Source organism: Serratia sp. SA088 (assembly GCF_049065515.1).
In the GTDB taxonomy this organism is placed as follows: domain Bacteria; phylum Pseudomonadota; class Gammaproteobacteria; order Enterobacterales; family Enterobacteriaceae; genus Serratia; species Serratia nematodiphila.
Genome location: NZ_JBAKGW010000001.1, coordinates 339,726 through 454,093, shown reverse-complemented (window position 1 = coordinate 454,093; position 114,368 = coordinate 339,726). Strand labels below are relative to the sequence as shown.

The 114,368-nt window shown below is 57.4% G+C and carries 109 protein-coding genes and 1 pseudogene (2 of these 110 cut by a window edge); 20 read left to right on the top strand and 90 right to left on the bottom strand.

Features of this window, described 5'->3' with window-relative positions:
* Positions 1-71, bottom strand: the 5' end (the start) of a protein-coding gene (lysM, locus tag ACOWVD_RS02195; RefSeq protein ID WP_015378169.1) for a peptidoglycan-binding protein LysM. The gene continues 376 nt to the left of window position 1, outside the view; 71 of the gene's 447 nt are visible here — the first part of the coding sequence; its start codon is at positions 69-71; the stop codon falls past the left edge of the window.
* A gap of 228 nt (positions 72-299) precedes the next feature.
* Here lysM and ACOWVD_RS02190 point away from each other — a divergent pair, with 228 nt between their 5' ends.
* Both ACOWVD_RS02190 and ACOWVD_RS02185 read left to right on the top strand, forming a co-directional pair.
* Positions 300-491 carry a YebW family protein gene (locus ACOWVD_RS02190; RefSeq protein WP_004934567.1) on the top strand — a complete coding sequence of 64 codons (192 nt, stop codon included), beginning with the start codon at positions 300-302 and terminating at the stop codon, positions 489-491.
* A gap of 123 nt (positions 492-614) precedes the next feature.
* On the top strand, positions 615-839 hold the full coding sequence (locus ACOWVD_RS02185; RefSeq protein WP_049240272.1) for a biofilm development regulator YmgB/AriR family protein: 225 nt from the start codon (positions 615-617) through the stop codon (positions 837-839).
* 136 nt (positions 840-975) lie between these two features.
* On the opposite strand, the gene ACOWVD_RS02180 is transcribed toward ACOWVD_RS02185, so the two are convergent.
* From ACOWVD_RS02180 to ACOWVD_RS02150, 7 genes are all read right to left on the bottom strand, one after another.
* A complete protein-coding gene (locus ACOWVD_RS02180) occupies positions 976-2,169 on the bottom strand; it encodes an acyltransferase family protein (protein ID WP_406887348.1) in 1,194 nt (397 codons plus the stop codon).
* A gap of 378 nt (positions 2,170-2,547) precedes the next feature.
* On the bottom strand, positions 2,548-3,630 hold the full coding sequence (locus ACOWVD_RS02175) for a porin (RefSeq protein WP_049240546.1): 1,083 nt from the start codon (positions 3,628-3,630) through the stop codon (positions 2,548-2,550).
* Between the two features lie 568 nt (positions 3,631-4,198).
* Entirely contained in the window at positions 4,199-5,182 is a 984-nt protein-coding gene (astE, locus tag ACOWVD_RS02170) for a succinylglutamate desuccinylase (protein ID WP_049240547.1), read from the bottom strand.
* A gap of 10 nt (positions 5,183-5,192) precedes the next feature.
* On the bottom strand, positions 5,193-6,533 hold the full coding sequence (gene astB, locus ACOWVD_RS02165) for an N-succinylarginine dihydrolase (RefSeq protein ID WP_048323896.1): 1,341 nt from the start codon (positions 6,531-6,533) through the stop codon (positions 5,193-5,195).
* 52 nt (positions 6,534-6,585) lie between these two features.
* Positions 6,586-8,058, bottom strand: a complete 1,473-nt coding sequence (astD, locus tag ACOWVD_RS02160; RefSeq protein ID WP_164094983.1) for a succinylglutamate-semialdehyde dehydrogenase — start codon at positions 8,056-8,058, stop codon at positions 6,586-6,588.
* A complete protein-coding gene (gene astA, locus ACOWVD_RS02155) occupies positions 8,058-9,092 on the bottom strand; it encodes an arginine N-succinyltransferase (protein WP_004934585.1) in 1,035 nt (344 codons plus the stop codon). The genes astD and astA overlap by 1 nt, the downstream gene beginning before the upstream one ends.
* Before the next feature lie 52 nt (positions 9,093-9,144).
* Positions 9,145-10,359 carry an aspartate aminotransferase family protein gene (locus ACOWVD_RS02150; protein WP_015378175.1) on the bottom strand — a complete coding sequence of 405 codons (1,215 nt, stop codon included), beginning with the start codon at positions 10,357-10,359 and terminating at the stop codon, positions 9,145-9,147.
* Between the two features lie 666 nt (positions 10,360-11,025).
* Here ACOWVD_RS02150 and ACOWVD_RS02145 point away from each other — a divergent pair.
* The gene (locus tag ACOWVD_RS02145) at positions 11,026-12,000 is read left to right on the top strand and encodes an alpha/beta hydrolase (protein ID WP_049240549.1); all 975 of its coding nucleotides are present in this window, start codon (positions 11,026-11,028) and stop codon (positions 11,998-12,000) included.
* Between the two features lie 2 nt (positions 12,001-12,002).
* On the opposite strand, the gene ACOWVD_RS02140 is transcribed toward ACOWVD_RS02145, so the two are convergent.
* From ACOWVD_RS02140 to ACOWVD_RS02115, 6 genes are all read right to left on the bottom strand, one after another.
* Entirely contained in the window at positions 12,003-12,971 is a 969-nt protein-coding gene (locus tag ACOWVD_RS02140; protein WP_049240550.1) for an ABC transporter ATP-binding protein, read from the bottom strand.
* Positions 12,961-13,947, bottom strand: a complete 987-nt coding sequence (locus tag ACOWVD_RS02135; protein ID WP_306377499.1) for an ABC transporter ATP-binding protein — start codon at positions 13,945-13,947, stop codon at positions 12,961-12,963. Before ACOWVD_RS02135 ends, ACOWVD_RS02140 begins: the two co-directional genes overlap by 11 nt.
* Positions 13,944-14,894, bottom strand: coding sequence for an oligopeptide ABC transporter permease (gene opp4C, locus ACOWVD_RS02130; RefSeq protein WP_004934600.1), 951 nt, complete (start codon positions 14,892-14,894; stop codon positions 13,944-13,946). Before opp4C ends, ACOWVD_RS02135 begins: the two co-directional genes overlap by 4 nt.
* A 4-nt stretch (positions 14,895-14,898) precedes the next feature.
* Positions 14,899-15,855 carry an ABC transporter permease gene (locus tag ACOWVD_RS02125; RefSeq protein WP_004934604.1) on the bottom strand — a complete coding sequence of 319 codons (957 nt, stop codon included), beginning with the start codon at positions 15,853-15,855 and terminating at the stop codon, positions 14,899-14,901.
* Between the two features lie 48 nt (positions 15,856-15,903).
* Positions 15,904-17,559, bottom strand: coding sequence for an ABC transporter substrate-binding protein (locus ACOWVD_RS02120; RefSeq protein ID WP_421105480.1), 1,656 nt, complete (start codon positions 17,557-17,559; stop codon positions 15,904-15,906).
* 187 nt (positions 17,560-17,746) lie between these two features.
* Positions 17,747-19,165 carry a PLP-dependent aminotransferase family protein gene (locus ACOWVD_RS02115; protein ID WP_421105406.1) on the bottom strand — a complete coding sequence of 473 codons (1,419 nt, stop codon included), beginning with the start codon at positions 19,163-19,165 and terminating at the stop codon, positions 17,747-17,749.
* Positions 19,166-19,309: 144 nt separating this feature from the next.
* On the opposite strand from ACOWVD_RS02115, the gene ACOWVD_RS02110 reads away from it, so the two are divergent.
* Genes ACOWVD_RS02110 through ACOWVD_RS02100 form a run of 3 tightly spaced genes read left to right on the top strand, consistent with a single transcriptional unit; the run spans position 19,310 to position 21,887 of the window.
* The gene (locus tag ACOWVD_RS02110) at positions 19,310-20,710 is read left to right on the top strand and encodes a cytochrome ubiquinol oxidase subunit I (RefSeq protein ID WP_004934615.1); all 1,401 of its coding nucleotides are present in this window, start codon (positions 19,310-19,312) and stop codon (positions 20,708-20,710) included.
* 2 nt (positions 20,711-20,712) lie between these two features.
* Positions 20,713-21,720, top strand: coding sequence for a cytochrome d ubiquinol oxidase subunit II (gene cydB / locus ACOWVD_RS02105; protein WP_004934617.1), 1,008 nt, complete (start codon positions 20,713-20,715; stop codon positions 21,718-21,720).
* A 14-nt stretch (positions 21,721-21,734) separates the two neighbouring features.
* Positions 21,735-21,887 carry a DUF2474 domain-containing protein gene (locus ACOWVD_RS02100; RefSeq protein ID WP_082996692.1) on the top strand — a complete coding sequence of 51 codons (153 nt, stop codon included), beginning with the start codon at positions 21,735-21,737 and terminating at the stop codon, positions 21,885-21,887.
* A 9-nt stretch (positions 21,888-21,896) separates the two neighbouring features.
* Here ACOWVD_RS02100 and ACOWVD_RS02095 read toward each other — a convergent pair whose 3' ends face one another.
* The 18 genes from ACOWVD_RS02095 to ACOWVD_RS02010 form a co-directional block, all read right to left on the bottom strand.
* The gene (locus ACOWVD_RS02095) at positions 21,897-22,163 is read right to left on the bottom strand and encodes a hypothetical protein (protein ID WP_033632804.1); all 267 of its coding nucleotides are present in this window, start codon (positions 22,161-22,163) and stop codon (positions 21,897-21,899) included.
* Complete coding sequence (locus ACOWVD_RS02090; protein WP_004934623.1) at positions 22,160-22,384, bottom strand: hypothetical protein; 225 nt, start codon at positions 22,382-22,384, stop codon at positions 22,160-22,162. The genes ACOWVD_RS02095 and ACOWVD_RS02090 overlap by 4 nt, the downstream gene beginning before the upstream one ends.
* Before the next feature lie 106 nt (positions 22,385-22,490).
* Positions 22,491-23,576, bottom strand: coding sequence for an acyl-CoA desaturase (locus tag ACOWVD_RS02085; protein ID WP_049240555.1), 1,086 nt, complete (start codon positions 23,574-23,576; stop codon positions 22,491-22,493).
* On the bottom strand, positions 23,573-24,655 hold the full coding sequence (locus ACOWVD_RS02080; RefSeq protein ID WP_049240557.1) for a fatty acid desaturase family protein: 1,083 nt from the start codon (positions 24,653-24,655) through the stop codon (positions 23,573-23,575). Before ACOWVD_RS02080 ends, ACOWVD_RS02085 begins: the two co-directional genes overlap by 4 nt.
* The gene (locus ACOWVD_RS02075) at positions 24,648-25,781 is read right to left on the bottom strand and encodes a sterol desaturase family protein (RefSeq protein WP_421105405.1); all 1,134 of its coding nucleotides are present in this window, start codon (positions 25,779-25,781) and stop codon (positions 24,648-24,650) included. Before ACOWVD_RS02075 ends, ACOWVD_RS02080 begins: the two co-directional genes overlap by 8 nt.
* Entirely contained in the window at positions 25,778-26,395 is a 618-nt protein-coding gene (locus ACOWVD_RS02070; protein WP_164094859.1) for a phosphatase PAP2 family protein, read from the bottom strand. Before ACOWVD_RS02070 ends, ACOWVD_RS02075 begins: the two co-directional genes overlap by 4 nt.
* The gene (locus ACOWVD_RS02065) at positions 26,392-27,678 is read right to left on the bottom strand and encodes a F390 synthetase-related protein (RefSeq protein ID WP_421105403.1); all 1,287 of its coding nucleotides are present in this window, start codon (positions 27,676-27,678) and stop codon (positions 26,392-26,394) included. Before ACOWVD_RS02065 ends, ACOWVD_RS02070 begins: the two co-directional genes overlap by 4 nt.
* Positions 27,675-28,481, bottom strand: a complete 807-nt coding sequence (locus tag ACOWVD_RS02060; protein WP_164094857.1) for an MBL fold metallo-hydrolase — start codon at positions 28,479-28,481, stop codon at positions 27,675-27,677. Before ACOWVD_RS02060 ends, ACOWVD_RS02065 begins: the two co-directional genes overlap by 4 nt.
* Positions 28,474-29,490 carry an NAD(P)-dependent oxidoreductase gene (locus ACOWVD_RS02055; protein WP_325994461.1) on the bottom strand — a complete coding sequence of 339 codons (1,017 nt, stop codon included), beginning with the start codon at positions 29,488-29,490 and terminating at the stop codon, positions 28,474-28,476. Before ACOWVD_RS02055 ends, ACOWVD_RS02060 begins: the two co-directional genes overlap by 8 nt.
* Entirely contained in the window at positions 29,487-30,494 is a 1,008-nt protein-coding gene (locus ACOWVD_RS02050) for a 3-oxoacyl-[acyl-carrier-protein] synthase III C-terminal domain-containing protein (protein ID WP_164094855.1), read from the bottom strand. Before ACOWVD_RS02050 ends, ACOWVD_RS02055 begins: the two co-directional genes overlap by 4 nt.
* Positions 30,495-30,767: 273 nt before the next feature.
* Entirely contained in the window at positions 30,768-31,445 is a 678-nt protein-coding gene (gene narI, locus ACOWVD_RS02045; protein ID WP_421105402.1) for a respiratory nitrate reductase subunit gamma, read from the bottom strand.
* A 2-nt stretch (positions 31,446-31,447) separates the two neighbouring features.
* Positions 31,448-32,170 carry a nitrate reductase molybdenum cofactor assembly chaperone gene (gene narJ / locus ACOWVD_RS02040; protein WP_332069914.1) on the bottom strand — a complete coding sequence of 241 codons (723 nt, stop codon included), beginning with the start codon at positions 32,168-32,170 and terminating at the stop codon, positions 31,448-31,450.
* Complete coding sequence (gene narH, locus ACOWVD_RS02035) at positions 32,167-33,711, bottom strand: nitrate reductase subunit beta (RefSeq protein WP_049240570.1); 1,545 nt, start codon at positions 33,709-33,711, stop codon at positions 32,167-32,169. The genes narJ and narH overlap by 4 nt, the downstream gene beginning before the upstream one ends.
* Positions 33,708-37,469 carry a nitrate reductase subunit alpha gene (locus ACOWVD_RS02030; RefSeq protein WP_421105401.1) on the bottom strand — a complete coding sequence of 1,254 codons (3,762 nt, stop codon included), beginning with the start codon at positions 37,467-37,469 and terminating at the stop codon, positions 33,708-33,710. The genes narH and ACOWVD_RS02030 overlap by 4 nt, the downstream gene beginning before the upstream one ends.
* Before the next feature lie 412 nt (positions 37,470-37,881).
* The gene (locus ACOWVD_RS02025) at positions 37,882-38,730 is read right to left on the bottom strand and encodes an ATP-grasp fold amidoligase family protein (RefSeq protein WP_164094852.1); all 849 of its coding nucleotides are present in this window, start codon (positions 38,728-38,730) and stop codon (positions 37,882-37,884) included.
* Between the two features lie 179 nt (positions 38,731-38,909).
* The gene (locus tag ACOWVD_RS02020) at positions 38,910-40,193 is read right to left on the bottom strand and encodes a flippase (protein WP_197763481.1); all 1,284 of its coding nucleotides are present in this window, start codon (positions 40,191-40,193) and stop codon (positions 38,910-38,912) included.
* An 836-nt stretch (positions 40,194-41,029) separates the two neighbouring features.
* A complete protein-coding gene (locus ACOWVD_RS02015; RefSeq protein WP_049240578.1) occupies positions 41,030-41,944 on the bottom strand; it encodes a transcriptional regulator in 915 nt (304 codons plus the stop codon).
* Positions 41,945-42,661: 717 nt separating this feature from the next.
* Positions 42,662-44,056, bottom strand: coding sequence for a NarK family nitrate/nitrite MFS transporter (locus ACOWVD_RS02010; RefSeq protein ID WP_049240579.1), 1,395 nt, complete (start codon positions 44,054-44,056; stop codon positions 42,662-42,664).
* 349 nt (positions 44,057-44,405) lie between these two features.
* Here ACOWVD_RS02010 and narX point away from each other — a divergent pair, with 349 nt between their 5' ends.
* Both narX and narL read left to right on the top strand, forming a co-directional pair.
* The gene (gene narX / locus ACOWVD_RS02005; protein WP_049240580.1) at positions 44,406-46,190 is read left to right on the top strand and encodes a nitrate/nitrite two-component system sensor histidine kinase NarX; all 1,785 of its coding nucleotides are present in this window, start codon (positions 44,406-44,408) and stop codon (positions 46,188-46,190) included.
* Positions 46,191-46,200: 10 nt separating this feature from the next.
* Positions 46,201-46,851: a two-component system response regulator NarL gene (gene narL / locus ACOWVD_RS02000; RefSeq protein ID WP_004934684.1), complete on the top strand. Its 651-nt coding sequence runs from the start codon at positions 46,201-46,203 to the stop codon at positions 46,849-46,851.
* Here the strand turns inward: narL and ACOWVD_RS01995 are convergent.
* Entirely contained in the window at positions 46,848-48,359 is a 1,512-nt protein-coding gene (locus ACOWVD_RS01995) for a YchO/YchP family invasin (protein WP_152903411.1), read from the bottom strand. The two genes, narL and ACOWVD_RS01995, sit on opposite strands and share 4 nt — an antisense overlap.
* Positions 48,360-48,788: 429 nt before the next feature.
* Here ACOWVD_RS01995 and ACOWVD_RS01990 point away from each other — a divergent pair, with 429 nt between their 5' ends.
* Complete coding sequence (locus ACOWVD_RS01990; protein WP_164094849.1) at positions 48,789-49,457, top strand: prepilin peptidase; 669 nt, start codon at positions 48,789-48,791, stop codon at positions 49,455-49,457.
* On the opposite strand, the gene ACOWVD_RS01985 is transcribed toward ACOWVD_RS01990, so the two are convergent.
* From ACOWVD_RS01985 to ACOWVD_RS01955, 7 genes are all read right to left on the bottom strand, one after another.
* On the bottom strand, positions 49,454-51,064 hold the full coding sequence (locus ACOWVD_RS01985; RefSeq protein WP_421105400.1) for a hypothetical protein: 1,611 nt from the start codon (positions 51,062-51,064) through the stop codon (positions 49,454-49,456). The genes ACOWVD_RS01990 and ACOWVD_RS01985 overlap by 4 nt on opposite strands.
* Positions 51,065-51,284: 220 nt before the next feature.
* Positions 51,285-52,859, bottom strand: a complete 1,575-nt coding sequence (locus ACOWVD_RS01980) for an ABC transporter substrate-binding protein (protein ID WP_004934699.1) — start codon at positions 52,857-52,859, stop codon at positions 51,285-51,287.
* A gap of 132 nt (positions 52,860-52,991) precedes the next feature.
* A complete protein-coding gene (locus ACOWVD_RS01975; protein ID WP_164094847.1) occupies positions 52,992-53,663 on the bottom strand; it encodes an ABC transporter ATP-binding protein in 672 nt (223 codons plus the stop codon).
* Positions 53,660-54,502: an ABC transporter ATP-binding protein gene (locus ACOWVD_RS01970; RefSeq protein ID WP_004934707.1), complete on the bottom strand. Its 843-nt coding sequence runs from the start codon at positions 54,500-54,502 to the stop codon at positions 53,660-53,662. Before ACOWVD_RS01970 ends, ACOWVD_RS01975 begins: the two co-directional genes overlap by 4 nt.
* Positions 54,492-55,361: an ABC transporter permease gene (locus ACOWVD_RS01965; RefSeq protein WP_033632776.1), complete on the bottom strand. Its 870-nt coding sequence runs from the start codon at positions 55,359-55,361 to the stop codon at positions 54,492-54,494. Before ACOWVD_RS01965 ends, ACOWVD_RS01970 begins: the two co-directional genes overlap by 11 nt.
* Positions 55,358-56,413 (bottom strand): ABC transporter permease, encoded by a 1,056-nt coding sequence (locus ACOWVD_RS01960; protein WP_004934713.1) that lies wholly within the window; start codon positions 56,411-56,413, stop codon positions 55,358-55,360. The genes ACOWVD_RS01965 and ACOWVD_RS01960 overlap by 4 nt, the downstream gene beginning before the upstream one ends.
* Positions 56,413-57,981 (bottom strand): ABC transporter substrate-binding protein, encoded by a 1,569-nt coding sequence (locus ACOWVD_RS01955; RefSeq protein ID WP_015378214.1) that lies wholly within the window; start codon positions 57,979-57,981, stop codon positions 56,413-56,415. The genes ACOWVD_RS01960 and ACOWVD_RS01955 overlap by 1 nt, the downstream gene beginning before the upstream one ends.
* A 279-nt stretch (positions 57,982-58,260) precedes the next feature.
* Here ACOWVD_RS01955 and ACOWVD_RS01950 point away from each other — a divergent pair, with 279 nt between their 5' ends.
* Positions 58,261-58,908, top strand: coding sequence for a hypothetical protein (locus ACOWVD_RS01950; protein WP_049240589.1), 648 nt, complete (start codon positions 58,261-58,263; stop codon positions 58,906-58,908).
* A complete protein-coding gene (locus tag ACOWVD_RS01945) occupies positions 58,898-59,089 on the top strand; it encodes a hypothetical protein (RefSeq protein WP_015378216.1) in 192 nt (63 codons plus the stop codon). Before ACOWVD_RS01950 ends, ACOWVD_RS01945 begins: the two co-directional genes overlap by 11 nt.
* A 45-nt stretch (positions 59,090-59,134) precedes the next feature.
* Here the strand turns inward: ACOWVD_RS01945 and cbl are convergent, their stop codons facing one another.
* The 3 genes and pseudogenes from cbl to chaB all read right to left on the bottom strand — a co-directional run bounded on the left by cbl (position 59,135) and on the right by chaB (position 61,564).
* Positions 59,135-60,088, bottom strand: a complete 954-nt coding sequence (gene cbl, locus ACOWVD_RS01940) for an HTH-type transcriptional regulator Cbl (RefSeq protein ID WP_004934716.1) — start codon at positions 60,086-60,088, stop codon at positions 59,135-59,137.
* Between the two features lie 302 nt (positions 60,089-60,390).
* On the bottom strand, positions 60,391-61,086 hold the full coding sequence (locus ACOWVD_RS01935; protein ID WP_021504033.1) for a gamma-glutamylcyclotransferase: 696 nt from the start codon (positions 61,084-61,086) through the stop codon (positions 60,391-60,393).
* Between the two features lie 252 nt (positions 61,087-61,338).
* Positions 61,339-61,564 (bottom strand): annotated as a pseudogene (chaB, locus tag ACOWVD_RS01930) (putative cation transport regulator ChaB).
* A 130-nt stretch (positions 61,565-61,694) separates the two neighbouring features.
* Here chaB and ACOWVD_RS01925 point away from each other — a divergent pair.
* Positions 61,695-62,513, top strand: a complete 819-nt coding sequence (locus ACOWVD_RS01925) for a siderophore-interacting protein (RefSeq protein WP_273890087.1) — start codon at positions 61,695-61,697, stop codon at positions 62,511-62,513.
* A gap of 294 nt (positions 62,514-62,807) precedes the next feature.
* A complete protein-coding gene (gene chaA / locus ACOWVD_RS01920; protein ID WP_004934723.1) occupies positions 62,808-63,911 on the top strand; it encodes a sodium-potassium/proton antiporter ChaA in 1,104 nt (367 codons plus the stop codon).
* Between the two features lie 36 nt (positions 63,912-63,947).
* Here chaA and lpxO read toward each other — a convergent pair whose 3' ends face one another.
* The 15 genes from lpxO to ACOWVD_RS01845 form a co-directional block, all read right to left on the bottom strand.
* Positions 63,948-64,850, bottom strand: a complete 903-nt coding sequence (lpxO, locus tag ACOWVD_RS01915) for a lipid A hydroxylase LpxO (protein ID WP_021504035.1) — start codon at positions 64,848-64,850, stop codon at positions 63,948-63,950.
* 327 nt (positions 64,851-65,177) lie between these two features.
* On the bottom strand, positions 65,178-65,396 hold the full coding sequence (locus ACOWVD_RS01910) for a DNA-binding transcriptional regulator (protein WP_033643461.1): 219 nt from the start codon (positions 65,394-65,396) through the stop codon (positions 65,178-65,180).
* Between the two features lie 79 nt (positions 65,397-65,475).
* A complete protein-coding gene (locus ACOWVD_RS01905) occupies positions 65,476-66,645 on the bottom strand; it encodes a phage late control D family protein (RefSeq protein WP_421105399.1) in 1,170 nt (389 codons plus the stop codon).
* Positions 66,642-67,127: a phage tail protein gene (locus ACOWVD_RS01900; protein WP_033652271.1), complete on the bottom strand. Its 486-nt coding sequence runs from the start codon at positions 67,125-67,127 to the stop codon at positions 66,642-66,644. The genes ACOWVD_RS01905 and ACOWVD_RS01900 overlap by 4 nt, the downstream gene beginning before the upstream one ends.
* Before the next feature lie 12 nt (positions 67,128-67,139).
* Entirely contained in the window at positions 67,140-69,587 is a 2,448-nt protein-coding gene (locus ACOWVD_RS01895) for a phage tail tape measure protein (protein WP_421105398.1), read from the bottom strand.
* Positions 69,580-69,699: a GpE family phage tail protein gene (locus ACOWVD_RS01890; protein ID WP_071796738.1), complete on the bottom strand. Its 120-nt coding sequence runs from the start codon at positions 69,697-69,699 to the stop codon at positions 69,580-69,582. The genes ACOWVD_RS01895 and ACOWVD_RS01890 overlap by 8 nt, the downstream gene beginning before the upstream one ends.
* Before the next feature lie 32 nt (positions 69,700-69,731).
* A complete protein-coding gene (locus ACOWVD_RS01885) occupies positions 69,732-70,034 on the bottom strand; it encodes a phage tail assembly protein (protein WP_421105397.1) in 303 nt (100 codons plus the stop codon).
* A 57-nt stretch (positions 70,035-70,091) separates the two neighbouring features.
* Positions 70,092-70,610 (bottom strand): phage major tail tube protein, encoded by a 519-nt coding sequence (locus ACOWVD_RS01880; RefSeq protein ID WP_128868480.1) that lies wholly within the window; start codon positions 70,608-70,610, stop codon positions 70,092-70,094.
* Positions 70,611-70,626: 16 nt separating this feature from the next.
* Complete coding sequence (locus ACOWVD_RS01875; protein ID WP_197759709.1) at positions 70,627-71,796, bottom strand: phage tail sheath protein; 1,170 nt, start codon at positions 71,794-71,796, stop codon at positions 70,627-70,629.
* 274 nt (positions 71,797-72,070) lie between these two features.
* On the bottom strand, positions 72,071-72,592 hold the full coding sequence (locus ACOWVD_RS01870; protein WP_421105396.1) for a tail fiber assembly protein: 522 nt from the start codon (positions 72,590-72,592) through the stop codon (positions 72,071-72,073).
* A gap of 1 nt (position 72,593) precedes the next feature.
* Entirely contained in the window at positions 72,594-74,687 is a 2,094-nt protein-coding gene (locus ACOWVD_RS01865) for a phage tail protein (RefSeq protein WP_421105395.1), read from the bottom strand.
* Positions 74,688-74,696: 9 nt separating this feature from the next.
* Positions 74,697-75,230 carry a phage tail protein I gene (locus ACOWVD_RS01860; RefSeq protein ID WP_048321698.1) on the bottom strand — a complete coding sequence of 178 codons (534 nt, stop codon included), beginning with the start codon at positions 75,228-75,230 and terminating at the stop codon, positions 74,697-74,699.
* Positions 75,223-76,131, bottom strand: coding sequence for a baseplate assembly protein (locus tag ACOWVD_RS01855; RefSeq protein WP_421105394.1), 909 nt, complete (start codon positions 76,129-76,131; stop codon positions 75,223-75,225). The genes ACOWVD_RS01860 and ACOWVD_RS01855 overlap by 8 nt, the downstream gene beginning before the upstream one ends.
* Before the next feature lie 4 nt (positions 76,132-76,135).
* Positions 76,136-76,486, bottom strand: a complete 351-nt coding sequence (locus tag ACOWVD_RS01850; protein WP_197843194.1) for a GPW/gp25 family protein — start codon at positions 76,484-76,486, stop codon at positions 76,136-76,138.
* A complete protein-coding gene (locus ACOWVD_RS01845) occupies positions 76,483-77,124 on the bottom strand; it encodes a phage baseplate assembly protein V (RefSeq protein WP_197843193.1) in 642 nt (213 codons plus the stop codon). The genes ACOWVD_RS01850 and ACOWVD_RS01845 overlap by 4 nt, the downstream gene beginning before the upstream one ends.
* 372 nt (positions 77,125-77,496) lie before the next feature.
* Between ACOWVD_RS01845 and ACOWVD_RS01840 the strand changes: the two genes are divergently transcribed.
* Both ACOWVD_RS01840 and ACOWVD_RS01835 read left to right on the top strand, forming a co-directional pair.
* Entirely contained in the window at positions 77,497-78,576 is a 1,080-nt protein-coding gene (locus tag ACOWVD_RS01840; RefSeq protein ID WP_197843192.1) for a hypothetical protein, read from the top strand.
* Positions 78,577-80,107: 1,531 nt separating this feature from the next.
* A complete protein-coding gene (locus ACOWVD_RS01835) occupies positions 80,108-80,830 on the top strand; it encodes a hypothetical protein (RefSeq protein ID WP_197843191.1) in 723 nt (240 codons plus the stop codon).
* Positions 80,831-80,936: 106 nt separating this feature from the next.
* On the opposite strand, the gene ACOWVD_RS01830 is transcribed toward ACOWVD_RS01835, so the two are convergent.
* The 11 genes from ACOWVD_RS01830 to ACOWVD_RS01780 form a co-directional block, all read right to left on the bottom strand.
* Complete coding sequence (locus ACOWVD_RS01830; RefSeq protein WP_197843190.1) at positions 80,937-81,386, bottom strand: phage virion morphogenesis protein; 450 nt, start codon at positions 81,384-81,386, stop codon at positions 80,937-80,939.
* On the bottom strand, positions 81,379-81,846 hold the full coding sequence (locus ACOWVD_RS01825) for a phage tail protein (protein WP_197843189.1): 468 nt from the start codon (positions 81,844-81,846) through the stop codon (positions 81,379-81,381). The genes ACOWVD_RS01830 and ACOWVD_RS01825 overlap by 8 nt, the downstream gene beginning before the upstream one ends.
* A complete protein-coding gene (gene lysC / locus ACOWVD_RS01820) occupies positions 81,809-82,054 on the bottom strand; it encodes an Rz1-like lysis system protein LysC (RefSeq protein WP_229597897.1) in 246 nt (81 codons plus the stop codon). Before lysC ends, ACOWVD_RS01825 begins: the two co-directional genes overlap by 38 nt.
* Positions 81,936-82,373: an Rz-like lysis system protein LysB gene (lysB, locus tag ACOWVD_RS01815; RefSeq protein WP_197843188.1), complete on the bottom strand. Its 438-nt coding sequence runs from the start codon at positions 82,371-82,373 to the stop codon at positions 81,936-81,938. Before lysB ends, lysC begins: the two co-directional genes overlap by 119 nt.
* Complete coding sequence (locus tag ACOWVD_RS01810; RefSeq protein WP_197843187.1) at positions 82,370-82,879, bottom strand: glycoside hydrolase family protein; 510 nt, start codon at positions 82,877-82,879, stop codon at positions 82,370-82,372. Before ACOWVD_RS01810 ends, lysB begins: the two co-directional genes overlap by 4 nt.
* Positions 82,863-83,072, bottom strand: a complete 210-nt coding sequence (locus ACOWVD_RS01805; protein WP_033652228.1) for an HP1 family phage holin — start codon at positions 83,070-83,072, stop codon at positions 82,863-82,865. The genes ACOWVD_RS01810 and ACOWVD_RS01805 overlap by 17 nt, the downstream gene beginning before the upstream one ends.
* Positions 83,073-83,074: 2 nt before the next feature.
* A complete protein-coding gene (locus tag ACOWVD_RS01800) occupies positions 83,075-83,278 on the bottom strand; it encodes a tail protein X (RefSeq protein ID WP_197843186.1) in 204 nt (67 codons plus the stop codon).
* Entirely contained in the window at positions 83,278-83,784 is a 507-nt protein-coding gene (locus tag ACOWVD_RS01795; RefSeq protein ID WP_103085395.1) for a head completion/stabilization protein, read from the bottom strand. The genes ACOWVD_RS01800 and ACOWVD_RS01795 overlap by 1 nt, the downstream gene beginning before the upstream one ends.
* Before the next feature lie 94 nt (positions 83,785-83,878).
* A complete protein-coding gene (gene gpM, locus ACOWVD_RS01790) occupies positions 83,879-84,622 on the bottom strand; it encodes a phage terminase small subunit (protein ID WP_197843185.1) in 744 nt (247 codons plus the stop codon).
* 2 nt (positions 84,623-84,624) lie between these two features.
* The gene (locus ACOWVD_RS01785) at positions 84,625-85,824 is read right to left on the bottom strand and encodes a phage major capsid protein, P2 family (RefSeq protein WP_197843184.1); all 1,200 of its coding nucleotides are present in this window, start codon (positions 85,822-85,824) and stop codon (positions 84,625-84,627) included.
* Positions 85,825-85,894: 70 nt separating this feature from the next.
* Entirely contained in the window at positions 85,895-86,740 is an 846-nt protein-coding gene (locus tag ACOWVD_RS01780) for a GPO family capsid scaffolding protein (RefSeq protein ID WP_197843183.1), read from the bottom strand.
* A gap of 160 nt (positions 86,741-86,900) precedes the next feature.
* Between ACOWVD_RS01780 and ACOWVD_RS01775 the strand changes: the two genes are divergently transcribed.
* Positions 86,901-88,673, top strand: a complete 1,773-nt coding sequence (locus tag ACOWVD_RS01775; protein WP_197843182.1) for a terminase large subunit domain-containing protein — start codon at positions 86,901-86,903, stop codon at positions 88,671-88,673.
* Positions 88,670-89,701: a phage portal protein gene (locus ACOWVD_RS01770; RefSeq protein WP_421105393.1), complete on the top strand. Its 1,032-nt coding sequence runs from the start codon at positions 88,670-88,672 to the stop codon at positions 89,699-89,701. Before ACOWVD_RS01775 ends, ACOWVD_RS01770 begins: the two co-directional genes overlap by 4 nt.
* A 383-nt stretch (positions 89,702-90,084) precedes the next feature.
* On the opposite strand, the gene ACOWVD_RS01765 is transcribed toward ACOWVD_RS01770, so the two are convergent.
* The 11 genes from ACOWVD_RS01765 to ACOWVD_RS01715 form a co-directional block, all read right to left on the bottom strand.
* On the bottom strand, positions 90,085-91,191 hold the full coding sequence (locus tag ACOWVD_RS01765; RefSeq protein WP_421105392.1) for a hypothetical protein: 1,107 nt from the start codon (positions 91,189-91,191) through the stop codon (positions 90,085-90,087).
* On the bottom strand, positions 91,191-92,381 hold the full coding sequence (locus ACOWVD_RS01760; RefSeq protein ID WP_421105391.1) for a hypothetical protein: 1,191 nt from the start codon (positions 92,379-92,381) through the stop codon (positions 91,191-91,193). Before ACOWVD_RS01760 ends, ACOWVD_RS01765 begins: the two co-directional genes overlap by 1 nt.
* 151 nt (positions 92,382-92,532) lie before the next feature.
* Entirely contained in the window at positions 92,533-94,746 is a 2,214-nt protein-coding gene (locus ACOWVD_RS01755; RefSeq protein WP_421105390.1) for a replication endonuclease, read from the bottom strand.
* A 119-nt stretch (positions 94,747-94,865) separates the two neighbouring features.
* Positions 94,866-95,414, bottom strand: coding sequence for a hypothetical protein (locus ACOWVD_RS01750; RefSeq protein WP_049295838.1), 549 nt, complete (start codon positions 95,412-95,414; stop codon positions 94,866-94,868).
* The gene (locus ACOWVD_RS01745) at positions 95,404-95,697 is read right to left on the bottom strand and encodes a DUF5405 family protein (protein WP_181937702.1); all 294 of its coding nucleotides are present in this window, start codon (positions 95,695-95,697) and stop codon (positions 95,404-95,406) included. The genes ACOWVD_RS01750 and ACOWVD_RS01745 overlap by 11 nt, the downstream gene beginning before the upstream one ends.
* Positions 95,672-95,911 carry a TraR/DksA C4-type zinc finger protein gene (locus ACOWVD_RS01740; RefSeq protein WP_421105389.1) on the bottom strand — a complete coding sequence of 80 codons (240 nt, stop codon included), beginning with the start codon at positions 95,909-95,911 and terminating at the stop codon, positions 95,672-95,674. The genes ACOWVD_RS01745 and ACOWVD_RS01740 overlap by 26 nt, the downstream gene beginning before the upstream one ends.
* 2 nt (positions 95,912-95,913) lie before the next feature.
* Positions 95,914-96,213, bottom strand: a complete 300-nt coding sequence (locus ACOWVD_RS01735; RefSeq protein ID WP_051922592.1) for a DUF5405 family protein — start codon at positions 96,211-96,213, stop codon at positions 95,914-95,916.
* The gene (locus ACOWVD_RS01730; RefSeq protein WP_033652239.1) at positions 96,206-96,463 is read right to left on the bottom strand and encodes a DUF2732 family protein; all 258 of its coding nucleotides are present in this window, start codon (positions 96,461-96,463) and stop codon (positions 96,206-96,208) included. Before ACOWVD_RS01730 ends, ACOWVD_RS01735 begins: the two co-directional genes overlap by 8 nt.
* Before the next feature lie 63 nt (positions 96,464-96,526).
* Positions 96,527-97,027: a replication protein B gene (locus ACOWVD_RS01725; protein ID WP_400825960.1), complete on the bottom strand. Its 501-nt coding sequence runs from the start codon at positions 97,025-97,027 to the stop codon at positions 96,527-96,529.
* Positions 97,024-97,194 carry a hypothetical protein gene (locus ACOWVD_RS01720; RefSeq protein ID WP_261439401.1) on the bottom strand — a complete coding sequence of 57 codons (171 nt, stop codon included), beginning with the start codon at positions 97,192-97,194 and terminating at the stop codon, positions 97,024-97,026. The genes ACOWVD_RS01725 and ACOWVD_RS01720 overlap by 4 nt, the downstream gene beginning before the upstream one ends.
* A 24-nt stretch (positions 97,195-97,218) precedes the next feature.
* Positions 97,219-97,494: a Cox family DNA-binding protein gene (locus ACOWVD_RS01715; protein WP_048321722.1), complete on the bottom strand. Its 276-nt coding sequence runs from the start codon at positions 97,492-97,494 to the stop codon at positions 97,219-97,221.
* 125 nt (positions 97,495-97,619) lie between these two features.
* Here ACOWVD_RS01715 and ACOWVD_RS01710 point away from each other — a divergent pair, with 125 nt between their 5' ends.
* Entirely contained in the window at positions 97,620-97,919 is a 300-nt protein-coding gene (locus ACOWVD_RS01710) for a helix-turn-helix domain-containing protein (protein WP_072071899.1), read from the top strand.
* A gap of 87 nt (positions 97,920-98,006) precedes the next feature.
* Positions 98,007-98,990, top strand: a complete 984-nt coding sequence (locus ACOWVD_RS01705; protein ID WP_048321723.1) for a phage integrase — start codon at positions 98,007-98,009, stop codon at positions 98,988-98,990.
* A gap of 144 nt (positions 98,991-99,134) precedes the next feature.
* Here the strand turns inward: ACOWVD_RS01705 and phoH are convergent, their stop codons facing one another.
* The 5 genes from phoH to putP form a co-directional block, all read right to left on the bottom strand.
* On the bottom strand, positions 99,135-99,923 hold the full coding sequence (phoH, locus tag ACOWVD_RS01700) for a phosphate starvation-inducible protein PhoH (protein ID WP_015378226.1): 789 nt from the start codon (positions 99,921-99,923) through the stop codon (positions 99,135-99,137).
* 719 nt (positions 99,924-100,642) lie between these two features.
* Complete coding sequence (efeB, locus tag ACOWVD_RS01695) at positions 100,643-101,941, bottom strand: iron uptake transporter deferrochelatase/peroxidase subunit (protein ID WP_076740734.1); 1,299 nt, start codon at positions 101,939-101,941, stop codon at positions 100,643-100,645.
* A gap of 11 nt (positions 101,942-101,952) precedes the next feature.
* A complete protein-coding gene (gene efeO, locus ACOWVD_RS01690; protein WP_049240595.1) occupies positions 101,953-103,089 on the bottom strand; it encodes an iron uptake system protein EfeO in 1,137 nt (378 codons plus the stop codon).
* A 20-nt stretch (positions 103,090-103,109) separates the two neighbouring features.
* Positions 103,110-103,955 carry an iron uptake transporter permease EfeU gene (efeU, locus tag ACOWVD_RS01685; protein ID WP_004934730.1) on the bottom strand — a complete coding sequence of 282 codons (846 nt, stop codon included), beginning with the start codon at positions 103,953-103,955 and terminating at the stop codon, positions 103,110-103,112.
* Between the two features lie 243 nt (positions 103,956-104,198).
* Entirely contained in the window at positions 104,199-105,683 is a 1,485-nt protein-coding gene (putP, locus tag ACOWVD_RS01680) for a sodium/proline symporter PutP (protein ID WP_015378228.1), read from the bottom strand.
* A gap of 569 nt (positions 105,684-106,252) precedes the next feature.
* Here putP and putA point away from each other — a divergent pair.
* A complete protein-coding gene (gene putA / locus ACOWVD_RS01675; protein ID WP_033632771.1) occupies positions 106,253-110,224 on the top strand; it encodes a trifunctional transcriptional regulator/proline dehydrogenase/L-glutamate gamma-semialdehyde dehydrogenase in 3,972 nt (1,323 codons plus the stop codon).
* 324 nt (positions 110,225-110,548) lie between these two features.
* Here putA and tcyN read toward each other — a convergent pair whose 3' ends face one another.
* From tcyN to fliZ, 5 genes are all read right to left on the bottom strand, one after another.
* On the bottom strand, positions 110,549-111,301 hold the full coding sequence (gene tcyN, locus ACOWVD_RS01670) for an L-cystine ABC transporter ATP-binding protein TcyN (protein ID WP_015378232.1): 753 nt from the start codon (positions 111,299-111,301) through the stop codon (positions 110,549-110,551).
* Positions 111,302-111,304: 3 nt separating this feature from the next.
* The gene (gene tcyL, locus ACOWVD_RS01665; protein ID WP_015378233.1) at positions 111,305-111,967 is read right to left on the bottom strand and encodes a cystine ABC transporter permease; all 663 of its coding nucleotides are present in this window, start codon (positions 111,965-111,967) and stop codon (positions 111,305-111,307) included.
* Positions 111,967-112,767: a cystine ABC transporter substrate-binding protein gene (gene tcyJ / locus ACOWVD_RS01660; protein WP_015378234.1), complete on the bottom strand. Its 801-nt coding sequence runs from the start codon at positions 112,765-112,767 to the stop codon at positions 111,967-111,969. The genes tcyL and tcyJ overlap by 1 nt, the downstream gene beginning before the upstream one ends.
* Positions 112,768-112,882: 115 nt before the next feature.
* Positions 112,883-113,875 carry a D-cysteine desulfhydrase gene (locus ACOWVD_RS01655; protein WP_015378235.1) on the bottom strand — a complete coding sequence of 331 codons (993 nt, stop codon included), beginning with the start codon at positions 113,873-113,875 and terminating at the stop codon, positions 112,883-112,885.
* A 124-nt stretch (positions 113,876-113,999) separates the two neighbouring features.
* Positions 114,000-114,368: the 3' portion of a flagella biosynthesis regulatory protein FliZ gene (gene fliZ, locus ACOWVD_RS01650; RefSeq protein WP_004934751.1), read on the bottom strand. Its footprint extends 141 nt past the window's final position; only the last 369 of its 510 coding nucleotides appear in the window; its start codon lies beyond the right edge, outside the window; it ends in the stop codon at positions 114,000-114,002.

The following is a 114,368-nucleotide window of genomic DNA, read 5'->3' as shown; positions in this document are numbered from 1 at the left end:
GCGGAGGCATTGCCGGTGACTGTATCCCACAGTTTTTCGCCCGCTTCTTTGACGAAGTTAAACAAGCCCATATTCACTCCTTTTGATGGTTGCAGTAATGCGTTTAAGTAAGGCTTGTTAAGCTTAGCATCGACAAAAGGATATGCCATCCGCTCAGGGCGTCAGAAACGGGTAGAGTATTCCGAAAGTGTCGTCAGCGGCGTTTCCATGGCGATTAATCGTGCAATGATGCTGAAAAATCGCGCTTTTCTACCTACACTGTTGCAGACAAGGCAACTCGACGAAGGAGGCGTGCGACGATGTACGCATTGGTGATGTTTGTCTGTTATCTGGATGGCGGCTGCAGTGAAATGGTGGTCGATATATTGCGCGACGAGCCGCAATGCCTGGTCGCGATGAAGGAACAGAACTTGCGACATGCCGGTTGTTATCCCATGGAAGAGTTTATCGACGGCTTCTGGTTGCCAGCCAGCGAATATTCGGATTTTTAATCCCCTTCCCGCACGATACTGAGGAATTTCTGATTTCATCAGAAACTTCGTCTTCCTCCGAGGCATAAGGCCGCTGTTTTGCTAAATTGCGGCTCCCGAAGAAGAGAGAGACAGAGAAAGGTCATGCCAGTATCAGCTCATTCCAACGAGCAATATGAAACTCTGCTGCGCGACGTCAGCCTGGCGTTAGGCGACGCAGTGTTGCAGTTAATCAAAAACCATAAAAGAGTATCCGGCGGCAATATTCTTTCACAGCTGGTGACCGAAATAGAGCGTGAGCAGGATCAACAACGTTTCGCCGCACTGCGTTCCGCCATTGAGCTGGTTGGGTTGGCGCCCAAAGGCTAACCCACTCGCGTTGTGTAGAGATTGAGCATTTCTTACTGTAAAACCGCGCATGTAAGCAGTAATAAAAAACGCCAATCAGATTACACTGATTGGCGTTTTTCATCGCATTTTGGCCCTTATCGATATGTCCCGTATCTCAGCGGACCTTCGACAGATTTTTTTTTAAACTGTTCCCGTTAACCAATGCTCTGCCAAAATTAATAAACGGTTTTTCTATCATTTTGTACGTAATCAATGAAAGAATGACTAACGCACTCATAACTAACGGCATAAAAATAAGATAGCCGTTCATACTACCTAATTGGCTGCTGTCGATAGAGAAAACCAAGATTGTATACATTAAAATGCCATGCAGCAGATAGAGACTAAAACTAATCTCACCTAACTTGACTGCTCCAACCCCGGACAAAGAACCGAAAGCAGAGTTCCCCATTACAACAGGAACAAAAAATAAAAACATACTCATCACACCCAACAACCCGAGCGGATCCTTAACAAAAAACACCGCAAAAGATATAGCAAAAACACTTATCATTGATATCGCTGAATTATTTATGACGGAACGCAGCACTTCACCATAACGTTGCTCTATCGCAAAGGCTAAACCACCGAGAACAAAGAAAATAATATATTTGCAATCAATCCCTTTAACATGTAATCCACTGAAATAAATAGCTATTGCCAGCACTACAAGCAACGCAGTGGTGGTTTTCTTACTGAAAAAAACGGCAAGCAATGGTAACGAAAGATAGAAAAGCCATTCATACTTTAAGGTCCAGGTCACGCCGGCAGTGATTCTTTTTGCATCAGGATCGCCATTAACCGAGTCACCGATATAAAGCAACCAACTGACAATTTCTTTTGCAAGCTGGGGCAACGTTACATTCAACTGATACCCATGCACGATGAACGTATAAAGTATCGTCACGGCAACAGCCACAAGGTACAGTGGGAAAATTCTAAATATCCGAGATATATAGATTTTAGCCCAAGAGATTTTAATTGACGCCTGTTTATCTTTGTAAATTTTCCCAATAAAAAGATAACCAGTAATCATGAAGAATAAACAAACAGCAACCTTGCCGAAGTTATTTATAAAATTAATTTTTGGTGGCAACCACTGCCCAGTTTGCAGCCAGCCATAAAATATAAAATAATGATGTGCGGCCACCATTAACGCCAGATAGCCGCGCAGGCCATCAATGCAGCCAGACCGACGCCCTTCGGGGAGTCTGATGTTTAACGGGGTGAATTTGCTAATTGATACAGTAATGTAACTTAATACTATCGCTAATAAAAAAGCGAAAAAAAACACTAGAGAAGTGGACATTCTTATGACCCCATGGATACCAAGCTTCTCATACTATCACCAGAATCTCATGTGTAAAGATTTAGTAAATAATCTCTAATAGTTACGTACGCTCCTCAGCCCCAGCTTTACATTTTTCGGTGTCATCAGCGCTAATCGCCATGTTCAGTCCGATGACCAAGGGGACATGACGGTCAAAATTTGCCGATAATCAGCCGTGCGGATTAGAGCATGATGCGCATTACAAGGAAGGCTTGCCCCCCATTGCCCGCGATAACCTCATCCGAGCTTTCACTATGAAGGACAAGCCGCTTTTTCCCGACACAGGAAGAAGGTAATACCTTTCATTATCAGGCAGCAGTGTCCCTGTTGCTGACTGATAACAATGAATGGAGCCGCTTAGAAGCGATACGTCAAGCTGACGGCCACGATATCATCGTTAGCCAGTTTCAGTTTGTTGTCGTCGCTCAACTGGTTGATTTGATAATCAACGTAGGTGTACATATTTTTGTTGAAGTAGTAAGTCGCCCCCACTTCCACGTATTTCACCAGGTCGGCATCACCGATCCCTTCGATATCCTTGCCTTTGGACTGCACGTAGGCCACGGAAGGACGCAGGCCGTTCTCGAATTGATACTGAGCCACCACTTCGAAGTTTTGCGTTTTATTGGCGAAGCCGGAAGTGCCGTTGACGCTGATCGGCGTCATGTTACGGGTTTCGGCATACATCGCAGCCAGGTAAACCTGGTTGGCGTCGTATTTCACCGCGGTGGTCCAGGCGGTAGCGCTGTCACCCTTGCCATACTGCAGCGCTTTCTGAGCGCTGGTGCGGTTGGAATCGGAGAACGCCGCCGCTACGCCGATGCCGGAACCGCCGATATCCTGGTAGTCCAGAGACAGGCCGTAACCGTCGCCGTTTTGCTTGGTCACGCTGCGGCCGTCACCGTCGTTTTTACCCTGATACTGCAGCGCCAGGTTCAGGCCTTCCACCAAACCGAAGAAATCACGGTTGCGGTAGGTGGCCAAACCGTTGGAACGGGCGGTCATAAAGTTATCGGTATAGCTGTAGGAGTCGCCGCCGAATTCCGGCAGCATGTCGGTGTAAGCCTCGGCGTCATACACCACGCCGTAGTTACGGCCGTAGTCGAAAGAACCGTAGTTGCCGAATTTCAGCCCCGCGAAGCCCAGACGCGTTTTGGTGCCGGCGGTGCCCTGCGCTTCGTCGTGATTGGCCTGGACGTTGTATTCCCACTGGCCGTAGCCGGTCAACTGGTCATTGATTTGCGTTTCGCCTTTGAAGCCCAGGCGAACATAGGTCATATCACCGTCGTTGGACTTACTGTCGCTGAAATAATGCTTGGCGTTAACGCGGCCGTACAGGTCGAGTTTATTGCCATCCTTATTGTAGATTTCAGCCGCGTTGGCGAAGGAGGTGATCGCCCCGAGGGCGACAGCTAAGGCTAATACACTGCGTTTCATCATTTATTTTCCTAGATATTATAATTAGAACCCTGCCCGTCACGCCCAATTTATAATTTGGGCTGTGATTTTATCTTTTGGTATTTTATGAGCTCCCCTAATGCCGGGGTGATGTGACATTAGCATCATGAATCAAAACTTAAAATCAAAAAGTTCATGAAACAACGAGGAGAAAGCATGTTTATTTGTAACCGAATATGTCAAAAAAGAAATCACTCAACTCATTGAATATAAGAATTTTTTATCACATAAGTTATAACCAAAACGGTGCATTGCACCAAGATAGTGCAATTCGGTTTCGTTTTGCGTGCTTTCTGCGCTATTCAAAGGTAACAATAAGATTAGCATGGTTATTAAAAACGTTACTTATTTCACATTTTTATCTTAACAAACTCACCAGGCAATTAAGGCTTTCAGATAACGACCTGACACTGCCTTCTATTCATTCGCATAAAGACGCGGATTAGTGACGAATAAAATTCGCCTTACGGGAATAAAAATAGCGGGAAATAGCAGATTAAAATAATGAAAGGAATAACGGCGGCGCGCTGACGGCGCCACCGTGGATGAATCAATACAGCGTAGAGCGGGAAACTTCGCTCAACAACATGCCGGCACGCAGGCCCAACGCCACACTGGGGTTAGGGAACAGTATCCACGCCCCCTCCTGGCCCACGCGATAGTCCTCCTGCGGCTGCTCGCACAGCAACATACCCGGTTGCAGTTCGGTGAAGTTGGCCGTGTCATCGTCCAGATGCAGTTTGAAATCTTCGCTGTGCTTGATCAACGAGTGCATCACACGAAAAACCCGAATCTCGGCGCCCGCACGCGTCGGCAGCGCCCCTTCGCTGACCGCCGCCCGCAGAGCGCGATCGATGGCGGCGAACTGCTGCAGATCGTTGCTGCCGAACGGCCGCGCCTTGCCCAGCTCGAGCGTACAGCTCGCCGCATTGAGATGTTCGCTGGAGTAATGGCTAAAAGTCCCGCCCGGCGCACTGTGTACCACCAACGCATCCAGATCGGCGGCATCCAGCAGCTTCAACATCGGCTCACTGTACGGGCGTTTCTGAAAGGGCAGAATGCCGAAACGTGGCAAACGCGATTCACGGATGGCGGTGTGCAAATCGTAATGGAAACGCGCCGCCTGCTCCCCATCGAAAAAGGCGGCGAGCGCACGCTCCAACTGCTGCGCGCGCACGGTTTCGCCGCTGGCGGCGAAGTTGCGGTAGCGGCCGCCGAACATGCGGTTCATATCGCTGTGCAGATAACGCTTGCCGGCCCGCATCGCCGCCGGGTTGCCCAGCACCACCAACAGTCGCACCGTCAGCGGCAACCGGCCGGCAAGGAGATCGCCGACCAGCTGATTGAGCAGTTCAATCGGCGCGGTTTCATTGCCGTGCACGCCCGCCGACATCACCATCGCCTGGCGGTAAGGCTGTCGCGGCGTAAGCTCCAGCACCCCTTCCCCCTGCCAGCGCCACCGCAGCTGCGGTATTTCACCTTGCCATTCGACGGGTTCGTTCCCTTCCAGCGTCAGGGGCAGTAGATCGATCATGCTGCCTCCCTTAGCGTTGGAACGGATAAATGGCGCCGAGACCGAGGATCGACGTCAGCGCATCCAGCGCCTCGCGCCCTTCGCGCAGCAGCAGCGGATCGGCCAGGTCATCCTGCGTCAGGCGATCGCGGTAATGACGATCGACCCACTCGTTCAACGTTGCGAACAGCCGATCGTTCATCATCACGCGTGGATTGACCGCTCTCAACTCTTGTTCGTTGAGCGCCACCCGCAACCGCAGGCAGGCAGGGCCGCCGCCGTTGCGCATGCTTTCACGCAGGTCGAACACGCGGATTTCATCGATAGGGCCGCCGCTGCCGACCATGTCGTTGAGGTAACGCCACACGCCGGCGTGCTGACGCGACTCCTCCGGCACGACGATCATCATCTTGCCGTTCGGTTTGGTAAGAATTTGGCTGTTGAACAGATAGGTCGCCACCGCGTCCGCTACCGAGACGCGCTCTGTCGGCACTTCGATCGCTACCAGCTCGCTGTCCAGCGTCGCCATCTTGCGGCGCACTTCATCCAGCGCCTGTTGCTGGCGGTAAAACGCCTGCTGATGATGGAACAGCACGTTCTGGTTGCTGACCGCAATCACGTCGTTATGGAACACGCCCTGATCGATCACCGCCGGGTTTTGCTGCACGAAGACCGTATGCTGTTCATCCAACTGGTGCAGGCGAGCGATCGCCTCGCCGGCTTCGCGCGTCTGGCGCGCCGGATAACGCGCCGGCGCCGTTTCGCCGCCGAACTCCTGACGCCCATAGACGAACACCTGCACGCTGCGCTTAGCGTAATCACCGCCCAGACGGTTATGGTTGGCCGCCCCTTCGTCGCCGAACAACGCCACCTGCGGCAGCGCCTCGTGGTGGGCGAAATGCCGATCGTCGCTGAACATCGCCCGCAATACGGCGGTGGTGGTTTCCGCTTCGATGGCGCGGTGGAATTTGTTGTTCAGGTTGGCGGCGGTGAAGTGCACCTTGCCGTCGGCGCTGTCCGCCGAAGGCGACACGGTGGCCGCATTGGCGGTCCACATGCACGATGCCGAGCTGAGCGCCGACAGCAAGCGCGGCGACTGACGCATCGCCTGCGCCAGCACCGCCTCATCGCTGCCGCTGAAACCCAGGCGACGCAGCATCGGCAAATGCGGCCGCTCCTGCGGCGGCAAGACCCCTTGCTGGAAACCGAGATCGGCCAGCGCCTTCATTTTCAGCAAACCTTGTTTCGCCGCCAGCTTCGGGTTCGATACGCTGTTTTGATGCTGCGTCGATGCCTCGTTGCCGAACGACAGCCCGGCATAGTGGTGCGTCGGCCCCACCAAACCGTCGAAATTGACTTCATATCCTGACATGTTTATCCCCTGGGGATAGCGTGCGGCAGCGCCATCGCGCCGCCGCAGACGATTAACGGAACGACAAGCCCGGCGAGAGCGTCGCCGGCAGCGACAGGCTTTCGCTTTCCAGCGAAGCCATCGGCCAGGCGCAATAGTCCGCCGCATAGAAGGCGCTTGGGCGATGGTTGCCGGAGGCCCCCACGCCACCGAACGGCGCCGCGCTGGACGCCCCGGTCAGCGGCTTGTTCCAGTTGACGATGCCGGCGCGCGCTTCCAGCAACAGCCGCTCGAACAGCTCGCGCTGCGGCGAGACCAATCCCACCGACAGGCCGTAGCGCGTCTGGTTGGCGAGCCGCAGAGCCTCGTCGAAATCGCGGTAACGCACGATGGTGGTCAACGGCCCGAAGTACTCTTCGTCCGGCACGCCGGCCACGCCGGTCAGCTCGATGATGCCCGGGCTGAGCAGCGAACTGCCCGGCTCCAGCAGACGCATGGCCAGCAGCGATTTGCCGCCCAACGCCAGCAAGCGCTGCTGCGCTTTCAGCATGTTTTCCGCCGCGGCAGCCGACACCACCCCGCCCATGAACGGCTGCGGTTCGGCATCCCAACGGCCGACGCGCAGTTCGCCCGCCACCTGAACCAAACGCGCGATAAAGGCATCGCCTTCCGCCCCTTGCTTCACCAGAATGCGACGCGAACAGGTGCAACGTTGACCGGCGGAGATAAATGCCGACTGGATAGCCAGGTTGACCGCCGCGTCGCGATCCTCGAAACCGTCGACGATCAGCGCATTGTTGCCGCCCATCTCCAGCGCCAGGATCTTCTCCGGCTGCCCCGCCAATTGGCGGTGCAGATGGTAGCCGGTGCCGGCGCTGCCGGTAAACAGCAGACCGTCGATATCCGCACTGGCCGCCAAGGCTTCGCCGGTTTCGCGGCCGCCTTGCACCAGATTGATCACCCCGTCCGGCAGACCGGCCTTCAGCCACAGCTTCAGGGTCTCCTCGGCGGTCAGCGGCGTCAGTTCGCTCGGCTTGAACACCACGCAGTTTCCGGCCAGCAGCGCCGGCACGATATGGCCGTTCGGCAGATGGCCGGGGAAGTTGTAAGGCCCGAACACCGCCAGCACGCCGTGCGGGCGATGGCGCAGCACCGAAGCGCCGTCGGCCATCGCCGTCTGGCTAAAACCGGTGCGCGCCTGATAGGCCTGCAGTGAAATGCCCACCTTGCCGATCATCGCCTGAATTTCGGTCAGGGTTTCCCAGCGCGGTTTGCCGGTCTCGCGGCTGATGGTTTCCGCCAGCGACTGTTTATGTTCTTCCAGCAAGGCGGCGAAGCGTTTCACCAGCTGTTCGCGCTGCTCGAACGGCGTGCGCGCCCAGGCGGGGAACGCGGCGCGCGCGGCTTCGCAGGCAGCGGCGACGTCGGCGGCGTCGGCGGCGTTAGCGCGCCACAGCGGCTGGTTGCCGACCGGATCGGCCTTGCCGAACTCGGCGCCGCGGCCCTGCCGCCAGACGCCGTTAATCAACAGAGCAGGATGGGACATCATGCTTTCTCCTGTGCAATAAGGGGGAGCACCCGCACCGGGCTGCCCTGCTCGACGCCCAGCGCCGCGGCGGTGGCGGCGTTGATATGCAGGCGGTCGTCATACAGATCGGCATTGACCAACAGTGCGCGGTAATTCTGATAGTTGTCGTTGGCCACCAGATGCACCGGCGCATCGGCGCGCATCGGCGTGTCATCCAGCACCACTTTCACCAGGCGGCTCTGCTTCACCGCGCGGATATGGTCGATCTCGGCTTCCAGCGTCGGGCCGCCGTCGAAGATATCGACGTAGCCCTGATAACTCAGGCCTTCCGCCTCCAGCAACCGGCGCGCCGGCAGGGTTTGCGGGTGCACTTCGCCAATCACTTTCTGCGCATCTTCGGCCAGGAAATCGACATACAACGGGTGTTTCGGCATCAGCTCGGCGATAAACGCCTTTTGCCCAGTGCCGCTCAGGTAGTCCGCCTTGGCGAACTCGATGGAGAAGAAACGGTGACCGACGCTCTCCCAGAACGGCGAACGGCCGTTTTCATCGGAGAAACCGCGCATCTCGGCGATCAGGCGCCGGGAGAAGCGTTCACGGAACGCGGCGATAAACAGGAAACGCACCTTCGACAGCAGCTTGCCGTTCTCGCCGTGGCGATAATCCGGATCGAGGAACAGCGTACACAACTCCGAATGGCCGGTATGGTCGTTGCTGAGGAACAGCGTCGGCACCGATTTATAGACGTTCAGCTGTTTGGAGGCGTGCACCTGCGTGCCGACGCGGAAGCTGTACCAGGGTTCCGCCAGGCCGACGGCCACTTCAATTGCGCAGACCCCCACCGCCTGCCGGCGCTCGCTGTCTTCCAACACGAACAAATAACACTGGTCACTTTGCGGAAGTTCGCCTTGCCAGGTTTTTAACGCCCGCTCAATGCGCGCCGACAAGGTATCTTCATTCTGCGGCAGTGAAGTGAGACCGATGCCGGATTTACCGGCAAGCGTCAGTAAATCCGCCAGATCGCGACGCTCTATAGGGCGAATAATCATCATAATGCGAACCTCTTCTGAATCAGGCTGCGCCGGTGAAGGCGCAGCCCGCTGATTAGCTGCAAATGCGCGCCACGGCGCGCGCGAATCGCGCCAGCCCCTCTTTCACATCCTGCTCAGGGATGATCAGCGACGGCGTGAAACGCACCACGTCCGGACCGGCGATCAGCGCGATAACGCCTTCTTCGTTGGCCAGTTGGGTGATCTGCTTCGCTTTGCCGGCATAATCTTTCTTCAATTGGCAGCCGATCAGCAAACCGCCGCCGCGGATCTCGGCGAAGATCGGGTACTGACGGTTGATATCGTTCAACCCGTCGATGAACCACTGGTGACGTTGTTTGACGCCTTCCAGCACTTCCGGCGTGTTGATGATGGAGAACACTTCCCCCGCCACCGCCGTCGCCAGCGGGTTGCCGCCGTAGGTGGTGCCGTGGGTGCCGACGCCCAGCGTTTTCGCCAGCGCATCGGTGGTCAGCATCGCGCCGATCGGGAAGCCGCCGCCCAGCGCTTTGGCGGTGGTCAGCACGTCCGGCACCACGCCGTACTGCATGTAGGCATACAGATGGCCGGTGCGGCCGACGCCGGTCTGCACTTCGTCGAAGATCAGCAGCGCGTTATGACGATCGCACAGTTCACGCAGCCCCTGCAGGAAACTGGCCTCCGCCGGCAGCACGCCGCCCTCGCCCTGAATAGGCTCGACGATCACCGCGCAGGTGCGATCGTTGATAAGCTCGGCCGCTGCGGCCAGATCGTTATACGGCGTGTGGGTGATTCCGCCCGGCAGCGGCGCAAAATCCTGCGAATACTTCGGCTGGCCGCCGGCGGAAACGGTGAACAGCGTGCGGCCGTGGAACGCGTTGTTGAACGCCACAATCTGATCTTTACCGGCGCCGTGCTGGTCGTGCGCGTGTTTACGCGCCAGTTTCAGCGCCGCCTCGTTGGCTTCTGCACCCGAGTTACAGAAAAACACCTTGTCGGCGAAGGTGGCGTCGATCAGTTTTTTGGCCAGACGCAGTACCGGTTCGTTGGTATAGCCATTGCCCAGATGCCACAGTTTGCCCGCCTGTTCCACCAGCGCCGCCTTGACCGCCGGGTGCGCATGGCCCAGCGCGTTAACCGCGATGCCGCCGGCGAAATCGATGTAAGACTTACCCTGCTGATCCCACACCTGCGATCCTTCGCCACGCACCAGAATAAAATCGGCAGGGGCATAAACCGGGACCATCCAGTCATCGAAAGACTGGCGGGTAACTGCGATTGGCTGTTCCATAGTGACCTCATAATCTCAGCAAAGGCTGAATTTTGACTGTAAGGGCCGCTCAAGCCCGGTTAGACCGCCACAATGCAAAAAAACCGTTGTTCAAAACCGACTTTCGCGGCGGAGAAAATGCTGTCCCTTACCGCTGATTTAGAAACAAATCTGTTACATAAAATCGGTTTTTCACTATTTATGGCGTATATCCGGTCCCTGAGCGGGGAGTAAATGTTAACGAGCAGTTAAAATACATGTCGTTTGATAAAGAGTGTAGAGCAGCTATCGTGCCAAAACGGGATTTTTGCCGGATTTTGCTATTTTTTACGTTAAAACAACGGCTTATAATGAATATTTATTCATTTTCTATGCATTGGTAATGCATAAATTAAAAAATAAGGCCTAAAATCATCATTGCGTGCGAAATCCTATTCAATTACGAAAAACTTCAGGATTTCTGATCGGGCTCGCAAAAATAATTTCCCCCAATTTGCTCGCTATCACACTTTTTGCCCCCATCGGGTGCAGCGGCGCGCCAGCATGGTGCAACGCGGCAGCGGCGCAGAGGCGCCACCCGCCATACTCGCGAAAAAGGAGCCGCGCTGACCGCGGTTCGTGCTTTGTACGCCAGCGACTACACTGTGATCCTGACCGCCCCTTCTCTTCTGCGCACAAGGAGCCACCATGCCCAAGAAAACCGTCGATCTCAGCCAGCCGCACGCCCAACACGACATCCGCGCGTTTCTCGACGCGCTGAATGCCGGTGGCGGTAAACCCATGGATCAGCTGAAGCCCAAAGAAGCGCGCAGGGTTTTGGAGGACGTGCAACGCAGCGTCGAGGTGCCGCTGCGCGAGGTGGAAATCAGCGAGAAAACCATCCACGTTGAGGGCCAGGATATTCTGCTGCAGTTGGTGCGGCCGGCCAGGGTCAAGGAGGCGTTGCCGGTATTCATGTTCTTTCACGGCGGCGGCTGGGTGCTGGGCGATTTCCCCACTCATGAACGACTGGTACGCGATCTGGTTTACAGCTCCGGCGCGGCGGCGGTATTCGTCAACTACCCCCGCTCCCCGGAAGCGCATTACCCTCAGGCGATTAATCTGGCCTACGCCGCCACGGAATGGGTGGCCGAGTACGGCGAAAAAATCAATGTCGATGGGTCACGGCTGGCGGTGGTCGGCAACAGCGTCGGCGGCAATATGGCAGCGGTGGTCAGCCTGATGGCCAAAGAGAAAGGCATACCGGCATTGCGTTGCCAGATCCTGCTGTGGCCCGTCACGCACGCCCACTTTGATACCGATTCCTATCATCAGTTTGCCGAAGGCCATTTCCTGACTCGCAACATGATGAAGTGGTTTTGGGACAGCTATGCGCCCGATAAGGCGCAGCGCAAAGAGATCTACGCCTCGCCGCTCAACGCCACGCCGGAACAGCTGCGGGGCTTGCCGCCGGCGCTGGTGCAGACCGCCGAACTGGACGTGTTGCGCGATGAGGGCGAAGCCTACGCGCGTCTGCTTGACGCCGCCGGCGTCGAGGTCACCGCCACCCGCTACAACGGCCTGATCCACGACTACGGCCTGTTGAACCCGCTCGCCCACGTCCCGGCGGTGCATTCGGCGATCCACCAGGCCGGGCGCGCGTTGAAGCACTACCTGTCCTGACGCTAACCGACCAGGTGGCAAGCCACCTGATGACCGGGCGCCACGCTGCGCAGATGCGGCGCCTGTTCACGGCATTGCGCCGTGGCCAGCGGACAGCGGGGATGGAAACGGCAGCCGCGCGGCGGGTTGGCGGGATTGGGCGCTTCGCCCCCGGCCACCCACGCCGGCGAACGGTGCGTATCCAGCGTCGGCACCGCCGCCAACAAGGCCTGCGTGTAGGGATGCAGCGGTTGGCGAAACAGCGAATCGCGGTCGGCGCTCTCGACGATCTGCCCCAGATACATCACCGCCACGTCCTGGCACAGATGCTCCACCACGCCGAGATCGTGCGAAATAAACAGCAGCGTCACCCCCTGCCTTTCCTGCAAATCGGAAAACAGATTGATGATCTGCGCCTGAATCGACACGTCGAGCGCCGATATCGGTTCATCGGCGACGACAAATTCCGGTTGCAGGATCAGCGCGCGCGCGATGCCGACGCGCTGCCGCTGGCCGCCGGAAAACTCATGTGGAAACCGCCCGTAATGCTGCGGCGACAGCCCGCAGATCGCCAGGGTATCGAGCACCCGTTCGCGCAGTTCCGCCTTGCTTGCCAGGCCATGCTGCAACAGCGCTTCGCCGATGGCGTCGCCCACGCGCAGACGCGGATTCAGCGAGCTGTACGGATCCTGAAACACCAGCTGCATTTTCGGCCGCAGGGCGCGCAGCGCGTCTTTGCTGAGGCTATCCAGCGCCTGCCCTTTGAACATCACCTCACCGGCGGTTTTATCGTGCAGGCCGAGCAGCGTGCGGCCGACGGTGGTTTTGCCACTGCCGGACTCGCCCACCAGCCCGAAAACGCGGCCCTTGCGAATGCTGAAGCTGACGTCGTCCACCGCCTTCAGTTGGCCGGTGGTTCGCCCGAACAGCCCGTCGCGCAGCGGGAAATATTTCTTTAATCCTTTCACTTCCACCAAGGGTTCAGTCGACATGCAGGCGCCCTCCGGCGTTGAGGAAGCAGGCGGATTGGCGCTGCTGAGTCCCGTACAGCGGCGGGATGCCGTCGCGGCAGCGCGCGGTGGCCTGCGCGCAACGCTCGGCAAACGCACAGTGTTCAGGCAGCCGCGCCAGATCCGGCACCTGGCCGGGAATGGAGTACAAACGGCGATGCCGCTGCCCCGGCACCGGCCGCGAGGCGATCAGCCCCTGAGTATAAGGGTGCCGCGGTTCGGCCAGCACTTCCCGCGTCGTTCCCTGCTCGACGACGCGCCCGGCGTACATCACCGCCAGCCGATCCGCCATTTGTGCGATCACCCCAAGATCGTGGGTGATTAAGATCATCGCCATATTGTGTCGCCGGCTCTGCTCGCGCAGCAACGCCAGGATTTGCGCCTGTACCGTGACGTCGAGCGCCGTGGTCGGTTCATCGGCGATCAGCAGCGCCGGCCGGCACCCTATCGCCATGGCGATCATCACGCGCTGCAGCATGCCGCCGGAAAGCTGGTGCGGGTAGCAGCGCATCAGCGCCTCCGCGCGCGCCAATCCCACTTCCTCCAGCAGTTGCACCGCCTGACGCCAGGCCGCTTTCGGCGACAGGGCCAGATGACGAATCAGCGGCTCCAGCAGCTGTTCGCCGAGCGTCAGCACCGGATTGAGCGCGCTCATCGGCTCCTGAAAGATCATCGCCAGCCGGTTGCCGCGCAAATCAGCCATCTGCGCCGCCCGCAGCGACAGCAGGTTTTGTCCTTCAAAACGAATCTCGCCGCCGTCTACCTGCGCCAGCGGCTGCGGCAACAGCCCCATCAGCGCCATGGCGGTCACGCTTTTGCCGCAGCCCGATTCGCCGACGATCCCCAGCGTTTGCCCGGCCTGCAGTTCCAGACTGACCTGCTGCACCGCCCGCACCGGCCCCTGCTCGCCCTGAAACGACACCGACAGTCGGTCGAACGCCACCAGCGGTTGACTCATCGTGTTACTCCGTTCATTTTCGGATCGAGCGCGTCCCGCAGGCCGTCGCCCAGGATATTGATCGCCACCACGGTGACGAAGATCGCCAGCCCCGGCGGCATCCACAGCCAGGGCCGGCGCTGAAAGTCGATCAGGCTGTTGGCGGCGTCCATCATGTTGCCCCACGACGGTGTCGGCGGCACCACGCCCAGCCCGAGGTAACTCAGCGCCGATTCGCTGAGAATGGCGTTGGCCACCGCCATGGTGGCCACCACCACCAGAATCGGTACGGTGTTGGGCAGCAGATGGCCGAAGAGGCGTCGCCGGGTGGAGAGACCCAGCACCTCGGTGGCCAGCATGAAATCCCGCTCGCGCAGCGACAGGATCTGGCCGCGCACCAGCCGCGCCAATGACGGCCATCCCAGCAGGCTAAGCATGATCATCACCATGTAGATGCGGTAGTCCGGCGACACGTCGAGTTCGGTCAGCATCGCGCCCATGATGATCAACAGCGGCAGGCCGGGAATGGTCATCAGCAGATCGGCGAAGCGCATGATCAGCCGGTCCGCCACGCCGCCCAGATAACCGGAAAGCGCCCCCAGCACGTAGCCCAGCGTCACCGACAGCAACATCGACACCAGGCCGATGGTCAGCGATATCCGCCCCGCCAGCAGCAGCCGGGTGCAGATATCGCGGCCGAGAAAGTCGGTGCCCAACCAGTGCGCGCCGCTCGGCGCCTGATTGATATTCAGCACATCGCCGGCATCGTCGCGCCACGGCGACAACGACGGCCCAATCAGGCACAGCAACGCCAACAGCACCAGCAACGCCAGCGAAATCATCGCCGGCCGGTGGCGGCGCAGCCGCCGCCAGGCCTGCGCTGCGGGCGGTGGCGACAGTTGCGCCAGCGCCGGCAGTTGCGCCTGGCGCCAGCGGCGACGGCGGCCGAAAAACAACGTAGCCAACATCGTGTTACCTCAAGCGAATGCGTGGATCGGCGTAGGCGTACAGAATATCCGCCAGCAGATTGCCGAGAATGGTCAAGGCGGCCAGAAACAACGTGAACCCCATCAATACCGGGTAATCACGCGCCGCCAGCGAATCGATATGGATGTGTCCGGCGCCCGGCCAGTTGAAGATTTTTTCGGTGATCAGCGCGCCGGAGAACAATCCCGGCAGCTCGAACCCCAGCAGGGTGATGATCGGCAATAGCGCATTGCGCAGCGCGTGTTTGAGGATCACCGTTTTCTCCCTGAGCCCTTTGGCGCGCGCGGTGCGAATATAGTCCATGCGGATCACCTCCAGCATGCTGGCGCGGAAATAGCGCGTCAGGCTGCCGGCCTGCAGCATCACCAGCGCCAGCACCGGCAACAGCAGGTGCGCCGCCACCTCCAGCGCCCAGGCCAGCCCGCTCGCCTCGCTGCCGGTGCGCAGCATGCCGCCCGCCGGCAGCCAGTGCAGATCGACGGCGAACCATTTGATCAGCAACAGGCACAGGAAGAACGTCGGAAACGACATGGCGGCGAACACCGCCACGGTGATCAGATGATCGAACAGCGAATAGGGTTTCATCGCCGAGATCACTCCCACCGCCAGCGCGATGCCCCAATACAACACCATCGCCACCGCCGCCAGCAGGAACGAATTCCAGATGTATTGGTTCAGCAGCGTGCTGACCGGGATCTGGTACTGCAGTGAAAAGCCGAGGTCGCCCTGCAGCAGCCGGCCAAGCCAGTGCAGATAGCGGCTGAACAACGGCTGATCCAGCCCGTACAGCGCCCGCAGCTCGGCGGCGCGTTGCGCGGTCAGATTGATGTTGCCGTCGATAAAATCGCCGGGCGCCAGGGCGAAAATGCAAAAAATCAGCAAGGAAGCCAACAGCAGCATCGGGATCGTCTGCAGCAGACGACGCAGGATAAAATTTCTCATCGCGGGTTCCATCGCCGCCGCCCGGAATGGCGCGGCGGCGTCAGGGCGTTACGGCGCCGGTTTGACGTTCGGCAGGCTGCCGACCAATCCGTTGTAGATATCCGGTTTAAAGCCGGTGACGCGCGCGCTGCTGGCGCTCAAAATCTCGCGGTTGCCGAGCAGGATCACCGGCGGATCGTCCGCCAGCGCCTGATACAGCTGATGGTACAGCGGCTTACGCTGCGCGATATCCAGCGTGGCATTGGCTTTGGCGATCAGCCCGTCCACCTGAGGGTTGTGATAGCCGGTCTCGCTCTCGCGGCTGATGAAATCGCGTACGCCGTCGTGCGGATCGTTCAGCGTGCTGGTGCTGAGAGACGCCAGGTCGTAATTGCCCGCCTTGCGCTGCGCCAGCAGCGCGTTGAAATCCAATACCTGCGGTTTCAGCACCACGCCGAGCCGGCGGTAGTTATCCTTGGCGATCGGCACCAGCGCGTCGTTGATCAGCTTTTTGGTCACCAGCAGCGTCAGCTCCAGCTTTTTACCGTCTTTCTGCCGGATGCCGTCAGCGCCCACCTGCCAACCGGCCTCGTCCAACAGCTTTTTGGCCTTATCGAGATCGTAAGCGTAAGGATTGATGCCGTTCGCGTCATAGGCCCAGGAGATCGGCGAAATCGGCTGGTTGGCGACCTTGCCGTACCCCTGATACACCACGGCGATCAGCTTTTGCCGATCCAGGCCGTAAATCAACGCCTGGCGCACCCGCTTGTCCTGCAGCGCCGGACGCTTGAGGTTGAAGTCGATGCGGCTGTAATCGCTCGAGCTGTAAAGGTTGATATTGGCGAAGCCGAGCAGCTTGAGCTGTTCGATATCGTCCGGCTTGGCGGTAAAGGCGTCGTAGTCGGTCTCACCGGTCTGGAACAGCTGGAAGTTGGTGGCCGGGTTGGTGACGCGGTAGATAAAGCGCGCCATCGGCGGCGTACCGAGGTAGAAGTTCGGGTTGGCATGGAAGCGGATCTCCTGCCCCGGCACGTACTTGTCGTAAATATAGGGGCCGTTGCCGAGCGGTTTGCCGTTCAAGGCGCGCACGCCGTCGAGCTTGCCCCGCTGATAGTTTTTGCCGTAGTAAGCCCGCGACAGCACCGGGCCGCCGATCAGTTGCAGCGTGGTAGCGCCCGGTTGCGTGGTGACGATCTGAATGGTGCGATCGCCGATCACCTTCAGGCCGCTGATGCCGGCGGCGGTGCCGTTTTTATACTCGGCGCCGCCCTGAATGTGCGCCGGCGTGATGTCAGTGTCGCCGTCATAGGCCGGATCGTGCAACAGCGTCAGGGTAAAGGCGATATCGTCAGCCTTCAGCGGCGAGCCGTCGCTGTAGACCAGATTCGGCCGCAGCTTGATGGTGTAGGTCAGATTATCGGGGCTGACCTGCCAGGACTCCGCCAGACGCCCTTCCGGCTTGCCCTGGCTGTCCAGGCCGATCAGGCGGCTGAAGATCACGTCGGTCACGTTCTCGTCCCAGCCGTTGGTGAACAGATACGGGTTGAAAATCCCCTGCGGTTCCGAGATGCCCGCCACCACGGTGTCTTTGCGCAGCTTGGCGGCGGCTGGCACCCGGCTGGCGTCGCTGGCCGGCGTGATGCCTTCGGCCAGCGTTTCCGCCTGCGCGCCGGCGCTCAATCCCAGCGCGCAGATCAACGCCAGCGGCGTCAACCGATAACGCAACAGTTTGTTTAGCTTGTTTTTTATTCTACTCACCCACTGCCCCTCGTCTACCCGTTGATAAAAATGTGACAAAATTTATCGCAGAGTAATGGGCGGCTGGAGGGCTGTCTAACAACGAAACCGGCATTCCATTGCCGAAAAAAGCATTATGAATTTTTCTGGGGCGAAGCGGCGTGGAAAACGCGGCTCAACCGGCCGCCGCCAGCCCCCGGATAAGTTTGGCTAAGGTTTTGATCGCCTCTTCAAAGCGATCATTCCATTCAAAAGAGGCGTTGAGACGGAAGCAGTGGTTGAAATGGTCGCCGGTGGTGAACATGCGCCCCGGCGCGATGCTGATACCCCGGGAAAGGGCCCGCTGGTACAGCTCCATCGACGACAGCGCCGGATCCAGCTCCAGCCACAGGAAGTAACCGCCGTCGGGCTGACTGACTTTCACAGTCGGCGGGAAATGGTGGGCAATCGCCTGACGCATCGCGCTTTGGCGCTGGGCCAGCAGGCGGCGCAACCGCCGCAGGTGAGTGTCGTAGCCGCCGTGCAGCAGATAATCCGCCAGCGCCATCTGGGTCGGCACGCTGGTGGAAACGGTGCTCATCAGCTGCAAACGCTGGATCTGCTGCGCATAACGCCCCGCCGCCACCCAGCCGACGCGAAAACCCGGCGCCAGGCATTTGGAAAACGACGAGCAGTGCAGGATTTGGCCGCCGCTGTCGAGCGCCTTGGCCGGCAGCGGCCGTTCGGCGCTGAAGTACAGCTCGCCGTAGACATCGTCTTCGATCAGCGAGATCTGCCGCTCGCGCAGCAGCGCCACCAGACGCTGTTTGTTGGCCTCCGGCAGGGTGGCGCCCTGCGGGTTCTGGAAGTGGGTCATCAGCCAGCAGGCTTTGATCGGATACTGCTCCACCGCCTGTTGCAACGCGTCCAGATCGATGCCGTCCTGCGGATGGGTGGCGATCGCCACCGCCTTCAGCCGCAGCCGTTCCAGCGCCTGCAGCGCACCGTAAAACGCCGGCGACTCGATCGCCACATAGTCGCCCGGTTGGGTCACCGCCTGCAGGCTGAGGCTGAGCGACTCCATCGCCCCGGCGGTGATAACGATTTCGTCCGGCGCAACCTGCATGCCGCTCAGCGCATAACGTTGGGCAATGTGCCGCCGCAGCGCGTCGTTGCCCGGCGGCAGGTTGGCCAGCGAACTGTGCGGCGTGAACTTGCGCGCTACGCTGCTCAGCGCCCGCGCCAGCTTCGGCTGGGCGAACAGCGTGGCGTCGGGAAAGGCCGAACCGAAAGGCACGATGTCCGGATCCTTGCAGGCCTGCAGCACGTCAAAAATAAAGGCGTTGATGTCCACCTGCTCGCTCAGCAACAGTTTCTCGCCGCGCGAAGGCTGAGGCAGCGGCTGCGGGCGCGCCGCCACGTAGTAACCCGACTGCGGCCGGGCGACGATCCACCCCTGGCTCTCCAGCAGTTGGTAAGACTGCACCACCGTCATCAAGCTTAATCCGGCGCGTTTGCCGCTCTCGCGCAGCGAAGGCAGCTTGTCGCCCGCCCGCCACACCCGGTTCTGGATCTGTTCTCTAATCTGCTGCGCAAGCTGTTCGTATCGGGTCATAACCATTAACTGTTATATGAAAAAGTAAAATAACTGTCACTATTATAGTCACTGTACTTCGTGATTAACTTCACGCCAAGCTTTTCACATAAAAATGACAGCTATACTCAAGAGGTTAATTTATGTTCAACCCTAGGAGGCGCCATGCTGGGTCTTGATGCACTGGAACTCGCCAGAATACAGTTCGCCTTCACCGTGTCTTTCCATATCATCTTCCCCGCCATCACCATCGGCTTAGCCAGCTATCTGGCGGTGCTGGAGGGATTATGGTTGAAAACGCACAATGAAGCCTATCGTGAGCTTTACCATTTCTGGTCAAAGATTTTCGCCGTTAACTTCGGCATGGGCGTGGTTTCCGGGTTGGTGATGGCCTACCAGTTCGGCACCAACTGGAGCTTCTTCTCCGAGTTCGCCGGCAGCATTACCGGGCCGCTGCTGACCTACGAAGTGCTGACCGCCTTCTTCCTCGAAGCCGGTTTCCTCGGCGTGATGCTGTTCGGCTGGAACCGCGTCGGCCCAGGGCTGCACTTCTTCGCCACCTGCATGGTGGCGCTCGGCACGCTGATCTCCACCTTCTGGATCCTGGCCTCCAACAGCTGGATGCAGACCCCGCAGGGACACGAAATCATCAACGGCCAGGTGGTGCCGGTCGACTGGCTGAAGGTGATCTTCAACCCGTCCTTCCCGTATCGCCTGCTGCATATGTCCACCGCCGCCTTCCTCTCCTCGGCGTTCTTCGTCGGCGCGTCGGCCGCCTGGCACCTGCTGCGCGGCCGCGATACGCCGGCGATGCGCAAGATGCTGTCGATGGCGATGTGGATGGCGCTGATCGTCGCGCCGGTGCAGGCGCTGATCGGCGATGCGCACGGCCTGAATACGCTGAAACACCAGCCGGCGAAGATCGCCGCCATCGAAGGCCACTGGGAAAACCCGCCGGGCGAAGCCACGCCGCTGATCTTGGTCGGTTGGCCGGACATGCAGCGTGAAGAGACCCGCTTCAAGCTGGAGGTGCCCTATCTCGGCAGCCTGATCCTGACGCACAGCCTGACCGAGCAGGTGCCGGCGCTCAAATCCTTCCCGCCGGAGGATCGCCCCAACTCCACCGTGGTGTTCTGGTCGTTCCGCATCATGGTCGGGCTGGGCATGCTGATGATCCTGGCCGGGGTGTGGAGCCTGTGGCTGCGCTGGCGCGGCGGGCTCTATCAGTCGCGCCCGTTCCTGTACTTCATTCTGTGGATGGGCCCATCCGGACTGCTGGCGCTGCTGGCGGGCTGGTTCACCACCGAGATCGGCCGCCAGCCGTGGGTGGTGTATGGCCTGCTGCGCACCAAGGATGCGGTCTCCGCGCACGGCGATCTGCACATGAGCATCAGCCTGCTGGCGTTTATCATCGTCTATTGCTCGGTATTCGGCGTGGGCTACTCCTACATGATGCGCCTGATCCGCAAAGGGCCGCAGCCGCATGAGCACCAAGAAGACAATACCGAGGGCCGCCCGGCGCGTCCGCTGTCCGCGGTCAACGACACTCTGGACGACAGGAGCTGAACATGGGTATCGATCTTCCGCTGATTTGGTTTGTGATCATCGTGTTCAGCACCATGATGTATGTGGTGATGGACGGTTTCGATTTAGGCATCGGCATCCTGTTTCCGTGGGTGAAAGAGAGCGGCGATCGCGATCTGATGATGAACACCGTCGCCCCGGTGTGGGACGGCAATGAGACCTGGCTGGTGCTGGGCGGTGCGGCGCTGTTCGGCGCCTTCCCGCTGGCCTACTCGGTGATCCTTGACGCGCTGGCGATCCCGCTGACGCTGATGCTGATCGGGCTGATTTTCCGCGGCGTGGCCTTCGAGTTTCGCTTCAAGGCGACGCCGCAGAAGCGCCATATCTGGGACAAAGCGTTCATCTGGGGCTCTCTCTTCGCCACCTTCAGCCAGGGTGTGGTGGTGGGCGCCGTGATCAACGGTTTCCCGGTCGAAGGCCGCACCTACGCCGGCGGCGCGCTGGACTGGCTGACGCCGTTCGCGCTGTTCTGCGGGCTGGGGCTGGTGGTAACCTACGCCCTGCTCGGTTGCACCTGGTTGGTGATGAAAACCGCCGGCGATCTTCAGGCGCGCATGTATTACCTGGCGACGCCGCTGCTGGCGATCCTGTTGCTGGTGCTGGCCGCAGTCAGTATCTGGACGCCGATCGCGCATCCGGAAATCGCCGCCCGCTGGTTTACGCTGCCGAACCTGTTCTGGCTGCTGCCGGTGCCGCTGCTGGTGCTGCTCAGCGCCTGGGGCATTCAGCGCGGGGTGAAACGCGGCGCGCACTACTCGCCGTTCATGCTGACGCTGTTGCTGGTGTTCCTCGGCCTGAGCGGGCTTGGCATCAGCATCTGGCCGCACCTGATCCCGCCGGCCATCAGCCTGTGGGACGCCGCCGCGCCGCCGCAGAGCCTCGGCTTTATGCTGGTGGGCGCGCTGTTCATCATCCCGATCATCCTGGTCTACACCTTCTGGAGCTACTACGTGTTCCGCGGCAAGATCAGCCATGAGCACGGCTATCACTGAGGAGGGAGGACGCTATGCAAGATAAAACGGCAGCCGCCGTTCCGGCGCCCTGGTGGAAACGCATCGGTTGGCTGGTGATCATCTGGAGCGCCAGCGTGCTGGGGCTGTTCGTGGTCGCCTCACTGTTCCGCCTGCTGATGACCGCGGCGGGCATGAAGTCGCATTAACGCGGCGCCTTATCTGGACGCGCTGTTGGGAAAGTAAAAAGAGACCACCAGCGTGACCAGCGGCAAGGCGCCGATCTTCACCAGCTCGAACACTTGACCGAGCGCTTCGTTTTTGTCCCAATACGCGTGGGCGGCAAAGACGCCCACGCTGACCGCAAATATCCCGCACAGTACCTGGCGCGCCAGGCGCAGCCGCTCCATTTCGTCGAAGACCAGCGAAGGATCCAAATACAACCTTTCAGCATCGAGCTGCGGGCGCTCATGTTGCGGCTTCATGGAAAAATCCCCACCACCACGGCGACTGCCTCCAGCCCCTCGTCGCTTTCACGCACGATACCGAGGCGGGAACCATCCTGTTTCATCCACTCACGGTCGGCAATCGTCATTAAAGCAAACGCCAGGCGTATGACGTCGGTTTTGGCCATCCCGTGACGCCGGGCAATATCGTTCAAACTGTCGTCGATTTCATTGGATAACCGAATCGGTAAACTCCGCATACTCCACCTCCTGTGGCCGTTGATTCACCAGGGGAAAGTCTACTGGAAGGGTAAATATCGTTCAATTAGTGAACTGCGTAACGCCTCGCATAACCCGCATGCAACGCTAGTGCGGCTTGCGCCCCATCGCGCTGAGGAAGCGTTGCTGCAGACGCAACATTTCCTCTAGCTCAAGCAGCCGGTAGTCGATGCCGAAACGCGGCGCCACCTCGCCGATAATGCGGCTCAACGCCGGGTAATGGCGGTGGCTCCAGTGCGGGAACAGATGATGCGTCAAATGCAGGTTCGCCCCGCCGAGCCAGTACCCCAGCCAGCGCGGCCGGGTCAGCCAGTCGAAGGTAGTGGCGAACACATGATGATACCAGCCGTGCGGCATTGCGCCTTGTTCTGGCGCCTGGTAGAAGTTGGCCTTGGCCCAGTGTGTGCCGATGATGAGCATCACGAACAGCAGTGAAGAAAGCATCTGGCTCAGCAAATAGACCAGCAGAATTTGCCCGATGCCGATAGCCGGCGGCAGCAGCCAACATGGGATCGCCAGCGCCAGCAGCAGGTGCGCCGCCTTCCCCGCCAGAAACCCGATCCAGCCGCGTACGCCCTGCTGCGCCATGCGCGCTGCCACGCGGGTGCGGCCCGCCCTGTCCAACCAATCGAACAGCCAGATGTAGTACGGAAAAGTCAGCGCCGCCACCAGCGGCCAATAGTAACGCTGCGCGCGCATAAAGGGCCGCCAGCGCTGGAACGGCGTTTGCCGCAGCACGCCGTTGGCGTCGATGTCGGGATCGTAATGTTCGATGTTGTTATGGGCATGGTGGAACAGCACATGCCGCACGCGCCAACAGTCGGGATCCAACCCCAGCGGCACGCTCACCAGGGCGTTCAACCCGCGGTTGGCCCAGGGGCGACGGAAAAACGCGTTGTGCGAGGCATCGTGCACCACGTTCACCGTCAGGAACATGCCGATAAAGATAAAACCGAAATAGCAGGCGAAAAACGCCCAGCCGTTATGCTGCTGCAGGCTCAGCCCGTAACACAGACCGCACAGCGCCAACAGCAGCGCCACCTTCGCCAGCATGCCGCCGTCGGCGAAACGGTGATCGCCGTGGGTCGCCAGATAATGCTGGGCGGCCTGCATCAGCGCGCGGTGCAACCCGTTGTCGTCGCGCCGATAGGCTAACGGACGCAGCGGTTTCATGGCTGTCCCATAAGGCGCAAGAAGCGCTGTTGCTGCGCCAGCAGTTCGCGATAGCCGATGCAGCGGTACGCCATATCGTGCCGCTGCGCCACCTCCGCCACCGCAGCGGCCAGCGCCGGATAATGGCGATGATTCCAGCCGGGGAACAGGTGATGCGTCAGGTGATAGTTCAGCCCGCCGGTCAGATGCTCCAGCCAGCGCGGTTCGGGCTGCCAGTCGCAGGCGGTGGCGAAATTGTGCCGATACCAGCCTTGCGGCATGCTGTCGCCCGTCGGCGCCGGGTAAAACTCGGCCTGCGCCCAATGGGTGCCCAGCAGCAAGAACACCACCAGCAGCGAGGCGCACATCTGGCTGAGCGCGTAGGCCAGCAACACCCAGCCCCAGCCGATGCCGTGCAAGTGGCCCACGACCAGCGGCGCCACCAGCACCAGCGCCAGATGCGCGAGCTTGCACAGCACGAACAGCGCCCAACCGCCGCGCCCCGCCAGCACGCGTTTTTCCCGCAGCGGCGTTTTATCGAGCCGATCGGACCAATCGAAAATCCAGGCGATATAGGGCAGCGAGAGCGCGGCGATCAGCGGCCAGTACAGATGCTGATAACGCATATGCGGTCGCCAGCGCTGGAACGGTGTCTGGCGGAAAAAGCCGTTCTCTTCGGTATCCAGGTCGTAATGTTCGACGTTGGCGTAAACGTGGTGGTAATCCACATGCCGCGTGCGCCAGTAGTCCGGATCGACGCCCAGCGGCAGCGTCACCAACCGCCCCACCAGCCGATTGGCCCAGGGCGCACGCAGGAAAGCGTTATGCGAAGCATCGTGGTTGACGTTGACATTGAGCAGCATGCCCATGGTCACGAACAGGAAATAGCAGAGGAAAAACGCCCAGGGCTGATGCTGCAGCAGGCTCAGCGCGTAAAACCCGACGCACAACGCCAGCAACAGCGCGGCCTTGGCCAATCGCGCGGCATCGGCATAGCGATGATCGCCCGCCAGACAGGCGTGGGCCGCGCGCTTAAGATCGCGGTGGAAGGCCTGTTCGCCATCGGCGGGAAAACGCAGCGGCGGCAATGATTCAGCCATGCGGTTCCTCCACGGCGGCCGGTGCGGCTACTCTTCCCCAGCCCAACGCGACGCACAGGGCATGCAACGCCACGGAGGCCATGGCGATATGCCAATAGCGCTGCGGCCAACCGAGATAGCCGATAAACAGCAGCGGCATGCCCAGCGCGATCAGCAGCCAGACGGCACTCGCCCACCGCCGCCCTTCCGTCATGCCGCCCAGCGCCACCGATCCCAACGCCAGCAGCGCCAACAGCGCCATTTGCGGCCAGCTGATGCCGCTATAGCCGTAACCGTATTGGTAGACGTAACCGACCACCAGCGAGAACAACAGCATGGCGCCGCTGAAGACGCTGAGCGCCGAACGGCGGTCGCGTGGCCGGCCCGGCGCCGGGCGCCAGGCCAGACGGAAATAGCGCAGGAACGGCAGATTGCTCGCCCAGAACGGGTTGGCGGACGGCCTGTCGCCGCCGACGCCGTAGCTGAACGGCGTGGTCGGCAATGCCGGGCAGAAGGTGCCGAACAGCTTGTCCCAGAAGATAAAGCTGCCGCCGAAGTTCTTATTGGAATAGGCCATGTCCTTGACGTGATGCACTCGGTGATGCGCCGGCGTGACCAGGATTTTTTCCAGCACGCCAAGCTTCGGCGTCAGCGCATTGTGGTTAAACAGCTGGATGCTGTAGTGAAAAATAGAGACCGCAACGAACACCGACAGCGGCACGCCCGCCAGCGCCAGCAGCAAAAAGAACGGGATCGACGTCAACGACGAATACCAGGAGTTGCGCACCCCCAGCGACAGATTGAAATGCTCGCCCTGATGGTGCACCACGTGCACCGCCCACAGCAGGCGGAAACGATGATGCAGACGGTGCAGCCAGTAGAAACCGAAGTCCCACGCCAGCAAAGCGAACAGCCACATCAACAGCGGCGGCCAGGCGTCCAGCAGCCCCAGGCTGAAATGCGCGGCCACGTAGCCGTAACAGGTGATCTCCAACCCGCGGAACAGCCACAGCATGATATGGCCGGAATTCAGGTTGAACACCAGATCGTGCCAGTTGACCGGCTCGCGACGCCCCCACTGCAGCGCCACCGCCTCGGCCACCACGATGAACAGCATGAACACTATCGGCAACGCCAGATCGCTCATCCCATTTCTCCTTTAACCACGCGCCTGCGCAGGGTTTTCATGCGCAGGGCCAGCCAGCCGGCAAACAGCGCCAGCAGCGCGCCGCTGGCCAAATCGACAAACAAATGGCGGCGCAGTTGCAGAATCGAGAACGCGATCGCCGCGCCCCACAGCATCCACAACGCCGTGCGCACTTTGCGCTCGCCGTCGCTCAGCGCCCACACCGCCAGCACCGTCAGCGCCATATGCAACGAAGGCAGGCAGTTCTGCGGCGAATCCACCTGGGTTAACGCCGCCAGCAGCTGCGCGCTGATCCCGACGCCATCGTTCTGTGGATAGGCTATGGTGGTCGGCCACAGCAGGTAAACCGCCCCGGCGCCCAGCGCGGTGAGCTGCATCGCCCGCGTCAGCCATGTGATCCGCTGCAGCGGCGCCAGCAGATAGCCCGCCGGGACGATGAGGAAGAACGACAGGTAGAGCCATATGGCCGCCGGGTTGAACGGGATCGCCCGGTCAAGCGCCGACGGCGGCAACAGGGTTCCCGCCCCCTGCAGGCGATCGGTCAGACTATACACCACCCCGACCGTCCCCCAGCCGAGCAACATGTGCCCTAGTCTGAACAGCGTATTTTTCATGCTTCCTCCGCCTGACGCACGATGCGCCGCCGCTTGCGATCGAACTGCGGCAGCACCGCCTGCGCCGTCAACCGCCATTCGAGGCGCTCGGTGGCGATGCCCTGGCGAGCGAACAGCGCGATCAGCTGCGCCTGGCAGTGCGCCAATTCAGACTGGCTGCAATCGGCAATCAATTCCAACCGCCGTTCGCCATGCTGGATCAGCCGGTAATCGCTGGTTAACGGCAGTGCATTGGCGATCGTCCGGCTGCAGGCATCGGCGAACACCGCCTGCGGTTGCCGCTGCGCATCGGGCAGCATCAGCTGATCGTCACGCCGCCCCTCGATGCGGGCGATCGCCCGCGTCGGTTGCCCGCACGGACAAGGCTCCTTGCGCAGCACCAACACATCATCCAGCCGATAACGCACGATCGGCTGCGTGCTGCGGGTAAAGTCGGTGATCAACGGCGTAAAACGCCGTTCGTCGATCCACTGCGGTTCGATATGCAAAAACTCTTCGTTCAGATGCAGCGTACCGTGCGCGCAGGTCGCGGCAAGAAATCCTTCGGTGGCCTGATACACTTCGCCGACCGCCGGAAATACCTGCAGCAGCAGGCGGCGGTCCTGCTCTTCAAGCACCTCGGCCACCGAGATCGCTTTTTTGACCGGCAACTTCACCTGCCCGGCCAGCACCGCCAGCGCCAAGGCGCGCAGCACCTGCGCCGGGGCCACGATGATGCTGGGCGCCTGCCGTTCCAATGCGGGCAAATGCTCGCTGAACGGTGCAAGCAGATCGTAAAACGCCAGGCTCAGCCAACGGTTGTTCACGCTGTGATAGAGATTATTGTCCGCCCGCAGAAACAGCGCAACGCGCTCGCCGGCCAACAGACCGTCCGGCAGCATCTTCGCCAGCATGCCGCCGGCCCACACCTGCTGTTCGCGCGGGCTGACGACAAACACGCCGCGCTGCCCGGAGGTGCCGGACGACAATCCGACGCTGTAGCGCCCGATCTTCGGCGTGAAATCGCGATCCGCCTCGCTGCGCTGCGCGCAGGCCAGCACCGCATCGCGCTGCAGCCCGGCGGTGTTCATCCGGTCGAACTGCGCCATCATCAGCGCCTTGTCCATCTGCGGCCATTCGGCGAACGGCCGGCGACTGAAGCGTTGAAAATAGGGGCTCTTGCTCAGCACCCGACGGGCAAAGCCCGCGAGCTGCCGGGCCTGATGCGCCTCCAGCGCCGTACGATCGCCAAAGCGCAGGCGCCGGGCGCGGAAATAGTGCCAAAGGGTCATGAACGGGATCACAGGTCCCCCTCGTGGCACAGCAAAATGTTGACCTGGCCGCCCGCCCACAGCTGGTTGAGCCGCTCCAGCGTGCGGGTGTAAACCACCGCATCGTCCATCACCAGATTGGCCAGGCGCGAAGGCCCGCGCAGCGTCTGGTAACTCTGCGGCGACCAGGCGGCGTCGCTGGCCAGCAGCGTCCAGCCGGCGTCGGTGAGAATAAAGGCGCCGATATGGCCGGCCGCATGCCCCGGCAGCGGCACCAGCACGATCTGCCCTTCGCTGCCCGGCAGCGCATAGCCACGCTCGAACGGCGCCAGCAGCGCGGGTAACGCCACAGAGGGAAAAGCTTCCATAAACTGCAGGTTGCTCTCGAAATCCGCCGGGATCAGGCCGGGAATAAAGGCGCGCTTCAGCGCCGCGAAACCGCGCAGCCCGCGGGTTTGCCGCCAGCCTTCGCCGGAGCAAATAAAGTCGAGTTGGCTGAAATCCTGCAGCCCGGCGATGTGATCGGCGTGAAAATGCGAGACGATCAGCGCCTGAATATCCCCCTCGGCGTAACCGGCTTCGCGCAGCTGATGCGCCAACGACTCGGCGGGATCGAAATAGACCGGCGTCATGCGGCGATAAAGGCTGAACACCCCCGACTGCGTGTGCTGCTGAAAATAATGCGCGTAGCCGGTATCCCACAGCCAGCGGCGCTCCCCCACCTCCAGCAGATAGGCGCGCGCCGGGAATTTGCACACCCGGAACCCGGCGCCGCGCAGCGCCATGCAGCCGATATGCGTGCAGTAACCCACTTCAAAAACGGTGACCTTAGCCATGCTGTCCGCCTCCTTGCCGCCGCAACCACTCACCGGTCAGACGAATGCCCTCTTCCATCGAATAACGCGGCTGATAGCCCAGCTCTTCGATCGCACGGGTCTGGCTCAGCGTCATGTCAAAATGCACCGCCGCCACGCTATAGCGCGTCAGCAGCGGTTCCTTGCCGCTCAGCGTCGCCCACAGCTCCATGCCGCCGGCCAGCGTATGCAGCAACGGATAGGGCACGGCCTGCAGCCGGTAGCGCAGCCCCAGTTCCTGACGCAGCAGCGCATCCAGCATCTCCGCCAACCACTGCGGCTGGTGGTTGGTAATGTTGTAAACGGCGCCGGACGGCAACCCGCGCTGCCGGCTGGCCAGGTCCATCGCGTGCACCACGTTGGGGGCAAAGGTCAGGTCCAGCAGCGCTTGCCCGCCGCCGGGCAGCCGCAGCACGCCGCGATCGCGTTCGAGCTGCTGCAACAGCCGCGGCACGATCACCCGATCGTGCGGGCCAAACAGGCCGCGCGGCCGCAGCATAATGTAGGTGGTTTGCGGATAGATCTTCGCCTGCGCCAACAGGCGTTGTTCGGCCGCATACTTGCTGGCGGCATAGTGATTGGCGAAGCGCCGGGCGCGGTAACCTTCGTCAAGATCGTAATGCGGCTGAAAATCGAAGTAGATTGCCGGCGTGGAGATATGCACGAAGCGCCGCACGCCGCAGCGCCCGGCCGCCTCCGCCAGCTTGTCCGTCGCCGCGGCGTTGATGCGGTGAAATTCCGCTTTGCTGCCCCAGGGCGAAGACTTGGCCGCACAGTGCCACACCCACTCGCAGTCGGTTACCAGCTCCCGGCACTGCTGCGGCGTGGCCTGCGCCAGATCGAGCGAGTAAAATTCGGCGCCCAGCTGGCGCAACGCTTCGCCGGCCCGCTCATCGCGGCCGGTGGCGCGCACCTGATGCCCGGCCTCCAGCAACCACTCCGCCGCGTTGCGCCCCAGCCCGCTGGTCGCCCCGGTCACCAGCACCCTCATGGCAGCAACACCATGCCGGCCAGCGCCAGCCCGGCGGCGGTGCCGATCAGCATCACCGGCTGGCCGGGGTTAAAGCGCCCGGTGGTCACGGCGGCATGCAGCGCGGTCGGGATAGAGGCCGCCACCTGGTTGCCGTGGTGGCGGTAGATATCCACCAGCGCCTCGCTGGAGACATGCAGCCGCTTGCGCATATGTTCGAGCGACAAATGGCTGGCCTGATGCGGCACCACGGTGGCGATCTGCGCCAGGGTCAGGCCGCTGGCGCTCAGCAGCCGGTCGAGGTAATCCTCAATCAGCGCCGACGCCTGGCGGAACAGCGGCTTGCCCTGCATATGAAACAGGAAGTCTTGCTCGCACATGCCGGCGCGCGGGTTGCGACGCGTACCGCCGGCGCGGATTTCGCACAGTTCGCTGCCGGCGGGATAGGTTTCCACCAGGCTGGCGAGGATGCCGCTGGCGCCGTCGCCGCGTTCCACGATGGCGCAGGCGGCGCCGTCGCCGAAGATCAGCGACGACTCTTCGTGCTGCCAGTCGATGCCGCGTGAAGCGAGATCCGCCGAGACGATGGCGATGCGTCGATACGTTCCGGCGTTCAGCAGCCCCGCCGCCACCTGCAGCGCAGAGATAAAGCTGACACAGCTGCTGTTGATGTCGAAGCCCGGCGTGCCCGGCGCCAGCCCCGCCACCTTGAGAATATGCGCGGCGGTGCACGGCAGCGCCTGCACCGAAATCGCCGAGGCGGAGATCAGCAGGTCAATGGAGGCTGCCGGGAGGGCGCTGCGAGCCAGCGCGTCTTGCAGCGCGGCGGCGGCGAGTTCGGCCTGGCTGGCGTCGTCGGCGGCATGATAGCGGTAAACGATGCCCGAGCGTTTTTCAACGTAACCGGCCGGTTTCCCCAGGCGGGCATCGAGCGAAGAAGAAGCCACGCGGTTGGGCGGCAAGGCAGCCCCGGTGGCGATGATTTTCAGAGGCAGCGGCTCGGGTGAGCGAAATTGAGTGGTCATTATTGTTATTGATTAACCTGACTATCCATAAAGCGATTATCCCGCACGGCGCGAAGGCCACGCGGATCATCCCCGGTTTTTATATCCCAAAATGCCTTTCATCAAGGCGGTATCTCTTGTTATCGGCTACCACGGGCCGACGTCCGTCGGCGCAAGCATAAGCGTAACATGACTGAGATATTCAGTTTACGACATGGCGGGGAGAATGGGCAGACGGCGGGCGAATTATCGGAATAGCGCCGCCGCTGGGGATCAGCGGCGGCGAGGTCAGGCTCAACGGCGGTTGCGCACCAGCTGGTAACGGCGGGTCAGGTATTCCACCGGCGCGCTCCAGATATGCACCAGGCGGCAGAACGGGAACAGCACGAACAGCGTCATGCCCAACACCATGTGCAGCTTGAAGATCAGCGCCACCCCTTCCAGGTGCGCAGAGGCGCCGGCGTGGAAGGTCACCACCGCCTGGGCCCAGGCCACCAGCTTCATCATTTCGCTGCCGTCCATATGCTGGACGGAGAACGGAATGGTCAGCAGGCCGAGGCACACCTGCACCACCAGCAACGTCAGGATCAGGATGTCGGCGAAGCTGCTGGTGGCGCGCACCCGCGGGTTGGTTAACCGGCGTTTGAGCAACAGCGCGCCGCCGATCAGCGTCATCAGGCCGCAGGCGCCGCCGGCGATCATCGCCAGCTTCTGCTTCACGTCGATCGGCAGAAAGGCTTCATACATCCAGTGCGGCGTCAGCATGCCGAGGAAATGGCCCGCGAAGATGCCGATAATGCCGATGTGGAACAGGTTGGACGCCAGCCGCATGCCTTTTTTATCCAGCATCTGGCTGGAGCCGGCGCGCCAGCTGTACTGCCCGTAGTCGTAGCGCAGCCAGCTGCCGATCAGGAACACCGCGCCGGCCAGATAAGGGTAGATGTCGAAGAAGAACTGATTCAAAAATTGCATGATTAGCGTCCTTTGGTTCCGGTTAACGCATCCGTCAGATCCAGATACTGTGGCGCCACCGCGCCGGCGAAGCGCCGCTGGTGCGCCGTCTGCTGGGCGGAGGCGCAGCCCTGTTCACCGAGAAACTTGACCTGCTCCTCTTCCCACACCGCATCCAGCGCCTGCGGCGTATCGTCGCGCGCCTCTTGCACCACCTGCGTCTCCAGAGACTGCGCCTGCACCTCGCTGCCGGACAACGCCAGCAGCAAATCGAACAGCACCGCATACGGGCTTTCACGCTGCTGCAGACGCGCGCCCAGCAGCGCCAGGATCGGCGCGATGTCCTGCAGCCCTTCGCGCGCCTGCGCCGCGTTGCGGCTGGCCAAATACTCCAGGTACAGCGGCAGGAAATCCGGCAGCTCGCGGCTGTCGATCTCCAGCCCGGCGGCGCGGTACTGCGCCATCAGGTCAACCATCGCCTGGCCGCGATCGCGCGATTCGCCGTGCACGTGTTCAAACAGCAGCAGCGAGGTGGCGCGGCCGCGATCGAACAGTTCGCAATAATCGGCCTGCGCGTCCAGCAACGGGCGCGCGCACAGGCGGCGGATAAACAGAATCAGCTGCGCGCTGTGGTGCAGATCCAGCTCGCTGGCCGGCTCCAATGCTTCGATCAGCGCCTGCTGATGGTCAAACAGCGCCTGCTCCGGGTAATCCAGCAGGCGGGCGATCACTTTCAGGCTGATCATGAGGCGTCCTCCGGCCGCGCGGTTTTCGCGGTCACGTCGATGGCATCGATACGGCGGCTGTTGAACAGGTTGAACTTACCGTCGCTGCCGTGGCAACCGTCGCCGAAGCTGAAGCCGCAGCCTTTGCTTTCCGGGAAGGCTTCACGCGCCAGTTCGCGGTGGCTCGACGGCACCACAAAGCGATCTTCATAGTTGGCGATCGCCAGGTAGCGGTACATCTCCTGCGCCTGCGCTTCACTCAGACCGACCTGCTCCAGCGCGCTGGTGTCCACTACGCCGTCGACGGTTTCCGCCCGTTTGTAGTGGCGCATCGCCAGCATGCGCTTCAGCGCCAACAGTACCGGTTCGGTATCGCCGGCGGTCAGCAGGTTCGCCAGATACTGCACCGGAATGCGCAGGCTCTCGACGTCCGGCAATACGCCGCTGTGCGCCAGCTCGCCGGCGTCGGCGGCAGACTGAATCGGCGACAATGGCGGCACGTACCACACCATCGGCAGCGTGCGGTATTCCGGGTGCAGCGGCAGCGCCAGTTTCCAGTCCATCGCCATTTTGTACACCGGCGACTGCTGGGCGGCTTCAATGACGCCCTGCGGCACGCCGTCCGCCAACGCCTGAGCGATCACCGCCGGGTCATGCGGATCGAGGAAGATATCGAGCTGGCTCTGATACAAGTCCTTGTCGTTCTCCACCGCCGCCGCCTGCTCGATGCGATCGGCGTCGTACAGCAGCACGCCGAGGTAACGAATGCGGCCGACGCAGGTCTCCGAACACACCGTCGGCTGCCCGGCTTCGATGCGCGGGTAGCAGAAGATGCACTTCTCGGACTTGCCGCTCTTCCAGTTGAAGTAGATTTTCTTGTACGGGCAGCCGGTCAGGCACATGCGCCAGCCGCGGCACTTGTCCTGGTCGATCAGCACGATGCCGTCTTCGCCGCGTTTGTAAATCGCCCCGCTCGGGCAGGTGGCGACGCAGGCCGGATTAAGGCAGTGCTCGCACAGACGCGGCAAATACATCATGAAGGTGTTTTCGAACTGGCCGTACATCGCCTTCTGCAGGTTGTCGAAGTTCTTGTCCTGCGAGCGCTTTTCAAATTCCCCGCCAAGGATCTCTTCCCAGTTCGGGCCGCTTTCGATCTTGTTCATGCGCTGGCCGGTGATCAGCGAGCGCGGGCGCGCCACCGGCTGGTGTTTGCCCTGTTTGGCGGTGTGCAGATGCTGGTAGTCGTAATCGAACGGCTCGTAGTAGTCGTCCAGCGCCGGCACATCCGGGTTGGCGAAGATTTTCGCCAGCACGCCGACGCGGTTGCCCATGCGCGGCTCCAGCTTGCCGTTGATTTTACGGATCCAACCGCCCTTCCATTTTTCCTGATCTTCCCAGGCGTGCGGATAGCCGACGCCGGGTTTGCTTTCCACGTTGTTGAACCAGGCGTATTCCATGCCTTCGCGGCTGGTCCAGACGTTCTTGCAGGTGACCGAACAGGTGTGGCAACCGATGCACTTGTCCAGATTCAGCACCATGCCGACTTGCGAACGAATTTTCATTTGTGGTTCTCCTGCTGACTGCCCTGCGCGTAGTCGTTGCCTTCATCGTCCAACCAATCAATACGGTTCATCTTGCGCACCACCACGAACTCGTCGCGGTTGGAGCCGACGGTGCCGTAGTAGTTGAAGCCGTAGGCCAGCTGCGCATAGCCGCCGATCATGTGGGTCGGCTTCGGACAGGCGCGGGTCACCGAGTTGTGGATGCCGCCGCGTTGGCTGGTGATCTCCGAGCCCGGCAGATTCACGATGCGCTCCTGTGCGTGGTACATCATGGTCATGCCGGCCGGGATACGCTGGCTGACCACCGCGCGCGCCGTCAGCGCGCCGTTGGCGTTGAAGGCCTCGATCCAGTCGTTGTCCGCGATGCCCAGATCTTTGGCGTCGTCTTCGCTCAGCCAGACGATCGGCCCGCCGCGCGACAGCGTCAGCATCAGCAGGTTGTCGCTGTAGGTGGAATGGATACCCCACTTCTGGTGCGGCGTCAGGAAGTTCAGCGCCTTCTCCTTGTTGCCGTTCGGCTTGCTGTTGAGCAGCGGCTGGGCGGCGCGGGTATCGATCGGCGGCCGGTACACCAGCAGGCTTTCGCCGAAGGCGCGCATCCACTCGTGATCCTGATACAGCTGCTGGCGGCCGCTGAGCGTGCGCCACGGGATCAGCTCGTGCACGTTGGTGTAGCAGGCGTTATAGGAAACGTGTTCATCCTCCAGGCCAGACCAGGTCGGGCTGGAGATGATTTTGCGCGGCTGCGCCTGAATGTCGCGGAAGCGAATTTTCTCGTCTTCCTTGTTCAGCGCCAGATGCCGGTGATCGCGGCCGGTGACGTTGCTCAGCGCTTCCCAGGCTTTCACCGCCACCTGGCCGTTGGTTTCCGGCGCCAGCGACAGGATCACTTCCGCCGCGTCTATCGCGCTCTCGATCTTCGGCCGCCCCGCCGCCGGGCCGTCGGCCTTGACGTAGTTAAGCTGCTTGAGGAAATCGACCTCGGTCTGGGTGTTCCAGCTGATGCCCTTGCCGCCGTTGCCCAGTTTGTCCAGCAGCGGCCCCAGGGAGGTAAAACGCTCGTAGGTGGCCGGGTAATCGCGCTCCACCGCGATGATGTGCGGCGCGGTTTTGCCGGGGATCAGTTCGCATTCTCCTTTCTTCCAGTCCTGCACGCCGTAGGGCTGCGCCAGTTCGGCAGCGGAATCGTGCTGGATAGGCAGCGTCACCACGTCGGTTTCCTGGCCCAGATGGCCGACGCACACCTCGGAGAAGGCCTTGGCGATGCCTTTGTAGATCTCCCAATCGCTCTTCGAGTCCCAGGCCGGATCGACCGCCGCCGACAGCGGATGAATGAACGGGTGCATGTCGGAGGTGTTCATGTCGTCTTTTTCGTACCAGGTGGCGGTCGGCAGCACCACGTCGGAATACAGGCAGGTGCTCGACATGCGGAAATCGAGCGTCACCACCAGATCCAGCTTGCCTTCGCCGCCCTGCTCGCGCCATTCCACTTCCTGCGGCTTCACGCCGCCCTGCTGGCCGAGATCTTTGCCCTGAATGCCGTTTTCGGTGCCCAACAGGTATTTGAGCATGTACTCATGGCCCTTGCCGGAAGAGCCCAGCAGGTTGGAGCGCCAGACGAACAGGTTGCGCGGGAAGTTCTGCGGATTGTCCGGCTGCTCGGCGGCAAAGCCCAGCGCGCCGTTTTTCAGGCTGTCGACGGTAAATTCGACCGGCGATTGGCCGGCGGCGCGGGCCTGCTCCGCCAGGCGCAGCGGGTTAGCGCCCAGCTGCGGCGCCGACGGCAGCCAGCCCATGCGCTCGGCGCGCACGTTGAAGTCGATCAGGCTGCCGCCGAAGCGCGACTTGTCCGCCAGCGGCGACAGCAGCTCATCGGCGCCGACGGTTTCATAACGCCATTGGCTGGAATGGTTGTAGAAGAACGAAGTGCTGTTCATGTGGCGCGGTGGGCGTTGCCAGTCGAGGCCGAACGCCAGCGGCAGCCAGCCGGTTTGCGGCCGCAGTTTTTCCTGGCCGACGTAGTGCGCCCAGCCGCCGCCGCTCTGGCCGACGCAACCGCAGAAGATCAGCATATTGATCAGGCCGCGGTAGGTCATGTCCATGTGATACCAGTGGTTGACGCCGGCGCCGACGATGATCATCGAACGGCCGTGGGTCTTCTCGGCGTTTTGCGCGAATTCGCGGGCAATGCGGATGATGTTGTGGCGCGACACGCCGGTGATCTGCTCGGCCCAGGCCGGGCTGTAAGCCTTGACCTCGTCATAGTCGGCGGCGCAGTTGGCGTCGCCCAGCCCGCGCTCCAGGCCATAGTTGGCCAGCGTCAGGTCATACACGCTGGTCACCAGCGCTTCGCTGCCGTCCGCCAGCCGCAGGCGTTTCACCGGCAGCTTGTGCAGCAGGATTTCGTCCAGCGCCACGCTGTTGAAATGCTCGCTGTCGGCGCCGCCGAAGTACGGGAAACCCACCTCGGCAACGTCGTCATGCATGCCCAGCAGGCTGAGTTGCAGCTCGACTTCCTGTTGCGCCTGGCCTTCGCGCTGTTCCAGGTTCCACTTGCCCTTCTCGCCCCAGCGGAAACCGATGGAGCCCTGCGGCGCCACCAGCTCGCCGCTGCGGCTGTCGATAGCGACGGTTTTCCACTCGGGATTGTTTTCCTGGCCCAGTCCGTCCACCAGATCGGCGGCGCGCAGCAGGCGGCCGGCGGCGTAGTGGCCGCCTTCACGCGGCTCCAGCAGCACCAGCATCGGCATGTCGGTATAGCGGCGCACGTAGTCGCGGAAGTAGCCGACTTCGCGATCGAGATGGAACTCTTTCAGCATCACGTGCCCCATCGCCAGCGCCATCGCGCTGTCGGTGCCCTGCTTCGGATTCAGCCAGTGGTCGCACAGCTTGGCGACTTCGGCATAGTCCGGCGTCACCGCCACGGTTTTGGTGCCCTTGTAACGCACTTCGGTAAAGAAGTGGGCGTCCGGGGTGCGCGTCTGCGGCACGTTGGAGCCCCAGGCGATAATGTAAGAAGAGTTATACCAGTCGGCGGACTCCGGCACGTCGGTCTGCTCGCCCCAGGTCATCGGCGAAGCCGGCGGCAAATCGCAATACCAGTCGTAGAAGCTCAGGCAGGCACCGCCGATCAGCGACAGGTAGCGGGCGCCGGCGGCGTAGGACACCATCGACATCGCCGGGATCGGCGAGAAGCCGATAATGCGGTCAGGGCCGAAGGTTTTGGCGGTGTAGACGTTGGCGGCGGCGATCAGTTCATTGACCTCTTGCCAGCTGGAGCGGACGAAACCGCCGCGGCCGCGCGCCACCTTGTAGCTCTTGGCTTTTTCCGCATCGCCGACGATCGATCCCCAGGCCTCGACCGGATCGCTGTGCTGCGCTTTCGCCTCGCGCCACAGTTTGAGCAGCCGCTTGCGCATCAGCGGGTATTTCAGCCGGTTGGCGCTGTACAGGTACCAGGAGTAGCTGGCGCCGCGCGGGCAGCCGCGCGGTTCATGGTTGGGCAGATCGGGGCGGGTGCGCGGATAGTCGGTTTGCTGGGTTTCCCAGGTCACCAGACCATTCTTCACGTAGATCTTCCAACTGCAGGAACCGGTGCAGTTCACGCCGTGGGTGGAACGCACCACTTTGTCGTGCTGCCAACGGCTGCGGTAGCCGTCTTCCCAGTCGCGGTTGGTGTTCAAGGTCTGGCCGTGATCGCCAGAAAAAGGCTCCGCCAACTGCTTGAAATAGCGGAAACGGTCTAAAAATTTGCTCATCCGGAATGCTCCTGAAGGCCCTTATCGTTATAAGAAGACATGCTCAATCTGCCGCCAGCCTACTGACGGCCAAGCGGCGGCAAATTGATTGCGATCAAGAGAAAGCGGTGAGAGAGGCGCGGCGAATGCGACGAATACCACTAAAGTATAAGCGCGAAAACATAGGTAATCAGCTGATAAAAAAGAACAAATGATACATTTAATCAGGCTTCGGGAATGGATGGCGGCAGGCGGGGGTATTTGGAGGTATAAATGGACGAATAAAGCGTATGGTGTTTTCATTGAACGAAATATCAGCGTCGCCCCCGGCGGGCGAACGGCAGCAAATGAAGGCGCGGCCGAGACGTTCCGCGCCTTCATCTTATTCATTCACCGAACATCGTGGCGGCAGGCGATAAAATCCAGTGCTTCATCAATCTTTAAAGTAACTTCCCCATTCCTTTTCGGCACTGAGTGGCATGAGATGGCAAAGGCCGGCGCCCGGGGTAAAAGTCAGCTCGCCGAAATACACCCGCCCTTCCACTTGATAAAAATCTACCCTGATGTAGGAAAATTGCTTCGCGGTGAGCTTCGCCAAATGAATCATTTCGTCAAAACATTCTGGCCGCGGCGCCGGTATCTCGCTGTTTTCGATATCAATGCGAATATTCGTTCTATTCCAATCAGCGTCAAATACGTCACGCCGGTGGGCACCAAAACGCTGATAGTCCACCTGAATGAAAATGCATACCTCGCCCTCACGGTTGAAGCAGTGGAACTTGAAATCTTTAGGCACATCGCCATTATCCAGCAAAAGCCGCTCAGCCAATATTCTCGGCTCAATATCCTGATAGTGTTTTTCTCGTTCCTGATCATAAAAATTCGTGTTCAACCAACCCGAAGAAAGATCGTAAAGCTCACCGTAACTGGCCTGGCGTTTGTCGAAAACCAGCTTATTAAATCCGCAGCCGTGATTCGCTTTAAGCACGAAAGCGTCCGGCAAGCGCTGGTACATTTCGTAGGTCAGTTCAGTACCCTGCGCATACAGGTCAATCAGATAATGCTCACCCCAAAGTCCGGCGATAAATTCCCTTACTTTATATTTATCCGATAAAGTCGTGTATATCCTTCTTGGATAAATCTTTCGTCTCATTATTTTTTCATTATAAAAAACCGGATTGGAAAGATGGGGGAGCCGTTTAAAGTTAATAACGTATTTCATCTTATGATATAGCGTGTCCGGGACATGCTTATAAAGATGCCTTACAAGTTGTTGCAACATGATGACTCCTTGTTCTTTATAAAGATATGATGAAACAAATAACGGAAATTGCGCTATTTATGGCAAAAAGAATTTAAGCGGCATTGGGTGCCATGAGTAAATAACCTCCTTAATCAGAATTAAAGAGTGTGCGTACAGGCCGCCAATTTGCATGGCGGCGTGATGAAAGCGAACTCACTTTATTTTGTCTTGAGTCTGCGGATGAAAACAGGCACGCAGCTAAACGCCGTTAACTGCAGGCGCGTAATCTTGCCTTTTTGGAAAAAATAATTCAGAACAAAGACCGACATGAACTCCGCCGATAGCGTTGAAACAGCCGCGCCCATCAACCCATAGCGGGGAATCAACAGGAGGTTCAGCAGGATATTTATCACCGCCACCATCGGCATTTTCATGGCGATGAAGCGGTATCCTGAAAACAAGACGATGCTTCTGTACGAAACGGTGCCCAATACGGACACCAAAGAGGTGAATGAGCACACGGCCAACACGCCGGCAGCGGGCAAATATTCATCGCCGTACAGTACGTTTATAATCTGCGACGGAAAATAGATAAACACCAACAGAGCCGGTAGAGAGAGCGCCATCACGATGACATAAAGCAGTCGGATCCGATATTCCTGTTCCGCCGCTTGACGCGAGCCGGCAATGCCCGACATAAGCGAGGTGATCATCGCCATCGGCACAAAAGACCACCCCTGCGCCAGAGTCAGCGCCGCGCTATACCAACCGACCGCCTGCTCGCCAAGCATGCCACCTAACATGATCTGATCGATGCGCGTATAAATGACAATCGACAAACTCGACACCGCCAGCGGCAAACCAACGCTGAACAAATGACGCTCATAACGTTGTCGCTTCCGCCCCTTGACCGGCGCCAATCGCCCGCGCACCTCACGGTGGAACATCCAACGGCGCAGGAAATAAGGTATCGCACTGCTGACAACGTAAGGAATCGCGAACCACGCCAGACTGAGCTCGGCATGAACCAACATCAGGCGCAATGCGATGGACAAAAGCAAAACCGAGTTGTTTATCAGCGTATTGCGTTTCGATTTTAAGGTGGCGTCGTAATAAATTTTGTAGACGTCCTGTACTGAAAAATAGGCGCTTGCCAGCATCAGCAACAGGATCAAAACGTCGGTATTATTGTGAGAGAACACGTGCCATGCCAACACAGGCAACGCACCCAACAAAAACACGCGCCGCCTGAGCCGTATGGAGGCCATCATCAGGTGCATCCCGCTGGCTGGCCGGCGCGCAATGCGATTGAAAATGACGCTGTCGGCGCCGAGCTGAGCCAGCGGCACCAACACTGCAATGGTCGCCAACAGATAATTCAGGACGCCGAACTGGCCAGGCCCCAGATAACGCGCCACATAGATAGACACGAAAATGCCCGAAACGCTGAGAGAAAGGCGTTCAAGCATCAACCAGAGTGCATTGGTGAGCGTCCGTTTCATCTCTAATCGCACCCGCAACGGGAGGGGGGGAAAATGGCGATGGTCTCATTAAAAAACTGAGAATTAATGCCAACGCGGCAGGGTGCAATGCGACCCAGGCTTATTTTCGTTCTTTTGGTCATATCCACATTCCACAACAATCCACAACCGCTTTAAGCGCCAACAATAACGCTTCGCTTATGCCAAGTACAGACCGCATATCAATGATATGCAAGACATGATGCGCCGGTGAAGACCCCGGCAGCGCCTTCTGTGCGCCTTGCCGGATAAGGAAAGCGCATTCTTCGCCGTAAACGCCTGCCCGATAACGCCGATAATCTTTCTTCCACCGTTCTTTCTCACCCAGAAAACCCAAAGACGCTTTTCTTTGGCCACGTTATTTTTCTTATAAAAAAATGCATGCTACCGCCCTTGGGAATCTGCCCCCAATATGCCTTTTGCTCGTCGTGATCGATCGGCATTCCCCACGCTTTTCCGTGCGAGAAATCCGCCAAACATAAATACGCACCGGCTTTTTTCAAATCACACTTAAACATTCATCTGCGGAAAAATTGAGAACAACATAAGCGAAAAATCATTAATCACACTTCCCCAGGGATTGCTCATTAATGTGTTACCACCGTTCTCTTTATCCATGAGGCAACATCTTTCGGGCACACATCAGCGATTGCCATACCGCCCCATCTGCGCGGCGGTGCCATGCGTCTTATGCCTGTTATGCGCCATGATTCCGAAATTCAGACTGAATAAACATGCTCTGCATTTCAAATAACAAATAGTAAAATCAACGTAACGGCGGCTGTGGCCCAATGAAAAAAATGAAATCCAAACAACGATCAATCCCCAACATCATAATAAACTTGATATTTAAGGTTCCTATATTTCGCATCAAGCACGTCCGCCCGGCCTACGGATAAAGAAAGCGGAACGCCGCTCACTGATTTCTTAAATTGCGGATTATTAACGTCGGCGCACTCCATTTTCGCCGTATCGTGGTTGCTGCCCTGATACACGCAAATCATTACTTTTCCGTTGTTTACACCAGGCTCATTCAACACCAGCGTTAGAACCACGCGGGTATCATTCCTGATATCATTAGTCGCTATGAGTCTTGCCTGGTTGCCTAACATATAAGAGAACAACGAAATAGCCAGTATCGATAAAGAAATCAACAGACAGATCGCAACCTTAAGCGTGCGCGACGGCATGCTGAGCGCAAAAGCGCGGCGACGTGGAGAAAAATGTCTTTTCCTTGTTTTATTCTTCGCCATCAGATACGAAGCGACATGCTCTGCTTCTGCGTTAATTTCCTCATCGCTTTTAGCCATTTTATCATTATCCGATTCCTCGATCTCCTCCGTATTTTCAGAATATTCCGCTTGAAGAGATTCATTCTCTATCGATGTATTATTCCAGGTTTCATCGTTATTTAGTTCTTCGGTGTCTTCTGTAAACTGGAAAATACTTTTATTTTCAACTTTATAACCGAGCCTGGGAATAGTTCTGATAATGGTGTGATCGACATCGCCAATTTTTTGCCTGATAGACTTAATTGTTTGATTTATAGTTGAATCTGAGCAGTAAGTTCCTTTCCATATATTTTCTATAATTTCCGTTCGTGTAACCAATTCTGGCGATCTCGCGATAAGCAGTGACAGAATCTGAGACTCTTTCCAGCGCATGCGAAATTTCTGCCCGGAGAGATTTAATACGTCAAGATTCCTAATCCTTATTTTTTTCTCAAAGTTCAATTTAGTTTCCTTTCTATACCTGCCCTGCTCACTTTGTATAGAAACATGAAAAAATGTTCAAGAAATTAAATGTAAAGTCAAAGATGAAAAAATTTAATCACTTCATACCAGCGTCTATTTCTGGTTTCATTTTCATTCCCTTGATGGCAGCTTCGATGAACACTGGGTGAATGATTTTTCTACCAAATGAAATAACCTTGCCGCCAGAGTGAAACCAAATAAACCCAATATAACCAATTGTTATTAAAAAGAAAAACTTAATAATCAGTTTTCAAATCGATGAAATAGTGAAATTTGCGTGCAGCATGCGATTTTTAAGCCTAATCCTATTGTTAGAATAGCGAAAGACTCGCCATCAATAAGAAATGAGATTTATCTCAATCAACATAACTGGCGGTCATTTAATAACCGCAAAGCCAAAAAAGAGAAATATTTCCACATTGGCAAACAAGATCGGAGAGTACTTTCAATATCCTCCCACTCGCCATCATTTTAAAATGATGTTTTACTTTTCTCTCTAAAAAACAGAACAAGGTTTCAAAAACAGATTATTTTTGAGAATGGTGTAGTAAAAACGAAAAGTACGATATTAAAAGGAAAAAACTACGCAGCATCAACTGAAGAAGACATATAGAGCAACATGAAATTCGGCATAAAACTAGGTGCCCCGCCAGGCCGCCCGTCACCAGTTTAACGGGCAGCCCTCGAGGCACACGATCAGCTCGCTTTCTTGCGGCCATACACCGCCCAGGTGATGACCACACACAAGATATAGAACACCAGGAATACTTTCATTGCCCCCGCCGGTGAGCCGGTCAGCGCCAGCGAGGTACCGAATGCCTGGGGAATAAAGAAGCCGCCTGCGGCGCCGATCGCCGAGATAAAGCCCAATGCGGCGGCGGAGTCCGTCACCGCTTCACGCTGTGCGCTCTCGTCACTGCCGCCAGCCGCTTTCACGCGATCGACAGTGATTTTACGGAAAATGACGGCGATCATTTGGAAAGTCGATCCGCTGCCCAGCCCCGCCGTGAGGAACAGCACCATAAAGATGCCGTAGAAGGCGATGAACGAACCGCCCTCGCCCGCCGTCGGCAAGGTCAGGAACAACAGCGCGGCGAACACGGCCATCACCACAAAGTTGATCAACGTCACCCGCACGCCGCCGAAACGGTCAGACAGCGCACCGCCGACCGGCCGCGCCAGCGCCCCGAGGAACGGCCCAAAGAAAGCGTAATGCAGGATCACGACCTCCGGAAATTGCGTCTTCGACAGCATGGCGAAACCGGCGGAGAAACCGATGAAAGAACCGAAGGTCGCGAGGTACAGCAAACTCAGCATCCACAAATGCCCACGTTTGAGCACTGGCAGTTGCTGGCGCAGCGATGCCTTGGCCGCCGCCAGATCGTTCATGCCGAACCAGGCCGCCAAGGTGGCAGCCAGCAGGAACGGTACCCAGATCCAGGCGGCGTTTTCCAGCCACAGCTGCCCCCCTTCTGCCTGATCTTGCGCCGTGCCGCCAAACAGACCAAACAGGCTGAAAGAGATCGCCAGCGGCGCGACCAGTTGCATGACGCTGACGCCCAGATTCCCCAACCCGCCGTTGAGACCCAATGCGCCGCCCTGACGCGCTTTCGGGAAGAAGAAGCTGATATTGGCCATGCTGGAGGCAAAGTTGGCGCCCGCAAAACCGCACAGCAGGGAAATGATGACGAACACGCTGTACGGCGTGCTGCTGTCCTGCACCGCGAATCCCAGCCACAAGCACGGCACCAGCAGGAAGCAGGTGCTGATAGCGGTCCAGCGACGGCCGCCAAACAGCGGGATCACGAAGGAATACGGCACGCGTAAAATAGCGCCCGAGACCGACGGCAGCGCTGTCAACAGGAACAGTTGATCGGTGGAAAAGTTGAAGCCAACCTTGTTCAGGTTGACCGCGACGGCGCTGAACAGCATCCAGACGCAGAAGGCCAGCAGCAGACAGGGAATGGAAATCCACAGGTTGCGGGTGGCGATGCGATGGCCACGCTGCTGCCAAAAGGCGCTGTCTTCAGGATGCCAATCCTGAATCAGCGCACCGATTTTCTTTGATGAAGGCGTTGCAAGTTGCGACATAAAAACCTCAGACACGGGGGATTATTCCGACACCCTAGGGGGCGGCCCCGGCGGCAAAGTTGATGTATATCAACCCGAATGCAAGTAGTTGGCGGCACAAATAGCGCCTTCATCCCCTTAGGGGTACATTCCGGATAAAAATTAAATCATTTATAATCAATAAATTATAAAGAACCACTTCGTCATCCTCACCGCTTCGCCACCCCGCCGGAAACTAATGGGTACTTCATTCGAGGTATGGGGTTATGCTCAGGGATAATCAAAAATACGGCTGAATCGTTACTTGTTTACCCCGTCGCCGCCTTCGCCCCTGAGCTTCAGCGGCGCCAAATGCCAGGAACCCGCGCTTATGAAACGCCTGTTGGCCCCGCTTTCGATCGTGAATCAGGTCGCCCTGCTGATGTTGCTGTCGGGCATTCTGGGCGTGGCCGGCATGGGGATTTCCGCCTGGATGTCGCAAAGCATTCAGGGCAATGCGCATGCCATCAACAAGGCCGGCTCGCTGCGTATGCAAAGCTACCGTCTGCTGGCGCAGGTGCCGCTGGATGAACGGCATGAAGCGTTGATCCGCGAACTGGAGCGCGACGAAAACAGCCCCGACCTGCAGCGTTCAGTGGAACAGGAAGGGTTGACGCAACCTTTCGACACCTTGCGCAACTACTGGCAACAGACCCTGCAACCTCGCCTGCGCAGCGCGCAGCGCCCGGCCGACGCCGCGCCGCAGGTGGCGCACTTCGTGCAGCTGTTGGATAAGCTGGTCTCGGATATCGACAGGCAAACCGAGCGCCGCCTGCTGATGGTGACGCTGGTGCAGGCCGGCTTTATCGCGCTGACCCTGCTGCTGCTGATCGGCACCACCTGCTACCTGCGCCGCCGGTTGCTGCATCCGTGGCGGCAGCTGGTGGAAATGGCGTTGGCGGTGGGCCGCGGCGACTTTAGCCGCCGCTTCGCGCAGCGCGGCCATCAGGATGAAATGGCGTCGCTCGGCGGCGCGTTGAACACCATGTCCGACGAACTGTCGGCCACCTACAGCGGGCTGGAGCAGCGCGTAGCCGAGAAGACCGCGGACCTGCAGCAAAAAAATCAGATGCTGAGCTTCCTCTATCGCGCCAGCCGCCTGCTGCACGCCAGCGAGCCATTGTGCAGCCGCCTGACGCCGCTGCTCAACCAACTGCAAATCCTGACGCCGCTGCGCGCCATTCAAGTGCGGCTGTATGAAAACGACAGCCGGGAGCCGCTGCTGCAGCTGAGCGGCAACCAGCCGTTGCGGCCGGAGCATTGCCATAATCCGGTGTGCAGCGCCTGCCTGCACGACAGCGACCGCCAGCATCCCGACAACCCGTCGCTGAGCTGGAGCCTGAGTGACAAACTTGGCGACTATGGCGTGATCGTGGCGCAACATGCGCCGCAACAGCCGCTGAACGATGAGCACCGCCAGCTGGTCAACACTCTGGTGGAGCAACTGACCAGCGTGCTGGCCATCGAACGTCAGGTAGACCACCAGCAGCAGCTGATGCTGATGGAAGAACGGGCGGCGATCGCCCGCGAGCTGCACGACTCCATCGCCCAATCGCTCTCCTGCCTGAAAATGCAGATCGCCTGCCTGCAGATGCAAGGCGAAACGCTCTCGTCCGCCAGCCAGGCGCTGGTGCAGCAGATGCGCGAAGAGCTGAACGGCGCCTATCGCCAGCTGCGCGAGCTGCTGACCACCTTCCGCCTGCAGCTGACCGAACCGGGCCTGCTGGCGGCGCTGCAATCGACGGTAGCGGAGTTCAATCCCAAACTGGGCCTGAACATCAGCCTCGATTACCAACTGGGGCCGCGCACGGTGCCCGCCTACCAGGCCATTCATCTGCTGCAGATCGCCCGCGAGGCGCTCAGCAACATCCTTAAGCATGCCGCCGCCAGCGAGGTGAGCATTCAGGTCATCAACAAACGGGGCGAAGTGACCCTGAGCGTATGCGACAACGGACGCGGCCTGCCGGCCGAAACATCCCGCCCCGACCATTACGGCTTGATCATCATGCGCGATCGCGCCAAGAGCCTGCATGGCCGTTGCGACATTTTACCGCGCAGCGGCGGCGGCACCGAGGTGCGAGTCAGCTTCACGCCGGATAACCACGCCATCGACTAACGGAGACACCATGACGACAGAAACCGCCGCCACCATCTTACTGATCGACGACCACCCGATGCTGCGCAACGGCGTAAAACAGCTGATTGGCATGGACGCTCGCCTGCAGGTCATCGCCGAAGCCAGCAACGGTGAGCAAGGGGTCGCGCTGGCGGAGCAGCACGATCCGGATCTGATCCTGCTCGACCTCAACATGCCCGGCATCAACGGGCTGGAAACGCTGGATCGCCTGCGCCAGACAGACCTGTCGGGGCGCGTTGTGGTGTTCAGCGTGTCCAACCATGAAGACGACGTCGTCAGCGCGCTCAAACGCGGCGCCGACGGTTATTTGTTGAAAGACATGGAGCCGGAGGATCTGCTGAAGGCGCTGCATCAGGCGGCGGCCGGGCAGATGGTGCTCAGCGAAACGCTGACGCCGATCCTCGCCGCCAGCCTGCGGGAAAACCGCCCCAGCGCCGATCGCGATATTCAGCAATTGACGCCGCGCGAACGGGATATTCTGAAGCTGATCGCCCAGGGGCTGCCGAACAAGCTGATCGCCCGCCGCCTGACCATCACCGAAAGCACCGTCAAGGTACACGTCAAACACCTGCTGAAAAAGATGAAGCTAAAATCCCGCGTCGAGGCCGCCGTGTGGGTGCTGCAGGGCAAAAACGGTTAGTCGCCGCCGTACAGCGGCCCGGTTTGCGCCGGGATCGGCGGCGGCGTCAGGGTTTTGATCGGCGGCAGGCCCGCGTCATCACCGGCGGTCGCCGTCAGCGGCGGCGCCACTTTCAGCTCTATCCAGTTGGACGTCACGCGCTGCTGTTTATCGTCCTCCAGCGTGACCGATAGCCGGTAGCTGTTGGCGGCGCCCGGCGCATCGTCCCACGGCGGCACGATCGCCGTCCAGCCCTGCGGATCGTTGGCATTGTGCGGCGGCGTCAGGCTCAGCGCCTGCGTATCCCCCTGCCAACTGACGTGAGAAATCCCGTTCAATGCCTTGATTTCCAGCACCAGCGGCACGGTTTCCCCCGCCTGCAGGCTCCACGGCGGCGTAGCGAGGAACACCTGCAGCGTTTTGCGCTGGCGGAACTCCAGCACCGGCACGTTCTTGCGTTCGATAGGATCGTAGCGGCTGCCGCGCAGCGACTTGGCCTGCGCCACATACTCCGGCGAAATCTGCTTCACCAACGGCACCCCGAGCCGATAGCTCAGCGCCAGCTCGATCTGATCCTGGCTCTGCCCGCCCGCGCCAATCTTATGCAGCGCCTTCATCGTCACCAGCGGCACCGGGGTGTAATTGAGCCCCAGCTGCATCGCGCGCGGATCGTTTTGTTTTTTGCCGCTGCCGAACAGATCGACATTATCGCCGAGATACTGCTCATAGCTGAGCGAACCGCCGATCTGGCGATAAAACGGCAGATAGCCTTGCGTCGTGATGTCGTAACCGCGCGCCGGACGGCTGAAAAACACGCCATCGCCAGACTTTTGCGCCAGCGCCGACAGCGGGTAGTAATAGTTGGTGGAGAAACGCAGGTAGTCTCCCCAGGCCTCCGCGCCGACGCTGCCGCGATTGCGCTGCCGGGCGAAATCGCTGTCGAGCGCCGTGTTGTACCCCAGCAGCCAGTCACCGGCGATCCAGCGCTGCCCCAGCGCGAAATTACCGAGCGCCCCGGCGCTTTGCTGTAGCCAGCCGATCTGGCTGTAGGTCAGCAATCCGTCGACGTCGTACAGCGGGCTGAATAACTGCCCGTTGCTGCCGGTAAAGTCCCCCTCACCGGTCATCTTCAGCGATAATCGTGCGGTGCCCAGCGGCGACAACAGTTCCTGCGCCTGCTGTTGCAGCGCGCCGGTCGCCTGGCCCAGCAGATAATCCTCGGCGCGGCTGCGCATCTGCTGACGGGAAACGTTATTCAGATCTTTTTCGCCGAACTGCTTGGCCATCTCGGCCCACTGCTTCTCGCGCGCGGCGTCATCGGGCGCGCCGCCCAGTTCGGGCAAATTCGCGGCCGGATCTGCGGCGGCCGGTGCGGAAGAGACAACGCTCTCCGGTGCCGGCGGGGATTCGGCGCAGGCGGGTGCCGCGCCGGCCAGCCACACCAGCGCCCCGGCCAGCCACACCGCCTGGCGGCTGTGCCAGCGTCGTTTTTTGGTTTTGATGAGTCCCGCCTGAATTTCGTCTTTCATGGCACCGTTGGCCCCCCTCCCTCCTGGAGCAGGCCAACCCACTGCTTTGCTGTCGCCTTTCCCGCGGCAGATCTGGAAACCCTACGCCCCGTCCAGGCCGGGGCGCCTCTCCCTTAAAGCCTAACGGCTTGACGAACAGAAACAATAGGATAAACCCCAATCACTCTCCAGTGACGCCGTCACTTACGCCCTTTACCGATCCATTCCGGCCGCCAGGTGAATTCACACCATTTCAGCACCGATTTTGCCGATAAAAAGCGCAACACCCCGCTGTTGCGCGCCTCCGCGCATGACATTGCCTCACTCTGCAATACGTGAAGTGGCGATGCGTACAACTGCGCATTCCTCACAGCCCACCGCATTTCACCCCGATGAAATACGCATTTTGCCGTTATTTTAAACATCCATTTCACGACTTATGGAGCCCCGATGTTTCTTTCCTTACTGTGGCCCGCGCTGTTTTTCACCGCGCTGCTGTCGGCAGGTGTGGTCGCCTTCGCGCTCATCACCCGGTTGGAGCGAACGGCGGCCGGGCGCGCCAACCCACCGCAATTGCGCCGCCGTAGCCTGCTGCTGACGACCTTCGGTTTGGCGTTGACGGCGCTGCCCTTCGACCTGCCGGCAGCACACCGGCTGTGGTTGCCGCCGGCTGCGGCGCTGCTGATCGCCCTTGCCTGGCTAGACTGGCGCCACCGGTGGTTGCCGGACCGGTTAACCCAGCCGCTGCTGTGGGGCGGAATGTTGTGCAATCTTGACGCTCGCTGGGCGACGCTGGGTGACGCGGTTATCGGCGCCGCCGCCGGCTACGGGGGGTTGTGGCTGCTCAACGCGCTTTATCGGCAGGTGCGGCGGCGTAACGGCATCGGCCAGGGTGATTTCAAACTGCTGGCGGCGCTGGGCGCCTGGCTCGGTTGGACGATGCTGCCGCTGCTGGTCTGTCTGGCGGCCATGTTCGGATTAGGCATGGCATTGACGCGCGGCCGTCGCAACCGCCGCGCCTGGCGAACGCGGCAACCTTTCGGCATCGCCTTGGCGGCCGCCGGCTGGCTGTTGCTCTTGATGGACGCCGGCCAGAACGCGCCGGCGTTATTCGGTTAGTTCTTCAGTGTCTCGATCAGCCGATTGAGCAATCCTGCCACTTCCGCAGTGCTGGCCGTTGTCGGATTGGCCAGTGGCTGGATCACTGCGAGCCTGGTGGTGGATAACACCTCATCGCTGCGGATTTCCAACGCATCGGCGGGTGGCGTGCTCAATGAAACGCCGTCCGGCCGCCAGTAGCTGCCGCGCGTAGTCTGCACCTGATAACTGCCAAAGCCGAAATCTTTCTCGACGCGGTAATATATTTCGCAGCTTAACGGCCCGGTGCGCCGCAACATAAAGGCGCCTTTCGCGCTATAGCTGCCTTTATTGACGACAAAGGCGGTCGCCTGCGAAGACAGATCGAACGTGATATATAAATCGCACGCCAGCACCTTGGTGCTTACGCCCTGTTGAAGAGTAATGCGCGTTGTAGGTTGCCGATCCGGCGCGGTCAGGGTGCCTAAAAAAGTCCACGATTGCTGTTTCGAGATATTGCGCGGCAAATGGTTGCTGGTGGCGGAAGGAGCAATTCCCCGCTCGCCCAGACTGTACATCGCTTCGACCCCGTTTAAAAACGACGTAACGTCGACGGTGCTTTTGCCGGCCACCGGAACGCCGCCGTTGTATACGTTACTGAAGGTTACCTCGGTATTGTTGCTGCAGGCGGCGATCGCCGCCGGGAACTGCGTCTTCGAACCGCTGTAAAGAGTCAACTGACTGATGTCCCAACGAGATTCGTTGATGAATCGGCACAACACGCTCCCGCTCTCCACATTCTGCGCGTCCTGGATATTGATATTGCCTATCGTGCCCTGGGCAAAGTTGGTGGACAACACGCTGACATTGGCGGCGCGCTGCGTGTTGCGGTTCTCGCAGCCCAACGAATTGATCGTGCCGTTAAAATCTTTGAACGAGTAGATATCGCCGATGCAGTCATCCGCAGCCAACGAGCCGATAGTAGAGTAAAACCCTGAAATTCTGAACGCAGTCCCCTTGGCGCGAGCGGCGTAGAGGCCGTCTATAAAATTGGTGGTGCCGGACTTGTCCATCCACAGCACCCCATCGCCCGGGCGATTGGCGTTTGCCTCCATCTGCACGTTCACCAGCCAGTTAATGAACATGTCGCCCGAGACAAACAGCGAATAACCGCCGACCTTGGTGTAGATGTCGCGAATATCAAACTTCGTCATATTGCGATCGCTGAACCACACGCCGTGAGTGTCGTCTACGCCGGTATCATCCCGCAACGTCAAGCCGTGCAGCGTCAGATTGGCGAAGCCTTTCACCACGATCACCGCTTTCTTCGTTTCGCCCTGTTCGTTGGTGTAACTGCTGTCCGCCGTCTTGACAATTTTGGTCGCCCGTCCCAATCCGACCACCCGCAAACCGATGCCGCCGTAGATGTCCGTTGTCGTCTGAATGAGTACGTGTCCGGCGACCGTATACACCCGCTGCCCAAGGGACAGCGTACCGCCGGCTTGCAGCGCCGCCGCCGCCGCTTTGTTGATCGCCGGCCCCCAGTTGCTTCCGTCGCTGTCTTGATAAAACTGTTCCGGCGTAACAACCTCACCGGTGGCGATCAAGGTTGCTGCGCGCGCTCCTGAAGCGTTTTCGTTATTGTCCATAATATCTCCTGACGTGATGTGTCCGCATCATTGCGGACGGCCGCGGTGAAAGGCGTCAACAACGCCGCCTTTCAGTGCCAATCTATCACCGTCATATGAGCGCGTTATGAAATTTCATTTTATTTCACCCTGACACAACATCTCGCGATCCGAGGTAGCAATAGCCAGCGATTTCACTCGCCGTTGGCCTTTGGTGCGACAGAAAGCTCGGACAGGCCCGCTACTTGCTGACCCGATCCAGATACAGCATGCTGTTGGCGATATCCAACCGGGCACCTTCGACGTTGTCCCGCAATGCCACCAGCGTTTGCCCCTGCAGCGCCACCACATACGGCGAGCTGGCCTGCAGTTCCCGTTGCAACGTGACGTAACGTGCGCTGCGCGCGGCGCTGTTCCCTTCCGCAGCCGCGGCGCGCGTTTCCGCGCTGATGGCGGGAATGTTCCACTGGGTGCGCCAGGCCAGGGTTTTCGGCCCACCGGGCACGTTATAGGCAAAGGCGCTGGCGTTGGTGTTCGGATCCAGGTAGTCGGCGCCCCAGTAGGTGAAGATCGCCTGAAAATCGCGGCCGCGCATCTTGCCCCACAGATCGCTTTCTACCACCGGATGGATATCCAACCGCAGCCCGGCCTGCGCAAAACTGGCCTGCAGCGCCTGCGCGATGTCGGTATACGGCGGTTGGTTGATGACGATAAGATCGATGCGCGTGCCTTCGGCGATGCCGGCATCGCGCAGGATCTGTTTGGCTTTGTCCACGTCGAGCTTAAACGGCCGATCGTCGAGTGCCCCGTCCAATCCCTGCGGCAAGAAGGCCTGATGCACGCGATATTGCCCTTTCAGCAGTTGCTCGGCGATGCTCTGATAATCGACCAGCCAGCGCGCCGCCTGCCATAACGCCGGATTGCCCAGCGCCGGATTGTCTTTGCTGCCAGTGTTGAAACCGAGGTAATAGATCCGGGGCGCATCGGCCTGCTCAATGCGCACGCCAGACGCGTTACGCAGTGAGTCGAACTGGTCGGCCCCCAGATCGTAGGCCACGTCGGCATCCCCTTTCAGCAACAGCAAACGGCGGGTACCGGCGTCGCTGACGTTCTTGAACAACACCGTTTTCAACCTTGCCGGCGACGGAGCGTAGTCATTACGGCCAAACAGCAGCGCTTCATGCGGCACATAGTTGTTCACCCGATACGGGCCGCCGCCGGCGGAATGGCTGCGCAGCCAGCCGTTACCGTAGTCCCCCTGCTGCGCGTGCTCGTTCAACAGCTTTTCATCCACGATCGAAGCCACATTCGCCGTCAGCAGCCGCAGCGCCAACTCGCTGCCGATGTTGGCGGGCCAACTGAGTTGCACCTGGTTATCTCCCACCTTCTTCAGCTGTTGCTCAACGTTATCCGGCGTCCAGCCAAACTCGCCGAGAATAAACGACGGCGCCTTGTTCAGCTTCACCGCGCGAACCAGCGAAAAAATCACATCTTCTGGCCGCAGCGGGTTGCCGGAAGCGAAACGCTGCTGCGGTTTCAGGGTAAAGGTCAGGCTGCGGCCATCGGCGCCCGCTTGCCAACTGCCTGCGGCGTCCGGCGCCAGCTTTTGCGGCGCGGCGCGATCCGGCGCCACCAGGCGCTGATAGAGATTGACCAGATTGGCCGAACTGACGGTTTCAAAGCTCTCCGCCGGATCGAGGCTGATAATGCCCTCCAACGAACTGACCACTACCAAGGTATCCTGCGGGGTGGCAGCCTGCGCACCAAAAGCGGCCGCCAGCGCGCCATACAATAAGGTTGGAATTAACCGTTTCATCGATACACTCTCCACAATCACGCGGTTGCGCTGTTTTTCGAGTGTAGGGGGTAAGAATTAACAGAAGAACGACGATAAATTGCTTTATTTATTACCAAGATGGATATGCCCGCCGCGTTGGCGGGCACAGGTTTAAATGCTGATGCGGCCGTGCGCCATTGCCACCGAACGATCGCACATATGGTCAATCACGTCCGCATCGTGGCTGACCAGCACCATGGTCAGATCGCCCGCCTGCTTCAGCTCGTTGAGCAGATTGAGGATCTCCGCCTGCACCGACATGTCCAACGCCGAAGTCGGTTCATCCAGCAGCAACAACTTAGGCCGCAGCAACAATGCGCGCACGATCGCCACGCGCTGCCGCTGGCCGCCCGACAGCTGATGCGGGTAGCGATCCAGCAGGCGCGGATCCAACCCCACCTGGCGAAAGCCCGCGCTGATCTTGCGTTCGATATCGCTTTCCTGCAGCAGCTTGAGCGGCTCCGACAGCGTACGCAACAGCCGGTGCTTGGGGTGTAGCGAAGCATAGGGATCCTGAAACACCATCTGTACCTCACGCCGCAGCTCGCCGGTAAATGCCTGCCCCGGTTGCAGCCGCCGCCCCAGCAGCTCAAAACCGCCCTGCCAGATGCCATTCAGCCCGGCCAGCACCCACAGCAACGAGGACTTGCCGCAGCCGGAAGGCCCCACCAGCCCGAAACACTCACCCGGTTCGATGTGCAGGTTAACCTCATGCACCACGGTGCGCAGCTCGTAGCCCTGGCGGTGACTGACGCTCAGGTTCTCCAGTGCGATTACGCTCATTTCAACGTCTCCAACAGCGCGCGGTCCAGCACCGGCAGCGGTTTGCCGCGCGTCTCGCGGCTCGGCCGGCACGCCCACAGCGTGCGAGTGTAAGGATGCGTGGCCTGCGCCAGCTCTGCTGCCGGCAGTTGATCCAACAGCTCGCCTTTGTACATCACCAGCACCCGCTCGCAGTGGTGCGCCACCTGCTGTAAATCGTGGCTGATCAGGATCAGCCCCATGTTGCGTTGCGCCACCAGATTGTCTATCAGTTGCAGCACCTGATCGCGCATCTGGTGATCCAGCGCCGAAGTCGGTTCATCGGCAATCAACAGCTGCGGATCGTTGATCAACGCAATGGCCAGCATCACCCGCTGCCCCATGCCGCCGGAGAGCTGATGCGGATAACGGCCCCACAGCGCCGCCGGATCGGGCAACCCCACCGCCGCCAGCATCTCCAATACCTTTTCACGCCGCTCGGCGCGGCTCAGCTTGGCATGCAGCACCAGCGGCTCCTCCACCTGACGGCCGATCGGCTGATTGGGATTCAGCGCATGTTTGGGATCTTGCATCACCATCGCCACCCGGTCGCCGCGCAGACGGCTCCACTGGCGTTCGCTCAGGCGCGTCAAGTCTTCATCGCCCAGCGTCAGGCGCTGCGCCTGCAGCTGCAACGGCGGCGGCAATAGCCCCATCAGCGCACGCGCGGTCAACGACTTGCCGGAACCGGACTCGCCGACCAGCGCCAGCCGCTCCCGCCCCATGCTGAACGAGATATTCTTCACCAGCGCCGCCGGCTGCGGCCCCGGCACGCCGATCGCCAGCCGTTCGACGGTCAATAAAGTGTTATCAGTGCCCATGACGAGGATCCATTTTGTCGCGCAGGCCATCGCCCAGCAGGTTAAACGCCAGGCTGGCGAACAGGATCGCCCCGCCTGGTGCGGCGGCGACCCACCATTGGTCGAAAATCACTTTACTGCCTTCGGCCACCATCGAACCCCATTCGGCGGTCGGCGGCGCGACGCCCATGCCGAGGAACCCCAGACCGGCGGCGGACAGGATGATGCCGCCCAGGCTCAGCGCCGCACGCACCACCGCGCTCGGCAGGCACAAAGGCAAAATGTGGCCGACCATCAGCCGCAACCCGTTGATACCCTGCATGCGCGCCGCCGCCAGGTAGTCACTGCGGCGCAGCGCCAGGGTTTCGGCCCGCGCCTGGCGGGCAAAGGCCGGCCAGCTGGTCAATGCCAGCGCCAGCGCGCCGTTCATCAGCCCCGGCCCCATCACCGCCACGAACGCCAGCGCGATCACCAGACTCGGCAGCGACAGGAAAATGTCGGTCAGACGCATCAAAATGCGCTCCACCCAGCCGCCGAGGTAACCGGCGCAAATGCCGACCAGCAGGCCGATGGGAATGGTCAACACCAGAATCAGCGACACCAGGATCAGCGTCGGCCGCGCGCCGTAAATCACGCGGGAGAGCAAATCGCGGCCAAAGCCGTCGGTGCCCAGCCAATGTGCAGCCGAAGGCGGCAGTAACCGCAGCTCGATATGCTGCAGATTGGGATCGAAAGGCGCCAGCCACGGAGCCAGCAGCGCGGTGACAATCAGGATCGCCACCAGCGCCGCGCCCAGCGTCAGCGTGGTCAACCGCCGACCGCGGCGGTCACCGACGGCTGGCTCGCTTTGCGGTTCGTGTTCAGAGAGATATTGGCTCATCGAGTTCGCGGATCCACTAAATAGGTCAAGGCGTCGGCCAGCGCATTCAACAGCACGAAACAGGTGCCGATCAGCAGCGTGGCGCCGAGGATCGCCGGCGTGTCGGCAGCAAACAGCGCCGAGGTCAGGTAACGCCCGACGCCGGGCCAGGCGAACACCGTTTCGGTCAATACCGCGCCCTCCAGCAGGCTGGCGTAGGAGAGAGACAGTACGGTGATCAGCGTGCCAAGCACATTGGGAAACACATGGCGCAGCAGAATGCGCAGGCGGCCAGCGCCCTTGGAACGCGCCAGCGTCACGTATTCCTTGTTGCACTCTTCCAGCATCGCCGCCCGCAGCAGCCGGGTAATGCCCGCCATCGACAGCAGCGCCAACGCCACCACCGGCAGCCACAGGTGGCCGATGGCGTTGTAGAACATTTCACGATCGCCGGACAGCCAGCTGTCGATCAACACGAAACCGCTGCGCGGCTCCATGCTGTACAAGTAAATGTCGTCCAGCCGCCCCGGCCCCGCCGACCAATGCAGCGTGGCGTAGAACAGCAACAGCCCAAGCAGGCTCAGCCAGAAAATCGGCACCGAATAACCGATCAGCGACAGCAGACGCGCCGCGTTATCCAGCCAGCTGCCCGGTTTGAGCACCGCCAGAAACGCCAGCGTAATGCCGCCGAGGGCGCCGAGGATAATGGCGCAGGTGGCCAGCTCCACCGTCGCCGGGAAGGTACGCAACAGATCGCTCAACACCGGCTGCGCGGTAATACGCGAAATGCCCAAATCGCCGTGCGCCAGGTGCACCAGGTAACGCCAAAATTGCACCGGCAGCGGCTGATCCAACCCCAGCTCGTGCCGCACCTGCGCATAGGTGGCTTCGCTGGCGTGATCGCCCGCCACCTGCAGCGCCGGATCGATCGGCGCCAGGTGCGACAGCATGAAGGTGAACAGCAGCAGGCCAAGCAACGTCAGCGCCAGAGACAGCGCGCCGCCGAGCAGCCGCCCGCCCCAGCGCCAATACCGCCGGGCCGCCCCGGCGCCGGCGGACAGGTCAGCGGCCATTACTTGCTGACCTTGCTGTAGAACACCATGTCAGGGTTGATGCCCTGCACATAGCCCTTGAGGTTGTCACGCACCGCAATCAGGCTGCGTGCCTGCAGGCCGATGACAAACGGCGAGCTTTGCTGCACCTGTTTTTGCAGTTGCTGGTAGTCTGCCACCCGTTTGGCGGTGTCGTTTTCCGCAGTGGCGGCCAGCGTCAGCTTGCTCAGCGCCGGGATCTGCCAGTTGGCGCGCCAGGCCAGCGTCTTGCTGCCGTCTTCCGGGTTGTAGGCGAAGGCTGCGGCGTTGGTGTTAGGGTCGAAGTAATCCGGCCCCCAGGAGGTCAGCGTCGCATCGTAGTTAAGCGCTTTCACCTTGGTGGAGACCTGCGAACTGATGCCCGGCACCAGTTCGACCTTCACGCCGCCCTGAGCAAAACTGGCCTGCAACGCCTGAGCGATGTCCAGGTACGGCGGCTGGTTGTTGACGTCCAGACGGAAACTGACGTTGCTCAGCCCCGCCTTGGCCAGTATTTCTTTGGCTTTCTGCGGATTGAAGCTGTACGGCCTATCTTTGAGCGCGCCCAGATAACCGTCCGGCAGGAATGCCTGATGGCTCTGGAACTGCCCTTTCAGCAGATCGTCGGCGATGCCTTGATAATCGAACAGCCAGCGCGCCGCCTCCCAGAACGCCGGATTGCCGAGCGCCGGCGACGCCTTGGCGTTGAACTGCAGGAAATAAAGCGAAGCATAAGGAATAGCCAGCGGTTTGACGCCCGGCTTGCCCTTCAGAGCCGCCATCTGGTCTGCCCCCAGGTTGCGTGCGATATCGGCATCGCCCTGCTCGATCAGCAAACGGCGCGCCGCCGGATCGGGCACGTTTTTGATCAGGATGGTTTTCAGCGTCGGCGCCCCTTCCGGCGAGCCCGGGTTGGCGTCCAGCACCACCACTTCGTGCGGCACATAGGTGCGGATTTTGTAAGGGCCACTGCCGGCGGAGTGGCTGTTCAACCATTGATGCCCCAGATCGTCGCCCTGCTGGTGCGCCAGCGCCTCTTTGGCGTCGACGATCGAGGATACCGGCGCCGACAGCAGGCTGAGCACGAAGGCCGGGCTGACGTTCTCACTCCAGCTGATTTTTACCGTGTGCTCGTCCACCTTGCTCAGGTGTTGCTCCACGTTCTTCGCGTTCCAGCCCAGCTGCGTCAGGATAAACGACGGTTCGAGATTGAGTTTAACCACCCGTGAAAGCGAGAAGATCACGTCTTCCGGCCGCAGCGGATTGCCGCTGGCGAACCTGGCGTCCGGGCGCAGGCTGAAAGTCAGGCTGCGGTCGTCGGCGCCGGCCTGCCAGCTGCTGGCCAGGGTTGGTTTAAGATCGATGGGATTGTGCGGATCTGACTGGATCAGACGTTGATACAGGCTGTTGAACGACTGCACCGTGGTTAACTCAAATCCCTGGGCCGGGTCAAAGCTGACCACGTCATCGATAGATTGCGCGATCACCAGCGTGTTGGCCGGCGTCGCCGCCTGTACGTTAACGCTGGCCGCCACGGCCAAAAACAGCAAAGAAGGAACGAGCGCTTTCATCTGAAACTCTCCAAGCGGATGGAATTTATAATAATTTTGCGAGTGTATGCGAGCACGATCGGCAGCTGAAGGTACTTAAATCACTATAGATATTCTTTTTATGTATATAGATGGGATTTTGATTATTAGGGCAAGGATTGCGCGGCAGGTCGCACTCTCGCGACACGTCGCGGCAATTGCCTACTGTCTTTGCAGCACGATTCGCAGCGATGAAAGTCGGGGTTTGAGTCTGTTTCATCGGGTGACTAACGTGAGCTCAGTCACCCAAATGACGGGCAAATGGCAAACCATCCATCAGAAAATGGCTGCTCACTCCTGCATGAGAGAGCGATAGAGCAAACGCTGGCAGACATGAACAGCGTGCTGCTTGAGTCGAATCTGTTTATGACTCGTCTGACGGTACAAGACCGGCGCTGGCAAAAAGGCAGAAAAAACGGCCATACGTTAAATTGGCGCTCTCTGTTTAAATATCATGTCCAAATGCCGATGAGTTTCGCTTTTGTCTACCGGCAAATAGCCAGCCCGCTGAGCCGCGCCGGCTTTTGCCTGTGCCGTTATCTCCAGGCGGAGAACGTTATCGAACTTGTCGCGCTGGAGAATTTCTCCCTGCGCGAAACGCAACATCCCCTGAAAGGCAATATGCTGCGCAACTGCTTGCAGGCGCTATATCTGTATGGGCTGAACCTGCAAGAGCAGGGGCTGACGCCGGCGTATCCGCCGGACATACTTATCAGCCACGCCATTAATCATCGCGTGTTAGCACTGTATACACGTCAGGCCGCCTTTGAAGTAATACCCGGCACCATGACATGTAAAACCAGCTTCAACGCACTGAAAAAGTACATACAATCGCTGGAAAAATACGGTGCCAGATGTGATAAGGTGCGTATAAATAACGAGCAGCAAGGAAGCCAAAATGGAAAATAAGGATCTGACCGACCCCACGCTCTCCATTCAAGAGCAAAAACGCATCGCCATCGAGATTTTACGTCAATACCATCGCTGGGAGATGGCTAACCCACGTCCAGCCGAAGAACTCCCGGAATGGGAAGCCATCGGCCCGTTCAGAAAAAGCAAGCGTCACCTTATCGAACGTACCGATGACTGACCATGCATTAGCCCGCGAGCGATCCTGCAGGGCAATCCCGTGTTGTTAAATCTGGTAGTCAATCACCGCATCCAGCTGCGACGAGAACACCTTGTCTTTGATTTCGGTCAGCGACAACGTCGGGTTGCACAGCTGAATAAAGCGCCAGGCATAGTTGCGCTGCAGCTGGCTGCGTTTCAGGCCCAGCCAGACCGTATTGGGTTCAAACAAATGCTCGGCGTTGAGGCTGACCAACCCGCGATCGCGCTCTTTTTCATACGACATGTCCGCCAGCACGCCCACGCCCAACCCCAGCTCGACATAGGTTTTAATCACGTCGGAATCTTGCGCGCTGAGCGCGATGTCCGGCGTCAGGCCCGCTGATTTGAACGCCGCATCCAGCTTCGCGCGGCCGGTAATGCCCTGGCGGTAAGTGATCAACGGCAAGGTGCTGAGCATCTCCAGCGTCACCTGCGGCTGCCGCGTCAACTCGTGCCCTTCCGGCACCAGAATGGTGTGATGCCACCGGTAGTAGGGGAACGCCGCCAGCGACTCGTCGCTCATCAGCCGTTCGCTGGCAATGCCGATATCGGCTTCACCGGCGGCCAGCATCGAAACGATCTCCTCCGGGCTGCCCTGATTGAGCACCACCCGCACCCGTGGATAAAGCGCGCGAAACTCTTTGATCACCCCCGGCAGGCTATAGCGCGCCTGGGTATGCGTCGTCGCGATATGCAGCTGCCCCGAATCGTTGCTGCTGAAGACATCCGCCAGGCGACGGATGTTGTTCGCGTCGTTAAGAATGCGCTCCGCCACCACCAGCAGCTCTTTGCCGGGTTCGGTCATGCCCAACAGCCGCTTGCCGCGGCGAATGAATATTTCGATGCCCAGCTCTTCTTCCAGCTCGCGAATATGCCGGCTAACGCCGGACTGCGAAGTAAATAAGGTATTGGCGACCTCGGTCAGGTTGTAGTTGCAGCGCGCCGATTCGCGAATAATTTTTAATTGTTGAAAGTTCATCCCCGTCTCCCTGTTACTTGCAGTAGCGTCTGCCATATTGATACGGAGTCCTGCGGGGCTGAACAAATAAGAAATAACCTTTACTTATGCAATTTAATACTAAGTGAATTATTTATCGTGGCTCTCGGGGGGTGAGGACGGGGGAAAATGATGAATGGCTTTAAAAATAATGAGATAAATAACCACACAAATAAAGAGCCTTAAGTCATCATGCAGAATAAAGTTATTAAATAGAGGTATTAGATATATGAAAAAAGGCTCAGCATGCTGAGCCCTTCAGTGTCTGCTGCCCTGCTAACGCCTCAGGCGGTAGCCTCGGCCCCGAAAGCGCCAGGGCGGTTCTGTTGCAACCACTGCTGTACATAGCGCACCAGATCGCCGATGCAATCATCCTGCATGCCGTGGTGTTTCAGCTCGTTATCCAGCGCAAACAGGTATTGCGCGTTGGTACCCAGCGGGCCGCTGGCGCTGGCGATCAATGGCGCGATCACCTGGTGGCTGGTGTCTGCTTCAAACAACGGGTGCTGCGCGTTCATCACGAACACCAGCGCCGTGACGGTCTCTCCGCCATCCAACTGCAGTTCACACCAGGTCGGCACGTAGCAGTCGGTCACCATTTCGCGCTTCCAAAGCAGCTCCAGCTCTTCACGCAGCTTACCTTCCGGCAGACGAAACGCCAATCCGGTGGTCTGACCGCCCTCTTTCAGCGCCAGCATGCGCCCCGGCTGATGCAGCGTGCCGCGCCCGGCGGTCAAACGCATGCAGAACGCCCGATGCCAGCCCTGCAGCATGGCGGGCCGCACTTCTTCAGATTCGAAAACCGGATTCCACATCAGCGAACCGTAACCGAATACCCATACCGGGCTGTGATCCGGCCGGCGCGATAACGTGCATTCCAACGAGGCTGCGCGCTGTTCAGGCGTCAGCAGCAGCGACTCCTCAATAGCGCCAAAGGCGGTTTTGCAATCCGCTTTTTGCAGAAAATCTCGCGTTAACACTGTTACAACCTCCCGGGAATACGATTTCTCGTCCTCCCTCGCCACTACTGAACCTTTGCAATTTTATTTTTTGGTGCGGAATTTTATTAATTCAATAACCGCGCCGATTAATAATGACCATATTCTTTTCCCGCCACGCAATCAAGTTGCAAAGCGGCGTTAACGTGGAAAAGTATTTGTACTGAGCAGCAATAATATTAATTGCCGAGGTCAGCATAACGTCTGCGCGTTTTTTACCGGGGCATAAAGGCGTTACTTTTTATGCCAGCGTTCGTCGTCGCCCTTGCGATAGCTTTGCTTGACCGCCGCCCAGGCCACCTTATGCCGTCTCCTCCCGGCTGTCGTCACCGCGCCGATCGTCGGGATCCCGGTATTGTTGCCAGGCGCTGTTGAACGCTTCTTTATAGATCGCCTGCGCATGTTCCGGTAGCACATGCTTTACATTGTCCGGCAAGTCGCTCGTGTCTTGGTATGGCATCACGTCCTCCCGTGCGTATTGCGTGAACCTTAAGCCTAGCTCACACGCGGTTGCGCCTCAATGAGCAAACAATTCTCATTATCAAACGGCATGGTATACTCACCGCCAAACGAACTATAAGGAGATCCTCGTGACTACCGAAGCCCCTCGCTCACGCGCCCCCTACCTGATCGCCGTCAGCGCCGTACAGGACATTACGCCGCACCTGCGCCGCATCACCTTTACCGCGCCCGATCTGCGCTACTACCCGGCCAACGCCGCCGCCGCGCACATCAAGGTCTTTTTGCCGCTCGCCGGCCAAACGCAGCCGGATCTGCCGACGCTGACTGAAAACGGCCCGCGCTGGGCTGCGGATGCCGTGCGCCCGATCGTGCGCACCTATTCCATTCGCGCCGTGCGCCCGGAACAGGCGGAAGTGGACATCGAATTCGCCATTCACGATCACCTGGGACCGGCGGTCGACTTTGCGCGCCAGGCGAAAATCGGCGATAAAATCGGCATCAGCAATCCAGGCGGCCCCAAACCGATGCTGCCGGCCGCCGACTTCTACTGCCTGGCGGGCGATCCTTCCTCGCTGCCTGCGTTGGCCGCGCTGCTGGAAAACCTGCCGCCGCACGGCGCCGGGCGCGCTTTCATCCGCGTCGACAGCACTGCCGACGTGATTGACCTGGAAAAACCTGCCGGCGTTGAGGTGAATTGGATCGTCGGCGGCACGGAGAAAACCGACGAATTGATCGCTCGGTTCCGCGCGCAGTCCCTGCCGCAGGGGGAAGCGCACTTCTGGCTCGCCGGTGAAGATCGCCTGGTGGTGGAGCTGCGCCGTTACCTGCGCCGCGAACGTCAATGCGATCGTAATCGTCTTTATGCCGTGCCTTACTGGCGTGAAGGGCTAAATGAAGAGGGATACCACAATAAACGGCATGAAATCATGGATAATATTGACGACTAGCGGTCGTATTTTCCTTGATTAACCACGCACTAAATAAGTAAACACGACTTTTCTCAAATCTAACGTTGTAAATTGACGTTATTGCGTAAAAGTAAGTAAATAAAACCGCACTCCGTGCGGTTTTTTTGTTACTCTGATCACATAAAGCAAGCAATTGCTTTCTCAGATAAAAACAACATCACACCGGCGCCGCGGGTGTATCCTAATATAAAATACCTACTGGAAACGCAGAGTTGCCGCATCACGGCGACCGGCGCTGACGGGCTACGCTGTTTGAGAAGGAGTGCCACCCTCATGAAGTCGCAACACGATCCTGGCCGATCCACCAAATCTCGCCACACCGAATACTCGCTGATCTTCCCCATCGCCGCGCTGGTGGTGTTGAATTTATGGGGCAGCACCGCTAACTTTCCGCTGATCGTCGGCATCAATATTCTCGCGCTGGTGGGGATCCTCAGCAGCGCCTTCAGCGTGGTGCGCCACGCCGACGTGCTCGCCCACCGACTGGGCGAACCCTACGGCTCGCTGATCCTAAGTTTGTCGGTGGTGATCCTCGAAGTCAGCCTGATTTCCGCGCTGATGGCCACCGGCGACGCCGCGCCGGCGCTGATGCGCGACACGCTGTACTCCATCATCATGATCGTTTCCGCCGGCCTGGTCGGCTTCGCGCTGCTGCTCGGCGGGCGCAAGTTCGCCACCCAGTACGTCAACCTCGGTGGCATCAAACAGTACCTGATGGCGATTTTCCCGCTGGCGGTGATCGTGCTGGTGTTCCCGAGTGCGCTGCCGGGCGGCAACTTCAGCACCGGGCAAGCGCTGCTGGTGGCGTTGATCTCCGCCGCCATGTATGGCGTATTCCTGGTGATCCAGACCAAAACCCACCAGAGCCTGTTCGTGTACGAGCATGAAGACGACGATGGCGATCCGCACCACGGCAAGCCCTCTTCGCACAGCAGCGCATGGCACGCCGCCTGGCTCATCGTGCACCTGATCGCGGTTATCGCCGTCACCAAGTTCAACGCCAATCCGCTCGAAGGCCTGCTGACCAAGATGAATGCACCGGCGCAGTTCACCGGTTTCCTGGTGGCGCTGCTTATCCTGTCGCCTGAAGGCCTGGGCGCGCTGCGCGCCGTGTTGAACAATCAGGTGCAACGCGCCATGAACCTGTTCTTCGGTTCGGTGCTGGCGACCATCTCCCTGACGGTGCCGGCGGTGACCATCATCGCTACCCTGACCGGGCAGACGCTGATCTTCGGCCTGCAAACGCCGCATATCGTGGTGATGTTGACGGTGTTGCTGCTGTGCCAGCTGTCGTTCTCGACCGGCCGCACCAACGTGCTGAACGGCACCGCCCACCTGGCGCTGTTCGCCGCCTACATGATGACTATCTTCGCCTGATCAAAAAGGGGCGCACTCTGTGCGCCCCTGCCTGCGTTATACCGAGAAGAATATCGCCGCGGCGATCCCCCCGAACAAAATCCACTTGATGATGTAATAGCCGGTGCGGTTCCAGGCCTTCAGCCGTTTCCCCACCCGGCGTATCGCATAGATGTATTTGAACATCTTGTTGACGCCGCCGGTGCGATCGCCCTCTTCATTCGGCGCGGTGGCGGCGCTCATCAGGTTGCGCCCCAGCCAGTGATTCACCGCCTGTGCCCAGCGGTAGCGCATCGGCCGTTCGATATCGCAGAACAGGATCAGGCGATTCTGCCCGCTCTGGTTTTCCGCATAGTGCAGATAGGTTTCATCGAACATCACCCCTTCACCGTCACGCCAGCTGTAGCGCTCACCGTCCACCTCAATGAAGCAGCGGTCATCATTGGGGGTAATCAGCCCCAGGTGATAACGCAGCGAACCGGCGTAAGGGTCACGGTGGCGCGGCAACCGGCTGCCGTCCGGCAGTTCGGCGAACATCGCCGCCTTGACCGAAGGCAGGCTGCGCAGCAGTTCCGTGGTCTGCGGGCACAGGGTCATGGCGGAGGGATGGCTGTCCTCATACCATTTCAGATAAAAGCGTTTCCAACCGGTCTTGAAGAACGAGTTGAAACCGGCGTCGTTGAATTGATCGGACGCTTTGATCTGCTGGATCTCCATCAGCTTCTGTCCTTCGTCGCGGATGGTTTCCCAGTTCTCCCGCAGTACCGTCAGCTCAGGAAATTGCTCCGGCTTCAGGTACGGCGTGGTCGGCACACGGGAAAACAGATACATGAAGACGTTCAACGGTGCGGTAAAGGTGGAATGGTCAGACAGCTGCCGCCACACGTTGTAGCGCACCCGCCCGCGGTAATGCACATAGACGACGCATAAAATAAGCAAAAGCAGAATGATGTATTTCATGTTTGAATCGCATCAAAGAACCCACACGTTATGCGCCGCGCGGCGCACACCCCAGATAGTGTCCTTTTGGCGCCGCACGCAAATTGCGCGCCAATCTGGAACTCATTAATCATTGACGCTAATTCAAGGAAAATCTATACAAAAAACCACAATAATTTACACAAAGGTTAAACGCAATGGTAAATAGGCGGCGATAAAAAAGGCCGCCGAAGCGGCCTAGCAAAGATACATTAGTCATTTGAAGTAAAAGGATTTACTTCGAAGCGTGTCCACGCATTGACCACACTTCGAAAAAAAGCCCCGGATTTCCGGGGCTTCTTCGTTCTGTTACATCAACATGCTTTGCTGACCGTAATTGTTTGGGTGCGGCAATACCGGCACCACATGGCCGGGCTTCATAATGGTGCGCTCGATGGTTTCCATGGTGACAAATGTATGACTGCAATTGATGTTCTGACACTGGTGATAACGCTCTTTGGTGTTCTCACTGAGATAACGACTTGAACGAGCGTGTGCAGCAGTTCCGCAGATATTGCAATGAAACATAATTTATCACCTCCACCATTCAACATTGATAAAGTGATTTTAGACTTTTTGTCTTTAATATCAATTAATTATTATCGATTTAATCTTGTGAAATTTCCTCCTCGTACTCCACATCAGAAAGCTTCACCTCAAGCTCTAACGCCGTCGTGTAGCCGCTATCGCTGAGTGAATGGGTCACCTTAGTGATTATCCACGCCTGCTCATCTATGACGCGCTTAAACCCCTTCACCGCTACCGGTGTTTCCGGATATAAATCTGCACGCCCCATGGCGAGACTGATAGAAAACTCCGCCACACCACGTTGCAGCTTGTCCCACTTCGCCAGTGCGGCGCGCATCGCCTGCGCCTTGCTGGCGTAGACTGTAGTGATGGCAAACACATTATCGGCCTCGCCGGTCATGTATTCCCCTTCCCTCGCCTCTTTCGGCTTGGCCACCGTCTTCTTGGCAGTAACCGGCTTAGCCTTGGGGTGTTGCAGCGCGCGCAGGTGCTGCGGCTTCGGTTTGCGTTTGAGCTTGACCCGCTGCTGTTGTGGCTTCGGGTCTTTGGTGTGCAGCCATTTCGCTGTAACGCCGGTATACGCGGCCCGGTCAGCGATCGCAAATTGATGTCGGTCACCGTCGCGGCGCTCGATGGTCGTCTGCGGTATCGGCTTACCGCTGGCGGTCACGCCATTACCGGCCCGGATAAATAGCAACCTCCCGGCTTTTATCGACACCTCCGCCCCGTTACGGCTGGCAAGTCGCGTCAAAAACTTGGCGTCGGACTCCTGCGACTGGTCGATATGCGGGACTTTAATCCCGGCCAGCTCTTTCGCAACGCGGGCGGCTAGTTTGTTCCTCTCGGCAATTTTGCCAATCACCGCACCGAGTGTCGTGTCATGATAAGACTCCTCCCGGCGGGCATTGAGCGAACCGCGAAAATCAGCGGAGCGGGCGCGAATAGTCAGCGTGTCCGGCGTTCCCCGATGCTCTATCTCGTCGACGGTAAAGTTGCCTTTGTTGAACAATGGCGCACCCTGCCAGCCAAGATGAAGCGAGAGCACTGCGCCCCGGCCGGGCATCATGACCTGACCGTCGGCGTCGTCCAGTTCGATATCCAGCTGGTCAGCCTCAAATCCGCGGTTGTCCGAAAGCGTCAGGGAGAGCAAACGGGAGCTGATATCGTGCGTGATGTCCTTATCGCCCATCTTGAGCATAAACGCCGGGGCGATGGTTGCCCCTGCATCCAGCGTCATCCCGGTAATCATTGGAACAGCCCTCCCGCCATGTTCCCCGCCTTGGCCGCCAGCTCGCTCACCTGACCGAGCATCCCCTCGGCCTGCGCCTGCAAATCGCCATACATGGCCGTAAAGGATTCATCCACGCGCGTGAGCGTGAGCGTAAACTCGATGCGGCGGGCGCTGCCGGTGGAGAAAAACTCCGTGCGGGTTTCGCTGACGCTGTTCACGACAAACATGCCGTAAATGGTGCCTGTCCCTTCCAGCAGCGGCCACGCCTTGCCCTCGGCCGCCATCGCATCGAGCAGTTGCATCGAGATTTTGCCACCGGTGATTTCGGGCAGCAGTACGCCGGAGAGCGTGATTTTTTCCTCATTCACGCCGAGAAATTGCAGCGCAGGCCGCTGGCCGACGCGGCTGTTTGACGGCCAGCGATAATCTACCGAGCGCGCCAGCGTTTGATACGGCACCGTCTGCAACTGGAACACAAACAGCCCAAGAATCAGCATCATCAGCACAACCCCTTAATCCATCGCCATATTTGAGCGTTGCGCCGCGCGGCGCTTGCGCTCCCGTTCTTCCACCACGTCCAGCAACATCCGCTTGGTTTCCGCCACGCTGGCTCCGCCGGGGTGCTGGCTGCCGACGTGGAAATTATTGACGCTGTTATCCACATAAGATTTCCCGCCCCCTGCCGTAACCGGTACATAACCGCCCGTCAGCAAGCCACCCGACGGGGAATACCCGCGCCCGTTCGCCCCGTTGGCGTAGTCATTGGCCTTCTGCGCTTTCTTGTCGAGGTCGCTGGATTCAGCATTGATGACGCCAAGCTTTTCCAGCACCCAATCAATGCCCTGACGCAGCTTGTTGAATGCCCTGAGCGGCAGCATCAGCACGTCGGCCAATCCGCGGCCAAACGCCAGCCCGGCGTTTTTACAGTTGTCGAGGGTCTCCTTCGTCGACTTCACCGGTTCGATTAAATCTTTGAACCATTGCCAGACCGCCTTTAGCTTCTCGCCGAGCCAGTCAAAAACCGGCTTCAGCGGCCTGAACAACTCGCCAACCGGCGCAAATGCACTGATAAGCCCCTCAATAACGCCGCTGAAAAAGGCGCTGATAGGCTGCCAGTATTTGCGGATCAGCAGCGCACCGGCCACGATGGCCGCACCCACCGCCACAATCGGCCATGTCAGCGCGCCGAGCACCGCCATGATGGCCCCGCCCACCACGCTAAAGGCCGTCCCCAGCGCGCCAGCAACCGCAATGATGCCGTTAATCCCCATGATGACCGGCCACGATGCCAAACCAATCGCCCCCAGAGTGCCGACAATCGCAAGGCCACCGAGCGCGACTTTGGCCAGCGTCCCGGCAAGCTCTTTGTTGTTTTTGATCCAAAGGTCAATTTTCAGCAGGAACTTTGTCGCGCGGGTTGTCAGCTCTCGGAAAGGCGTTTCCAGTTGGTCATACATGTCGATGCCGATGGCCTCATAGGCGGACTGAAGCTCTTTCAAATCCCCGCCGAGGTTGTCCTGCATGACTTTAACCAGCTCCTCCGTCTTGCCGTCAGACTCCCGAAGCAACTTGGTCAGGCGGTCAAGCTTGCCGGAAGCCGCATCCCCCATCAGCACCGCTGCGGCCGACGACGCTTCTTCGCCGAAGATGACTTTCATGTACTCCGCGCGCTGGGCGGTGCCGAGCTTGTTTTTATCGAAGCTCCTTTGCATTTCCTTCAGGATGGTGAACAGCGGCCGCATATTGCCTTTGCGGTCGGCGGTTTTGACGCCCAGCTCGCCCAATGCGTCATTCGCTTTACCCATGGGAGCCTGCAACCGGGTAATCACTGCGCGGCTCCCCGTACCGGCCATAGAGCCGGTAATTTTGGCATCCGCCAGCGCCCCGGCAATGGCAGCCGTTTCCTCGACGCTGATACCGGCATTTTTCGCCACCGGCGCGGCATAGGTCAGGGTGTCGCTGAGTCCCTCGAAGTTGGCGGCGCTCTTGTTCATGGTCTGCGAAATCACATCACCAATGTGCGCGACTTTGTCGTTTGTCAGCCCAAAAGCGGATTTCACCCCCATCAACAGAGTGGCGTTTTCCTCCATGGTTTTACGGTTGGCCAGCGCCATATTGAGCGTGACCGGCGTCGCGGCGGTGATCGCATCTTTGTCGCCGCCCGCTTTGGCAATGATGATTTGGGTCCCGGCAGCGTCATCCGCCGACGCTGCCGTGTTATCACCAAGCTGCCGCGCTTGCGTGCGAAGCGCCACCATGTCAGCCGAGTCTTTTGCCACGCCGAGCACAGCCTGTAGCTCAGAGTTTTTTTGCGCAAAATCATACCCCGGCGTCAGGAGCTTTTTGGCCGCAAAACCGCCCACGGTTGCGGCACCGACACCCGCAGCGCCCGCGCCCGCCACACTGCCCGCCAGTTGCTTTCCGGCCTGATAGCGCTGGCTCACTGCGCTGAGTTTTGCCTGCTGCTGGCTGACGCGCGACAACGCCTCCCGCTGGCGGTTGAGCTGGGCGGTGGTCTCACTGATGGAGGATTTCAGGCGACGCTCGTCGGCGGCGAGGGTGCGGGTGTTAATCCCGACCTGCGCCAGCTCTTGGCGCTGACGCTGCACCGACTGACGCAGCCCGTTATATTTGAGCTGCAACTCGGCGGCCGAGCGTTTGGCCGCCTCCATCAGTTGCGCCTGTGCGCGGGTCGGCTTCTCGGTGTTTTTAAACTGCACCGCCAGCGCGGCGGCTTCCTGCTTGGCCTTTGCCAGCGCCTGACCGGTGACGGCAAGCTGCGCGCTCGATTTGCGGAATCCCTCGACACGCCCGGCCTGTGCGCTCAGTTCTTTGAGGTTTTGCCGTGTGTCGCGGATTTGTGCAGACAGCGATTTACTCGCTGTCTGGATGCTTTTAAACGGGCGGCTCGCTTGGTCAACGGCTTTGAGTAGCACCTGCAACCTGACGTTGTTACTCATTCGTTTGTCCGCTTCGGTGTAGCGCTTTGTCGCGCCAGTTGAGGAGTTCTTGCGGCGTCATCGGGTAAAGCTCTGACGGCGGCCAGTGAAAAATCGTCGCGATATCCGCCATCAGGTCATCAACCGACAAACCGGCAGGAAAATCTAGCGTGCCGAACTCGGTGCCAAAAAACCGATAACCTTCCCGGCCAGCGCCACAAGGTCAGGCAGCTCCAGCGCTGCGACTTCACTTTCGGTCAGGGGCGGATAGGTCATGCGCGGCAGCACCTTAATCAGCGCATCGACTTCAGAGTTAGCCAGCGCGGCCAGCCCGACGCCGCGCAGGGTGCCTGCGTTGGGCTTGGTCAGCGTCACCGTATCGATAAAGGTTTCGCCGCGCTTGACGGGAGTATCCAACTTCACGACGTTCGGGTTTTCGGTTATGGCGATGATGTTTTCATCTTTCATGATGTGATTCCAGTTCAGTCAGGGGAATGGCGGCCGGACCTGCCGACCGCCCGGTGATTACAGCCCGATATTGCGACGGTGCTGCGCCAACATGTCGACGCCGTTCACGCGTTCAACCATGTTGACGGTGTCCACCTCGATGCGCTCTTTGCCGTCGACGGTCAGCTTGAAATAGGTGCATTGCGTCGAGATTTTTGTCTCGGTGTTCTCGCCCTGTTTCTGATCGCCAAAATCAAACTCTTTGTGACGGCCACGCAGCACAATCTCAACGGCGACCACATCGCCGGTGTCATCGCGCTGGTAAGAACCGCAAAAGCGCAGCGGCACCGATGCGGCACTGGCGGCGGCGTACTGCGCCCAGAGCTGGTCATCGGGGAAACCACCGATAGTCCACTCGACGCTGAGGGCATCGTCGTCTAACCCCATATCGACCGGGGCAGCGCCGTTCATACCGCCGCCGCGATAGTTCTCCAGCTTGCGCGTCAGTTTCGGCAGGGTCACAGAGCTGACCACGCCCATATAGCTCAGGCCGTCATTAAACAGGTTGAGGTACTTCAGTTTGCGCGGGAGTGCCATGGTTTAACGCATCCTCTTAGCTGTTGACGCCAGCGGCCAGATTCACCAGATATTTATCGGTGATACGCTGGCGCAGGGTCAGGTCTTCCAGTGGTGGAACCGGGGTATAGTCATAATCGATATACAGTTTCCCGGCTTTCAGGGTCTCTTTATCGTTGGCCGATTCGTCGTACCAGCAATCCGCGTCGATAATGTAGCCGTTGGATTTCAGCTCACGGAATTTGGCTTTGATGCCCTCGACAATGTCGCGGATAAGCGTGGCGGTGACGGGCTTATCCACCGCCCACATGTGCGCCTCGGCCATGGTGTCAGCCAATACCTGCGCGGTGCGGGTGTAGTTTTCGAACAGGAACAGCGGGTCATCAGAGCAAGAGCGGTTGCCCCAGAAGCGAAAACCATCTTTACGCACCAGCGTGGTGACCCCGGCCTCATTGAGCAGGTCGGCATCGGTGCCGGGTGCCTGCAAATCCCAGAACACGCTGGCGGAAATGCCGGTCACGCCATTGACGCCGACGTTAGAAAGCGTCTTATGCCAGCCGGTTTCCGTGTCGATTTTGGCGCGCAGCCCCAACGCACGAGCGGTGGCATGAGCCGTGGTGCTGACGTTGCCGGTGGTATCCCACGCGAGGAAATCCGGCCAAATGAGCATCAGTTCGCGCTGACTGAAATTGTCGCGGTAGGCGATGGCCTCGGAAATGCTTTTGCAGCCGTACGCGCTGATGTAACCGAACGCGCGCAACTGCTGGCAAATCCCGGCCAGCGCCGTCGCCACTTCCAGCGAATCCAGCCCCGGCACGCCCAGAATGCGAGGTTTCACACCGGTAACGGCCTGTGCTGTGAGCAAGGCTTTCATGCCGGTATAGCGGCCGTTCTCGTCAGCGCCGCCGATGATGTTTGACGTGGTTTCCGCCGCATCTTTGCCCTCTTCGACGCGCACAACAACCGTCACGGGTTTGCACTGGTCGCCAATGGCTGACAACGCTTTCGCCAGCGTGCCGGATTTCCCGGCCTTACCGGCAGCGGCAATCACATCGGTAATCAGTACCGGGGTGTTGAGCGGGAAAAGCTTCGGGTCGGCCTCTTTGCCGGTGCAGACCATGCCGACGACAGCCGTCGATACGGTAGAGATGACGCGCGTGCCGTCATTAATTTCGACGACGCGCACACCGTGATGATAATCGCCCATTAACTTGCTCCATGGTGAGTAGGTGCAGGCATGATGACGCCCGACGCACCCGGCCGCACGCGGTGGGCGCTGGAAGGCCGACCAGACAACAGACCGGGCCGGATTGGGGAGCTTGGCGGGAATGACGATCGTTTGCGCCGATCAATAACGCCGCATTGATCTATGCAATCAATTGGACGGATTTTAGCCGGGCGGGGTAAGGTCGAAGAGTAGACGCGGCAACATCAGGGAAAGCCGCAAATACAAAAGCCCGCATCGCTGCGGGCTTTTTTTCTTAGAGGCCGGGAACCACTGGCCAGTTAATCTCCGGGGCTGACATATCAAGACGATTCACCGTCACACGGTATTTTTTCCAGTCCGCCAACAGCGCTTTTTCTTCCTCGGTCGCCATATCCAAATCAACAGCATCCTGAAGCGGCGCGACAGCCTTACCCGCGCTCGCCAGCAATTCATTTTTTCTGGCTTCAGCGCTCGCCATCCTTTCTTCAACGGAATAGATGCGCTGGCTCACCTTCTTACCGTCAAACACCCACTCACCATTAGCCAGACAGCGCTTTGGTAGTTTCGTTGGGTTCAGCTCAATAACCGATAAGCCAATCGGCCACAGCATCGACACATCGCTGTTAATCGCGCAGATAATGCCGCTTTCGTCATAAGCCAGTTTTACGGTGTCCGGCGAAAACAATTTTTGCGCGGCGTACCAGTCAATACCGTTTTCATCCTGAAGATAAATCACGTTCTCACCGAGGAATAACTCTTCCGGCGTGTATCTCTTCAAATTCTTAATGTGTTGCATTTTACACCGTTCCAATTGTTGCCCATGTGCCGTTAATCAGCACCTGAACCGCTGAATAAGCGCCCCAGATTGAGGGGTTGTAGTTTGAGCCGGACATGCCGGTATAAACGCAGCCCGACGGTAAATCGATGCGGCCGCCGGTATCCGCGATAACCGTGCGCCCGGCCATGCGCACGCCCTGAACCAGATTCTGATACGCCCAGTTCTGCGCATTGTTCTGCGCAGCCGAGATATTTTGATTAAGCCAGTTGCTGAGGTATCCGCCCCAGCAGCTGCCTTGAACGTTACCGTCAGGGTGCCACGTCGTCCCGCTGGAGGTGGTGATCGCAGGCCATTTACCGCCGATATGAATACCCGACTCAAAAGCGGCGGCGCCGGTTCTGACATCCACAGAGAACGGACGCAGGGTGTTGAATGTGCCGTATTGGTCATTTTCGTTTGTCAGCAGCAGATAAAGCCGGTTGCCGTCATTGCGCCAGAAGGAACCGAACCCGCCGCCAACCATGCGATAATTATCAATATGGGTAGATTGGATCTCCGCGCTGGTCTTTAGCGTCCCGGTTAGCTGCCCGCCAGTCTTCGCCAGATAGCGGCCATCTGATTCGGTTTTATTCCACGCGTTAACGTCACCGGCCAGCAAATTCACATCAGCGGACAGCGGCTTACCGTTCACCTTGATAGAGCGCAGCGCGTATTTCTGCGCGGCCTGCGCATCCGTCAGCGCGCCAACGTCAGCCGCCGTCGGTTTGTAGTCCGTCGTATAAACTCGTGCCCAGCGGAGCGAAGCCGAGTTGTCTTTTCGCATCGAGCGCAAATAAAACGCCATATCGCCGGAGCCTACGGCAAATTGCACATTGCGGAACTCGTTCACTTTCCCGGTAAACAACACCCCCATGCCGCCCGGCACGGGATACCCTTTGTTGGTGTTGGCGACCAGTGACTCAACGGTAAAGCCATTTTCGCGATTTAAGTCATCGTCAGCATTGGCGGTATTTTCGTTCGGGAATACGATACGCGGCAGAGTTAACGCCCCTTTCATCGTGTCGCCGGTCTGTTTCACAAATCGGCCATCGGACTCTGTTTTACTCCATGCGCCAACGTCTGCCGCCGTCGGTTTAAACTTCGTCGTATAAGCCTGAAACCACACCACCCCATTACTGGGGATATTCGAACGGCCAAAGAATGCGTTGCCGTTGTTTTGTACCGCCATATACGCCCCCGACGGCCCACCATCGCAGGGCAAACTAAGCACGCCATAAACATCTCCGCCCGGCGTATTTTTTGACGAACTATTAACCCGGTAGATTTCAGCCTGATTGCAATACGCATCTTCCCGGTGACGTGAGCCGCTTCCCAATCCAAATGCGCCGACCTCCATCAGTTGCCCACCCTCTACCCCGACGTTTTTCGTCGCGGCCGTACCTAACGCCAAATTGCCGCGCGCGGCGGCCTTGTCGGTCAGGTCTGAGAGGTTCGCGGCCTTCTTCATGCTGGCATCGTTGACCGCTTTTAACGCTTTGGGCGTGCTGGCTTTCGTTTCGTCGGTACTGGTTGTCGCGCTGCTCAGCTGTACCAGCCCTTTCGCCGTGGTGCTGGCATCGGGGTGATTGCGGGTTTTCTCATGCGCAGTAATCGCGTCGGTAACATAGTCTTTTGTCGCCAGAACGGTATCACCACCGGCAATCACCTGAATCGCCTCGGTGCTGCTGACAATCAAAATCATACGCAGCGTCTGCGTGCGGCCGCTGCCCTCTTCGAGCTTCGGCTTGTAGCTCTCCGCCATGTTGCTGACGGCAATCAGCGTCCCGGCCTCATCATAGAGCCCCATCTCACGCAGCCAGAAGCCGCCGACGTTCGCAGGGATAATCATCTCAGCCAGAATGTGATTTTTCAGTGCCTTATCGATGGTCAGCCCGTTGAGCGCCGCGCGGTATTTCTCGTTGACGAGTTTTGTTTGCGCCGGACTGGGCGTCGGCAGCGTGCCGTTCCCATCGCCGACGGCCATAGAGACGATTTTCAACTGCGTGCCGCCCGCGCTGGCGGCGGCAATCTTGGCCGCCCCGGCGGTGGTAATAATCGCTTTGTATTTGCTCATGATTTTCTCTTATCCGGGGTAAACGGTAATGACATCACCATCAATGGCAGCCGCACCGGTGTAAATCCGGCCGGGGATATCCTGCAAAATGTTAAGGCCAATCAGGTGGCGGCTCAGGGGCTTGGCATCGGCGATAAGGCGCTCCATTTCCTGATACATTTCCTCTGTGATGCCGGTTTCCAGCACGCCAATATCGAGCCGGAAGGTGCCGGGCGGATCGGCGCCGTCGGTGTGAAACCATTCAATAACGTTAATCAGGTAGCCGAGCGGCTCCACCACGCGGCGCACGGCACCGATGGTGCCCTTGTGCCGGTGAATGTAAAACGCAGCGGATACCACGCCCCGCTTGACGTCCTCCGGCCACGCCTCATCCCATCTATCGACAGAGAACGCCCACGCCAGATAAGGTAGCAGGTGCACCGGGCAGGTTTTCGGGTTCCACAGGTCACGCAGGGGAACCGGCACGCGCTCCAGCTCGGCGCACGCGGCAGCGGCGGCGACTTCCAACACCGAGGAGCCAACAGGCAATAAGCGATTAGTCATCGGCGCGCCCCGGTGTGATGTTCACGCCGGTGCAGTAGCCCGCCTGCGTTTTATCAAGCACGATGTCGGTGGCCGGTTTGGCAACTTCAACACGTTCAACACCTTCCACGGTCAGCGCCGCGATGATGCCGGAACGCCGGATACTGCGGCCTAAGCGGCGCATGGTCAGCACATAATTGTGTAAACGTTGTTTTGCCGCAGTGAGGATTGGCGCAACCTCCGGGCCGGGGTACAGGTATAAAACGGCCTCGATGACATAAGGGGCAATTTTGGCCGATTGCACAATGACGCGATCGGCAACCGGACGCACGTCCTCGTCATTCAGCGCGTCGCGGACAACCTGCAACAGTTCGGGGCTTGCGGTGCCGTCGCCGTCCCGTGACAACACGGTGACGGTCACGTTAGCCGGTGATGGGCTGATTGCCGTCACATCAGCCACCCGACCATCGGCCGAGCGGGCGTGAAAACGGTAGGAACCGGCCGAACCTGCCGTGCTCATCCCCTCGAACGCGTCTTGCAGGCGCAGGCGGTAATCTTCATCCGCTTCCATAACTGCCGGTGTTGGCGGAATTGCGCTCTCATCCGCCGGAGCAATCACCAGTCGCGGCGTGTTGAAGTTCGCGCCGAGCTGGTCAAGGTCTTCGCCGGTGGCGTGCGCCAGCATCACCGCTTTGGCGGCATCGTTAACGCGCTGGCGTAGCAATACCTCCCGATATGCATTTTCCTGAAGCAGCTTGGCGATAGGCTCCGACTCGAGCGCCAAAGTTCGGGCAACAGCTTCCTGCTGGTCGGCCGGGTACAGGGAAATCAGCGTCGCTTTGCGCCTGGCAAACAGGGTTTCATAGTCCAGCGGCTCAACGACGTTCGGCGCGGGCAGTTGGCTTAAATCGATAGTGGCCATGGTGTCAGCTCAGTGGAACGGTTAACGAAAATGTGCCGCCGGTGATGTCTTGGCGCACGCCGGTAATGTCAACGAACATCTGACCGCTGAAGGTCTTCTCGAAGGTGATGGACGTCAGCCTGATGCGCGGCTCCCATTTGAGGATTGCCATGTAGCAGGCGGCCATCACCTGCCCGTTCACCGCCGGGCTTTGCGGCTGGTCAATCAGGGCAGACAACAGCGAGCCATATTCCCGCCGCATCACTCGAGAGCCGACAGGGGTAATGAGGATGTCGCGAACGCTCTGGCTGATATGCTCGCTGTCCGTCAGGGTCTGGCCGGTATCCCGGTTCATGCCGATATATCGCACGGTCATCGGGTTCCCTCCGTCCAGTCTCCGCCGCGATGCACACCACCGTGGCCGTGTTTATCCACCTGCACGCCGTTGGATTTAAAAGTACCCCCGCAGTGCTCGATATTCCCCGACATTTTCCCGCCCTTTTTCAGCTCCAGCGTGTCGGCGGTCAGCTTGTTGGTGCAGACCACCTCCGGCGTATCAAGCGTGATTTTTTGACTGGCGATAATCGTCACTTTCGGCGCAGAAACGTCGACGGCCACTTGCGCACTGATATTGGCCGTTTTAATACCGGTAACGCTCAGTGCACCGGTTTTGGGCTCATATTCGATGACTGCACCATCGGGAAAACTGGTGTGATATGCCTCCGGCGATACTGACGGTGCCGGAAAATCGTCGGAGTTGATAGCAGGCAGCACAAAGGCGGTATCCAGCTCGCCCCCCAGCGCCAGCACTACCACTTGCTCACCGATGGAGGGTGCCCACCATGTGCGCGCACCTCCGGCACGGCAGGCCAGCCACTGCAACCAGTCCGTCGTATTGCCACCCAATTGAACGCGGCAGCCCGGCGGCGTGTACTGAACTTCTACGATGACACCAATGCGGATGAGGTCGCGCACGGCGCGCGCAAGTTCTGAAATAGATTCGAGTGTGTTCATGGGGGGAAAGGATGCCGCTGAAGAGATCCAGCGGCAATTGACGTGCGTGCTTTGGCAGGGGAAACAACAGTCTTATGCCTATTCTGTTAGATGCAGCTAATCCTAATATGCCCTCAGATTTGACTGGACACATCTATGGCACAGAACCAAACCTGCCAGGCAGCTCTTTGCCATAAGTAGAGAGTACGGATGTAATGGCACATCAGATATCTAAAATTTTGTGGTCCGTTTGATGGGTCACTTGCCCTATCTTGCCAACTAAAGGCAGCAGAAAATCACATAGAAAGATGATCTGCTTACGAGACTTAGACTTCTTTTAGATTTATAATATTTTATAAATTCGCGATGTTGATGTTATAACTTGAGGAACATATGAGCAGAAATCACAAGTACGATATATCAATAAGAATCTCGTCCAAGACAAACGACCAAATCGGGATTTTTGACGTTGAATACCCCCATACTAATAACTCAAGATTAAAAGATAAAATTGTAATAAAAGAGAAATTAATAAAGATCACAGCATACAGAAGCAAAAAGACTTCAATCACAGATGTTATTCACAACGTCAATACAGCAATGAACCATCAAATATCAAAGTCACTGGCATTTTACTATGCAAGTGTAGGTATGCCCAATAAAATAACCAGCATAAAAATAACTAGGCATTTAAGTGGGAAAATTCAAGAATCACAAACCATCATCAAATCGAACGTTCGCCAGATTGTCACCTCAGACAATGGATTTGATTATTTAAAGAAAATAAACAAAGTAGAACTTGCAACTATTTTTGAAGAAAACAGCAAGGGACGTTCTTTATTGTATGCAGTAACACACCTTATTAGTTCATGTTCATCACCCGAACCATTTCAGCAATTTGAAGCATTATGGAAATGCTTCAACTCCATCTATAAGCTTAAGGAAAACTTCACCCAAGATTTCGAATGCCTTAAAAAATTACGTGCTCATATGTTAGCAGCCTCTTCTAAATACCCTTTATCTACAGATTATGTTAGCTCAATGACTCATGATAATATATTTTCCATTGTTAACTGGCGTAATATGATTCTAAATGATTTCAGAACCGAGGCTCAGAGTAAGTCTCTATGTGGTTTCATTACACGCATTTCTGATGCTAGGTTGATTAAAAAAATTGAAGACTCTTTATCAATTCGACAGAACTTCCTAGACAATGAAGGGGTCTTAAAAACTGTACGCACTCATATTGAACAGAAAAAAAACACAAATGTGAATAGTGATATAGAAGTGGTTGCATTCATGTGTCTAAAATATCTTTATTATGTGAGAAACAAACTTATTCATGCAGAGCGTGTACATCCCAGCTTTCACTGGGTGAAAGAACACTCAAATGAAGAGATGAAAATCAGTAAATGCAATGTCATTTTAAAATTACTCATCATTGATCTCTTAAATTTTAATACAGCTTTCTAATATAATATCTGAGTTAAGGTTTCAATACCCTTCACTCATGCTTAGACCTAAAGTTAGATAGCCAAGTTTGTTTCAATCACGAACCTTGCTATGTCCGTATCAGTAGTGAAAGTAATTATAAACTTCTATCTTTCGCTAAAAAAGAACATCAGATTTAATTGTGTGCTGCCAGTGAAACTGCCAGCACATTTCCAAGTTAACACACCTAATGCTTCCCCCTCATCTTCCCTTTATTATTTCCTCTTAATTGAATGCTGAATTTGGTCTTTTCCTTCTTCACCATCACCCCCCATAACTCAGCTGCATTCGCACTCATCTCATATAGATTACTCGCTGGTTTTAAACGCTTAAGCAAATCCATTATCACCGGCGATGGCTCAATGGTTTTACTATCCATAAGATAATTTGACTCGAGAAGAAAAAATAGAAATGGAAAAACAAAAGACTGTTATCTGACTCCAAAGTGCACGTGATCTTTCATAAACACCATTAGTAACATTCAACGGCACACTCAAGAAATAAAGGGAGAGAGCTATAGGCATCAAGCAAATAGCGAAGACTGATAGCTTAGGGTATTTTATTGCCCCGACTTTATACTTAAAAAGACGTAACAAACCTAGATTACCCATAACTATAAAACTGAACCCTGCCATACTGATATCTAAACTCACAGCATTAAATTTCTGAGGAGAACACGAATAAATGAAAACAGTAAACACTGAGAGTAAAAAAAGCACAATGAAATCTTTTTTTAATGTTTGTGGAATCTAATCATGTACGGTGAATTCTTTTTCAACATCGCCATACTAAAATCGTAAAGATACAAAACAGCGAGTCCCCATGTCACACTAGGAAGAGTATCCCGATACATACTGACAAGCATATCTATCGGATTATCAAATTGAAACCATCGCAAAGACCATAAAGTTGGAATTACGAAAGTAAGAAAAAGCACACACTTCATTCCTATTATCCTTTTTCCAGACAGCAATGTTTGCCGTCAAACTCATCTCGCTATCAATCCTTCGAGTAGATCACCACTGATTTTAACGCGTTACTCGTTCAATTGGGAGATGATAACATCTTCCGCATTCTGCCGGTCAGCATTGCTAAACCCTAATAGTGACCCGCGCGTCATATTGCACGTCGCGGCTATGGCGGTTGGACCGGCCACACAAGCCCTCTTGGTAGTTGATAATAGGCAACACAAAGACCATATCCAGCTCCCCCCAGCGCCAGCACCTGCTCACCGATGGAGAACCCACCATGTGCGCGTACCTCCGGCGCGGCTGACCAGCCACTACCAATCAGTCCGTCGTATTGCCACCCAATTGAACGCGGCAGCCCGGCGGCGTGTACTGAACTTCTACGATGACACCAATGCGGATGAGGTCGCGCACGGCGCGCGCAAGTTCTGAAATCGATTCGAGTGTATTCATAGGGGAAAGGATGGACGATAAAGATCTACAACGAAATCTGAGGATGTTGTATGCTTTTCACTACAACGCCGTCAGAAAAAAATGGACACCGCATGGACGAGAAATCTTATAACCTTGCTTTTGACATTTACAAAGACTCATCAGCTCCGAGCAAGAAACAATCAATGGCTTTTGCACAAGCATCGGACATTAGAAAGTTTGAAATTGAAATGTATTGGAAAAGAGCCACTTATTTTTGGGCAATAATTGCTGTTACTTTTGCAGGTTATTTTGCATTATCCACAGCAGCATCCACCCCCCTTAAAAACATTTATTTGCTACTAATTTCATCCATGGGTGTTGTATTCACATACTCATGGTACTTAGTTAACCGAGGGAGTAAATACTGGCAAGAAAACTGGGAAAATCACCTCGATCTTCTTGAAGATGAAATCACTGGCCCCCTCTACAAAACGGTTCTCGAAAGACCAAACAGCAGAGCAAGAAAAGACTTCAATGATTGCATAGACAAGGTAGTGACAGGGCCAAGTAAACAATCCGTATCTAAAATAAATCAGTGGGTTGCCATTTACATACTCTCCATTTGGATATGCATGGCTTTTGCCAATGCAATTTTGATCTTTATAACTCGACCTGTATATCATGAGCTCGCCTTCAAAGTAATGGCTGTTATTATAATCTTTGCGTTAATGTTATTGGCTATGTGTGCAATGAAAAAAATTGGTGTAACTCATACTGGGAAACACCTAACACAAATTCACTCACGAAAAACAAAAATAGTAAAGCACAAAAAGCAAGAAAAAGCACATCGATGAGACACTTATCCAAATCGCAAACTTGCCCTTATCAAATACAGGTTTTTTAAACCATCTCAAGCCTAGAGTTTTATAATGCACTCAATTGATTGAGTGCCACCTAAGCTCATAGGCTTAAGAATGAAATTATAACATCTTTAATTATTTGCCTGTCATTAAGATTAAAACCCAACAGCGGCCGCGCGTCATATTGCACGTCCCTGCTATGGCGGTTGGGCCGGTCACGCAAGCCCTCTTGGTGCACCCGCGCGATACGCTGCACACGCCCTGCAAACTCGACCAGCGCCTCATCAGCGGTGCCTTTGGCTTTCATGTAGCGATGGGTGCGCAGTTTAGCGAACATCTCTCGCTTAACTCGCCCTTTTTTACTACGAACCGGCTGCCGCTTACGGGCGGCATACGGTGTGCCGTCCGGTGCCTGCTGGCGCTTAATGCGCTGCTGCTGACTGATGCGCAGCCGCTTGGCAATCTCGGCCGCCATCTCGCGACGGCGGGAAGCCGATAGCCCGGCAATCAGCCCGGCGAGTTTGTCATCAAAAGGCTTAAGCTCATTCATCCCACTCGCTCACCAGCTCACCGTTAATGTAAAGCTCCATCGGACGTGCTACCGGCTCAGGCAGCGGCGGCTCCAGCACATGGGACACGTGCAGCGCCCGGTCAACTTCCTTTACCAGCGTGCGCTCGGTCAGTTGCAGGCTGATACTGATGTCATAACTGTCGTCGCTGTTGATGTCAGCGAAGTAGGTGAACCCCTTTTTCTTACCCTCGTCCGTGGTCATGATATCGGGCTGATTCTCCCGCAACCACGCCCCAATCGGCACCAGCAACAAATCCACATCATCCGGGTAATCTTCGACTATCACATTGAGCGTATAGCGATTCTCAAATGACAGGGAGGCGGCCAGCGTTGCCCCGATGACACCGCTGTCGATAAATATGCGCAGCATATCCGGGTTCGCCCTGAGCTTCGGCACCGCGTCATAAAGCGCTTGGCGCAGACTTTTCGGCTTTAACATCGAGTTCCTCCTGACACTTTTTCACGGTCTCAACCTGAAGCGCACAGCTTGCCAGCGCGCGCTCAAGATTGAAGATATCGGCGCTTAAATCACCGTTGGTCTTCGGGTTGCTGCCGGGCAGCGGGCAACTGCTGACCTTCGGACAGCCAGCGTAAATAATCGTCGGGGGTGGCGAAGTCGGGGCGGGAATGCAGCCGGATAACGTCATCAGGCAAAGCAGACTGATACCAGCGGCGCAGCGCTTCATTTTCATTGAGCAGCCTCGTAATGGTGTGATTGCGACGGGTGGCCAACTGGTCAGCGGCGGCGATGCGCTGGCGCAACATGACCTGTTCGCGCTCGTTGCGCAGAGCGTTGTCCTGTAGCGCAGCGATAGCTGCGCGACTTTCGGTTAGCGCTGCCGCCACCCTGACGTTTTCCAGCTTCGCGGCATCCAGACTGTCGTCGAGCGTAATAACCTGCCATTTCAACAAAGCAATGACCGCCAGCAACACCAACGCCAGAAAAAGCTTACTACCGCGACTCATAATGCCCCCGTCATACACAGCGCCAACTCGCGCGCCCGGCGATTCTCCAGCCCGGCAGACCTGATGCCGTTGACAAATACCCAGCGGGGAAGCTGATTGCACGCGGCGGGCCACTGCTTTTTATTGATGAAATGCGCCAGCGTTGACGCGCACGCAGCGCCCGTGCCGACGTTGAACGCAAAGCTGACCACGGCGTCATAGACCGGCTGCGGCATGGTCACCGGCATACACTGCGCAAGGCGTTTCTCAACCTGCATCACATCGGCCACCAGATTGACCGCGGCTTCGCGTTCAGTGATAACCCCGCCGGGTTTCACCCCGGCGGTATGGCCGATACCGCTCGTCCAGACGCCCGCGCTGCACTGATACGGACTCAGGCGGCACCCTTCCAGATTGGCAATCAGCTCAAGGCCCGCCATTGACGTATGCAACCGGGTAAAATCCGGCAACAACGCCGCCAGCGCCAGCACGACGGCGACGCTGCAACGTTTAACGATTGATTTCATCGAAAACCTCCCGTCGAATGCCGACATTTTTCAGCAGCAAATAGCTTTTGCGGCGGTAGTACCAGTTGGTGACAAAGGTGCCGACGCCGACCACCGCACCGACAATCAGTGCGATGTCCTGCGCGGAATACTTTCCGACCCATGCCAGCAGTACCGCGACGGCATAAGCAATGAACGATGTGACTTTCTCCATGGTTAATCCCATAGCTGAACGGTTTCGGATGCCGGGGCGGTATAAATAACCGGCAGCGTGACCACCGTGCCATGCGGCAGGATGACACCCCGCTCAGCCAGCCCCGGATTCGCCAGCAGCACCGCCTCGACCACGCCTGCGGTGCGGCCGTAGACGCGATAACACAGTGCGTCTAGCGTGTCCCCCTGAAGCGCGACGGCGTTCATCAGATTTGCCCGACAATGCAGCGCGGCTTACCCTGCAACCGGGCGATTGACCAGCGCATATCCCGCCAGTGCTCATCAATGGACACCTCGACGCTGTCGGCCTTTTTGTCCCCCTTGGCGCTGGCATCCGCACCCCGGTAGCGCTCGTACAGCGTGGCGGTTGTCATGGCACAGACCGCACTCAGGTAGTGAAAGCACTTCTCACTTTCGCCGTCGACCTCGTCGGCCGGTACGTCGGCCAGCGTTTTGAAACCGGCGGCGAGTTGCTGCTCGCGATAGAGATACAGCTCGGCATTCGTCTCCGAGATACCGCTGCGAATGGCAAAGCGCAGACGCTCCGGCGAGACCGTGTACTCAAGACGCATCAGCTCGCGAATGCGTTTCGGGTCAACATCCGGGAAAAAGAACGTGTTTTTAATCACCGGCTCCGGTACAGCTGGTTGCGGGATAATGGCCGTCGGCTCGTCCGGCGGCTTAATCGGGTTACGCATAATCACTGTCGTCATGACGACCTCAAAAGATAGGGGGCGGTGGACGACGGCCTTGATACGTCAAAAGACGCTCGCGGCCGCCGTGCCGCCCGGCGCGGGGCGCGTTCTGTTAACCGGCGGTTTTTACCGCCTTGCGTGGGCGTCCGCGCTTGGCCGGCGTGGCGGCCTTACGCGGGCGCGTGGTTGTTCTTTTGGCGGCGGCCGCCGGCTTCGGCTTGAGGGCGCTCTCACATTTTTGGATCTCTTTTCTCACCCCGACATGACCGTCGAGCTGCATCGCGCGCTCGAGGTGCTCCAGCGCCTGCGCATAGTCACCGCAGTCGCTCAACATCAGGCCGGTCACCTTGAACAGTTTGGCCTTGACCATGTCGGGCATATCCTCGGCGGCCGTCATCTCGATGGCGGCGCGAAGGTCATCCATCTTGGCCGGGTTGCCCGCCTTGCGGCTGCGCTCCGCCGACAGCGCCACCTCTTCGGCCAGCAAGTACGCCACCGGGCGCTTGTTGTTCGGCACTTTAAGACGGTATTTCAGCGCATAAGGCGCAATTTCCAGCGCGCCGGGAATGTCATCGGCGTCGAGCATCCACTGCATGACGGTCATCAGGATGTCGTCCTGCGCGCCCCGCCCTTCGGCCAATACCCCGGCCACCCAAGGCGCGTAGAACGGCAACATGGCGCGTTTGTGCTCAGCCTTTTTCTCGACGGAATGGATCTGTTTCAGCTTGGTGCGGTCTGCGGCCAGTTTGACGAGCATTTGCTCGTAGGCGGTGGCATGGCGCAGCGGGTCCTCCACCCGCTGCGCAGCCTCCACGGCCGAGACCCGCATCATGTGACGCTGTGCGGGACTCGTCATGGTTACGCCTCGCCTTCAGTTTTTGGCGTTTCCTCACCGGCTGGCGCAGGTTGCGCGGCCGCCCCTTTCACGGCCAGCACGATAGCGTCAGCCAAGGCGCTGATATCGGCCCCCGCTGACTGCGGGTCTTCTTTGGATACCCGTACGTCCGACTTTTCTGTCGACGCAGGCAGCAGCTCGATATTTTCAATCAGGCAACCGGCGGCGTAGTCCTCGATGACGTAGTCAATTTTCATCGACTCGTAGTTTTCGACGCGGTCACGCTTGGCGTTCTCTTCGATATGGCGGCGGTGGCTCTCATCCATGATGTAAATCGACAGATTCTCGAGCGTGGTGACCATAATCGCGTTGGCCGGGAAGAACGGCACGCGGACGGCGGGAAGGTTGCCGATGCGCTTCTGGCTGACAATCACGTCGGCGGCCATCGCCTCGGTGTTCGGCTGCGCTTGGTTAACCAGCGGGAAGTACTTGTCGGCCAGCAGCTTACGGCCGCAAATCACCACGAGGTCAGGGGATTCCTGATGCCATGGCGCAATCAGGTTGTTGGTCGCGTCCATGACCACGGCGTCAAGGTTGGCATAATCGCCCCCTTTACCGATGCGGATGACCGGGGAAATCACCGCACCATCCTCGCCGGTGATGTTGCTCATCACGCGCGCCGGGGCTTCGTTGCGGTATTTCTGCAACCAGCCTACCACCACATCCTGCAACATCGGGTTTTTGGCTCGGTCAGACGTAGCGGCGCGGCTGATGCCGTTGAACCCGGCCATAATGAAGTCCAGCGCCTGACGCTTGGCGATGGCGTTGCGGATGCGCAACTGGAAGTCCTGATAACGCGCCCATAAATCGAGCTGGTTATAGCGCATATGGAAATCAAAGTTCACCTGCTGACACTCGTACTTATTGGACTCCAACGAGGTGAAATCAGCGGTCTGGCGCTCTTTGCCGCCGTCGGTGTCGGTGGTGCTGGCAATCGAGCCATTGACGCCCACGCCGACCTTCTCGCCTTTCAACTCGGCAACCGGCGTCATGTTGATGCGGGTCAGGAACTCGGAAGACTCCTGCACGACGTTCATCAACGACTGCGTCACCGACGGCTCTACGCTGAATTTTTTGCCGACGTCGCCGACGTCCGTGATGCCGTTCAGCTTGGCAACCTGTTGCAGATAGGCGTTAAATTTAAAGCGGGTTGTTTTTTTCATTGAATTGTCCTGATTCGATAAATTCGGGTCATCTCACAGCGGCGCGCCATACGCCCCGCCCTGACTGTTCTCAGCAGTTGGTCAACAGGCTGTCTTCACCATTGCCGCCGGGCGCTTTCGGGCGGCGCTGCTGGTTCAGGTTTTCGGTGGTATCGAGCGCGGCCTGAAGCTCGGAAAGCGCTTCCTGACCGGTCGTCACCTCACCTTTCAGCCCCGCGATTTCCTGCTCAAGCTGCGCAAAACGCTGCTCGGCGCTGTCGCCGTTGGTTTGCACCTGCTCGGCGACGGCGGTGACTGCGTCATGCACATCGCTGAAGCGCGCGTCGTCGCTGGCCTGTTTGCGGCTGAACATGCTTTTCACGCGCTCGGTCAGATTGGTCAGCAGGCTGTCAGGCTGTTCCTCAAACTCGAGCAGCACCTCAGTCGCCACCGAGAACAGATCGCCCGGCTCGGCTTTTTTACCGGCCAGCGGGTTAGTTTTGGCGCGGGAACAGAATTCGAGGTATTCGGTGCCGAGGCTGGCCGGGTCGTCAGTAACCGCCAGACCGATGAGGTAGCATTTGCCGGTGTTGGCAAAGTTCGGACGGATTTCCATGGAGGTGTAAACTTTCTGGCTCGCTTTGACCATGGAGACCAGCTCGTCGGTCGGGGTCATTTTGGCGAACAACGCCCATTTGCCGTTAAGGATGGAGTCGTCATCAATCCTCTCGGCTTTCAGCTCGACCACGTCGCCGAGACGCTTAAAATCGCCGTTGGGAAACAGTCCCTTGATGTGCTCCAGATTGATGCGGCAGCCGTAGACGCGCGGGTCGAAGATTTCCGACATTTCCTGAATGTCGTTGCCGTCAATCACGCGGCCGTCGCAGGTGTCACCCTCGACGCCGATGCGGAACCATTTCGATACTTTCTTTGCCATGTGCCATTGTCCTGAGTGGTTAAGGTCGGGGCTAGTTTCCCGACTGACCACCCTCGCGGCCAGCGACTGCCGACGGACTATCCCCTAGACAACAACACCTTAGCGCACGCCCAGCGTGGCTTGCGTAGCCTTGCCCTCGTCATGCAAATGAGGGCATACCATGCAAATCCAGACAGACACATCCTTACTCAGCGACCCACGCAGGCAGGCCGCCTTGCTGTACTGGCAAGGCTTCTCCGTGAAGCAAATCGCCGAAATGCTGAAGCAAAAAGCGCCCACGGTGCAGAGCTGGAAGCAGCGGGAAAAATGGGACGATATCGCGCCGATTTCCCGCGTTGAATCCAGCATTGAAGCGCGAATGGTGCAGCTCGTTCTCAAGACAAAAAAAGAGGGCAGCGACTACAAAGAAATTGACCTGCTGGGCCGCCAGATTGAGCGCCTCGCGCGCGTCAGCCGTTACATGAACTCCGGCAACGAAGCCGACCTCAATCCCAACGTCGCCAACCGCAACAAAGGCGAGCGCAAAAAGCCGACAAAGAACTATTTCAGCGAGGAAGCGATTGCGAAGCTGGAGGAGATTTTTTATGACGAGTCTTTCGAATATCAACTCGGCTGGCACAAGGCCGGGCTTGAGCATCGTATTCGCGACATCCTCAAATCGCGCCAGATTGGAGCCACATTTTATTTTTCCCGCGAGTCACTGCTGCACGCGCTGAAAACCGGCCACAACCAGATTTTTCTTTCCGCGAGCAAAACGCAGGCGTATGTCTTTCGGGAGTACATCATTCAGTTTGCCCGGCGGGTTGACGTTGAGCTGACCGGCGACCCAATTGTGCTCGGTAACAACGGCGCGAAACTGATTTTTCTCGGCACCAACTCCAACACTGCGCAAAGCCATAACGGCGACCTGCTGGTCGATGAGATTTTCTGGATCCCCAACTTCCAGAAACTGCGCAAAGTCGCCTCCGGCATGGCCTCGCAAAAACACCTCCGGTCGACCTACTTTTCCACCCCGTCAACGCTGGGGCATGGCGCGTTTCCTTTCTGGTCCGGCGAGGTGTTTAACAAGGGTCGCAAAAACGCCAGCGAACACGTCGAGATCGACATCAGCCACAGCGCGTTAGCGGCCGGGAAGCTGTGCGATGACGGCCAGTGGCGGCAAATCGTCACCATTGAGGACGCCCTGCGCGGCGGCTGTAACCTGTTTGACCTCGACGTGCTGAAGCGGGAGAACAGCGCCGAGGACTTCCGCAACCTGTTTATGTGCGAATTTGTCGACGACAGCGCGTCAGTATTCCCCTTTGAGGAGTTGCAGGGCTGCATGGTCGACAGTCTGGTCGAATGGACGGACGTTAACCCCTATGCAGGCCGACCGTTCGGTGACCGGCCGGTGTGGGTCGGCTATGACCCGGCGCACTCCGGCGACAGCGCCGGTTGCGTGGTGCTGGCCCCGCCGATGGTCACCGGCGGCAAATTCCGCATACTGGAGCGCCACCAGTGGAAAGGCATGGATTTCGCCACGCAGGCCGAATCCATCCGCAGGCTGACCGAAAAATACAACGTGGAATACATCGGTATCGACGCCACCGGCATCGGGCAAGGCGTTTTCCAACTGGTGCGCGCATTCTACCCGGCCGCCCGCGAAATCCGCTACAGCGCCGAGGTCAAGACCGCCATGGTACTGAAGGCGAAAGACACCATCGGCAGCGGCAGGCTCGAGTACGACACCGCGTATACCGACATCACCAAATCGTTTATGGCCATCCGCAAAACCATGACAGCCAGCGGCAGGGGCATGACCTACGAAGCGAGCCGCAGCGAAGAAGCCAGTCACGCCGATGTCGCGTGGGCCACCATGCACGCCCTGCTGAATGAACCGTTGACCGCCGCCAACGGCCAACCGTCTAAATCCATTCTGGACTTCAACCGATGAGCAAACGCAATCGCCGCAAGGCAAAAGGAAATCTGGCCGCCACCGAGGCGGACCAGAAAATGCAGGCGTTCACCTTTGGTGAGCCGTCGGCCGTATTGGATCGCCGTGACATATTGGACTACACGGAATGCGTCGGTAACGGTAAATGGGTTGAGCCGCCCGTCAGCTTTTCCGGGCTGGCAAAAAGCCTGCGCGCCGCCGTGCATCACAGCTCGCCCATTTACGTGAAGCGCAATATTTTGGCGAGCACCTACATCCCGCACCCACTGCTATCACAGCAGGATTTCAGCCGGTTTGTGCTGGATTATCTGGTGTTCGGCAACGCCTTTTTAGAAAAGCGTTTCAGCGTGACCGGCAAGCTGTTGAAGCTGGAGACCTCCCCGGCCAAATACACCCGGCGCGGCGTTGACCCGAGCGTTTACTGGTTCGTGCAATCGTTCGCTGAGCCGCACCCGTTCGCGCCCGACAGCGTTTTTCACCTGCTGGAGCCGGACATCAATCAAGAATTGTATGGGATGCCGGAATATCTGTCGGCGCTCAACTCCGCGTGGCTGAATGAGTCCGCCACGCTGTTCCGCCGCAAGTATTATCAGAACGGCGCACACGCGGGCTATATCATGTATGTCACCGACGCAGCGCAAAACAATACCGATGTTGAGGCGTTGCGCGAAGCGATGAGCGACTCTAAAGGCATGGGGAACTTTAAAAACCTGTTCTTCTACGCGCCGAACGGGAAGCCCGACGGTATCAAGATTGTGCCGCTCAGCGAGGTGGCGACAAAGGATGATTTCTTCAACATCAAAAAGGTCAGCGCCGCCGACCTGCTGGACGCCCACCGCATCCCCTACCAGCTGATGGGCGGCAAGCCGGAGAACGTCGGGTCAGTGGGTGACGTGGAAAAGGCCGCAAAGGTGTTTGTCCGCAATGAGCTGACACCGCTCCAGCAGCGCATCAAAGAAGTGAATGACTGGGTCGGCGTCGAGGTCATCCGGTTTAAAAAATACAGCCTCGACAACGACGACGAATGATAAACCGGCCGCCGGATTGGCGGCCTTTTTATACCTGCCACCAAGCGCCCTCTCACGCCCACCACGGCCCTCTCGCTCGTACATACCCGCGAATCAAACCAGCACAACAGAACGCCACCACGACGCGCTAACGCCGTCAATTCTGATAATTAAATACATGCCTGCGCGCAATGCTATCCCCGCCACGCCTGCCCGCTTCATGGGTCGGTTTTAATGCAGTTGCCTGAAACGGCGAAAGCCGCGCCAGTACTAGCGCGACAAAATAAATTATTGATAATTCATCACATGCAAAATCATGCATACATATGCAAGATAATCTAAACAACTAGTAAGACAAAATAGGCTCGATATTTTCAATCCCATATAACATTGTGATTGGAAACTCAGTTTTCAGCCCAAACAACAATATCAACGTCATATAATGCATATGCGTGAATTATTATATCCGAAATCAGATCAATAGCGTCCACAAGGTCGTCTTCTGATACATCTTTTTCTTTAACAGATGCAAACTGATGAACAAACTGATTCCTAAAAGAATATAAATGCTTAGCTATGTTATCGACATCAGGAGGAATATCTTTAAAGAAATTGCAACTCAACAACTTAAAGCTAACACCTTCATCATTTTTAAGTATATCCGAAATCAATTTTGAAAGGGAATCCTCTTCCTTTCTTCTCCAAGACAGATTATCAACACAGTGAACAGCCAACTCATAAGCAGGCTTAGAGTATTCAATAGCTCCTTTAAGCTTTCTACTTCTAGGTATGACATAAAGCCACTCAATACATCTATACAACTCCAAGAAACAATGTTTTAAATGTGAAGACGTCAAGGAAAGATAAATATTATCCTTAGGCATCTTCTCATTAGCAACAAACAGCCCCTTTAACTTACTAATAGTAACCTCGGCTAAAGGCAATGTAATAAGCCTCTCACAACTACTGACTATATAGTATGCACATGAGCGAAAGGATTTATCAAATTTAGTAGATAAATCCTCAAGACGAAAAATAGTAACCGGTTCAAAATACCCAATCAATTCATTAAGATTATGACCAGAATACAAAGGATCATCCTGTTGAAAAAGCAACTCATTCGAAATAAAATCCGATGAAATATCTTTCTTTATCCTTAAATTTAAAATTGGACATAGGAAAACGAAAAAAGACTCAGAAAAATCAACTAAACTGAAATACGTATCACATAATTCACTTTTAAACTCGGATGGCAAAATATTTTTTATTGCAAAATAGTCTATTAGTCGAATAGAACCATCCGATTCGGTTATATTTTCTTGAAAATGAATAACTGTAATACCATTAAGAATACTGACACTTTCACTTTTAGTGAAGCGCAAACGTTTGAAACATGCAAGCTCCTCCTTGGGCGGTAAAGCTGGCTTCATTTTTTTTCGAGAAGACGCCCCTCCCCCTGCCTCACATAGAGTATCAAAGATATAATTAACACTATCGATAATAGATGCCATTACTTAGCCTGCCAGCAAGGTCCGAAATCTTCAAGTCGCTCTATATACTTCAAGCAGGCCTCAAACGCTTTAAAATAAAACTCTCTTTCATACTGACCAATCTTGTTAGATTTAGCACTTAACTTTTCATTTAAAAGCGGGAACTGTAAAAAATCACCTAACTCTTTCTCACTAAGCTTCTTGAGTTTATCGATTAAATTCCCAACTTTAAGAATAAGATCTTGACAACACCTATCACTTTCCTCCTTGGAGGATTTAAAGCCCGGGGGGCCATAGATATATGTCGCAGCCGCAGCTACAAACCCAACCCCTGCGGGGATACTAGTGAATATATCCTTACCAACTTTAACCCGGCCATCTTGCGCAGCGTCTTTAAATCTTGAAAATTCATGGTCTAAACCCACCATTAAGTTCAGAACTTCTTTGAAGTTCGTCAAGAAATCATTATCCGAGGTAGACTCAATCGCATCCATTCTTGCGAAATCCTCTGAAACTTTTTCCTTAAGGTCTATATCAGTTTTTCTCGAAGAGAAACACAAAAAATACTCAATCAGCTTACTACTTTGGTACTGACCTGCCTGTGTTCTTCTGCTCGACTGCCCAATCAATCTAACATCTAAATTAGGTATGGATGTTTTTAAATCTTTAATTATAGAATCATAAATTGTATCAAGTTGTCTTTTTATATCCCAAGGAACCTGCCCTGTATTTAAAACCAACATCCTGTATATTAAACTATTCATGCTTTTTGAAAACCAATATTCTATTCTGATACTTTTATTTCTTACATCCTCACTCTGCCTTACCGCTTCCAGTAAGGCTGTAGTTCTTTGCATTCCGTCAATTATTGATAATGACGACTTATCAATACTTGCATTCAAAGTATCGAACGATTTTTCATCATAAACTTTTTTGATACTATCATAAGTATCATTATCAACAATGACACCGATAACAATCGGAGGTAAAACAGCCCCCTCCACAATATCAGCAACCATTCTTTCTCGTATAGTTTGGGCTGTTTTAGTTTTAAGAGGAGCTCTTTGTCCAGCTATTCCCCCTTTATCCTCATATGCCTTTTCAGCGAATCCCAAATACTCAGATAATTTAGTTGCGTGAATAATAGAGAGGCAATCAACTCGTTTATCTTCCAATACAAATGTTTGTTTTTCCATCAGACCATTCTTCATTTTTTTACTCCACCCAACGATAGCAAATCAATAACACATTTGAATGATAAAAACCAGATGTATTATGATAATCAAAGACAAACAACGTATTCAGCAAGGCTACTCACTGAAACAAGAGATGGCTCTTTACAAACCACGAAAAATTTATTCATCAATAATTCATGTTTAACTCGCTAGATCCCTCTAAAGAAGGACAAACCAATCTCGAATCATGTTGGTTTACCAGAGCTACGTTTTGGTGATTATTCTTAGATAATTGTTGTCTTAGAGCGTCTCTTATCGTCTTGGCTACGTCCGCGTCATTCCAGCTAACATCCCCTCCCTCAATCAAATTCATCACCGCCGTGACATACTCAGGCGTTGCTACCTGCATATCTGGCTCAGGTTCTCGCTGAACCTCCCCACAGTTATTGACAGGACTCCGAGGCGCGCCAGAGGCGCTTTTTAAAGTCAAAGGATCAACATCAAGGTCAATGGCCTTGCGGACAATGCGCCATTCTGTTGTTCGGGTTTCGTGGATATGACCCGCGCCAAGGTGCGGTGCAAAGATGCCGACAACCTTTTGCACCTCTTCGTCATAAGCGTTCAGCTCATCAGCCACCTTGCGCGCGACTCGAACGGTCTGCACGTCGCGCGGGACGTTTGCGCCTCCCTGTCCAGCCATATAGGCGGCAAAATTTCCAGCGCTGGCAGCCGCGCGCACAGCCTCGACACGCTCATCAAAAGTTTCAGCAAGGCTGATGTGGCGTAAACAGGCGGCCCGGCATTCTCGATAAGCTCCCATGGTAGGGATTCCGATAGTCTTAAACTGAGGGATGCGCCATGTTGACGCCCATGAGGTCACCGCAGCGGCCATATCGCGTAACGGTTTGCCGGTATCGTGGTCAATTTGGCCGTCGAGCGCATAACCGTCGATATTTTTAGCGATGTATTTAGCGATGTACCCCGCAGCGCCGCCTTTATTCATGTGCTTGGCTTCAAACCGATTCTTTGCTGCACCGCGCTCGTCACCGTCTTCCTTCAGCGCATACCGACGCATGATGTCGATTATCTGCTGGCGCTGTTTACGCTCGCAGAACAGCATCATATGCCAGTGCGGCGTACCGTCATGGTGAGGTTCAACGACACGCATACCGTAAACGCTCAGGCCGTTGTCTTTAAACGCGGTGCGCATTTTGCTCCAGATGCGCACCAGATAACGCTGGCCGTCTTTCGGTGAAAAAGCCTCTGAATCCCAATTGTGGTTAAACTGGACTTTTTCAGCCCCTTCTTTGCCAACAACGCGCGTCGGGTGATATTTAGACGGGGTAGTGATAGTGATAAACATGCCGACGTGACTCTCGCTGGCAGCATATTTTTCTATCCCTGCGATGGTGCTCATCAGCTCTTTACGGCGGATTTCCGGGTTAGAAATGCTCGCCATGACCTTATCAATTAGGTCAAAACGTTCACCGGTAGCGACATTCTCCAGATCGCACCCTTTCAGATAATCCATATTGGCGAGCCGCCGGGTCTGCACTTCCCTAATCGCCTGCTTGCTCGCGTATGGGTATTTTTTTAGGTTTACTTCACCGGCGGCAATCAGTAGCGCCTCGCGCCAGCGTGTGCGTTGCGCTTTCAACTGGCGTTCCCACCACTCCGCGTTAGCTAGCCGTGACAAACTGGCTACAGCCGAATGCGCGTCCAGCTTGCCTTTACAGTATTTTTTCCAGTGCATTGGCGTGATATTAAAGACTCGCGCCATACATGCGATACGCCCATAAAACACAGCCTGTACGCTGTTACTCAGCAGCAAGGAATTATCTCCGTCATTTGCAGCAAGAAACTCCTCGCAGTAACGGTCATAATTTTGTAGTAACTGCCCAGCGATACGGTCAGCAAAACGCCGCAAATCCTTATCTCCCATACCCGGCAGACACGCATAATTATCCACCTCAGCCATAAAGCATGGCGAGGCGTTAAGGTTCATCGCATTTTTCTCATTAACGATTTCAATGCGCGGCCAGATACGGCGCTCAAACTGGAGGACGAGCCACTTATTCGCCGCATGCAGCCCCTGCTCTTTCAGCAAGAAAGAGTGACGCCCAAGAAAGATACTGCTGAGGAAATGGGGTAAGGCGTGAATTTTACGCAAAACAGCTTGCCCCTGAGCGTGTTGCTCACGGGTAAGGGGTCTTGCCGTGCCGGGCAGTACCGGACGCAGTGTTGCGCCCGGGTAAGCATAAGCGAGAACAGCAGCATCGCTGTCCGGATAAAGTAACGATTCGCATGGAATGAGGTGTCCATGGAAGGAAATAGGTAAGTTTTTGACCGTTATCTCTTGTTTATGGTTAACAAGATTTTGGTTATATTGCTTCCCGATCATTTGACGTTCAGAACGAGGCGGCATGGAAGACAAGCAGACGTTAAGTTACAGGGGTTCAGCGGGATACTATGCTGACAACCTGAAATTCCTTGAAGATATAGATACAAAGCCAAAGTCATTTATTCTGGCTCCTGCACATCGTTTGATTGAGATTTGCGAAGTTCTTTGTCAGTGCGCACCGCTTCGAGTAAAAGAGCGCTGGCCTTTATCAAAAAAAGATCGAAGAAATCTTGCTCTTCAGATGGAGTGGAATCTCCCCAAAGCTCCCCCACCGCGCGAGCAATGGAAAGAAGCAATTCAGACCTCATTAAGAATCGTGTATCAACAAATGCCGAAGCCCCAAAGATTTGAATGGGAAAAGACGGGCTATCTGGCAGAGCTAGAGACAGATATTCATGTTGCTGCTGATTGCACACTTCAGACGGTACGTTTTTTTTGCAATGATAAGATTCATTTGCCGCTAAACACCTCTGTTTTTCTTGCGTCACCAAATTGGAATGAATTTGTGTCTTCGCTAATTGCTGGAGACTTGTATCCTGCTTGGGTTGCTCCTGTCGATTCAGCAAAAACGCCGGGGTGTATTCAGGGGCAATTTCCACGCTACATGCCTCGGTAATTATCTTGTTGGCGAAGTTTTCCGTATTCATTGTGTGCAGCTTAGATACCATTTCCTTTCTCCTCACAGTGAATGCAGAAAGCTTCTTGGCAGAACTTGCTAACCTGATGAATCTCAGAGGCCAGATCTGCAATACTGATGATGGTTGAGTCACAAACGTGGTAATGCACTAGCCCGGAAACCAACTGAGAGACAGTCGGGTAATAACCAACTGCGTCGAGCCACTCCTCTCCCGCCTTGCCACCGGTTTTAACAAGCTTCTTTTTGTTCAAAATGAACTGATGGGTATCACTGGTGATAACCCAATCCTTACCAACAGGAATGCGCAGCATGATTACCCCTGAAATGCTTGATTTGCTGTTCGTGGATGATCTGGCATGACACGCAACGGGTCACACCGACAAAGGCTGCACGGCGTGCAGCGGGGATAGCTTGGTCACACTCTTCACAAATTGACGCTGATACCCCACCCTTGATGCGCGCAGCATTAACTTGTGCGCTGAGAGTTTCCTGCTGGCGCTGCTGCACCAAGTCCATTAAATCCGGCATCGTTATTGCTCCGATTCACTATTCAGTTGATTGAGTACCTGTTGAGCTAATTCTGCGATGCGATGCGACTCCTTCATCAGCTCGCTAAGACTGGTAATGGTTTTAAGAAAAACACCGCGCTTTACCGACAGATTAATAAGGTCAGCAACCAGCTTTAACTCATTCGAGTAGATGGCTCGGGTCGGGTAATATTTTTCTTTTGTCTCTTTATCTATTTTTACTTCGGCCAGAATAAAATCGCCCTCATCCATTTTCACGATGGCGAATACGTTATTAATTTCCACATACTCCCGCTCAACCATGGTTCAACCCCTGCTTGTGCGCCCGGCCTTCGTGGTCAAACTTCTCCGACTCCTGACGCAACAGCTCGATGATTTCCACACATGAGAGATGATTAACCGCCGCATGAGTCGCCAAACGGTCAAGATGGGAGGAGAAACTAACGGCCGCATCTGCTTTTGCTTCCGCACGAGCGTTGTTCAGCATGAAGTTACGTAAATCCGCATCAGCCTTATTTCTCATTTCTTGGCCAACGGTTTTATACATGTGCATATAGAACTCCAGATAAAAGGATGCCCGACGCAATCAAGCGCCTTTAAATTTAAAGCGAGTTAATTAATGAAAATACGCTTCAGGTTTAACCGACGTTAATATGGTCGGTGCATATTCGAATAAATTAAACAGCTCACGCAGCGCCCTGAATAGCTCCTCGCGCCATTTACAAGACTCATCATCAATACGCCAGTACGGCTGATTAAACTCGACCTCAGTTAGCCCGGCATGCAGGAATAAAGTGCGGCGTTGGCTTATGGTTAATCGGCCAATGAATCCAGATTTACTGATACCGTGCTTACGATAAGTAGCGAAAGCGCTGCGAAGTTCATCAATGGCGCACACAAGACGCTCGCGCTCACTGTCATTCATTTCCTCTAATCGCATAACAGCATGCCGCTGTTTTAACTGCGCATGGAAACAGATGGTCAGGCGCTCGCGCTCCATCATCTGATTATAAAAATCGCAGGTGCTTTTCCAGCGAGGGGCGGCGAGGCGCTCCCCAACCAAAGCACGCAGCCCGGCGGGCTGGTTGCGAACAATACCGGCGGTGATAGCTGTCATTTTGAAAAACCCCGCATTGCTGATTTGATGGAGAAGATCCAGCGGTTGGCCGGGCGGGTACGGATGATGATGCCTTTCCGGCCCTTACCGTGGGTGATGGTGATATCAGTCTTGCGCGCCGTCTGGTGGTTCCACAGCAGCGGAACAATGGAGATAGGTTGTTGCATGTTCTTACCCCTGTTTTACTGGAATCAAGACAATGGCTCACCGAGTCCTAGCCATAGAAGCCACCCATCACGAATTTCTTTGGGGCGACGCTCATAGGCTAATTTCATTCCCGCGTTCCACGCAGGAAGGTAAACCCAATGCTCTGCGCGCGCCGTTGGCGTCTCGGGATTACGCATCTCAATCGTTGGCAACTTGCCCTTATCGATCATTCCTTTTACAGCCTCCGGGGTTTTGCCGATGACTTTGGCAAATTCTTGATACGGCAATGCATCAGAAAGCCTTACTACTTGCTTTTCCATCTGGTACCCTCTCCGATTGTAGTAATCAGTTGCTTATAGGGACTTATAGTCGCTTACAGAGCTTTAATTACTACCATAAACGATTTATTACTACGATTTGCAAATAATCATGCAAAGGGAGTCCCATGTCAATAGACATAGCAGAGAAGTTAAAGTTGATTAGAGAGTCAGAAAGGCTGAACAGGAAGGAATTCAGTGAGTTAACTGGCGTTCCATACAGTTCACTATCTAGTTATGAAACAAGGTCCAAAGGGATGGGATTAGACGCTGCGATGAAAATTTTAAGTCATCCTCGGTTCGAAAAATACACATTGTGGTTTATGAGTGATCGAATTTCCCCAGAATCCGGGCAAATAGCACCGGCACTCGCACACTTTGGGCAAGATGCAACAACCTCGCAGCACTCAGACCAAAAGATTGGTTAAGCATTCACCTAAGTTATTTATTTAACACTTTTGGGGTAAGGGCTTGCTACATACCTGAAAGTAAAATCTTCCTTGGAGGGCTTCGCGATGGCGATTAAGAAGCTCGAAGATGGTCGATATGAAGTGGACATTAGGCCGAACGGGCGCAACGGAAAGCGCATCCGTCGGAAATTTGATAGGAAACATGAAGCACAAGCTTTTGAGAAGTACATAACCGTCAGCTATCACGACAAAGAATGGCTCTCAAAACCTACGGATAAAAGGTCATTATCTGAGCTGGTTAAATTGTGGTGGAAGTACCATGGCAAGAACAATGACCACGGGCAGTCCTACCTAAGAAAACTGGAGCGCATTACGCGAATGATGGACAACCCTGCCGCATTTCAGATTGATAAATCTCGTATTACAGCTTATCGATCGGCGCGGCTAGCCGAAGGCATCAAAGCATCCAGCATTAATCGCGAAATGACCGCGATAAGCGGGATGTTTACCGACCTTGTCGACTCGGGGCTTTACTGTGGTGAGCATCCGATTCGTGGCAGCGGCAAGCTCAAAGAAGCCAATACGGAAATGACTTATCTTGACCGTGATGAGATAAGCGCATTGCTACTGGCGTTAGATGGTGATAACCGCCGGGTGGCCATTTTGTGTCTTAGTACTGGCGCACGTTGGGGTGAGGCCATGAAACTCAAAGCGGAGCATGTCATTCACAACCGCGTGACCTTTGTGCAAACGAAAAACGGTAAACGGCGCAGCGTCCCCATTTCTCAGGAGGTATCCGACGAGATCGTATCTCAAAAGTCTGGGCTCTTGTTTCCTCAAGCCTCTTACAGCACTTTCAGAGATATCCTTAAGGCGACCAAGCCTAACCTACCCCATGGGCAAGCATCCCATTCGTTACGCCATACATTCGCAACTCATTTCATGATGAACGGGGGCAATATCATCACGCTCCAGCGGATACTTGGCCATGCTCGGATTGAACAGACAATGAGCTACGCTCACTTTGCACCTGATTTTCTACAGGATGCAATTTCCTATAATCCGCTAGGAGGAAAAATCCATGTTTAGCGTCCACATCGCGTCCACACATAGATAGTTTCCTGAGAGTTATAGTTGTCTGTAGTGCAACCTAACCATCTGTTTTGTATAGACCGTGCTGATATTCAAGGCAAGAAAAAGGCCGCCGAAGCGGCCTTTTCAGTAGCGGGTAGGTTAACTGTAAGCGTTGAGCGTGCGCTGGCACAAAGCGGAGCGTACGCAGTCCTGTTTTTCAAAGCGGATGACGCCGATCATCTCGTCCTCTTCGAAGCGCTCCAGGGCATCGCTAAGGCCGGATTTTACGCCGCGTGGCAAGTCGCACTGGGTCACGTCGCCGTTAACGATAACCGTCACGTTTTCCCCCAGGCGGGTCAGGAACATTTTCATCTGGCTGGCGGTCACGTTCTGGGCTTCATCCAGGATAACGACCGCATTCTCGAAGGTGCGCCCGCGCATATAAGCGAACGGCGCAATCTCTACCTTGCCGATTTCCGGCCGCAGGCAGTACTGCATAAAGGAAGAGCCCAAACGGCGCACCAGAATGTCATACACCGGGCGGAAATAAGGCGCGAACTTCTCGGAGATATCCCCCGGCAAGAAACCGAGGTCTTCATCCGCCTGCAAAACAGGACGGGTAACGATAATCCGATCCACCTCTTTATGGATCAGCGCCTCCGCCGCCTTGGCGGCGCTGATAAATGTTTTGCCGCAGCCGGCTTCGCCGGTGGCGAAGATCAGCTGCTTATTCTCTATGGCTGATAAGTAATGACCCTGAGCTTCGGTTCTAGCCTCGATGGGTGAGCTATCGCGCTTGTCTCGCGCCATGCCGATAGACTCGACTCCCCCCATTTGCACCAGCGAGGTCACAGACTCTTCTTCCAGCTGGCGATGACTACGAGCGTCACGACGAATAACGCGTTTCGCTTCACGACGTGCTTTGATCACTGCTTTCTGTCTACCCATAGTGGCACCTTACAGTTTGTTTCACCTACCGCAACGGCCAGGCCGCGCGATTATGTTTCACACACGTATTAGGTTTTGGCCTCCTCCGAGCCAATAAGAGCCAAGGGACAAGGTGAATCGACGGCAACGCTTAAGCGCCGTGTCTTCACGGGACAACGCGGACTGCATCAATAAACGTGGAGTAAAAAGTGATGAGATTCGGTAGCGATAAGGGTGCGGAGTTGCCGGTAAAAGAGAGTCGGAGAGAGAACCCTCGTTACAACGAGAAATCAGGGGAGATGTGTTATTTTTTCTTTCCAGCCCAACCAAGGACTTTACCATTAGCGATCCCCGCAGTGATATTTACAGCTTCAAGCTGTGCACCGTGTGAAAACTACCGCCAGATGATTACAGTATAATGACATTCAACCCCACAGCGTTACTAAAATGTAAAAAAATTTAATGTCTTTTGTTTTCAGTTAACGCAAAAACACTATATCACGCCCAAGACATTATTCCATAGAAAATTATAATCAATAAATATCAATGAATTACAATTAAAATCCGCGAATGACACTTTGGTTTCCCGATTAAATTTTGCGCAATCAAAAGCAGCGGAGATGGGTGTTTTTTTATCTGCTGGCAAAGCATTGAATTGCGTTTCATCGTTAACTGCCCCCCCTGCAGCAGGTAAGACAAACGTAAAACGAGGCGGAAGATCCCGCCTCGTTATTCCGGCTTCAGGCCTTGAGCAGGCCGCTGGCCAGATAATCGCCACCCTCTTTCACGCCCGGCAATACGAAGAAATACCCGCCGCCAATCGGCTTGATGTATTCCTCCAGCGCTTCGCCGTTCAGCCTTTTTTGCACCGTCAGGAAGCCTTTCTCCAGATCGGCCTGATAGCAGACGAACAGCAGCCCCATTTCCAGCTGGCCGGCATTGGAGACGCCAAGGGAATAGCTGTAGCCGCGCCGCAGCATCAGGTTGCTTTGGCTTTCCGGCGTGCGAGGATTAGCCAGCCGGATGTGCGCATCCATCGGGATCACCTTGCCGTCGGGATCGTTCGCGTAGTCCGGCTCGTCATGTTCACGCTTCATGCCCAGCGGCGCCCCGCTGTGCTTCTCGCGGCCGAAGATGGTTTCCTGCTCCTGCAGCGGCGTGCGATCCCAAAACTCGACGCGAAAACGAATAATGCGCGCCGCCTGATAGCTGCCGCCCGCCGTCCACGCCGGCTCACCGACGTTGTCGCCGACCCACACCACCTTATCCATCAGCGGTTTGTCGTCGGTTTTCGGGTTCGCAGTGCCGTCTTTGAAACCCAACAGGTTGATCGGCGTCTCTTTGCCTTTGCTGCGCGCCGCGTGCGCGGAGATGAACCCCTCCCGCTTCCAGCGTACGCTGAGCAGATCCGGCGAATGCTTAATGATGTCGCGCAGCGCGTGAATCACCGTTTCGTTGGTGTTGGCACAGATCTGCAACAGCAGGTCGCCGTGGCAAAGCGCGGCGTCCAACGCATCGTTGGGGAAGCGGGTCATTTTCTGCAACCGCAGCGGTTTTTGCGCCTGCAGACCAAAGCGTTCATCGAACAGCGATGCGCCGACCGAGACGGTGATGGTCAGGTTGTCCGGGTAAATCTCCGGCCCCATGATGCCGGAATCGAGCGGCGGCAGTTTGGCGTCCACCTCCGGCGCCTTGCCGCCGTGGGTCAGGAAGGCGATGCGCTCGGTCAGCAGCCGGAACAGGCGCTCCAGCCCCGCTTTGTCGGTCGCCAGCACATCGAACGCCACCAGCATCATCGCCGCCTGTTGCGGCGTCAGCACGCCGGCCTGATGGCGGCCATAAAACGGCTGTTTCTGCCAGCGCTCATCCTGCGGCGTCGCCAACGGCTCCGCCGCGTTACCCGCCGCCTGCGCCAGGCGGCTGCCGCCCAGCGCCAACGCGCCCAGCCCCAGCCCTTGCAGCAAACGGCGGCGCGAAGGCGATGCCGCCCCCTGCGATTGCGGATGCGGCCCGTTATTCGGGCCTGCCTTGTTGCTCATAACCGTATGCCTCAGTCCAGACCCAATACGCCGCGCAGCTGGGAAAGATCTTCCGCCAGCGTGGTGATCGGCCCTTTCAACGCATTGCGATCGGCATCGGTCAGCTTCTCATAGGACTCATAACCCTCTTTGGTTTGGTACTTCGCCAAAATGGTGTCCACGGTTTTGAAGTTGGCGTCAATTTTGTCCAGCAGCGGCTTATTGGCCTTAACCAGCAGCGGGCGCAGCAGATTGACTATCTTTTGCGCGCCGTCGACGTTGGCCTGGAAGTCCCACAAATCGGTGCGGCTGTAACGGTCTTCTTCACCGCTGATCTTGCTGGCTGCCACCTCTTCGATCAGCCCGGCTGCGCCGCCCACCACTTTGCTCGGCGGGAAGGTCAGTTCACTCACGCGTTTTTGCAGCTCAACGGTGTCGTGATACAGACGATCGGCATATTGGCTCATGTCTTTGGTCGAATTGTCGGCAAACAGCGCCTTCTCCAGACGGTGGAAGCCGGTGAAGTTCGGGTCCGCCGCTTTCTTCTCGTAGTCGTCTTCACGGGCGTCGATGCTGCCGTCCAGATCGGAGAACAGCTCGGCGATCGGCTCAATGCGCTCATAGTGCTGGCGGGTCGGCGCATACAGCTTGCGCGCCTGCTCCACGTTGCCGGCCTTCACCGCGTCGGTAAACAGCTTGGTCTGTTTCACCAACCCATCGACTTCTTTGGTGACGTAAACCTTGTATTCAGCGATCGGGCCGACCAGGTCCAGCGCGTTCGGCTTGCCGTCGGTGGCGCCGTTGGCCGCGGCGGTGACAATCAGTTTGCCTTTCGGATTGCTCAGCAGCCCGCAGGTCATGTCATATTCGCCCGCTTCCAGCGTGGCGGTCATTTTCTGGGTAAAGCCCGGCGCGATGTTCTCGCGCTCTTCCACCACCATCACCCCTTTCAGGATTTCCCATTCGACGTTTTTCTGGCTGGTGTTGTGCACCACAAACTGTGTCTTGCCGGCCGGGACCGTCAGTTGCATCGGTTCGCACTGCTTGTCGTTAACCGTAACCTTGACCTGCGGCACGTCCGCCGCCAAGGCGTCGATGCTCAGCGCAAACGCCGGGATAGCCAGTAATGCTGCGTGCAACGCCTTGCGGCGAAATAACGGAGTAGACATACGAGATTCCCTATTAAACATTAATGATTGATTTTACGTTGCGCCGGGGCCGCTGCCGGCTCCGCGCGCTGCGGCAGGAAAAAGAAAATCAGCGCCGGGATCAGATACAGGAAGTAGACCGCCACTTCGCTGACCGTCGGCGCTTCCTGGTAACCGAGAATGCCTTCCAGCAGGGTGCCGAACAGCGAATGGGTCGACAGGGTGTTGCTGAAATCGAAGGCGATGTCCTGGAAGTGGTTCCACAGGCCGGCTTCGTGGAAGGCGCGGATCGCCCCGGCGGCCAGGCCGGCGGCGACGAACAGAATGAACAGGCTGGTCCATTTGAAGAATTTGGCCAGGTGCAGCTTCACCCCGCCCCAGTAAATCATCATGCCCAGCACGATGGCGGCCACCAGGCCGAGCACCGCGCCGATCGGCGCCGCGGCGCCCACGTCTTGCTGGAACGCCGCCAGCAGGAAGAACACCGACTCCAGCCCTTCGCGCGCCACGGCGAAGAACACCATCGCCACCAGCGCCCACCCCTGCCCTTTACCGGCGCTGAGCGCCTGATCGATAGCCCCTTCCAGATGCACCTTGACCGATTTGGACACCTTACGCATCCAGAACACCATATAGGTGAGGATCAGCACCGCCACCGCCGCCACGATGCCTTCGAACAGCTCTTGCTGTTTCTGCGGGAACTCGCCGGTGGTCTCATTGATGAAGATGCCGAGCGCCAGACACAGCGCCGCGGCGACAATCACGCCGATCCACACCGCGCCCAGCCATTGGCTGCGCTGCGTGCGCTTCAGGTAGCTGGCGATCAGGCTGACGATCAGCGCGGCCTCCAGCCCCTCACGGAACATGATAAGAAAGGGAACGAACATAACTAATCACCCCTGAAAAGACCGCGGCGGCAGAGAAAACCGGCTCGAAATGAGCCGCGGCGAGTATGTAAAGAAACGTAAAATACAACGAGAGTGATTATCATTCTGGCAAAAAGAAATACAAGAGGCGCAAGCGTGATTTTTTCTAATCAAATGTCGCCAGGTGTTACAGCCGAATGACGGGCAAACAGGCAAAAAGAAGGGGCGCTCTGCGCGCCCCTTGCCGACTGACATCAAACGGCGTTATACCGTTTTGTATTCGGCTTCCGCCTGATCGAAACGTTCGGTCATGGTTGAGGATGGCTGGCGGCCCATCAGGCTCACCACCACAATGGCCAGACAGCCCAGGATGAAGCCAGGGATGATTTCGTACAGGCCCAGCCATTCGTACTGTTTCCAGACGATCACCGTCACCGCTCCGACCAGCATGCCGGCCAGCGCGCCGTTGCGGGTCATGCGCGACCACATTACCGAGATCAGCACAACCGGGCCGAAGGCGGCACCGAAACCGGCCCAGGCATAACTCACCAGGCCCAGCACGCGGTTCTCCGGGTTGGCCGCCAAGGCGATGGCGATCAACGCCACTACCAGCACCATCACGCGGCCGACCCACACCAGCTCACGCTGGCTGGCGCCCTTGCGCAGGAACGCCTTGTACAGGTCTTCGGTGATCGCGCTGGAGCATACCAGCAGCTGGCAGCTCAGGGTGCTCATGACCGCCGCCAGAATCGCCGACAGCAGCACGCCCGCCACCCATGGGTTGAACAGCAACATCGCCAGTTCGATGAACACGCGTTCGCCGTTCTGCGACACGTTACCGGCCTGATCCGGGTTATTGGCGAAGTAAGCGATACCGAAGAAACCGACGGCGATGGTCCCGGCCAGGCACAGGATCATCCAGGTCATGCTGATGCGGCGCGCGCTGCGGATGGTGCGGTGAGAATCCGCTGCCATGAAACGCGCCAGGATGTGCGGCTGGCCGAAGTAGCCCAGGCCCCAACCCAGCAGCGACAGGATGGCGACGAAGTTCAGTCCCTTCAGCATGTCGAGGTTGGCCGGGTTCTTCGCCTGGATCACCAGCATCGAGGTATCGATGCCGCCGACGGCGAAGATCACTATCACCGGCGTCAGGATCAGCGCGAAAATCATCAGGCTGGCCTGTACGGTGTCGGTCCAGCTCACCGCCAGGAAACCGCCGATAAAGGTATACAGGATGGTCGCCGCGGCGCCGGCCCACAGGGCGGTTTCGTAGCTCATGCCGAAGGTGCTTTCGAACAGGCGCGCGCCGGCCACGATGCCGGAGGCGCAGTAAATGGTGAAGAACACCAGAATGACGATGGCCGAGATCACCCGCAGCAGCTTGCTGTTGTCTTCAAAACGGCTGGTGAAATAGTCCGGCAGCGTCAGGGCGTTATTGTTGGCTTCGGTATGCACGCGCAGCCTTCCTGCCACCAGCTTCCAGTTCAGGTAAGCGCCGATGGTCAGGCCGATGGCGATCCAGCTTTCGGAGATGCCGGAGAGGAAGATGGCGCCCGGCAGGCCCATCAGCAGCCAGCCGCTCATGTCGGAAGCCCCGGCGGACAGCGCGGTCACCACGCTGCCCAAACTGCGGCCGCCGAGAATATAGTCATCAAAGTTGTTGGTTGCCCGGTAGGCAAGCAGGCCGATCAGCACCATCCCGAAAATGTACACCAGGAAGGTCACCAGCATAGGTGTGCTCATTGTCATTTAATTCTCCACTTTCATTATTATTCGCGTTTCGCTCCGGCCAAGCCGGCGCCGGTAAACCCACGCGCAATGCATTTCACCGGCCGCCGCGCCGGAACGTGGCGCAGCCTGCGAGCGAGTGCAGGTAAAATAGTTTCTGCCCGTAATTGTTGACCGTCGGTTATCCTAGATGAGCCTTTCATCAACCAACAAGATATTTAACAACAAAGTTACACAAAGTTTACCCTGCGTCACATTTACCGGGCTCAAAGGTTGCACTCACGACAAGCAAAATGAGTTGCACCTTGCCATTACCCTTATATACCGCAGGGTAAAGCGCCTGCGACGTAATAAACCCCGCCGCATTCGCTCAATAACGCAACATTCATGCCAACTGCCCGTGTTAAAAAATCGATGAAACTCACACTTCGCTCATCAGCCTGATTTAACAAGGTTGCACAAAGTTGCAACATGCAGGATATTGTCTGCATTCTTAACCCACACATCTCACGAACCTATCCCAACAGGCTTTCCGGCCTGCTGTTTGTCTAGCCTGATGGGATAGGTTCTAACACAGGAGTTGGACAGGCATGGGCACTACCACAATGGGCGTGAAACTCGACGAGGCAACACGCGACCGGATCAAGAGCGCCGCGCAGCGCATCGATCGCACGCCGCACTGGCTCATCAAGCAGGCCATCTTTAATTACCTCGAGCGTCTCGAGAGCGGTACCGATATCCCTGAAATTCCAGCGCTGGCCGCAGCGGGCCAGCCTGAAGCGGACGACATTATGCCGCAAGCGCAGGAAGAGTCACACCAGCCATTCCTCGATTTCGCCGAACAAATTCTGCCGCAGTCAGTCACCCGCGCCGCCATCACCGCCGCCTATCGCCGCCCGGAGACCGAAGCGGTGCCGATGTTGCTCGAACAGGCGCGATTACCCGCCGATCTTGCACAGGCTACTCATAAAATGGCCTATGGCATCGCCGAGAAATTGCGTAACCAAAAAAGTGCAAACGGCCGCGCCGGCATGGTGCAAGGCCTGCTGCAAGAGTTCTCCCTCTCCTCGCAGGAAGGTGTGGCGCTGATGTGCCTGGCGGAAGCGCTGCTGCGCATTCCGGACAAACCGACCCGCGACGCCCTGATCCGCGACAAGATCAGCAACGGCAACTGGCATTCGCACCTGGGGCGCAGCCCGTCGCTGTTCGTCAACGCCGCGACCTGGGGCCTGCTGTTTACCGGCAAGCTGGTGTCCACGCATAACGAAGCAAATCTGTCCCGATCGCTGAACCGCATTATCAGCAAGAGCGGCGAACCGCTGATCCGCAAAGGCGTGGACATGGCGATGCGCCTGATGGGCGAACAGTTCGTGACCGGCGAAACCATCGCCGAAGCGCTGGCCAACGCGCGCAAGCTGGAAGAAAAAGGCTTCCGCTACTCCTACGACATGCTGGGCGAAGCCGCCCTGACCGAAGCCGACGCCCAGGCCTACCTGGTTTCCTATCAGCAGGCGATCCACGCCATCGGCAAAGCCTCCAACGGCCGCGGCATCTATGAAGGCCCCGGCATCTCCATCAAGCTGTCCGCCCTGCACCCGCGCTACAGCCGCGCGCAGTACGAACGCGTCATGGAAGAGCTTTACCCGCGCCTGCTGTCGCTGACCCTGCAGGCACGTCAGTACGATATCGGCATCAATATCGACGCCGAAGAGGCCGATCGCCTGGAGATCTCGCTCGATCTGCTGGAGAAACTGTGCTTCGAGCCGCAGTTGGCCGGCTGGAACGGCATCGGCTTCGTGATCCAGGCCTATCAGAAACGCTGTCCGTTCGCCATCGACGCGGTGATCGACATGGCGCAACGCAGCCGCCGCCGCCTGATGATCCGTCTGGTGAAAGGCGCCTACTGGGACAGCGAAATCAAACGCGCCCAGATGGACGGCCTGGAAGGCTACCCAGTCTACACCCGCAAGGTGTACACCGACGTTTCCTACCTGGCCTGCGCCCGCAAGCTGCTGTCGGTGCCGAACCTGATCTATCCGCAGTTCGCGACCCACAACGCCCATACCCTGAGCGCCATCTATCACCTGGCCGGCAACAACTACTACCCTGGCCAGTATGAATTCCAGTGCCTGCACGGCATGGGTGAACCGCTGTACGAGCAGGTGGTGGGCAAAGTGGCCGACGGCAAACTGAACCGCCCTTGCCGCATCTACGCGCCGGTCGGCACCCATGAAACCCTGCTGGCTTACCTGGTGCGTCGCCTGCTGGAAAACGGCGCCAACACCTCGTTCGTCAACCGCATCGCCGACGCCACCCTGCCGCTCGACGAGCTGGTGGCCGATCCGGTCAGCGCCGTGGAAGCGCTGGCGGCCAGCGAAGGTCAAATTGGCCTGCCGCATCCGCGCATCCCGCTGCCGCGCGAGCTTTATGGCGAGAAACGCGTTAACTCCAGCGGTCTGGATCTGTCCAACGAACAGCGTCTGGCCTCGCTCTCCAGCGCCCTGCTCACCAGCGCCAGCCATCCGTGGCGCGCGGAACCTATCATCGACGCCGAATTGGATCAGGGCGTGGAGCAGCCGGTGATCAACCCGGCCGAGCCGGGCGATGTGGTCGGCTACGTGCGTGAAGCCACCGAAGGCGAAGTCAGCCGCGCGCTCGACGCCGCCGCGGCCGCCGGCCCAATTTGGTTCGCTACGCCGCCGACGGAACGCGCCGCGATCCTCGAACGCGCCGCCGAACTGATGGAAAGCCAGCTGCAAAGCCTGCTGGGCATTCTGGTGCGCGAAGCGGGTAAAACCTTCAACAACGCCATCGCCGAAGTGCGTGAAGCGGTCGACTTCCTGCACTACTACGCCGGCCAGGTGCGCGACGACTTCGCCAACGACAGCCACCGCCCGCTGGGCCCGGTGGTCTGCATCAGCCCGTGGAACTTCCCGCTGGCGATCTTCACCGGCCAAATCGCCGCCGCGCTGGCGGCGGGCAACAGCGTGCTGGCCAAACCGGCCGAGCAAACGCCGCTGGTGGCCGCGCAGGCGGTGCGCATCCTGCTGGAAGCCGGCATTCCGCAAGGCGTGCTGCAGCTGCTGCCGGGCCAGGGTGAAACCGTCGGCTCGACGCTGGTCAACGACGCCCGCGTCCGCGGCGTGATGTTCACCGGCTCCACTGACGTCGCCGGCATTCTGCAGCGCAGCATCGCCGGTCGTCTGGATCCGCAAGGCCGCCCGACGCCGCTGATCGCCGAAACCGGCGGCCTGAACGCCATGATCGTCGACTCCTCCGCCCTGACCGAGCAGGTGGTGACCGACGTGGTGGCCTCCGCCTTCGACAGCGCCGGGCAGCGTTGCTCCGCGCTGCGTATCCTGTGCATTCAGGAAGACGTGGCCGAGCACACGCTGCAAATGCTGCGCGGCGCGATGGCCGAATGCCGCATGGGTAACCCGGAGCGCCTGTCTACCGACGTGGGCCCGGTGATCGACGCCGAAGCCAAAACCGGCATCGAACGCCACATCCAGGCGATGCGCGCCAAAGGCCGCAAGGTGTACCAGGCCGCCAAAGGCAGCGCGCAGGATGAGAAAGAGTGGGCGCGCGGCACCTTCATCAAGCCGACGCTGATCGAACTCGACAGCTTCGACGAGCTGCAGAAAGAGATCTTTGGCCCGGTGCTGCACGTGGTGCGCTTCCAGCGCAACAATCTGGACGCGCTGGTCGATCAGATCAACGCCGCCGGTTATGGCCTGACGCTGGGCATTCACACCCGCATCGATGAAACCATCGCCCGGGTGACCGAACGCGCCAAGGTCGGCAACCTGTACGTCAACCGCAACATGGTCGGCGCAGTGGTCGGCGTGCAGCCGTTCGGCGGCGAAGGCCTGTCGGGCACCGGCCCGAAAGCCGGCGGCCCGCTGTACCTGTACCGTCTGCTGGCCAACCGTCCGGACGACGCGCTGCAACGTACGCTGCACCGCCAGGACGAAGAGCGCCCGATGGAAGCCACCGCGCGGCCGCAGCTGTTGGGGGCGCTGCAATCGCTGGAGAAATGGGCGGTCACCAGCCAGCACGGCGAACTGGCGGCATTGGCGCAGCGCTATGCGGAACTGGGCCAGGGCGGCACCGTACGTCCGCTGCCGGGCCCGACCGGCGAGCGCAATACCTATGCCCTGCTGCCGCGTGAACGCGTGCTGTGCCTGGCGGATAACGAAGCCGACGCGCTGATCCAGCTGGCCGCCGTGCTGGCGGTTGGCAGCTGTGCGCTGTGGCCGGAAGCGGAACTGCAGCGCAATCTGTTCCGCCGCTTGCCGAACGATGTGCAGGCGCGCATCGCCTTCAGCAAAGACTGGCAGCAGGATAAGGTCGAGTTCGACGCCGCCATCTACCACGGCGATGCCGACCAGCTGCGCACCCTGTGCGAGCAGATCGCCCAGCGCGGCGGCGCCATCGTCTCGGTGCAGGGCTTCGCCCACGGTGAAACCAACATCCTGTTGGAACGCCTGCTGATCGAACGTTCCCTGAGCGTCAACACCGCCGCCGCCGGCGGTAACGCCAGCCTGATGACCATCGGTTAACGCATCCTCAAGGCTGCACGCGTTGCAGCCTGATTTGCTCAGAGCTACGCAAACCCTGCACTTGTGCAGGGTTTTTTATTGTCCGCAGGCCGATCGGCCGTTAGCGCCTTGTTATCCTTACAGGGTGGGGCGTTGCTCATGGACGATAACAACATAGACGGATTACTCTGCTTGAAGGCCGCATCAAAGCGCTACGAGACGCATTGACTATCGGGTTCGGTAATATCCGAAATACGGCAGCCGCAGCGGATTTCTCGCCGCCGCCGCGCGAAACGAATGGTTGAAAGCGGAGTGAATGCAGTCGGGGGAAACGCCCCCGACGCCTTATTGATTCCGGAACTTGTCGAGGAATTGCTGGGTGCGCTGATGCTGCGGATTGGCGAACAGCGCTTTGGCCGGGCCCTGTTCGACGATGCGGCCGTGATCCATAAAGATAACCCGATCGGCCACGTCGCGAGCGAAGCTCATTTCATGGGTGACGATCACCATGGTGCGTTTCTCTTCCGCCAGTGAACGCATGGTATTGAGCACTTCTCCCACCAGCTCGGGATCGAGCGCCGACGTCGGCTCATCGAACAAAATCACCTCCGGCTGCATCGCCAGCGCGCGCGCGATCGCCACCCGCTGCTGCTGCCCGCCGGACAGCCGACGCGGATAAGCCGCCTCTTTGCCGCTCAGGCCCACCTTGGCCAGCAACGCGCGAGCGCGCTGTTCGGCGCTGGCTTTCGCCTCGCCTTTAACGATAACCGGCCCTTCAATGATGTTTTCGAGCACCGAACGGTGCGGAAACAGGTTGAAGTTCTGGAACACGAAACCGACCTGCTGGCGCAGCGCGCGCACCTGATTTTTCTGTTTGCTCAATGGCTTGCTGCCGTCGATCAGGATATCGCCGACGCGAATGGTGCCGGAATCCGGCTCCTCCAGCAGGTTGATGCAGCGCAACAAGGTGGTTTTCCCTGAGCCGCTCGGGCCGATGATCGCCACCACTTCACCGGCATCCACCGCCAGATCGATCCCATGCAGCACCGTCTGACCTTTGAACTGCTTGGTCAATTGCTTAACTTCAATGGCACTCATGCGTTACTCCTGATCCTGGCGATTAACGTGGGCTTCCAGACGGTTTTGCAGTGCGGAAAGCAGGGTCGCCATCACCCAGTAAATCAGCGATGCCGCCAGGTACATGGTGAACACTTCCAGCGTGCGCGAGGTGATGAGCTGCGCCTGGCGGAACAGTTCCGGCACCTGAATGGTAGCGGCCAGCGAGGTGTCCTTCACCAGGCCGATAAAACTGTTGCCCAGCGGCGGCAAGGCGGTGCGCGCCGCCTGCGGCAGGATCACCCGGCGCAGGGTTTGCCAACGGGTCATGCCGATACTGGCGGCGGCTTCCCACTGCCCTTTGTCGATCGACGAAATCGCCGCGCGCAGCGTTTCTGAGGTGTAGGCGGCGGTATTGAGCGACAGGCCAATCAGCGCCGCCGGGAAAGGATCGAATTCGATGCCGAACTGCGGCAAACCGTAATAGATCATAAACAGCTGGGCGATCAGCGGCGTGCCGCGGAACAGCGATACGTAAATGCGCGACAGCCATGATAGCGGCCAAAGCGGCGAAAGGCGCATCAACGCCAGCAGAAAACCCAGCAACAGGCCGAACGCCATACCGCCCAGGCTAAGCTGCAGCGTCAGTATGGCGCCCTTCAATAAAAATGGCGCTGAATCCAGCGCCAGTTGAATACTTTCGTGCATTATTTAGTTACGTCCGCGCCAAACCATTTCTCGGAGATCTTCGCCAGCGTGCCGTCTTTTTGCATCTCGGCGATCGCCTGGTCAATCGCGGCCAGCAGCTCTGGGTTATTCTTGCGCAGCGCCACGCCGGACTCCTGGCGGGAGAAGGCCGGGCCGGCCACCGCCAGCGTATCGCCGGTTTTCTTCACCAGATCCAGCGCCGCCAGGCGGTCCACCAGAATGGCGTTGATGCGGCCGACGCGCAGATCCTGATACTTGGTCGGATCATCGTCGTAAGTGCGCACGTCCACGCCCTGCACATTCTCGCGCAGCCATTGCTCATAGTTGGTGCCCAGGCCAACGCCGACCTTTTTGCCCTTCAGGTCATCCGGCTTGGTAATGGTGCCTTCGTTGCCCTTTTTCACCAGCGCCTGAATGCCGGAAACGGTGTAAGGGGTGGAGAAGTCATATTTCTTCTTGCGCTCATCGGAGAGCGTCACCTGGTTGATGACCACGTCGATGCGTTTCGAGTCCAGCGAAGCCAGCATGCCGTCCCATTTGGTCGGGTTCAGCTTGGCTTTCACGCCCAGATGTTGCGCCAGCGCGTTGGCGAAATCCACTTCGAAACCGGTCAGCTTGCCGTCTTCACCCTGGAAGCTGAACGGCGGATAAGTACCTTCCAGCCCGACGATCAGCGTGCCGCGCTGTTTCACCTGCTGCAGCAGGTTATCGGCGGCGTAGGTTTGCGTCGTCACACCGGCGGCCAACGCAATACCCACCACGCCCAACAACCATTGACGACGAACTTTCGCAAACATCATAAACACCCCTGTATGTTGTTTATCTTTTTTGATATCAGCACTTTAACAGTGCAACCGCCCGCATAAAGGAATATAACCTTATAAATATAGTTCAAAATGGAATAACACGCGGTGTTTACACCTGCGGATGGTAGGCGAACAGCGCCGGTGCACCGCCGGTGTGAACAAACAGGATGGGACCTTCGTCGCGGAAGCGCCGCTGGGCGATGCCGTCGATCAAACCGGCCATCGCTTTGCCGGTGTACACCGGATCCAGCAATACCCCCTCTTGCTGCGCCAGCAACTGCACCGCCGCCATGCCCTCTTCGTTCGGCATGCCGTACTGCGGCGCGAAGTAATCATCCCACAACGCGATCGGCGCCAGTTTGTCGATATTCAGCGAACAGGCCAGGGCTTTCTGGATTTGTTCCACCTTCGGCAGTTGATCAATCACGGTGCGCGAGACGGTCACGCCGATCAGTTCGGTTTCGGGCAGCAGCTGCTGCAGCCCCACCGCCAGCCCGGCGTGGGTGCCGGCGCTGCCGGACGCCACCACCACCGAACTGAACGCCACGTTGCTGCGTTGGCTCTGTTCGGCGATTTCCAATGCGCACTGCACGTATCCCAGCGCGCCCAGCGCATTGGAGCCGCCCACCGGCACCACGTAAGGCCGGAAGCCCTGCGCCTCGAGGCGCGTCGCCAGTTCCGCCAGTTGCTGCTGCGGATCGTGCAGCGCTTCGCACATTACCACTTCGGCGTTGAACAGGCCGAGCAACAGACGGTTGCCGTTGGTCAGGTAGTTTTCCGCGCGGGTATCGATCGGGTTTTCCAGCAACGCGACGCAGTGCAGGCCCAGTTTCGCCGCCACCGCCGCCGTCTGGCGCACGTGGTTGGATTGAATGGCGCCGGCGGTGACCAGCGTATCGGCACCTTGCCGCAACGCATCGGCGGCCAAAAACTCAAGCTTTCTCAGCTTGTTGCCGCCCATCGCCATAGGCGTGACATCGTCACGTTTAAGGTAAATTTCACGGCCGAGGTAATCGGAGAGACGGGACAGTTTTTCCAGCGGTGTGGCGACGCCAACCAGATCCAGACGCGGAAATTGCGCCAGTTGTTGTTGCAGGTTCACTACTTCCCCCCAGGGAATCGAATATCAACATCTGATAACCGATAGATTTAGCAGATGTGAACTGAATAATCATCCTTTATCACGGGGGAAACAGCAGACCCCGGCCCAGCGGCCGGGGAAAGTCTCAGTAGCTGCGCTGCCAGGCGAGATACTGATCGTACTTGCGTAGCGCAATGCGGTAGTTGTTATGCGCCGCGGTAGGCAGATCGTCGATGATGCGCTGATGACTGGCGCTGTTGGCGAATTTGTCCGCCGGATAATTCCGCGCCACCAGCATTTCATCCAGCCGGCGCAGCCGCACCACGTACTCGCGAATGGTGCTGTGGCTCATCTCGGTCTGTTCGAACAGATACTGCTTGAACGCCATAATGTCGAAATAACTCGGGTGGCTGTTGCAGGAAATCTCGCTGCAAAAGCGGCACAGCGCGGTCAGCTCGTGCTGCACGTTTTGCCAGACCGCATCGTCGATCGGCTGATCCATGCGCGCGATGGC

Bases quoted from the DNA above. Each gene is read 5' to 3' on its own strand.
- ACOWVD_RS01970 (WP_004934707.1), bottom strand. From the start codon at position 54,502: ATGGGCACTGATAACACTTTATTGACCGTCGAACGGCTGGCGATCGGC.
- ACOWVD_RS01900 (WP_033652271.1), bottom strand. From the start codon at position 67,127: ATGATGCTGATTCTTGGGCTGTTTGTGTTCCAGTTGCAGACGGTGCCG.
- putA (WP_033632771.1), top strand. From the start codon at position 106,253: ATGGGCACTACCACAATGGGCGTGAAACTCGACGAGGCAACACGCGAC.
- lpxO (WP_021504035.1), bottom strand. From the start codon at position 64,850: ATGAAATACATCATTCTGCTTTTGCTTATTTTATGCGTCGTCTATGTG.
- ACOWVD_RS02145 (WP_049240549.1), top strand. From the start codon at position 11,026: ATGCCCAAGAAAACCGTCGATCTCAGCCAGCCGCACGCCCAACACGAC.
- ACOWVD_RS02175 (WP_049240546.1), bottom strand. From the start codon at position 3,630: ATGATGAAACGCAGTGTATTAGCCTTAGCTGTCGCCCTCGGGGCGATC.
- ACOWVD_RS01985 (WP_421105400.1), bottom strand. From the start codon at position 51,064: ATGGACAATAACGAAAACGCTTCAGGAGCGCGCGCAGCAACCTTGATC.
- narI (WP_421105402.1), bottom strand. From the start codon at position 31,445: ATGCAATTTTTGAATCAGTTCTTCTTCGACATCTACCCTTATCTGGCC.
- opp4C (WP_004934600.1), bottom strand. From the start codon at position 14,894: ATGTTGGCTACGTTGTTTTTCGGCCGCCGTCGCCGCTGGCGCCAGGCG.
- lysB (WP_197843188.1), bottom strand. From the start codon at position 82,373: ATGAGTCGCGGTAGTAAGCTTTTTCTGGCGTTGGTGTTGCTGGCGGTC.
- ACOWVD_RS01770 (WP_421105393.1), top strand. From the start codon at position 88,670: ATGAGCAAACGCAATCGCCGCAAGGCAAAAGGAAATCTGGCCGCCACC.
- ACOWVD_RS01945 (WP_015378216.1), top strand. From the start codon at position 58,898: ATGGAAAATAAGGATCTGACCGACCCCACGCTCTCCATTCAAGAGCAA.
- astB (WP_048323896.1), bottom strand. From the start codon at position 6,533: ATGTCAGGATATGAAGTCAATTTCGACGGTTTGGTGGGGCCGACGCAC.
- ACOWVD_RS01725 (WP_400825960.1), bottom strand. From the start codon at position 97,027: ATGACAGCTATCACCGCCGGTATTGTTCGCAACCAGCCCGCCGGGCTG.
- ACOWVD_RS01870 (WP_421105396.1), bottom strand. From the start codon at position 72,592: ATGCAACACATTAAGAATTTGAAGAGATACACGCCGGAAGAGTTATTC.
- ACOWVD_RS01795 (WP_103085395.1), bottom strand. From the start codon at position 83,784: ATGACGACAGTGATTATGCGTAACCCGATTAAGCCGCCGGACGAGCCG.
- gpM (WP_197843185.1), bottom strand. From the start codon at position 84,622: ATGACGAGTCCCGCACAGCGTCACATGATGCGGGTCTCGGCCGTGGAG.
- astE (WP_049240547.1), bottom strand. From the start codon at position 5,182: ATGATCGATCTACTGCCCCTGACGCTGGAAGGGAACGAACCCGTCGAA.
- ACOWVD_RS01710 (WP_072071899.1), top strand. From the start codon at position 97,620: ATGTCAATAGACATAGCAGAGAAGTTAAAGTTGATTAGAGAGTCAGAA.
- ACOWVD_RS01750 (WP_049295838.1), bottom strand. From the start codon at position 95,414: ATGGTATCTAAGCTGCACACAATGAATACGGAAAACTTCGCCAACAAG.
- lysC (WP_229597897.1), bottom strand. From the start codon at position 82,054: ATGACGTTATCCGGCTGCATTCCCGCCCCGACTTCGCCACCCCCGACG.
- ACOWVD_RS02085 (WP_049240555.1), bottom strand. From the start codon at position 23,576: ATGAAACCGCTGCGTCCGTTAGCCTATCGGCGCGACGACAACGGGTTG.
- ACOWVD_RS01715 (WP_048321722.1), bottom strand. From the start codon at position 97,494: ATGGAAAAGCAAGTAGTAAGGCTTTCTGATGCATTGCCGTATCAAGAA.
- ACOWVD_RS02140 (WP_049240550.1), bottom strand. From the start codon at position 12,971: ATGTCGACTGAACCCTTGGTGGAAGTGAAAGGATTAAAGAAATATTTC.
- ACOWVD_RS01835 (WP_197843191.1), top strand. From the start codon at position 80,108: ATGGACGAGAAATCTTATAACCTTGCTTTTGACATTTACAAAGACTCA.
- tcyL (WP_015378233.1), bottom strand. From the start codon at position 111,967: ATGCACGAAAGTATTCAACTGGCGCTGGATTCAGCGCCATTTTTATTG.
- phoH (WP_015378226.1), bottom strand. From the start codon at position 99,923: ATGGGTAGACAGAAAGCAGTGATCAAAGCACGTCGTGAAGCGAAACGC.
- ACOWVD_RS01775 (WP_197843182.1), top strand. From the start codon at position 86,901: ATGCAAATCCAGACAGACACATCCTTACTCAGCGACCCACGCAGGCAG.
- tcyN (WP_015378232.1), bottom strand. From the start codon at position 111,301: ATGAGTGCCATTGAAGTTAAGCAATTGACCAAGCAGTTCAAAGGTCAG.
- ACOWVD_RS02075 (WP_421105405.1), bottom strand. From the start codon at position 25,781: ATGAGCGATCTGGCGTTGCCGATAGTGTTCATGCTGTTCATCGTGGTG.
- ACOWVD_RS01890 (WP_071796738.1), bottom strand. From the start codon at position 69,699: ATGGCGGATATCGCGACGATTTTTCACTGGCCGCCGTCAGAGCTTTAC.
- ACOWVD_RS02190 (WP_004934567.1), top strand. From the start codon at position 300: ATGTACGCATTGGTGATGTTTGTCTGTTATCTGGATGGCGGCTGCAGT.
- ACOWVD_RS01880 (WP_128868480.1), bottom strand. From the start codon at position 70,610: ATGGCACTCCCGCGCAAACTGAAGTACCTCAACCTGTTTAATGACGGC.
- ACOWVD_RS01960 (WP_004934713.1), bottom strand. From the start codon at position 56,413: ATGGCCGCTGACCTGTCCGCCGGCGCCGGGGCGGCCCGGCGGTATTGG.
- ACOWVD_RS01730 (WP_033652239.1), bottom strand. From the start codon at position 96,463: ATGCACATGTATAAAACCGTTGGCCAAGAAATGAGAAATAAGGCTGAT.
- ACOWVD_RS02010 (WP_049240579.1), bottom strand. From the start codon at position 44,056: ATGTCGCAACTTGCAACGCCTTCATCAAAGAAAATCGGTGCGCTGATT.
- cbl (WP_004934716.1), bottom strand. From the start codon at position 60,088: ATGAACTTTCAACAATTAAAAATTATTCGCGAATCGGCGCGCTGCAAC.
- ACOWVD_RS02025 (WP_164094852.1), bottom strand. From the start codon at position 38,730: ATGTTGCAACAACTTGTAAGGCATCTTTATAAGCATGTCCCGGACACG.
- ACOWVD_RS01995 (WP_152903411.1), bottom strand. From the start codon at position 48,359: ATGAAAGACGAAATTCAGGCGGGACTCATCAAAACCAAAAAACGACGC.
- ACOWVD_RS01895 (WP_421105398.1), bottom strand. From the start codon at position 69,587: ATGAGTAACAACGTCAGGTTGCAGGTGCTACTCAAAGCCGTTGACCAA.
- ACOWVD_RS01975 (WP_164094847.1), bottom strand. From the start codon at position 53,663: ATGAGCGTAATCGCACTGGAGAACCTGAGCGTCAGTCACCGCCAGGGC.
- cydB (WP_004934617.1), top strand. From the start codon at position 20,713: ATGGGTATCGATCTTCCGCTGATTTGGTTTGTGATCATCGTGTTCAGC.
- ACOWVD_RS02060 (WP_164094857.1), bottom strand. From the start codon at position 28,481: ATGGCTAAGGTCACCGTTTTTGAAGTGGGTTACTGCACGCATATCGGC.
- ACOWVD_RS01705 (WP_048321723.1), top strand. From the start codon at position 98,007: ATGGCGATTAAGAAGCTCGAAGATGGTCGATATGAAGTGGACATTAGG.
- ACOWVD_RS01755 (WP_421105390.1), bottom strand. From the start codon at position 94,746: ATGATCGGGAAGCAATATAACCAAAATCTTGTTAACCATAAACAAGAG.
- ACOWVD_RS02125 (WP_004934604.1), bottom strand. From the start codon at position 15,855: ATGAGAAATTTTATCCTGCGTCGTCTGCTGCAGACGATCCCGATGCTG.
- ACOWVD_RS02090 (WP_004934623.1), bottom strand. From the start codon at position 22,384: ATGCGGAGTTTACCGATTCGGTTATCCAATGAAATCGACGACAGTTTG.
- ACOWVD_RS02185 (WP_049240272.1), top strand. From the start codon at position 615: ATGCCAGTATCAGCTCATTCCAACGAGCAATATGAAACTCTGCTGCGC.
- ACOWVD_RS02150 (WP_015378175.1), bottom strand. From the start codon at position 10,359: ATGGAACAGCCAATCGCAGTTACCCGCCAGTCTTTCGATGACTGGATG.
- ACOWVD_RS01980 (WP_004934699.1), bottom strand. From the start codon at position 52,859: ATGAAACGGTTAATTCCAACCTTATTGTATGGCGCGCTGGCGGCCGCT.
- ACOWVD_RS01780 (WP_197843183.1), bottom strand. From the start codon at position 86,740: ATGGCAAAGAAAGTATCGAAATGGTTCCGCATCGGCGTCGAGGGTGAC.
- ACOWVD_RS01800 (WP_197843186.1), bottom strand. From the start codon at position 83,278: ATGAACGCCGTCGCGCTTCAGGGGGACACGCTAGACGCACTGTGTTAT.
- ACOWVD_RS01865 (WP_421105395.1), bottom strand. From the start codon at position 74,687: ATGAGCAAATACAAAGCGATTATTACCACCGCCGGGGCGGCCAAGATT.
- ACOWVD_RS01885 (WP_421105397.1), bottom strand. From the start codon at position 70,034: ATGAAAGATGAAAACATCATCGCCATAACCGAAAACCCGAACGTCGTG.
- ACOWVD_RS01845 (WP_197843193.1), bottom strand. From the start codon at position 77,124: ATGAACACACTCGAATCTATTTCAGAACTTGCGCGCGCCGTGCGCGAC.
- ACOWVD_RS01965 (WP_033632776.1), bottom strand. From the start codon at position 55,361: ATGAGCCAATATCTCTCTGAACACGAACCGCAAAGCGAGCCAGCCGTC.
- ACOWVD_RS01990 (WP_164094849.1), top strand. From the start codon at position 48,789: ATGTTTCTTTCCTTACTGTGGCCCGCGCTGTTTTTCACCGCGCTGCTG.
- ACOWVD_RS01830 (WP_197843190.1), bottom strand. From the start codon at position 81,386: ATGAATGAGCTTAAGCCTTTTGATGACAAACTCGCCGGGCTGATTGCC.
- ACOWVD_RS01950 (WP_049240589.1), top strand. From the start codon at position 58,261: ATGGCAAACCATCCATCAGAAAATGGCTGCTCACTCCTGCATGAGAGA.
- ACOWVD_RS01760 (WP_421105391.1), bottom strand. From the start codon at position 92,381: ATGAAGAATGGTCTGATGGAAAAACAAACATTTGTATTGGAAGATAAA.
- ACOWVD_RS02115 (WP_421105406.1), bottom strand. From the start codon at position 19,165: ATGACCCGATACGAACAGCTTGCGCAGCAGATTAGAGAACAGATCCAG.
- ACOWVD_RS01825 (WP_197843189.1), bottom strand. From the start codon at position 81,846: ATGTTAAAGCCGAAAAGTCTGCGCCAAGCGCTTTATGACGCGGTGCCG.
- ACOWVD_RS01735 (WP_051922592.1), bottom strand. From the start codon at position 96,213: ATGGTTGAGCGGGAGTATGTGGAAATTAATAACGTATTCGCCATCGTG.
- ACOWVD_RS02095 (WP_033632804.1), bottom strand. From the start codon at position 22,163: ATGAAGCCGCAACATGAGCGCCCGCAGCTCGATGCTGAAAGGTTGTAT.
- ACOWVD_RS01720 (WP_261439401.1), bottom strand. From the start codon at position 97,194: ATGCAACAACCTATCTCCATTGTTCCGCTGCTGTGGAACCACCAGACG.
- ACOWVD_RS01875 (WP_197759709.1), bottom strand. From the start codon at position 71,796: ATGGGCGATTATCATCACGGTGTGCGCGTCGTCGAAATTAATGACGGC.
- ACOWVD_RS01905 (WP_421105399.1), bottom strand. From the start codon at position 66,645: ATGATTACCGGGATGACGCTGGATGCAGGGGCAACCATCGCCCCGGCG.
- astD (WP_164094983.1), bottom strand. From the start codon at position 8,058: ATGTCCCATCCTGCTCTGTTGATTAACGGCGTCTGGCGGCAGGGCCGC.
- ACOWVD_RS02135 (WP_306377499.1), bottom strand. From the start codon at position 13,947: ATGAGTCAACCGCTGGTGGCGTTCGACCGACTGTCGGTGTCGTTTCAG.
- ACOWVD_RS02055 (WP_325994461.1), bottom strand. From the start codon at position 29,490: ATGAGGGTGCTGGTGACCGGGGCGACCAGCGGGCTGGGGCGCAACGCG.
- ACOWVD_RS01840 (WP_197843192.1), top strand. From the start codon at position 77,497: ATGAGCAGAAATCACAAGTACGATATATCAATAAGAATCTCGTCCAAG.
- ACOWVD_RS01910 (WP_033643461.1), bottom strand. From the start codon at position 65,396: ATGTTTCATTGCAATATCTGCGGAACTGCTGCACACGCTCGTTCAAGT.
- ACOWVD_RS01860 (WP_048321698.1), bottom strand. From the start codon at position 75,230: ATGACTAATCGCTTATTGCCTGTTGGCTCCTCGGTGTTGGAAGTCGCC.
- efeB (WP_076740734.1), bottom strand. From the start codon at position 101,941: ATGAGCAACAAGGCAGGCCCGAATAACGGGCCGCATCCGCAATCGCAG.
- chaA (WP_004934723.1), top strand. From the start codon at position 62,808: ATGAAGTCGCAACACGATCCTGGCCGATCCACCAAATCTCGCCACACC.
- ACOWVD_RS02100 (WP_082996692.1), top strand. From the start codon at position 21,735: ATGCAAGATAAAACGGCAGCCGCCGTTCCGGCGCCCTGGTGGAAACGC.
- narH (WP_049240570.1), bottom strand. From the start codon at position 33,711: ATGAAAATTCGTTCGCAAGTCGGCATGGTGCTGAATCTGGACAAGTGC.
- efeO (WP_049240595.1), bottom strand. From the start codon at position 103,089: ATGTCTACTCCGTTATTTCGCCGCAAGGCGTTGCACGCAGCATTACTG.
- narX (WP_049240580.1), top strand. From the start codon at position 44,406: ATGAAACGCCTGTTGGCCCCGCTTTCGATCGTGAATCAGGTCGCCCTG.
- ACOWVD_RS01855 (WP_421105394.1), bottom strand. From the start codon at position 76,131: ATGGCCACTATCGATTTAAGCCAACTGCCCGCGCCGAACGTCGTTGAG.
- ACOWVD_RS02180 (WP_406887348.1), bottom strand. From the start codon at position 2,169: ATGTCCACTTCTCTAGTGTTTTTTTTCGCTTTTTTATTAGCGATAGTA.
- ACOWVD_RS01740 (WP_421105389.1), bottom strand. From the start codon at position 95,911: ATGCCGGATTTAATGGACTTGGTGCAGCAGCGCCAGCAGGAAACTCTC.
- ACOWVD_RS01785 (WP_197843184.1), bottom strand. From the start codon at position 85,824: ATGAAAAAAACAACCCGCTTTAAATTTAACGCCTATCTGCAACAGGTT.
- narL (WP_004934684.1), top strand. From the start codon at position 46,201: ATGACGACAGAAACCGCCGCCACCATCTTACTGATCGACGACCACCCG.
- ACOWVD_RS02080 (WP_049240557.1), bottom strand. From the start codon at position 24,655: ATGGCTGAATCATTGCCGCCGCTGCGTTTTCCCGCCGATGGCGAACAG.
- efeU (WP_004934730.1), bottom strand. From the start codon at position 103,955: ATGTTCGTTCCCTTTCTTATCATGTTCCGTGAGGGGCTGGAGGCCGCG.
- ACOWVD_RS01765 (WP_421105392.1), bottom strand. From the start codon at position 91,191: ATGGCATCTATTATCGATAGTGTTAATTATATCTTTGATACTCTATGT.
- ACOWVD_RS02050 (WP_164094855.1), bottom strand. From the start codon at position 30,494: ATGACCACTCAATTTCGCTCACCCGAGCCGCTGCCTCTGAAAATCATC.
- ACOWVD_RS01955 (WP_015378214.1), bottom strand. From the start codon at position 57,981: ATGAAAGCGCTCGTTCCTTCTTTGCTGTTTTTGGCCGTGGCGGCCAGC.
- ACOWVD_RS02110 (WP_004934615.1), top strand. From the start codon at position 19,310: ATGCTGGGTCTTGATGCACTGGAACTCGCCAGAATACAGTTCGCCTTC.
- putP (WP_015378228.1), bottom strand. From the start codon at position 105,683: ATGACAATGAGCACACCTATGCTGGTGACCTTCCTGGTGTACATTTTC.
- ACOWVD_RS01850 (WP_197843194.1), bottom strand. From the start codon at position 76,486: ATGACCGTGCGATATATCGGCATGAACCGGGATACCGGCCAGACCCTG.
- narJ (WP_332069914.1), bottom strand. From the start codon at position 32,170: ATGATCAGCCTGAAAGTGATCGCCCGCCTGCTGGATTACCCGGAGCAG.
- ACOWVD_RS02030 (WP_421105401.1), bottom strand. From the start codon at position 37,469: ATGAGCAAATTTTTAGACCGTTTCCGCTATTTCAAGCAGTTGGCGGAG.
- tcyJ (WP_015378234.1), bottom strand. From the start codon at position 112,767: ATGATGTTTGCGAAAGTTCGTCGTCAATGGTTGTTGGGCGTGGTGGGT.
- ACOWVD_RS01805 (WP_033652228.1), bottom strand. From the start codon at position 83,072: ATGGAGAAAGTCACATCGTTCATTGCTTATGCCGTCGCGGTACTGCTG.
- ACOWVD_RS02070 (WP_164094859.1), bottom strand. From the start codon at position 26,395: ATGAAAAATACGCTGTTCAGACTAGGGCACATGTTGCTCGGCTGGGGG.
- astA (WP_004934585.1), bottom strand. From the start codon at position 9,092: ATGATGATTATTCGCCCTATAGAGCGTCGCGATCTGGCGGATTTACTG.
- ACOWVD_RS01810 (WP_197843187.1), bottom strand. From the start codon at position 82,879: ATGAAATCAATCGTTAAACGTTGCAGCGTCGCCGTCGTGCTGGCGCTG.
- ACOWVD_RS02020 (WP_197763481.1), bottom strand. From the start codon at position 40,193: ATGAAACGGACGCTCACCAATGCACTCTGGTTGATGCTTGAACGCCTT.